The sequence below is a fragment of the Ruegeria sp. HKCCA4812 genome (assembly GCF_013034245.1).
GTDB lineage: Bacteria > Pseudomonadota > Alphaproteobacteria > Rhodobacterales > Rhodobacteraceae > Ruegeria.
The window spans coordinates 225,026-338,275 of record NZ_WQFQ01000004.1 but is presented as its reverse complement, the minus strand read 5'-3'; the positions used below and the strand labels follow the sequence as shown (position 1 = coordinate 338,275).

The following is a 113,250-nucleotide window of genomic DNA, read 5'->3' as shown; positions in this document are numbered from 1 at the left end:
ACTTCTGGGCGCATTTTGATCATCGAAGACGAAGCAATCATCGCGATGGATCTTGAAACGATGGTGTCCGACCTGGGCCACCGGGTCACCGGGGTCGCACGCACCGAGACGGCCGCCATCGAACTGGCCGAGCGCGAGCCGTTCGACCTGATCCTGTCGGACATCCAACTGGCGGACAAATCCAGTGGAATCGATGCAGTGAACCGCATCATTGCCCAGCACGGCGATTGTCCCGTCATTTTCATTACCGCATTCCCCGAGCGCCTTCTGACGGGCAAAGGGCCCGAACCGGCCTTTTTGATTTCCAAACCCTACACCGAAGAACAGGTCAAATCGGCCGTCAGCCAGGCCATGTTCTTTGCCTCTAGCGCCGTGATCGAGGTCTGACGCGGCAGGGCTGCGCTGCAAGACACGAAAACTCAGGCGATGAGACACGAAGAGGAACACCATGGAAAACGAGATTGCACAAACCGCAGAGACCGTGACGAACACCGTTTGGGTCGAACTGTCGCAAGTTCTGAATACCGAGCTGTATGACGGGAAATCGCTGAGCGACTTGTTGACGCTCGAGGCCCTTCTTGGCCTCGTCGCGAACACGATCGCCGCGCTGATCCTACTGGTTCTCGGGCTTGTGATTTCAAGATATGTCAGCCGGAAGATCCGGGGCGTCGGTAAAAAATCGGAACGCCTGGACGATACGTTGTTCAACTTTCTTGGCAATCTGGCGCGCTATACGATCCTGGCGTTTACCGGGCTGTTCATTCTGAACACGTTCGGGGTGCAGACGACGTCGATCATTGCGCTGATCGGTGCCGCCGGTTTGGCCATTGGTCTTGCGTTGCAAGGCACATTGTCCAACGTTGCAGCCGGCGTGATGATCATCCTGTTCAGGCCGCTCAAGATCGGCGATTTCGTCGACGTGAATGGCGTGCTCGGAACCGTTAAAGACATCACTCTGAACTACACCGAAATTGCAGATATGGGAAACGTCAAGGTTATCGTTCCCAACGCCGAGGTGTGGGGAAACACCATCAAGAACTATTCCGTCTACGAGACCCGTCGTGCCGAGTGGACGTTCGGCGTTGGATACGGCGTCAACTTGGCGGAGGCCGAGCGCGTCATTCGCGAGACGATCATGTCGGACGCCCGTTCGCAGGCAGATCCCGAACCGTTCATCCAGGTGAACAACCTTGGCAGCAGCAGCGTCGATTTTCTTGTCCGCGTTTGGTGCAAGACTTCGGACTACTTCCAGTACCAGGCAGACATGAAGCGCAAAGTCAAAGAGGCGCTGGACGACGCCGATATCAATATTCCGTTTCCAACCCGCACGCTGCTGATCGAAGACGTCGAGAGACGGCAAGAGAAGGCGATCGCGGCAGAGTAACCTTGACTGTTGAACCTGGGGGCTAGACCTGTCACGGTTTGATGCCGCTCCTTCGATAGCATTTATTGCAACAAAGGAGATGAACTATGTGATCGAAACGAACGGACGAATTCCGTGCTGATGCAGTGCGGATCGCGCTGACGAGCGGTCTGACGCGCAGACCGGGCGCATCGGATTTGGGCGTTGGCTTGTCGAGGCTGAACAAATGGGTGACGGCGCATCGCAACACTGATGTGGTGTCGGACAAGGAATTGTATCTTGCCCGTAAGAACGAGCGACCTCTTCGTGAGAACCGCATTCTCAAGGAGGAAAGGGGCATCTTGAAAAAGGCCATGGCCTTCTTCGCGAGCCAAAAGCCATGAGGTTTAGGTTCATCCACTGCCCGGCAGTCGAAACGCAGTTTCGACGAGAGGGAAAAAGCATGGCCGCGATTTCCCGACCAACGTCTTTGCCAGGTCCTGGATGTCAGCGAACGAGGTTTTCGGGCCTATCGCAGCCGCCCGGCCAGTCAAAGGCAGCGAGAATCACAGGTTCTTGGGCCGCGCAGCGAGCGGCGATTGTTTCGCCTGCACCCGTCCGTCCAATCAGTGCAAATCGGCCTGAGCCCTGGAACGCGCCGCCAGAGTGTGATCGGGACACCGAATTCGTTTCCTTCATTCGTTGGGAAAGGACTTGTTTGCCCAGCCCAAACTTTTGCAGTCGGCCACCGGCTTCTCAAAAAAACGCTCCACGTCGGCGCGCAAGAACAGATGCCCGAAGGTTTCGCCGTCAGAAGTGAATGGCTCAACACCCCCGGCCTGTAACTGCGCCACCAGCGTTCTCCAGAAACCATTGTATTCATCAGCCAGGGTTTTTTGCGTGAAGAATCGTTGGTGAAATGCGGCGATATCATCTTCGGTCACGTAGAAACGCTTGGTTCCATTGCGGGAGATCGTTTCATGGCTCGCCGGGGTATGCCCCGCATGCACCAGCCTCTGAAAGGCTTGACCTTCTCTCATTCCCACGGAACGCCCGAACGCCGCGGCGGTGGAGACGACCTCCGTCGGAAGCTTGGAGTGAGCTTCGGTCTGCGCCCCGCTATCCACCGCGAACTGGTCTATCTCAACCTTGGACACGCATAGCGCCCTGTATCCATCAAGACCATGCCATCGAGCGACCCGCAGGCGTCCATCCCGAATTGCGTGGACTATGCGGCCAACGCCCAATCCGGTCCTCGCGTTCGCCTGTTGTACTAACTCCCACTGGTCCTGGTCTTCGACGACACCAATCACCAATGCGTTCAGTTCCCTCATTAGATCGGTACCATCTTGCAGTCGCCAAGGCGATTTTACTTTCGGTATATTTGTTCTGGGAACTAGAACCCGGTCCTCAACCAGTGACCTGAACTGAGACTTGGTCGCCCCCATCGCGTTTCTTATTTCGTCAGAACCAACGAGCGTTGGGATCTCGGCGAGCAAGGACGCATGCTGAAGCGCGTCGAATGTCTTGCGCGCCGCCGGCCTTCCGTCTGCCTTGTCGTAAGCCCCTGCCTCAACGAGGAACTGATCCAAAAGAGGTTCGCCCACACCCGTTTCCTTTGCTGCTGAGGTTAGCGAATGCAGGCGCCGATCAGGAAGAGTGCGGCCCAGGATCTCCTGATCGGCTGCGACTGGCCAGATCAGGATGATCCGTTCCCACAGGATTCGTCTGAAGTCATCAAACGCATCCTCATTGAGGTGAGCGCGTGCAAGGCCTCCAAAAAGCGCGCCAAAAGCCTTGTTGGGCAAATCACCCGCGAGTGGGGCAAGAGCCGCAAGTTTGTCCAATGCGTTGTCGATTGCATCCCTGCCGCCCGTTGCAATTTCAAACCCGACTTTCTGTGCAGCTCTCAGACGGGCGGCAACATGAACATCTGGATACTCAGGAAGCCGCAATAGTTCCGAACCAAGAAGCCGGCAGAAGGTCGTAGCAGCGTAGAGAGTTTGTCCCGCCAACCAAGTGTCATCACGTCCACTTTCAAGTCGCTGATCAAGCCATAGATCGTATGCACTGGGAGATGATCGCCCTTGTTCAAGATTGCCTTTGAGCAGGTCCTCCAGGATTTCCGAAAGCCGGGTGCTGATATCAAAGCGTTCTGTCGGTGTTTGGCGCCTCCAAAGTGGGATCAGCGCATGTTGGTGTCGAACGCAGGCCGATACTTCGCGAAACTGCCAATCCCCCCTTATTGCCATAGCTTCCAGGGGTCTGCTCGGATTTGCATTTGCGTCATCTCGAAGGCAAACTGGGCAGCCTCGGACCAAGGGATTCTTGAGCGCGCGGGATACGAATTTTTCGTCGCGGAAGATCATCCTTACATCGCCGGACTTCTCGCCCGTCCAGCTGACAAGCGCAGCAAGCGCGTGATCGTCCTACGCGGCTATTTCAGCGATGATATGCAAGGCCTCAGGGTCCAAGTTGAGGAGCTTCTTCATGGAAAAACCCATGTCGACGCAGAAGTTCTTCAAATCGACACGGTTCATCGCCGCCATTCGAGATACATACGAAGGCAGGGTTTCTCGGTGAACTGGCGCCGGTTTTAACGAGAGCTGTCGCATTGAATGGGCTTTGTTCTTTTTTGCAGGGCATGTAAAGACTCAACTATTTGGCATGCGATGGCATCTGCGAACAATCAATGAGTAAACCAATTTCGTCCGACGACCGTGATCGTATTCGCTGGTGCCAGTTCCATTTTGCGTTGCCGCCCGAGGGCGTAGCGACGCGGTTCCCTACGAATGACGCCGCAGTGAGTCGAGTTTTGGAGGTCAGATGGCCGTCGGGCGTGATGTGTTTGCGATGTGGATCGGCGGCCATCTTGCATTTTGAGGCGCGAAAAAAATTTCACTGCCAAAAGTGCAGGCTCCAGTTCTCTGCGAAAACCGGAACTATCCTTCATGGAAGCAACCTGCCGATCCGCAAGTGGCTATTGGCGGCTGAGTACATCATCACCTGTCACGCGCGAGGCCGAGCTGCAGATTTGCTCACATCGCATCAGCTGAAAGATCGCATCGGGTTGTCTTACAAGGTCGCTCATGCGCGCCGCAAGGATCTGGTGAACGATCTCACCGCGACCACGCCTGGACTGATATCCAACTGCATTTGCGTCGAGCCAGTCCGACTGCCACCAGATTTGGTGCCGTGGTCACACGAGCACCTGATGTGGTGCCGCCAGCAAATGAAGAAGAAGCCGGTATAGACAGCTGCTTCTCAAAAGGGACATTTTCTTCTCAGAAAAATTCGCCAGGCGGTATAAAGGTGAAATTTTTCCTCCTAGTTGAATTTTAGAAGGAGGAACAAAAACCTCAGAACCATGAAGGAGAACTGACCGAGGGCGGATTTCAAGCCGCTCTTTGAAACCTGAGCGAAAAGAGTTGGCCCCGAGAAATTCGCAGTAAGCAATTGTTATTGCGATATATTTTTTCTGGACTCGATTTGGACGGAGTGTTTACGTTCGTCTCACACAGAAGATCGCCCCTGAATTCCAGAGGTGAAACCGAAAGGATATGAATGGAGACAAGAGAGAAATGAGAAAAGGGGCTGATCGCTGGCACGATCAAACCCCTGCGACTGGAAAACCAGCCTAGTCTGCTTATCGACGGTATCTGAAGTACCTGCTTTAGACAACGGCTTTCCGGCTTCTTACGTGGATGGTTGCGCTTTCCGTGGCGTCTTTCAGGGAAAGCGGGCGCCGCACGCTCTTTCGATATGTGCAGGTTTCCGGACCCCCCAAAAAACCGGCCTACCCCCCTCACAAAAGACAGAAGCGCATTTCCCGTTGAAATGCGAACGGAGAATTTATGTCAAACGATCGCCACGAAGCAGATCACCATGCCTATGCCAACTCGACGTTCGGGCCGCCGCCTCTGGCGGATCCTGACGCCCCGTTTCGCGTTGAAAATTCCCACCTGATGAAGATGGAACTCGGCAAATCCAGCAGTTCGTGCAAGCTGTCGTTTGTGACGCGGCTCAACCGCCGGGCGGTTTTGCAGGAATTTTGGTGCGCGTCTTATGAAGAAGCCGCTGTCTACCAAAACCTCGCTGCGCACAGCGATGTTGTCAACTTCAAGGAACAGCTGACTCGCGTTGATTTTGTCGGTGGTAACGGCAAACCGACCTATACCAAGGTCGATGCCCATCTGCTGCTGAAAGACATGAACGAGGTGTTGTTCTCGGTCAAGTATGACACGAAAGCCCGCCGAAAGTCTTACATCGAAGAGATCGCAAACATCGCAGGTCAGTGCAGCCGTCAGGTTGCCGATCGGTTCAATCTGGGCTCGCGCTACGCGTTTCACCCTGTTTATCGGAAATGTGCCGCGGAAATTCACAAAGCTCGGCGTGGATGGGACCCGGAATCTGACCGCATCGTATTGGAGGCGGCAAACGATCTCGGCGGTGTCTTCAGCTTCGGCGGGTTGATCGATCGCTCAATGTTAGGTGCCAAGGGTTACCGCGCGGCGGTTCGCCTCATCGGTGATGGCGAGATCACAAAAAACATCTTGGATCCGTTTTGCCCAGAAACCCGTTGCCGGAGTGCGGCATGACCCTGTTCAAGAACCTGACTAGTTCTGACCGTGTTACTTTCGAGGGCTCTGATGTCTGGAAGGTAACTCCGAAAGTTGACCCCCAGACGAAAGAGATCACGCACTACGTCCTTGCGGTATACGCGGACTCCGATGCGCAGATCAGGACCTTCTGCCCGGACGAGATCACCTCATTGATCGAAGCTGAACGGCTCGTGATCGACCGCGGATACTATAGTCTGAAGCGTGTTGAAGATCGTCGGATGCAGGGCCGCAAAGAGCTTTATCTGGCTGGAAAAAAGCAACGGGAGGCCATTGGTCGTAAGGTCTTTCTCGCAGAACGCATGGCGCACTATCGTCGGTTAGGCATGACGCTTACGCGCGAGGGTGTCGGTATTTTCACTTCAAAGATCGATGCAGATTATCGGCAATTTCAAGCTCGCGTAAAATATGGAACCGAGAAGGCGAATTCATCTCAGTCGCTGCACCCGCTTCCCTGCAGCGATACATTGCTGGGTTATCTTAGAAAATATGAGAATGCCGACTGCTACCCCAATGTGTTTAATACGAAGCGCGTCTCCGCTCAAAAGCCAGTTTTTGCGAATGATGATTTCAATTTCGTCATGAATATCCTGCGCGACTACGCGCGTGGTGGACCTGGTTCCGAGGATAGCCGCCCGGTTGGCAGGTCTTCAAAACGGGAAATTGCACAGCGTGCCGTCAAAGAAGTGGCTGAGGAAAACGCGCGCCGGGCCAAGCAGGGCCCTCTCAAGCTGATTCCTATGAAAAGCGTGAGAACGTATGAGCGCTACATCGACGAATATCTCGACCCGTTCACAGTTGTTCTGCAGCGAGAGGGCCTCGCAGCAGCTATTCGGAAATTCGGCATGTCTGAGGCTGGCATGTCCATCAGTACGGTTGGTGAGAATGTCCAATTCGATGCTTGGTGTTTCCATGTCGTCACCCTTGATGTGACCCGGGCCGAGTATCAAAGGATGACAGAAGAGGAGCGCGCGAAAGTGAAGCGCGTGCGCCGCTGGGTGGTCGTCGCGATCGACGTCGCGTCGAGGATTATCCTGGGATACTCAATTTGTCGGAGCCCAAACCAGAAGGCGGCACTCGAAGCTCTCCGGTCTTGCTTTATGGACAAGACATACTTGTTTCGGAACGCGGGCATTACAGACTCGGACTGGAACCATGTCTGTCCGATCCAGCTCGTCTCGACGGATTCAGGCTCTGAATTCGGCAAGCATCCTTTCGGCGGCGCTGAGTTTTCTGCGGCGGTAAAGCGGCTCCATAGTTCGTTCATGAACACAACCGCCGGGGTGGCAAACCTGCGTGGTCATATCGAAAGGTGGTTTCGGACCTGTGAATTGAAGTTCGCCAGAACCTTGCCGGGTTGGACTGCGAGCATGCCATCGAAACTGAACGATCGAAAACCGCACGAAGAGGCGTGCGTTACGGATGATGAGCTTGACCTGCTCTTCGTCATCTTTATCGCCGAATACCACAACACGCCGCACCGGGGACTGAATGGGAAAACGCCTGCGACGGCTTGGGAAGAACTGATCCAGGATATCGCTTATGATCCAATGCAGATCCCAGGCCCGCAGGACCTTCGTGAAGCTTGTGGGTTCTCGACCACTGCAAGGGTAACGCACGAAGGCATTCGCTACGCCGGTACGACTTACCTCAACGAATTTATTCGGAACGATCGGAAAACACGGGTAGCAGATCGGGTCGCCGCTCCAGATGGAACGGTGGAAATCATCGTCGATCCGATGGACATGGGTGCCATTTCCGTAGTGGGTCATGGTGATACGATTTCCGTTCCTGCATTGGACAGTTCATTGCGCGGCAAGACCCTTCGGCAGTGGCAGGAAGAACGCCAGCTGAGGCGAGCCGAGGCGGCTCTGGACGGCCAACGTCGCAGTGGCGCTCGTGACGAAGCACAGCGGCTTCGCGCGGGACTCGTCGGCAAGATTATGCGTGGCAACGACATGGGAATGACTGGCTACACCCAAACCGAATTGGATCGTGCGAGCCTCGAGTTGTCTTTCGGAAAGGGCTCGAATGAGGAACCTTTCGTCGGACGGGATGAATATGACGATCCCATTTACGGCGGTTTCGAGATGGATGCCAGTGATGTCGCTGATGAAGCCGAGGTCACGCAGGACGCAGACGTAGAGGACGAACACGGGGTCAACTCGGTGGTTCTCCCGGACGAGCCCGGTAGTCTCGACCGATTCCGGACCAGCAAGAAATTCTCTCGTTAAGCAGATGAAAGAGGAGCTCCTACCATGACGTCGGATGCTATGATCGCGACCTTTGAGAAACAGAAAAAACAGGCTCAGCTAAGCGTTAGCCTAAAGAAACCTTACTTTGAAACTAAGGTTTTCGAGGACTTTAGGGCGCGCGTTTTCAAAGTTCTGTTGGAGCGTGATGAGTTCATCCGCAACGGTATCAGGGAAGTTCAAGGCGCCGCGTTGATTGGCCCGCCCGGCATTGGCAAGACACGAATGGTCGAGCAGATTTCCGCAGACTTTAGGCAATTGGTAGCTAAAACCGGTGGGCTAGAATTCGGCTCGAACTTTTGGAGTGTGACTATTCCGAGCCGGGCAACCGTGAAAGAAATCTGCGAACTGATCTTGCGCCAATTGGGCTATCCCATCTCACCTACATCTAGGCGCAACCCAGATTATCTGATCGGCCTTGTGCGCAGTCGATTGAAAGATCGGGACGTCGCCGCCCTTCACCTCGATGAGGTACAGGACAGCGGTCGGTACACGACCAACAACACCATGAAGCAGATCACGTCGAACTTTCGGAATTTGATGCAGGACGATGATTGGCCAGTTAGCTTGATCGTCACCGGAACCATGGAGGCAAAGGCCATTATCAATGACAACGACACGTTTTTGAGGCGGCTTGAGCCAATCGAAGTTCTGCCCATGGAGTTCAGCGAAGAAGGAGTTGCTCTGAAGACAGCGGGCAAGGAGTTGCTGAAGAAGGCTGGAGTACTCGATGATGGTCTGTTGGATGAGGATGAGTTCATTCGGATTCTGATGCACGCATCCGCACAGCGGTTTGGCATTGCCATCGAAATCTTGATTTCTGCGATCAGCAGCGCCGGGATGTCGAAGCCAAAAACCATTTCCTTCGAACACTTTGCGAAAAGCTATTACGAAAGGATGAACTGCGATGATGCACTTAATCCCTTCCTCAGTCGTGATTGGCGAAGCATTGATACGACGATTGCGATGGACAGGCACATCAAAGAATCAAGGCAGACCCGCAGGAAACCTCGGCAGAGATAACCCGCCAGGATCAAAGATATTCAAGCCGCTCAGAGATGAGCGGCTTTTTTCTTGAGAAAATCGAAGAAAACGAACGGTTTGGGAATGTCGTAAGACGGAATTTAGATGTCGCGGGGCCGGAAAAGGGAATGTCGCGCCGAAGATATTATCGTTTTATTACAATGGGTTGAAATCTTTTAGGAACAGACTTTGGATGTCGAACGTCAGATTTCGATGAACACGTCAGGCCGCAATGCGAGCTGTTTCTTCGCGGTTGTTGGGTGAGGTATGAAGGGCTGGACGAGGGGGTCATGCCAGCCCTTCTAAGGGGTCACAGAGTGGTAGTGTGTGTTCCTTAACCAAACATTAACCTGATTCACCATGTTCCGAAATTGGGGGATTCCCGTAGGACGGCCAATGCGCGGATTTCAGCGTGTGAGTTGCAGCTGGCGGATCGGGATCCGGGGTCATAACGCGAATTCTTCAGGATGATTTGGGGCCTGAGCCGTAAAAGCGCCAAGGTTGTGAAAAAGATATTGCAACCGGTTGCAAATAGAATCATTGTTGCGCGCAACAACAAGATTCGGGAGATCTGTATGTTGAACGTCGGATTGTTGGGTGCCGGGCGCATCGGGCGTGTTCATGCGCAGGCGATTGCATCGCATCGGGGCAGCAAACTCGTTGCTGTTTCCGATGCCTTGCCCGAGGCCGCGGCCAGCCTTGCCAGCGATCATGGGGCCGCGGCGCGCAGTTCCGAAGAGATCATTGCGGATCCGGAAATCGGCGCGGTTCTGATTGCAACTCCAACAGATACGCATTCTGACCTGATTGAAGCAGCGACAGGCGCAGGGAAAGCCGTCCTGTGTGAAAAGCCCGTTGATTTGGACCTGAAGCGCGCCACGGAATGTCTGAATTCGGTCTCGGAACGCGGCAAGCCGGTCATGATAGGGTTCAATCGGCGATTTGATCCCAATTTTGCGACCTTGAAGGCGGGTTTGGATGCGGGTGACATCGGTAAGGCAGAGCTCTTGTCGATCACATCGTTTGACCCGGCGCCGCCACCGGTCAGCTACGTAAAGGTGTCTGGCGGTTTGTTTCGGGACATGATGATTCATGATTTTGACATGGCGAACTTCCTGATGGGGGACGTTCCCGAAACAATCTCGGCGGTTGGGTCTTCGCTTGTGGATGCCGAAATTGGCGCCGCGGGGGATGTGGATACAGCGGCAGTTACAATGACTTACGCGGATGGCCGCATCGCGGTCATCAAGAATTCGCGGCGCGCGGCCTATGGCTATGACCAGCGGGTCGAACTGCTGGGCTCCCAGGGGTTGCTACAGGCTCAGAACATGCTGGAAAACACTGTCGTCAAGTCAACGGCGGACGGTGTCGTGGGTGCCAAGCCGACCTATTTCTTCCTGGAACGCTACATGCCTGCATACCGCGTGGAATGGGCCGCATTTGTCGACGCTGTTGAAAGTGGGTCCGAAGTTCCGGTCACGCTGAAGGACGGTGTTGCAGCGCTGGCGATGGCCGAGGCCGCAACCCTGTCGGCGCGGGCAGGAAAACCGGTACGGATGGAAGAAATTTTGAAACCGGTTGCAAAATGATTGAAATACTTCAAACTAACGGCAGCTCGGCCCAGCGCCGCAGCCACTGAGATTCGGCACAGCCGGATGATCGGGGCTGGTACCCCGACAGAAGATCAGACTGAACCATTGGGAGGAAACTGAAATGAAGAAATTCGTTAAAGGCGCGCTTGCTGCGGGGGCACTGGCCTTGGCCACACCTGCACTTGCGCAGGAAATCGTGGTCGTGTCGCATGGCCAGGCCAATGACGCATTCTGGAACGTTGTGAAGAACGGTGTTGAGCAGGCCGGAAAAGATGTCGGTGTCAACGTGGAATATCGTGCACCTGAGACCTTTGACATGGTTGCCATGTCGCAGCTGATCGACGCAGCCGTGAACCAGGAGCCTGACGGGCTGATCGTCTCGATCCCGGATGCCGATGCGCTTGGCCCCTCGATCGAACGTGCGGTTGCCGCCGGTATCCCGGTGATCTCGATCAACTCGGGTGCGGAAGTGGCCAAGGAACTGGGCGCTCTGCTGCATGTGGGTCAGGACGAATATGATGCGGGAAAGGCGGCTGGTGAAGAGCTGGCCTCGATGGGTGGAACGAATGCGATCTGTGTCAACCACGAGGTTGGCAACGTATCACTTGACCTGCGCTGTGAAGGCTTCACCGAGGGGTTCGGCGGAAAAGTAACCGTTCTGCCGACCTCGAACGATCCGTCCGAGATCGAGTCCAAAGTTGCCGCCGCGCTGGCCGCTGACGAAAGCGTCGATACCGTTATGGCGCTGGGCGCAAGCTCGGCCGGCGAGCCTTCGGTCGCCGCAGCCAAAGCCTCGGGGCGGGATTTGAATGTTGCCTCGTTCGACCTGTCGGCCAACTTCCTCCAGTCAATCGTGGATGGTGACGCGGCCTTTGCCATTGACCAGCAGCAGTATCTTCAGGGCTACCTGTCGGTGAACTTCATGGGTCTGCACGCCAAATACGGCCTGATGCCGGGCGGCGACGTGCCTTCGGGTCCGAACCTGATCACTCAGGACAAGGCCGCACAGGTCATCGAACTGTCCGCGCAGGGTATCCGCTGATTTTGGCGCCATCCGACAAACAACAGGATCGGCGCCAACGCGCCGGTCTCACCGAATTGGGAGGAAACCATGAGTGAATCAGCGCCCGTCCTGTCGGACGAAAGGGTCAAGAAAGAACCATTCTTGACCAAACTGATGAAAAGACCCGAGCTGGGCGCCATTGCAGGTGCGGTTCTGGTATTCGTGTTCTTTGCGATTACCGCAGATGAATCGATGTTCACTCTGGCCGGTGTCATGAACTTCATGACCCCCGCGGCACAGTTGGGTATCCTGGCGATCGGTGCGGCACTACTGATGATCGGTGGAGAGTTCGACCTGTCGATCGGATCGATGGTCGCGTTCTCGGGGCTGTTTTTCGGCGTCTGCGTCGTGACCTGGCAATTGCCGCTGATCTTTGCCATCCCGATGACATTCGTATTTGCGGCCTGTGTCGGTGCGATTAACGGCAATATCGTGATCCGTTCTGGCCTGCCTTCGTTCATTGTAACCCTGGCGTTTCTGTTCATCCTTCGTGGCCTGTCACTGGTGGGTCTTAAAATGGCGACAGGCGGTTCGACCCAGCTGCGCGGCGTGCGCGACGCGGTCGAAAACGACTGGCTGGCCCCCTTCTTTTCGGGCGAAGCATTCGGTAGCCTGTTCGCATGGCTGGCCGCCAACGGCATGATCGATACATTCAAAAGCGGCGCGCCCAAGGTCCCGGGTATTCCGGTCGAAATCCTGTGGTTCATCGTCATTACACTGGCGGCGACCTACGTGCTGCTGCGTACCCCGGTGGGGAACTGGATTTTCGCCTCGGGTGGTGACAGCACGGCTGCATCCAATTCGGGTGTACCGGTGAACCGCGTCAAGGTTTCACTGTTCATGCTGACGGCGTGCTGTGCCGCCCTTGTGGCGATCATTACCGTCATGGACGCAGGCTCGACCGATGCGCGGAGGGGGTTCCAGAAAGAATTCGAGGCGATCATCGCCGCGGTGATCGGCGGCTGTCTGCTGACCGGCGGATACGGCTCGGCCATCGGGGCTTTCTTCGGCTCGATCATCTTTGGAATGGTCGTCATCGGACTGACCTATACCGACTTTGATCAGGATTGGTTCCAGGTCTTCCTGGGTGCCATGCTGTTGATTGCCGTTCTGTTCAACAACGCGATCCGCAAGCGCGTAACCGGGGAGCGCTGATATGACCGAAGACACCAAGTTCCACCATGGCGATGCCGTCGATGACCAGGCGCCCATCGTTCAGATGAAAGACATCGAAAAGCACTTTGGCAATATCATCGCACTTGCTGGCGTCAGCTTTGACGTCAAGCCCGGGGAATGCCATTGCCTGCTGGGCGACAACGGCGCGGGTAAGTCCACCTTCATCAAGACCATGTCCGGGGTACACAAACCCACCAAGGGCGAGATTCTGTTCGAAGGTCAGCCGCTGCATTTCGACACGCCGCGCGACGCGATGGAAGCGGGCATCGCGACCGTGTTTCAGGATCTTGCGATGATCCCGCTGATGAGCGTGACGCGCAATTTCTTCATGGGGCGCGAACCCACCAAGGGCAAAGGGTTGCTCAAGCGGTTCGATGTGGATCATGCAAACGAAGTCTGCATGGAAGAGATGCGCAAGATGGGCATCAATCTGCGCGCACCGGATCAGGCGGTTGGGACGTTGTCCGGCGGCGAACGTCAGACGGTGGCCATCGCGCGGGCGGTGTATTTCGGCGCCAAGATCCTGATCCTCGACGAACCGACCTCGGCGCTTGGTGTGCGTCAGACGTCGAATGTTCTTGCCACGATCGACCGGGTGCGCAGCCAGGGTGTCGGCGTGGTTTTCATCAGCCACAACGTGCGCCATGCGCTGGCGGTGGGTGATCGTTTTACCGTACTGAACCGCGGCAAAACTCTGGGCACTGCCAAACGCGGTGAAATCACACCCGAAGAGTTGCAGGACCTGATGGCCGGCGGTCAGGAAATGGCCGAGCTTGAGGGATCGCTGGGCGGTACTGTCTAAAGCAAAACACTCGGATGCCCCCAAGGGGGCATCCATCGGGCGGTGGCACCTGACGCCACTCTGATTTCAGGCTCTGGCAAAAGGCCTGACACCTTCGCAAATGAGAAAACCCGCGGACCGCCGATGGCGGCTCCGAGTTGAAAGGGATCATGATGAGCAAAACAGTCCGATTGACCGCGGCGCAGGCTCTGGTGCGCTATCTCGGGGCGCAGATGAACGAGGCCGGAGAGCCGTTCATCGCAGGTGTGTGGGCGATCTTCGGCCATGGCAACGTGGCAGGTCTGGGCGAGGCGCTGCATGGGGTGAAAGACAGTCTTCCCACCTATCGCGGTCACAACGAACAGACCATGGCACACAGTGCGATTGCTTATGCCAAGCAGTTGGGCCGGCGGCGCGCCATGGCGGTGACATCGTCGATCGGACCGGGGGCTACCAACATGGTCACGGCCGCTGCTCTGGCCCACGTGAACCGTCTGCCTGTTTTGTTGCTGCCTGGCGATGTATTTGCGACGCGCGGCCCCGATCCGGTTTTGCAGCAACCCGAAGTGTTCTCGGATGGAACCATCAGTGCGAATGATTGTTTCAGACCGGTCAGCCGGTATTTCGACCGCATCACCCGCCCGGAACATCTGCTGACGGCTCTGCCGCGTGCCTTCCGCACGATGACGGACCCGGCGGATTGCGGCCCGGCGACGCTGGCCTTTTGTCAGGATGTGCAGGCCGAAGCATATGACTATCCCGAAAGCTTCTTTGAGCCGCGCGTCTGGTATCAGCGCCGCATTCGCCCGGATGAGGGGGAACTGGCGCGCGCCGTTGCCGCGATCAAGGCCGCCAAGCGTCCCGTTATCGTTGCCGGCGGAGGTGTGCATTATTCGGACGCAACCGCCACGTTGCAGCGTTTTGCCGAGGCACACAATGTCCCCGTGGCCGAGACACAGGCCGGCAAGTCCGCATTGGCCTGGGATCATCCGCTCAACCTTGGTCCTGTTGGTGTGACCGGGGGCGAACCTGCCAACGACATTTGCGCAAGGGCGGATCTTGTGCTGGGCGTCGGCACCCGGTTTCAGGACTTCACCACCGGGTCATGGGGTTTGTTCGCGAACCCCGAGCGCGAGTTGATCAGCTTGAACACTGCCGCCTATGACGCCGAAAAGCACGGAGCGATGCCGTTGCAGGCCGACGCTCGGGTTGGTCTGGATGAGCTCAGAGAAGCGCTGGGCGGCCATCGCGCGCCGGATCTACCTGCGGCATTGAAATCTGATTGGTTTGGCAAAGTTGATGCGCTGACGGATGCCCCGACGGACAGCAATGCGCTGCCAACGGATATGCAGGTGATCGGCGCCGTGCAGCGGGCCGCCAAGGAAAACACTGTTGCGATGTGCGCTGCCGGCACGATGCCGGGTGAGCTGCACAAGCTTTGGAAGGCACCACGCCCCGGTGCCTATCACATGGAATATGGTTTCAGCTGCATGGGGTACGAGATCGCTGGTGCCATGGGCATCAAGATGGCCCAGCCCGACCGCGACGTGATCTGCTTTACCGGTGACGGCACTTATATGATGGCCAACTCGGAAATGGCGACGGCGGCGATGATGGGGATTTCGTTCACTGTTGTCGTCACGGACAACCGCGGGTTTGGGTGCATCAACCGTCTGCAAATGGGGACAAGCGGGGCCGAGTTCAACAACCTTCTCGACCACACTGTGCACGAGACAAAATCAGCCATCGATTTTGCCGCCCATGCGGCAGCGATGGGGGCGACTTCGGTCAAAGTCAGTTCGATTGCCGAACTTGAAGACGCGCTGGCCAAACGCGATGAGGTCAAAGGCCCCTATGTCGTGGTGATCGACACCGATCCCTACCCATCGACCGAATATGGCGGAACCTGGTGGGAAGTGGCGGTGCCCGAGGTCAGCACCCGCCCCGAAGTGAATGAAAAGCGCGCGGCCTATGAAGCAGCCATCAAGGAAAGAAACACGAAATGAGCGTGAAGATCGGCATCTCTCCGATTGCCTGGCAGAATGACGACCTGCCGGACCTGACCGCAGCTTACACGATGGAGCAGGCGCTGAAAGAAGCGCGCGAGATCGGCTATACAGGTGTCGAACGAGGCCAGAGGATGCCCGCCGACACCGAAGGGTTGCGGGCCTATCTGGACGCAAATGACATCGCGCTGTGCGGGGGGTGGTGCTCGGGCAGCACGCTGGTCAACGACCTGCACGCCGAGATCGCCGTGGTGCGTGAACAGGTCGAACAATTCGTTGCGCTGAACAGCCCGTGCATCGTCTATTCCGAATGTTCCAATACCGTCCAGGGACAGATCGGAACGCCTGTCAATGATCGCCCCAAATTGTCGCGGGACGAGGTTCTGGCCTATGCGGGCAGGCTGACCGAACTTGCCAAGTGGATGGCAGATCAGGGCATGCCCATGGCCTATCACCATCACATGGGCACGATCATCGAAAGTGAAGATGAGGTGAACTGGCTGATGGAGGGGTCAGGCCCCGAATTGAGCCTGTGTTTCGATACGGGCCATCTGCTGTTTGGTGGCGGCGATGTGATGGCCACGCTGAACCGTTGGGGCGATCGGGTGCATCATGTGCATTTCAAGAATATCCGCCCTGAAATCGTACAGGACACGCGTGAGAACAATCGCAGTTTTCTGGATGCGGTGATCGCGGGCGCGTTCACCGTGCCGGGTGACGGTTGCATAGACTTTCAGGCCGTGGCCAATGCACTGAAAGCAATGGATTACAACGGCTGGATCGTGGTCGAGGCAGAGCAGGACCCGGTTAAGGCGCCGCCCTATGAGTACTCGAAAATGGGCTATGACCACATCGTCGAGGTCTGCGGCAAGGCCGGGCTGAAGATCACCTCATAGATCACCACCACAACGGGGCAACACCGAAGCCATCAGAGAGGAGCACGTCATGGTACAACAGGACCTTGGATATGTCGGCTATTTCGACCGGGAATCCTGTGATCTGGATGAATTCAAGGTGTTGACCTCTCAGACTCTTTCCGCCGAGACGGTGACTTTTGCCGCCTCGGTCGAAAAGAACGTGCCCGTCTATGATATGCAGGCACTGAGCCCCGGTTTGGAACGGCCTGATACGCGCAGGACCTTGCTGGCGGAATGGGGCCGGGTGCTGGGCAAATCCGCCGGTGTGATCGCCCTGAAAGGGGCGTATCCCGACACGTCGATCATTGATCGGGCGACGGATGTGTTTCGTGAAATCATCGAAGAAGAACGCCAGGGTGGCGCCGGTGAGGGCGATCATTTTGCCGCCTCGGGCGCGAATGACCGGGTGTGGAACGCGCTGCAAAAGCAATGCCTGCGCGACCCCGAGGGCTTTGTGCTCTATTTCGGGAACACGGCGATTGCGGCGGCATGTGAAGCATGGCTTGGCCCGAACTATCAGGTGACCGCTCAGATCAATCAGGTGCGTCCCGGTGGCAAGGCGCAACAGGCGCATCGGGATTATCACCTTGGGTTTCAAAGCGCCGAAAGCGCGGCCAGGTATCCCGCACAGGCTCATCTGGTGACGGCCTCGCTGACCCTGCAAGGGGCGGTTGCGCATTGTGACATGCCGGTGGAAAGCGGGCCGACCAAGTTGTTGCCGTTCTCGCAGCTCTACCCGCCGGGCTATCTGGCGTTCCACGATGAAGCACACCGGGCGCATTTCGAAGACAGCTGTATCCAGTTGCCATTGGAAAAGGGGGACGCGGTGTTCTTCAATCCGGCGCTGTTCCATGCGGCGGGCGCGAACAGCAGCGCCGACATCAATCGCATGGCAAACCTGCTGCAAATCTCATCCGCCTTCGGGCGCGCGATGGAGTCGGTGGATCGGCGGGCGATGTCCGAGGCGGTATTCCCATCTTTGATTGCTCTGAAACAACGGGGCGATCTGACGGTAGCAGAACTGGACGCGGTCATAGCGGCCACGGCAGAGGGCTATCCCTTCCCGACCAATCTGGACACGGACCCCCCGGTCGGGGGCAATGCGCCGGAAAGCCAGGCGGATATTCTGCGTCGCGCGGTTGCGGAAGGATGGACCGAGGCGCAGCTGGCCCAGTCCCTATCGGCCCGGAACCAAAGGCAAGCTGCCTGAATTCAACACAGGCGGGCACTCGGGGGCCGCCCAAGAAGGAGAACAAGAATGGCAGACCTGCTGAAGAAACCGATCGGAACCCACGGCAAGGTACATGACATCACTCCGTCAAGCGCTGGATGGAATTATGTGGGCTTTGGGCTTTATCATCTAAAGGCCGGGGATCGCGCAAACGAAGTGACCGCGGATCGTGAAGTCATTCTGGTGATGGTCGAAGGCAAGGCGCGGATCACCGGGGCCAGGCAGGATTGGGGCGTTCTGGGTGACCGGATGAGTGTATTCGAAAAAACACCGCCGCATTGCCTGTATCTGCCCAACGGAACCGAGTGGGAGGCCGTGGCGGAAACCGACTGCGTTGTGGCCATCTGTTCGGCGCCGGGTAAGGGCGGTCATACGGCGCGTCGGATTGGACCTGATGGCATAACCCTGACCGAACGCGGCAAAGGGGTAAATACGCGATACATCAACAATATCGCCATGGAGAATGAGGACTACGCAGACAGCCTGCTGGTGACCGAGGTGTTCACGCCGAACGGCCACTGGTCCTCCTATCCCAGCCACCGCCACGACGAGGATGACTATCCCCGCATCACCTATCTGGAAGAGACCTACTACCACCGCCTGAACCCGTCGAACGGGTTTGGGATCCAGCGGGTTTACACCGATGACGGCCACTTGGATGAGACGATGGCGGTATCCGATGGCGACGTTGTCACTGTCCCGCGTGGCCATCACCCTTGCGGTGCGCCCTATGGGTTCGAAATGTACTATCTGAACGTTATGGCCGGACCGCTGCGGAAATGGCGGTTCGTGCCGGCCCCCGAGGTCGAATGGATCATGGAGCGTGACGGATGAGCCATACTTTCGCCAATTACCCAAGCCTTGCAGGGAAGACGGTTTTCATCACCGGAGGCGCCGGCGGAATTGGCGCGGAAACCGTTCGGGCTTTTGCCGAACAGGGGGCAAAGGTTGGGTTTTTGGACCTCAACGCCGATGCCGGACTTGCTTTGCTTTCCGAGCTGGACGGAGAGCATGCATTCGCCCAATGCGATCTGCGCAACATTGACGAGATGAACGCCGCAATAGGGCAATTGGTGGAAGAGCTGGGCGACGCGGATGTGCTGGTGAACAACGCGGCCCGGGATGACCGGCACGACTGGCGTGACGTCACGCCCGACTATTGGGATGAGCGCATGGCGACCAATATCCGCCACATGTTCTTTGCCATTCAATCGGTGGCACCCGGAATGATAGCCAAGGGTGCAGGTTCGATCATCAATATCGGGTCGAATTCGTGGTGGGAGGCCGGGGCGGGTTTCCCTGCCTATGCCACCGCCAAATCCGCTGTGCATGGACTGACCCGCACCATGGCGCGCGAGCTGGGCGATCACCGCATCCGCGTCAACACGGTCGTGCCCGGCTGGATCATGACCCAGCGCCAGAAAGACCTGTGGGTCACGCCCGAGGCTCTGGCCAAGCAAGTGGATCGTCAGTGCCTGCCCGACCCGATCGACCCGGTTCATGTGGCGCGGATGGTGCTGTTTCTGGCCTCGGACGATGCAGCCATGTGCAGTGCCGGGAACTTCATGGTCGAAGGCGGGTCGATCTGAGCCCACACGTTCCGAAAGGCGGTTCGATGACTCAACCGTTCGAACTGGTAGCTTGCGCCGAGATGCTGTGGCTGGACAGGCCGATGGATTGGCGTGCCGCCCGGCTGGCCGAGATGGGGTTCGGCGTCGGGCTGTGGAACTGGCCGGAGCTCGATATTCCCAGGCTGGTCGCAACCGGCGCCAGTTTCACCATCATGAACGGCTATCTTCAGGGGCGGCTGGCTGATGATGACGGGGCCGAGATGCTGCTGGCCTCGGCCGCCGAAACAATTCGGGTCGGCAAGCGTCTGGGCGTTGCGCGTCTGAACCTGCACGGCACCGGGTTGGGTGACGGTGGCATACCGATCTGGCAGCATGACGTGGTCACAGGGCCGATGTGGCTGAAGGCCCGCGACACCCTGAACCGGATCTGTGATCTGGCCCAGGCTGAAGATGTGGTGTTCACGCTTGAAAACCTGAACCTGCTGGACCATCCTGGCTGTCCGTTCGGGTCAACGGCGGACGTGCTCGCCTTGGTTTCGTCGGTTGATCGTCCGCAGTTGCGGATCAATCTCGACCTCTACCATACCCAGATCGGCGAGGGGGATCTGATCCGCTGGTGTGAAAAATGCCTGCCCTGGATCGGAGAGGTGCAGGTGGCCGACAATCCCGGTCGGTGCGAGCCCGGAACCGGCGAGATCAACTATGCCGCCGTGGCGCGTGCGCTGAACGATCTGGGCTATCATGGCCCGGTCGGGATGGAAGCCTTCGCCGCAGGCGACCCGGAAGACGCGCTAAACGCCTTCCGGTCGGCATTCACGCTCTGAGCGTCACCGCTGCGGTGGCGCACCAAAGGCGCGGATCACGGTGCGGGCGGCAGCCATGACCGGATCGTGGGTTTCCTTCAGGATCGTCACCCGGTCGAACCGGTCGGGGTCGCGGTTCACGGCCTCGCGCAGCGCGGTGCCGAAGGCCATGCGTAACTCGGTCCCGATGTTGAATTTGCAGATCGCGGTTTCACGCGCCAGCCGCGCGCGCTGTTCGACCGGCACACCCGATCCGCCATGGATCACCAGTGGAACCTCTGTCATGGAGTCGATCTGGCGTATGCGGTTTTCGTCCAGACCACCTTCCTTGTTCTGCTGAAGGTGGACGTTTCCGACCGAGATTGCCATCGCGTCGACGCCGCTGTCGCGGGCAAACTTCGCGGCTTCCTCGGGATCCGTGCCGTTTGAGCCTTCACCGCCGGAATACCCGACGAAGCCGATCTCGCCCTCGCACGAGATCCCGGCGGAATGGGCCATTTCGGCAATCGCGGCGGTTTCATCGATGTTCTGCTGCAAGGGCTTGCGCGACCCGTCGAACATCAGCGAGGTGAACCCGCTGTCCAGCGCGATCTTGCAATCCTCGAAGGTATAGCCGTGATCCAGATGCGCCACCACGGGCACCGAGGCGTTTTCGGCCAGATACCGGAACATCTTGCCCAGGATCGGCAGCGGGGTGTGCTCGCGGCAGCTGGGTCCGGCTTGCAGGATCACCGGGGCGTTCTCGGCCTCGGCGGCGGCGACATAGGCGCGCATGTCCTCCCAGCCCAGCGTCACCAGGCCGCCGACGGCATAGCCCTGTTCATAGGCCGGTTGCAGGACGTCTTTGAGCGTAGCGAGGGTCATTTGAATTTGGCGATCATGTCTTTGATGCCCGGGATCGTTTCGATCTGATAGGCATGGGTGGGTTGGAAATACTGCATTAGCGACCGCTGGGTCAGCCCGCCGAGGATGGTGAAGTAATACATCTCGTATCCCGGCAGCACGCAGCAGGGGTGATACCCTTTGTCGATGCAGATCGTGGAGCCATCGACGATGTGATAGGCATCGCCCGGTTCGTTGTCCTCGCGCTGCAGCATCTGTAGACCCGAGCCCCAGTTGGGTTTGAAGCGGAAATTGTAGGTTTCGTCATGCCGGGTCTCGTCCGGTAGGCGGTTGGTGTCGTGCTTGTGGCTGGGAAAGCCCGACCAGCCGCCTTGACCCACGGTGAACAACTCGCTGACCAGCAGGCGGCCGACCTTGTCATGCTGCTTCTGGCCCAGGATATGCTTGATCTTGCGATGGGTCTTGGTGTCGTCGCTGCCATATTGCACCAGGTCATGCTCGCGCACGTCGAACGGATCCAGCACCTTGTCATACTTTGCGCCTGCCACGAACACCTCGGCCGTCTCTGACACGCAGACCATCTGCGCCCGTGCCCCCGACGGGACATAGGCGCCCTCGGGCTCGCCATCCCAAACATCCTCGCCCCGGTTGCCCAGATGGGCAAAGCGCACGCCCTCGACGTCCACGTCGACGCTGCCGGTGGCGGGCACGATGCAGGTTTCATAACCCGGGACCGTGTATTCGAAGGCCTCGCCCTTTTTCAGTTTGACGATGTTGAAATAGTTCAGCGGAACCGTCGGATCATCGGCGTCTACGATGGGTTTGTTCTGATTGTCATAGGGCGCGATATGCATGGTACTCTCCTATGTGGTCGGGCCGGGATGCGAAGCGAGGAACGCGTCCAGTTCTGGTGTCGTTGGCATGGCGGGTGCGCAACCGGGATGCGACACCACGATCGACGCGCAGGCCGAACCGCGCATGACGGCGTCTTTCAGGTCGTGCCCGGCCGCGATCGAGGCCAGCAGCCCGGCCATGAAACTGTCGCCGGCCCCGTTGGGTTTGACGGCCGTAACCGGGTAAATACCGGTTCGCAGCTCTTGCCCGTCCACAAAGGTGACAGCACCTTTTTCGCCCATCTTGTAGATGACGATCCGACCCGGTTTTTGGGCAAGTTCCTGCGCTTTGGCAAAACCCTTTTCGATGCCGCCGGCCATGAATCCGAACTCTTCGTCGTTGCCGACGATCAGGTTGCTGGCTTCGCCAGCCCGCGACAGAACTTCGGCAGCCACCTCGGCCGAGGGCCAGCTGTATGGGCGGTAATCGATGTCGAAGATGATCGGCAGGCCTGCGCTTCGGGCGTTCTCGAAGGCCCGGAATGTGGCGCTGCGCGACGGTTCGGACGCAAAGACCGTTCCAGCCGAGATGATTGCCGAAAAAGATGAATAATCGACCCTGTTCATATCCTCTTTGGTGACCTGGAAATCAACGGCCCCGTTGCGATAGATCACATTCTGAAAGTCGTCGATCCGGCTTTCGTACACGGCCAGAGACATGCGGTATTCGCCGCCCAGAACGCGGATATAGGATGTGTCCACACCGTAATGCCGCAACCGGTTCAGACAGAACCGCCCAATCGCATCGTCCGAGACGGACGTAATCAGCGACGCCTCGCTGCCCAACTTGACCAGCCCGGCACAAATATTGGCAGAAGAACCACCAAGGTCGGCATGAAACGTGCTGGCATCCTCGCTTTTGACGCCAATTGGGTCAGCGTACAGGTCCATGCCTGCGCGACCCAGAACGGCGAAGCGGTTTCCTTTGATACCATCCATCAAAGCGCTCAAGTTTTGTCCTCCGGCAGAATGGGTCGGCAAAGTTTGGACCTTGCGTTGAATCGATTCACACGATACTGATTTTGCAACCGGTTGCAAATGATATGTTCGGAGCCGTTGCAGATGCCTGAAATCGGAATTGGAATCGTCGGCGGCGGCTATATGGGCAAGGCCCATTCCGTGGCTATGTCAGCGGTCGGTGCGGTGTTCAACACGGCATTGCGACCCCGGCTCGAGGTCATTTGTGCGTCCAGCCCTGAAAGCGCCGAACGTTACAGGACAGCCTATGGGTTTGACAAAGCGACCGATGATTGGCGGGTATTGGTTGAGGATCCCAGGGTTCAGGCAATCGTCATCGCCTCGCCTCAATCGACACATCGTCAGATTGCCGAAGCGGCGTTTGAATTGGGTAAACCGGTCTTGTGTGAAAAACCACTGGGCGCATCCCTTGACGACAGTCTGGCCATGGTTGCTGCTGCCGAAGCGTCTGGCGCGGTCAACATGGTGGGGTTCAACTATGTTCGTACACCTGCGACCCAATACGCCCGCCAGCTTATTGCCAATGGTGAAATCGGGGATGTCACCTGGTTCCGGGGCGAGCACACCGAGGATTTCTATGCCGACCCGCACGCTCCTGCCTCCTGGCGTACGACGGGCATGGCCAATGGCACCATCGGAGATCTGGCACCGCATATGGTCAACGGTGCATTGGCGCTGGTTGGTCCGATCGCACAGGTGATGGCGGATGTTGAAACGGTTCACAAAACCCGACCGGGTGGTGAGGTGACAAATGACGACCATGCCCAGATGATGTGCCGTTTTGAAAATGGCGTTATGGGCAACCTGTATTTCAGTCGCGTCGCGACGGGGCGAAAAATGGGCTATGCTTATGAAATATCGGGAACAAAGGGCGCCATCCGGTTCGACCAGGAGGACCAGAACGCGCTGTGGCTGTATAAGCGGGAAGGGCCCGAAGCGTCCCGTGGGTTCACAAAAATCCTGACCGGCCCGGCGCATCCGGATTACGAGCCCTTCTGCCAGGGTCCGGGCCACGGAACCGGCTATCAGGACCAGATCATTATCGAGGCCAAAGACTTTCTTCAGGCCATCCACACCGGAAAAGCCGCTTGGCCCACCTTTCGCGACGGGCATGAGGTCAACCGAGTGCTTGCCGCCGCCTTGGCATCGTCCGAGCAGCGGCAGTGGAAAGACATCCGCGATTTCTGATCGCTCAAACAAAAAACTTCCAATGAGAGACAATGACCATGGCTAAGTTGAGATGGGGCATGATCGGTGGTGGTGAAGGCAGCCAGATTGGCCCCGCGCACCGCTTGGGGGCACAGGCTGACGGGCTGTTTGAATTTGCCGCTGGTGCGCTGGATCACCGGCCCGAAGCGGGCCGGGAATACGCACAGCGATTGGGCGTTGCCGCCGATCGCGCCTATGGCGACTGGCAAGAAATGCTGGCCGGTGAGAAGGACCGTGAAGACCGGATCGATCTGGTGACAATCGCCACGCCGAATTCGACACATTTCGAGATCGCCAAGGCCTATCTTGAGGCGGGCTTCAATGTCCTGTGTGAAAAGCCGATGACCATGACTGTGGAAGAGGGTGAGGAAATTGTCCGCATCGCCGAAGCATCGGGAAAGATCTGCGCGGTGAACTACTGCTATTCCGCCTATCCCATGGTGCGGCAGGCCCGCGCCATGGTCCGCGCCGGAGAGATTGGCAAGGTGCGCTTGGTCGTCACCAATTTCAGCCACGGCCATCATGGGGATGCCACTAACGCGGACAATCCGCGCGTGCGCTGGCGCTATGACCCTGCGATGGCAGGGGTTTCCGGGCAATTCGCCGATTGCGGCATCCACGCCCTGCATATGGCCAGCTTTATCTGTGATGACGAGGTGAAGACGCTTTCGGCTGATATGGCATCAACGATCGCAAGCCGGGAACTGGAAGACGATGCAATGATCAACTTCCGTATGGAAAGCGGCACGGTCGGGCGTCTTTGGACATCTTCCGTGGCGATCGGGCGCCAGCATGGCTTTGACATACAGGTCTTTGGTGAAACCGGCGGGTTGCGCTGGGCGTCAGAGCAACCCAACCAGTTGATCTACACCCCGGTAGGAGGGCGCACCCAGATCATCGAAAAGGGCGAGGGGGGGCTGCATGATGAAGTGCAACGCCTGTCTCGGGTCGCCATCGCGCACCCCGAAGGCTTCCCGCTGGCCGTTGCCAATATCTATTGCGATCTGGCGGATGCGATCCGCGGTGAAAGCCGGGATGGCCTGCCCAACGCGGCGGATGGCGTGCGATCGATCGCAGCGGTGCACGCGGCCGTTGCGTCGGGCAAGGCAGATGGTGCCTGGCAGGACGCCCGCCCGCCGATGTTCCGCTGATCAGGGGCGGGGCCGCAACGTGCCCCGCTCGACCACCCGGCAGGGGAATATCCGTGCCTCGGGGTAGCGGTCGGGCGTTTTCAGCATCTCTTCGACCAGATCGACCGACGAGGTGATGATCTGCTTGATCGGCTGATGGATGGTCGTCAGGTTGATATATTCCCAGCGCGACATTTCCATGTCGTTCAGGCCGATGATCCCGATATCGGTGCCCGGTTTCAGCCCGTGATCCGCCAGCGCCGACAGCGCCCCGATCGACAGGATGTCGTCGCCGCAGAAATAGGCCTGCGCCGGATCACCGGCCAGCAGGCGCAGCATCTCGGCCCGGCCGGCCTCGAAGGAATAAGCCCCGGCGAAGGAGTGGTTGACGGGAATCTGCGGATGGTTGGCCATTTCTTCGATAAAGCCCCGTTGCCGGTCCAGGGACGAGGTCGCATCCTGCGGCCCGCCCAGATAGCCCACGCTGGCATAACCCCGCGCGACCAGCTCGCGCGCGGCCATGCGCCCGCATTCCACATTGTCGATCCCGACCACATGCACCTCGGGCGAGGTGGCGGACCGGCCGAACGTGTGCACCACCGGCACGCCCGCATCGTGGAACGCCTTGGCAAAGCTGGGCGGCAAGGTCGACGAGGCGACGATCACCGCATCCACCGAATATTGCCGCAGCATGCGTACGGAATTGGCGGGCTCGGTCTCGTCCGTCAGGTTCACGATCAGCGGGCGCAGGCCGCGTTCCTGCAAGGCGCGTGTAAACTGGTCGAAGACTTCCAGAAAGATCGGGTTGTGAAAGTTGTTCGAAATCAACCCGATCAGTTTGGTGCGCCCGGTCGTCAGAGACGAAGCCAGAGCATTGGGGCTGTAGCCCAGCTCACGGGCCGCCTTTTCAACCTTGCTGCGCGTTTTTGCGGAAACCGAGGCACCTTCGGTAAAGGTGCGCGACACGGCAGACCGTGAAACGCCGGCCAAGGCGGCCACGTCTTTCAGGGTTACACTCACGCTGCGGGACTCCGATAACAGCGAGGCAGGAAAGCAGGTAAGTTTGGCATTGCCCGAGCATTATGCATCATCGACCTGAACTTGCAACCGGTTGCAACGCCGCCACGTCGATTCAACCGTGTTTGAGCGTCGAAATTCAGAAGGTAAAAAGGTGGGTGAAGAGACACTCGAACTCCTGACATCTTCAGCATAACCGAAGCGCATTTTCCAATACGCAGATGCGCCCAAGCGCCGTCTTGCACTGCCGCCAAGCGCACAGGTTCCCAGAGATGCCTGGTGTTTTCAGCGATTTGAAGTTGCACAAACTGCGGATCGGTTCAAGGGCATATCCTTTCCTGCCGCTTTCAAGATCACATCCGATCGAGCCGCAACAGGCATGCGTGACGGCGCACGCGTTGCCGAAAGGGTCTTCGGGCAATTGCTTTTTCAACCCTTGGTTTTGATCCATGAACGAGGCGCAAATCATGGCCATCCCTTGGTGGACACACATGAGAGAGGCAGTGGAACGCCAACCCGCCCATTCGCAGCGCAGGTGCTATCCAAGGCGGAATTTGGTTGGCGTCACACCGGTCTGGCTTCGAAAAAACCGAGTGAAGTGGGACTTGTCGGAATAGCCAAGCATGAGGCCGATCTCGGCAACTGTCATTTTGCTTTCTCTGAGGTGCTCCTTGGCGACATCGACCCGCAGACGCCTTACCTCTCGGGGAAGTGTTGTCTGATGTTTCTGAAGTGCTTTCAGGAACCGCTCGGGCTGGATACCCAGCAATCCGGCCACAACCTCCGGCCCCAGCTCTGACTCATCCAGTTTTCCACGCAAGACAGACCGCAAAGCGGCCACTACGGTGACGTCTTCATTGTGTCGAATCGTGGCTGTCGGCGCTTCGGACTCCTCTGCCGCATGGTGTAGAAACAACCATTCCACGGGAAAACTGATCTGCATTCCGGGGTTGGGTCCAAGGCCGACCTCGATGCCTTTGTAACCGCGTGGCAAGCCAAGGATGTATCTGCTTTCCCATCGCACCCGGGACGGATCCCACGCGTTTCCCACCACGCTTTGCAACAGGCGCACATAGATGGCAGCTCCAAACCCGGTAACCTGAACGGGCGGAACGGTTGGTTCCTGTTGCCGCGCGATCCGATAGATCGCTTTGTCTGCTTCCACGACAAGACTGTGCCGGACGGCGTTGGACTCTTGTGGAACAAGCCTTACGAACCGGGCAAAAAACTCGAACAGAGTGTTCGAGGATTGCAGTGACCGGGCGAATGGCGGCCATCCTTGCAGGTCAAATGTCTCTCCTACATTCAGGCCAAGGTATCGATCCCCTGACAACTCTGAGAAGGCATTCAACAGACCATAGACCAGTTCCGAGTGGACATAGACAGATGGGTCGGACAGCAGGTCGGCCTTCAAGCCGACCTGATCCAAGGCCGGTTGCGGATTGATCCTGCGGTCGGTGAGATATTGCAGAAACGGGGCGGCCAGCGCGAGGCGGATAAAGCCTTCGCTATGCGCTTCAGAAGTGGAGCTGAGTGGCACGTCCGTCACCCTTTTTTAAACCAATGGTTTCGTTCAGTGGCCATTTTTGCAGTCACATTCGTACATCCTAATTCAAAAGGGGCAACCGAGCCAATGAATTCCAGACTATAGTTGGCAAAACATGAATATGAAGGGAGTACTTATGTCCGGCTTACGAATGTCTCTTTGCTCGACGGCAATTGTCGCGGCAGTTCTTTCTTTTTCGACGGCCGCGCAGGCTCAGGATCAAGAAGAACCCCAAACGCTGTTTATTAACGTGCATGTCTTCGACGGTGTGAGTGAGCAACGCATTGAGAATGCCAGTGTTCTGGTCGAGGGCAATCTGATCAAGTCCGTCACAACCGATGCCATTGATGCGCCGAGTGCGAAGGTTATCGACGGTGGCGGACGGACTCTGACACCGGGCTTTATCGAGAATCACGCGCATCTGATGCTCATGGGGCCATCGATTGCCGAGATGGAAACCAACTCGACCTGGGAGGATTTCGCCATCCACGGGACACGGATGGCCGAAATGTACCTAATGCAGGGTTTCACGACTGTTCGCGATGCCGGGGGCGCTGGCGGCGGGCTGCGGCGCGCAATAGACGCCGGCCAGATTGTCGGCCCCCGCTTTTACCCTTCCGGGGCATTTCTCGGGACACGTGGTGGTCACGCCGATTTCGCATCCTTCACATCTCCGCCGGGCGGGGTGACCAATTTTGGCACTCTGAATATGGCCCAACAGGTCAACGGTGTTGATGAAATTTACATGTATGGCCGCAACAACTTGCGCATGGGTGCCACGCAGCTGAAGTTCATGCAATCGGGTGGGGTGATTTCGGCATTCGATCCATGGCAGTTGCTCGCCGGTTCGAAGGAAGAGATTGAGGCCGCTGTTCAGGTTGCCAACGAGTACGGCACCTATGTCATGGCACATTCCTACCGTAAAGAAGCGATCATCAATGCCCTGAATGCAGGGGTCAGAACCATTGAACACGGATTTCACTTTGACTGCGAGATTTCTGCTTTGATGAAAGAAAAAGGAGCGTACATCACGACGAACATCACAGCATTTGATCCAGGCCTACTTGATGTTCCGTCCGTGAAAAACAACCCCAACAGTTTGAGGAAGGCCAAATCGGCCTCGGCGACCTTCGAAGCCTACATTCCAAGCATGAAGGAATGCCCGGCGCCGCGAGGGTTCCAAACCGATTGCGTCGGGTCGGTCGAAGCGTGCAACATCCAGATCGCCTACGAGAAACATCTGAATAACCATTTCTTCGGCCCCTATGCGTCGATGGTAACCCTAACTTCGGTAGGTGGCGAGATCGCGGCACTTAGCGGTGATTTCATGAACCCCTACCCGGAAGGCAAACTGGGTGTGATCGAAGAAGGCGCCTATGCTGATATCCTGCTGATCGACGGAAACCCACTTGAAGACTTTTCCGTCGTTGGAACCGGGGATCAATGGTTTGGCGCCGACCCGAGGCCGGAAAGCCCGGAAACGATCCGACTGATTATGAAGGACGGTGTGATATACAAGAACACACTGGACTGACCCAAATAACGGTTGGAGAGATTTGATGTTCTCTTGGTTTCGCGCCGCAGTTTTCGCTGGCTTTGTCCTGAGCGGTCATTCCGCAATGGCAACGCCCCATGCGACGCTTGACTGGTCTGACCTTCCGGACCCGTCGGTGCAGGTGTTCGATGACCCTTATCGTGATCTGAGCCCTGAACAGTTTGACGATGTCCTCTTCGTCGTGCGCTTGCGCGGCAGGTTGCAGCAGGATGTCGGCAGCGTTGAGGAAAGACAGAAATGGCAAGAGCTTCTGACCGAGACTGAAGACGCCTTGGCCGAGGGTGGCGTTGATGTCGACTGGCTGCTCGATCAGCGAGAGGATGTGAAAGAGCGGCGAAGAAAGGCAGCAACAAGGGGAAATCCGCAACTCGATGGCCAGAGTGTTACGCTGACAGGCTTTGCCATTCCCGCGCCGAACGATCCGGATGGGCGAGCGGTGGCATATTTGGTTCCAGAACGCGGGATGTGCAGCCACATGCCCCCGCCTCCGCCCAATCAGATGATCCGGGTGCGGTTGAACGGCGACTGGGCCCCCAGTTACTTCCATGAACCCGTTCGGCTCACAGGTAGGCTGACGATTGAACCCTCGGTTCAGAACATGATGGTCGTGGATGGGCTTGTCCCAATGAATGCGACCTTCAAATTGGAGACGGACAGCGTTGAAACGCTGGAAACAAAGGCCGACGGTCTGGAATGGAGACAGCGTGCAGCCGATCGCGTCCGCGCTGCTGGCAATCGCAAAACTGGCGGCGCAAAGGCGTCGGAATGATAGGGCGCCTTGTTGCCGCATTGAGTATTGCCTGCGCGGGCACGGCGTCTGCCCAGGGGTTGTCCGGGCCTTCTTCGGTCGAGGCCGAGCTGAAACCTGGCGATGGCCTGACCGATCCGCAATACCGTTCCGAATTTCCGCGCAACATTGCGCCGGGTTGGTTTCGGTGGAAAGACCGGCTGGCCGAGGGCGGGTTTCGTTTCAACGTGGATTACCTGGCGTTGGGCCAATCCACGACCGCCGATTTGGGAAGTGGTGAAGCCGCAGGTGGAATCGCTCGTGTCTACGGCAGTTGGCAGGCAACCGAGCGGGGTTCTCTGACATTCAAAATCGAAGATCGGCACGGATACACCGATGTTGCCCCGCAAGTCCTTGGGCTGGACGGAGGCGCATTGTCGATCACCGGGACGGCCTTCAACGACAATGGTTTGTTGCTGACCAACCTGTTCTGGACCCAAAGGGCCGAGAACGGCGCTTGGACGCTGCAAGTCGGCCAGATCGATGTGACGGACTTTGTGGATATCTATGGGTTGGTCAGCCCCTACAGCGGGTTCCAAAACCTGTCGTTCAACACCAACCCGACAATCAACACGCCCAACCAGGGAATTGGTATTGCCGGTGGGATAAAGCTGAACGAAAACTTCTACGCCGTTGCCAGCGTTGCAGACGCAAACGCCGATCCGTCTGATCCAAGTTTTGACGTTTTCAGCGACGGCAATCTGTTCAAATCGTTTGAGGTTGGTTACACGTCCGGCTTTGATCGCATCTATTTCGACAATGTCCATTTGACCCTTTGGCATGCAGATGCGGCCGCCGATGGCAGCCGTGCAGAAGATTATGGTGCCGTGTTTTCCGCGGCTTGGTTTGTCGACAACAAATGGATGCCGTTCGTTCGGGCAGGGGCGTCGAAAGGCACGGCGGCGCTGTATGATCGTTCGGTTTCTGCCGGGCTGGGCTATTACGGTCGAAACACCGATCTGGCCGGTTTGGGTTTGAACTGGGCCGAAGCAAGAAACATCGACGGCGATCAGTTCACGCTGGAAGCATTCTATCGCTTTTCAATCTCACCCGGTCTGCAATTCACGCCGTCACTACAGTTCATCTCCAATCCGCTGCTGAACCCCAATCAGGATAGAATCACGTTGTTCAGCCTGCGAACCCGGATCGTTTTTTGATGCGGCTCGAAAGCAGCAATTCACCCGAAGCCAATTTGGGAGGCTCAGTCATGAAAACCTTGTTGGCCGCAAGCGCCATTGCAATCGTATCCGGTGCCGCGCTGCACGCGAGCGAGGAAAGCAAGACATGGGATGCGTCGGATGAGGCGAAGCAATTTGTGAAGGACACAATCGTGCTTGGCATGTTGGCCAGCCCCTACGGCACCGGCTGGACTGAAGACGAACAGCTGCACACTTACTTCGCGCGCGCTCGGGACAACGGAATAACAGGTCATGAGATGACGCTGGCCGCAGCGGATATGTCTTTTGAGACCTTTCTTGATCAGCACTACCACTTCCGGTCGGCGATGGCGCAACAGCCAGAGAATTACCTGATCGTGAATGAAACCCGCGATATCGAAGCCGCCCATATACAAGGCAAGACGGCGGTCATCTGGAACAGCCAGACGGCGACGATTCTGGATGGCGACCTGAGGAAGATGGCGTTGCTCAAGGATGTGGGGATCAAGAGTATGATCCTGGCCTACAACGATATCTTCCGCACCGGGTCGGGGCAGTTGGCGGCCTATAACGGGCGCGATATCGGTCTGACCCCTTGGGGCAAGTCAGTGATCGATGAAATGGTGCGTTTCGGCATCCTTCTGGACCTGAGCCACACGGGTTCCAAAACGGCCAACGACGCCATGGACTACATGGACGAAAACTTTCCCGGCGTGCCTTATGTCTACACGCATTCGGTTCCTGCCGGGCTTTACGCAAACGAACCCGGTGCGACGCCACGCGGGTGTTATCGGGCCATTCCCGACGACGAGGCCCTGCGTGCGGCCAAATCGGGCGGCTATGTTTCTCCGACATTCACTGAATGGATGATGGACGGCGTTTGGCCTGAAGATATCTCACCCAAGCAAGCCGCCGACATGATCGACTACTATGTTCAACTTGTTGGGGTCGACCACGTTGGGATCGCAACGGATGACATGTTCTCGACTGAATTGGTTGTGCAGTTCGCGACTGCAAACGCAAGCATGTATGATGATGGCGGCTACATGATCGACGCGTTCAACAAAGGGGCGACCGGCAGCGGTGAGCTGGCCAAAATCCTTGCGGCAATCACCGATGATCTCTGGGCAAGGGGGTATTCCGATGAAGACCTCGAAAAGATCTATGGCGGCAACAAGATGCGGGTTTACGCGCAAGTCTGGGAGGGCAAGCCCCCCGAACAATTTCTGAAAGAATACCCCGAGCGTCTGCGTCTCAGACAGGAACTGCGAGAAGGGTTTTATTCGCGATAGACGTTCAGGACCCGCATCAAAGATGTTTGGCCCCGGCCTGGGAAATGATCAGCAATTTTGGGGGAATGATGGTGGGTGATGAGAGATTCGAACTCCCTTCGGATTGTTAATAACGATGCTTTACGGGTGCATTCTAAGGTCAGGACCCATTGATTTCGTTGTCGCCGCCTTGGCTGCGTGCTTCAATCCCCTGAGTTTCAGGGGTGTATCATGAGCAACCTATTCTGGCTGACTGACGAACAGATGGCGCGTTTACGGCCCTACTTTCCGAAAAGCCATGGCAAGCCGCGAGTGGATGACCGGCGTTTGCTGAGCGGGATTATTATTATCAATCGCAATGGGTTGCGGTGGTCTGATGCATTTCGCGAATATGAGCCGCCAAAGACGCTGTACAACCGTTGGAAGCGGTGGAGCGATATGGGTGTGTTCGCTCGGATCATGATGGGGCTCGCTGCGGAGGGAACCGATCACAAGACCCTCATGATCCCCTCCCGGGACATTGCTGCGCATTGCCCTGACGGGCAGTGGACGCAACCTACCTCAAAGCACACCGCATGGCCTCCAGCCTGCGGCTGAAAAGGGGGGCTTGGAAGACTGATCGGTCGCACCAAGGACGGTATGAACACCAAACTGCATGCCATCACTGACAGCGTCGGTCGCCTTCTTCGGTTCTTTATCTCCGCTGGCCAAATCTCCGCTGGCCAAGTGAGCGATTACACGGGCGCCAGGGTTCTAGTGAACAGTCTGCCATCGGCTGACTGGCTGTTGGGAGATCGCGGATACGATGCCGACGGGTTCAGAGAAGCCCAGATAGACAAGGGATTAAAGCCTTGCATGCCAGGCCGCAAATCACGCGGCAAGCCTGCTCGGTAGGACAAGCGCCGCTACAAACGACGAAATAGGATTGAAATCATGTTCGGACGCCTGAAGGACTGGTGCCGTGTCGCCACTCGGTATGACAGACGCCCGAAGATCTCCCTCTCAGCAAGCGCTCTCGCGGCAACCGTTCTGTCTTAGCTGTAAATCGATGAGCCGGGAGCCTAAGAAATTGCGCCTGGGCTTGCGTTCGGCCCAACTTGCGCACCGCCTTCAAACGATTTGCCAGCTTTGACCGAAGCCAGACCAAAGGCTGTTTTGGGCAGGCTGTGTTCTTTACGCCAGACTTGGGTCAGGCGTCAATCGCGTACAAGATGGCCGCCATCCACATCCAGAACGGAGCCGGTTAAAAACCTGTTCGTCATCGCCATGATCACGGCTTGCGCGATGTCCTCGGCCTCTCCAACGCGTCCCACAGGCAGGCTGCCACCAACCTGCGCAAACATGCCTTCACGTGCTTCTTCCGACATTGCGGCATAGGCTTCGGTTGCGATCATGCCGGGGCTGATGCAATTCACCCGCGCCCGTCCGGACAGCTCCAGCGCCAACCCCTTCGCCAACGCCTCGACCGCGGCATTTACGGCGCCGAGGCCCGTGGCCCCGGCGGATGGGCGGCGGCTGAGCACACCGGAAAAGAATGTGATGGAGCCGCCTTTGACTAAGACAGGCAACACTTCGCGCGCAGCCAAATAGGGACCGATAAACTTAGCCTCGAACATGGCGCGCAGATCGTCTGTGGGCAGATCGGCGAACGCACCATGCGTAGCACTTGAGGCTGAGATCACCAGGTGATTCACCGGGCCCAATACTCCAGCCCATGATTTCACGCCGGTCTCATCGGTTGTATCGACCGGTGCGATCTGCACCCCGCCGCCGATCTCGTCTGCCGCCGCATGCAACTTGGCAGCACTGCGGCTTGCAATTGTGATCTTTGCCCCGAGGGCGGTGGCCATCTTTGCTGTTGCCTTCCCCATACCGCTGCTACCGCCGACAATCACAATGTGCTTGCCTTTCAGGGCGGTTTCGAAAACCGTGCTCATTTCTATGGCTCCTTTTTTGTTGGATTGATCAGTCGATACTCAGCACCAGCTTGCTGGTGGTTTCACCGGCTTCCAGTCGGCGGTGCGCCTCGGCGGCTTGGGCGATGGGCAGGGCGGTGACCTGCGGGCGCAGAATTCCCGTCTCAAGCACATCAAACACTGTGGCCATATCCGCGCTAAACTGATCGGGGCGATTGACGAAATAGGTGTATATATCGCTGACACGGACCGAGACGGATTTCTGGAAGTGCTTCGCCAAGTCCTTGGCAAAACTGCCTGCGGGCGGACCGGCAAGAAACCCGAACAGAACGGCGGTACCCAGAGGCGCCAGCACATCGAGATCTGATTTCAGAGACTCTCCGGAAATCGGGTTCAGTGTCAGGTCCACGCCGCACCCGCCGGTGATTTCCATCACCCGCTCGGTGACGTTCTCAGTGCGATAATCAATGACGTGATCGGCACCTTGATCTTTGGCATACCCAACCTTGTCGGTGCTGGTCGAGGCGATCACCGTCATGCCCAGATGCTTCGCGATCTGTAGGGCCATAGTCCCTACGCCCCCGGCTGCCGCGTGAACCAGCACGGATTTGCCTGCCATTGCGCCACCCAAATTGACCAGCATGTGATAGGCGGTCATCCCGTTGACAGGGATAGCGGCCGCGGTTTCGAAGTCCACGGTTTCGGCCAGCCGGGTGACATAGGGCGCTGCGATCACCGAATGGGTCCCGTACCCACCGGCACCAATCGGCCCCATCCACGCCACTCGGTCTCCGACAGAGAAGCCTTCGACCCTCTCACCCAGCACCTCGACCAATCCGGCCCCTTCAACTCCGGGTGTATGAGGCAGATCGGGCATCATTCCCTCGGGCATCTCACCGCGACGGATGATCGTGTCGATAAAGTTGACCGCCCCGGCCTTGTTGCGGATCAGGATTTCTCCGGCATCGGGGGTCGGGGTCGCCTTGTCAGTTTCGCGCAAAACGTCCGGTTTGCCGGTCTGGGTGATTTCAACGGCGAAAGGCATGAGCTGTCTCCTTCTGTTGCGCAGAAGGTAGAGGTCACGTCATCGGAAGATAATAGTTGATATCGGAAGATATAATCCCAAAATTAGAATAATAATCTACAACGACCTTGCCCTGTTTACTGTCGTCGCCAACCATCTCAGCTTTTCCAGGGCTGCGGACCGCCTGGGTATACCCCTCAGCCGGGTCAGCCGAAGGATTGCAGAGTTGGAAGGCCATCTGGGCACCAAACTGTTCGAGCGGACAACCCGCCAGGTTCGCCTGACGGAAGAGGGCCGCCGCCTTCTGGATCGATGCCAGGACCCGATTGAGTCGTTGCAGGGTGTCGCGGGTTTTACCGACGATACCAGACGCCAGAGCATCCGCATCACGGCGCCTCCGTTGGCCGCGCGCACGACCATTGGCCCTCGGCTGTTGGATTTTGCGGAGCAGAATCCGGATGTGGCACTTGAGGTGACCACGACCAACATCATGTTGGATTTCTTTCGCGACAATATCGACCTGGCCTTTCGGGTCGGCCCGTTGACAGATTCCAGCCTTGTCGCGAAACGGCTCTGGTCGGTTCCCTATTGCTTTTGTGCGGGACAGGGCTTCATTCGGGAGCGTGCGTTGGACGGGCCGATATCCAGACCGGACTTTCTTGCCTTGCCCGCCCTGACAGCTGGTCAGCCCTGGGTGCTTGAGAGCGGGGAAACTCTGCAACTGAAGCACACCGCGCACAGTTTAACGGACCTTGATGTCATTGCTCAGGCGGCCCGCCGCAACCTGGGTGTCGCGATGCTGCCTTTGGATATGGTGGACGGAGACCTGCAACGGCTTGAGGTCACGGACACTATCCCTTTGACGCGGGATATGTTCGCAGTCTACCCCAGTCGTCGCCTTTTGCCCGCGCGGGTGAGGAAGCTGATTGATTTTATGGCGCCAGGATAAACCTACCAATCAATCGCAACGCCGTCGCGAAAGAACCCTCCGGTCGGGCCGCCTTTCGGCAAGGTCGCGGCCCAGACAACGCCCTTGGCACCCTCAGAAATCGGACGTCCTCCGCCGCCCATATCTGTTGCGACCCAACCGGGGCACACGGCGTTAACGAGAATGTCCTGAGGTTTCAACGCGGCAGCGGTCTTGAGGGTGAGCGCGTTCAAAGCCGCTTTGGAAACGCCGTAACCGGGTGTGCCGGCGGACATGCTGTTCAGCGACCCCGCGCCAGATGAGACGTTGACGATCCGGGCATCCGTGCCGCGTTGCAACAGTGGCACCGCCGCAATCGTGGTATCCCAAGGGCCGAAAAGGTTCGTATCAAAAGCGCGGCGAACCCGATCCAGATCGGCGAGGTGGACCTGTTGGTCGGTGTCATAGTCCACACCCGCACTGTTCACCAGAACATCGAGACGACCGTAGATAGGTTCAACCATCAAAAAGAAGGCGGCAGCGACAGAGTCCGGACTTGAGACATCCAATTCCAAGGCTTCCGCCCCATATCCGATCTCATCCGCAGCAGCCTTCCCTTTCGCCAGATCGCGCGCACCGATCAGAACCCACATGCCGTGGTCTTGCGCCAATTGGCGGGAAACTTCTTTACCAATGCCGCGATTGGCGCCGGTCACGAGTGCGATGCGCTGGCTGGTCATGGTCGCTCCTTCAGTTCGCCTCGGCCGCGCGCTGGCCGGCAAGAGCCACAAGCCCACGATCTCCGGTTTCCCAAAGTGCTGTCATTGTCATCGATGTGACAACCCAACGGTCGTCTGATTTCTCCAAGATATAGTCATAGCGACCACCCAGCACCCACAAGCCTTTATCAAGGCGATGGGTTGCTGTGAAATCAGCCTGTGCCGTGGCGGATGTATCGGACAGAGAGATGATCGTGTGATTGGTCACCATATGATGCGTCGCGTCGAAACTGGGCAGAAAGGTGGACCATCCCGCCACAAGCTCATCTGCGGGTTGTGTAACCGGGTCTCCGCCCCAGAGGCTGGTGTAATCCGTCGTGACGGTATCGGCAAACGCGTCGCGCACGCGGGCCCAGTCGTGGCGGTCTGCACCTGCCGCGATATCGGTGATTGCGGTCGAGATGCCTGCCTGTGGTTCGGCGAAAGCTGCGGTTCCGATCATGGAGACGGCAGTAAGAGTCGATGTGAGTTTTCTACGCATGGGGATGCTCCGAATAGATGAGGGTGGACGCCGAACGACTGCTCGGTGTCCAGACAGGGCTTAGTTGCTCGAACCGGCGCGGAAGTGGTCAGCGACGGTATCGGCCGCCCGGGTGACATCCTCGGGGTTGTCGTAGAAATCGAACTGCGTGACATCCTCCAGCCATTGCGCGGTCGCATCGCCTGCGAAACCGGCAAGAAAGGTCTGTACGCCTTGTGGGATCGCCGCGCTTTCCGAGTGCACAATGGCCAGTGGCTTATCCAATCGCTGCGGATTGTCGGCGGGGTGATAGGTCAGCCAGCCTTCCCAGCCCGCATTGTTCCACTTGTCGTCATACTCCGGGATCGCGCCACGGTCGGCCTCATAGTAGTACCCGCCGATTGGCATCAGAACGCCCTCGGCACCTTCGGGGCCTGCTGCAGGAATGATCTGACCCCCTGCGGCCTCGGCGGCGTGGGATACCTCGATCAGCCCGGCGACACCGTCTGCGCCGCCATAGACCGCCTCGACGATCTCTTCATTCTGCAACCATGGTGCAACCAAGCCCAGCCGCTGAACCAGCGGGTTGCCGGAGACCGCATCGACCATGTAGCCAGCCGAGGCGCAGATCCCCAGACCGTTGATGTGATCGGCGTCCACTTCGGGAAGGGTCGCGACGAATGCGATGGCAGCTTTGATGTCCGATGTCTTGGCCTCGGGGCTTTCAACAAAGCGCACGTTGTTCGGCAGATCGCCCGATTTGCCCCAACCGCGGAAATCAAAGGTGAAGGCAGCAAAGCCGCGCTCGGCCATCTCGCGGGCATAGTTGGCGGGCATCTGTTCCTGAACCGAGGTCCAGGCCCCGGTCACGACGACCGTCGGCAGCGGTTCAGATCCGCGCTCTTCCGGCAGGTACAGCGTGCCGGACAGGGTGGCGCCTTCGTTCTCGAATGTGACGGTGCGGGTTTCAACCTGCGCGACGGCGGCCGTCGACGCCATAAGTGCTGCGGCGGTGTTCAAAGCGAGGGTGTTCATAGCGATATCTCCCAAAGTCTTTCTGGATGGGCACAAGCCCGATGACACCTGAGATACGCTGTCGACGGCAGGCATACTTGTACCGGACTGCCGCGTTTTTGAAAGATTCTGCTTCAGACAGCATTTGCCGCACGAAATGCGCGGGGGGTCTGCCCTACTACCTGTTTGAAACTGCGCGTGAAATGCGCCTGATCTGAGAACCCACAGGCCATGGCGATATCCCCCAGAGGGCGCGCCGGGTCTTCCATCATCTTCATCGCCTGCTCGACCCGGTAGGCCATGACATATTGCATGGGAGTCGAGCCCAGCGTCTCCTTGAAAACCCGCGCGAAATGCGAGGGGCTCATGCCCGCCTCGGACGCCATCTGATCGACGGTGATCGTCTGATCCAAACGGTCCTGAACGTAGGCCAGCACCCGTTGATAGTGCTGAGAGGTAAAGCGCGCGGACAGCTCGACCTCTTCAGCGCGGCGTTTGCCGTATTTCTGCAGCAGCTTGACCAGAAATACCCGGCTCATGGCTTCGAACATTACCGCAGATGACATATCGTCCGTTGCAAGTGCATCGCGCAAAATGACGCCTGCAGCACATAGGTCAGGGTCGTAAAACTGCGGCTGATCGTGAAACTGCTCCGGCGCCAACAGCATACCGAGTTCCGACTGCGCAAAGCGCTGGACTTTGCCCGGATGCAAGGTGATCACGATCACGTCGGACTGTCCGTACCACCGCCAACCTGACCGCATGCCTGCCGGGGTCACGATGACTTCGTCCTTGCGAAAGGTGAAATCACGCAGTGTCCCATCTCGCCAGTTTTGAACACGATGCCCATTTTCCTGAAGGTTCAGAAGGACATGATGTTCTGCAAAAACTTCCTCGGGCATCCGATCAGGTTCGGCCCGAAAATACCGCACTGACATCAAACCAGCCGCCGAAGGGCGCTGCATCGCATCGCTGTTCAAAAGCGGTTCTGACGGATAGATATCAGCGTATCTCAAAGGCAATGAACGGCTCCGGCTGGCAACATAGATAGATTTGCAGGTATCCGCATCGCGGACAACATTCGATAAGTTGGGCCAACTGGTACAGGATCAAACACCTTGCTGGCGTTATATGTGGTCGTTGAACAGCCTACGCGACATCATTGATCAGCACTGACGGGGGACATACATGAAAAAAACGGGTGTGAGACTCTGGTGGTCGTCAGGAACGGGTTTATGTCTGAAAGCATAACACCGGCGTCTCAGAAGAGCGCTAGCTTTGTTCCGCCAGGCAGCCTTTCGTACTCGTTCCACCGAACGGCCACAACTCAACCATAGATCGCTTGACCCAACATCGGTTTTATCGACGTTGGCGGTTTGTTATGACGCGGAAAATTAGCCGATGGTTGCGAGGCCAGCCGTTCAGAACATAGTCCGGAAACAACCGCAATGCGCAACGAAGCAACAGTTCGCTGCAACCGCAAAGAGTACCCTTTGATATTGAAGAGTTTCGGGCTTCTAAATGCTGGAAACGACTTACAGGGCTATGGGAAGCTCAAGTGTAACGCTTGCTCCTTTTTCGACTTGGTTGATTGCAACCACTCCTCCATGGCGTTTTGCCACCGCTGAGACAATTGACAATCCAAGGCCGCTGCCTTCCGAGTACTCTAGCTGCGAAAACCGACTGAATGCTGCTTCGCTTTGGGCGGGTGAAAGACCAGTTCCGTCATCGGCCACAGTAAGTTTGACATTTCCTCCGTCACAGAAGAGCACAATTGAAATTCGGCTCAACTTAGCGCCACCATGCTTAACTGCATTGTCCAGCAGGTTTTTGATGGCCTCAGTCAAAAATACCCGATCCCCTGTTACCATGATTGCAGACTCCGGCATCGTGACCTCAAAATCGATCCCATTTGCCAGAATGTGTACGCCCATCTCTGCACAAGCTTCTTCCACGACCAAGCGGAAATCAATCTTTTCCATCTGATCCTGATGCGTAGGTTGCCGCAGCCGTTCCAGTGATAACAGCTGTTCCGCCACAGTGGCCGAGTTCTTTGCTGCTGCCACAAGCTCGACAATGCGTTTGTCCCTGTCTTCATCCGTTTTTGCATCTCGCAGCGCCTCGGCCATGGACTGGACTGCGGCTGCTGGATTTCGCAGTTGATGCGCAGCTTCTGAGATAAACACTTGATGGGCGTTAATACTGTCTTCGACCTGCCCAAACAGCCGGTTCAGGGTCTGAACAATGCCACGGACTTCGGTCGGGACCGGGCGTTTTATCTTGCTGAGGTCGTCGGGCGAACGCAGGTCAATGGCGTCCTGCAAATCCAGCAACGGTCGCAGGCCGCGCGCAACGCCGAACCAGACGACAAAGCCAAGGGTGGCCATTAGGATGCCCATCAGTATAGCTGCTCGGATCGACAATTCATTGGCAAACGCGTTGCGATCCGCGATGCGTTGCCATGCGGTGACCGTCGCATCTCCTACAAGGTTATCCAGAGTGACCCGTTCGGTCATTTTCAATACGCGCACCTGCTCGTTACGATAGACCGCTTCGAAAAACTGGGGTTGGTAAACGTCCTGTTTTGTCGGGTTTGCCGAGGCAGGTGGATATGCGTAACCGGTTACGTAGATACCGCCGGGTCCGGTCACGTGGTAAAAAATCTCTCCCCCCGATGCATCGCGGATTAAGCTGCGGGTGGTGGGCGATAAAGCATCGCCGTCTGACACCGCCACATCGCGCGAGATCGCCAGACCAGCAGATAACAGGCTGTCGTCAAAAAGCTCTTGCGCCGTTTCCCGGGCAACCGTGTAGCGCCAATATCCAAGCAGAATCGCGAGCAACACCAAGGGTGTCAGGATCAGAATGAACAGCCTAAGCCGGAGCGAACCATGCCTGATCACTTCTGCACCTCAAGCAGATACCCAAGACCGCGGGCTGTCTTGATCCTAATACCAAGGTTCTGAAGGCGTTTGCGCAATCGCGATACATGAGGTTCAACGGCAGAGTCTTCGACATCCGCACCCACGCCATAGACATAGTCAGTCAGCTGGCCCTTGGGGACAATTCTGCCGCGCCGTTCCAGCAGGCATTCAAGCACAGCCATTTCTCGGCGTGGCACGTCAAGCACCTGTCCCTTTACGCTGACCTGCCGCGCGGTGCGGTCAAATTCCAGTTCTCCGATGGTCTCTTGCGAGCCGTAATCCAGTTGCTTGCGACGAGACAGGGCGCGGATGCGCGCCTCGAGCTCGTCCATCTCGAAAGGTTTGACCAGGTAGTCGTCAGCGCCCATATCCAGACCAGACACTCGGTCACTGGTCTCGGTGCGCGCGGTCAGCAGAATAACCGGGGCGCTGTCACCCCGGTTGCGCAACGACCGCAAGATTTCAAGCCCTGACCGACCCGGAAGGTTGATGTCCAGAACGATCAGGTCCGCGCCTTCCTGCTCTAGATACAGATCGGCTGCATCGCCGTCTGTCAGTACATCAGCAGCATGGCCCCGATCCCGCAGGCGATAGGCAATGGCGTTGGCGAGGGTCTCATTATCCTCGACGATGACGATCCGCATTCGGGCTCCCGCAAGTTTCGCGCAAGGTTGGCGCTCCATGATTGCCAGATAGGAGGGGGAATCAACCCCACAGTTCTATTTGCGATCACGGTGGCGCGGAGGGCGCCGACGTGGTTGTCTGGTCAACAGGGAGGATCCAATGGCCATTTCCAACTTCACCCGTCGCGCCGTCGTGGGGCTGATCGCCGCCGCCGGTATCGCAGCACCCGCCGCAGCCGAGGTCGATTTCTCGGGCAAGACCATTGAATGGGTCATCCCGTTCTCGGAAACCGGCGGGTCTGCCAAATGGGCCAACTTCTTTGCGCCGCTTCTGTCCGAGGCGCTGCCGGGTCAACCGACCGTGGTGGTGAAATTTATGCCGGGCGCGGGTTCGACCAAGGGTGCGAACTGGTTTCAGGAGCAAAGCCATGATGACGGTACGCTGCTGTTCGGCACCTCGGGTTCAACTCAATTCCCGTATCTGCTGAACGATCCGCGCGTGCGTTATGAATATAACGACTGGATTCCGGTTATGGCATCGGGCACCGGTGGCGTCGCCTATCTGAACGCTGAGGATGGCGCAAAGTTTGATGGCTCCGCAAACGCGCTGAAAGACACTAACTTCATCTACGGCTCGCAGGGTGCAACCCGGTTGGATTTGGTGCCGCTGCTGGCTTGGCAGATGTTGGGTATGAATGTTGAGCCTGTCTTTGGCATCAAAGGCCGTGGAGACGGACGCCTGATGTTCGAACGTGGAGAGGCCAACATCGATTATCAAACCTCCTCGGGCTATCTGGGCGGTTCGGCGCCGCTGGTCGAGGCTGGTCAGGCCGTGCCGATGATGACATGGGGTGCCTTGGATGCAGACGGCAACATCGTGCGCGATCCGACTTTCCCGGATATCCCGACTTTCAAAGAGGTCTGCGAGGCCACCGATGGCTGTGAAACCAGCGGTGAAGCATGGGACGCATGGAAAGCCTTCTTCGTGGCGGGCTTCCCGGTTCAGAAACTGGCCTTCCTGCCCGGTGACACGCCACAAGAGGTCGTTGATGCCTACACCGCGGCGTTCCAAGCTGTAACCGAGCGTGGTGACTTTGCAGACATTTCGTCCAAACGCGTAGGCAAGTATCCGGTGTTCGTCGGCGACGGCTCAAAAGCTGCGCTGCAAACCGCGACCAATGTGGATGACAATGCCAAGCAATATGTCCTGAACTGGCTGAAGGAAGCCTATGGTGTCGAGCTGAACTAAGCCGACACGTCGTCGCGCGCCCAACGAAGGGCGCGCGCTTTTCTACATACAAGACAATTTATGAAAGGCGGCCGATATGGAGGTTTTCGCCACCGCTCTACCTGCGCTTGGTGATGCGTGGGGTTTGATCCTGCAACCCATCGTTCTGGGCTATCTCGTGCTCGGCGTCGTTATGGGGCTGGCCGTGGGTGTTTTCCCGGGGCTTGGAGGCATTGCCGGCCTGTCGCTCTTGCTCCCTTTCATGTTCGGCATGGACCCGATCCTGGGTCTGGCCCTGATGATCGGGATGGTGGCGGTGGTTCCGACCTCTGACACTTTCGCATCGGTCCTGATGGGCATCCCCGGCAGTTCGGCATCGCAGGCCACAGTGCTGGATGGCTTCCCCATGGCCAAAAAGGGCGAGGCCGCGCGGGCGCTGTCGGCGGCCTTTTCCTCGTCCCTGTTCGGAGGGCTGGTCGGCGCGACCTTTCTGACCATGTTCATTCTGATCGCGCGCCCAATCGTTCTGGCCTTTGGACTGCCCGAGATGCTGATGATCACCATTCTTGGCCTGTCGATGGTCGCCATTTTGGCAGGACGCATCCCACTGAAAGGCGTCGCTGCCGCTGGATTAGGCCTGATGGTCGGCACTATTGGCGAGGCCGATGCCGGTGGATCGCTTCGGATGGCGACCTATGACATTCCTTATCTGACCGATGGCTTGAAACTTGTCATCGTCGGTTTGGGTATTTTTGCGGTGCCCGAAATCGTCTCGCTGCTGCGGCAGGATCGGTCGATTGCGAAAGGCGCGTCGTTAGGTGCTGGATGGCTGGAAGGCGTCAAAGACTGGTTTGCGAATATCTGGCTGTCGGTCCGCTGTTCGATCATCGGGGTCGTCGTCGGCGTCATTCCGGGCCTCGGCGGTTCGGTCGTTGACTGGATCGCTTATGGCCATTCGGTTCAAACCACCAAGGACAAGAGTAATTTCGGCAAAGGCGAAGTGCGCGGGGTCATCGGCCCGGAAAGCTCGAACAACGCTAAGGAAGGCGGCGGTCTGGTGCCGACGCTTCTGTTCGGAATTCCGGGCTCGGGCTCGATGGCAATCTTCATTGGTGCGGTTGCGTTGCTGGGGTCGGGAGATATCGAAGTCGGTCCGAGCATGCTTCAAGACAATCTCGACATCACCTATTCGATCGTCTGGCTGTTGGCGCTGGCCAACGTGGTGGGCACCATCCTGTGCATCGCGGCCTCGGGCGGGATCGCCAAGCTGACCACGATCCGCTTTACCTATCTGGCGCCGTTCCTGTTCATGTTGATCAGCTTTGCAGCCTTCCAATCCGGTCAGAACTTCGAAGACCTGCTGGCCTTGTTTGTGATTGGTTTGATCGGCATCTTCCTGCGACGGTTCGACTGGTCGCGCCCAGCTTTCCTGATCGGCTTTGTTCTGTCGAACCCGGTTGAAAAGTTCACCAATCAGGCCTTCCAGATTGCATCGTTCCGTTTCCGAAAGAGCTTTGGCGAAGGGATGGAATATGTCTTCAGCCCCATCGTCATTGTCTTGATCGTGGTCACGGTTGCCTCGGTTATTCTGGGCATCCGGCAAGCCAAGATGATCATGGCCGAGGGTGAGGTTCAGGCAGGTACAAAGCGTGCGCCATTGGTCTTTCTACTGGTGATCATGGCCTATCTGATCGTGGCTTTGGTCAATGCTAACATGATCCCTGACTACAACATGACCGACAAAATCATCCCCCTGGTGATCGGCTGCATCTCTTTGTTCTGCTGCGTGATTCTGCTGATCCAGATGATGCGGCGGCCCGAGGGCGACGCGATCTTTGCGGACAAGGAAATTGCGGGTGAGGACGCCAGTGCCCCCCATGGTTTGTGGTCCACGCTGGCGTGGTTCGCCGGTCTCATCGCGGCGACATGGGTGGTGGGGTTCATCCTTGCATTGCTGGGTTTCCTGATCGCGTTTTTCCGTATTCGGGCGGGGGCCAGCTGGCAGATGGCGCTGATCCTGACCGCCTCCGGTATTGGCTTTATGTGCCTGATGGCGGGTGCTCTGAACCGCGATTTCCCACCTGGACTGTTGCAGGACATGGTCAGCTTGCCCTGGCCATTGAAATGAGCAGCCCGATGACATCGCTCGGCCTGGGTACCGGGCCGGGCAGAAGAAACACCACTCAGTCTTGGCCAGGGGGGACCCGATGACCCAAACAGCAATCCCATATGTATTCATGCGGGGCGGAACCTCTCGGGGCCCGTATTTCCGCCGCTCGGATCTGCCCGAGGATCTGGACACTTTGGCCAAAGTGCTGATCGCTGCCCTCGGGGCCGGGCAGTCGCTGAACATTGATGGTATCGGCGGTGGCGCGGCGGTCACGACCAAGGTCGCGATGCTGTCGGTCAGCGAGGATGACTGGGCCGATATCGACTATTTCTTCGCGCAGGTTGCGGTCGAGGATAAGTTGGTCGACTTCAAACCAACTTGCGGCAACATCCTGTCAGGTGTCGCCCCCGCTGCAATCGAAATGGGGTTGTTTGAGCCCCAAGGCGATGAAACCGAAATCCGTATCCGGGCGGTCAACACCGGGGCCCGTGTAGTGGCCCGGATTCAGACACCCGGGGGAAGGCTGACCTATGAGGGTGATACAGGTATTGCCGGGGTGCCCGGCCAGTCTGCACCGGTGCAGCTGAGTTTCATGGGGGTGGTTGGGTCAGCAACCGGTGCTTTCCTGCCCACCGGCAACCTGCGTGACACAGTACAGGGGATCGAACTGACTTGCATGGACGTCGCCATGCCAATGGCCATTGCCTGCGCCGCCGATTTCGGACTGACGGGTTATGAAAGCGCCGAGGATCTCGACGCCAACCGCGCCTTTTTTGACCGGATGGAAGCCGTTCGGATCGAAGCCGGGGAACGGATGGGGATGGGAGATGTGTCCAAATCCGTGACCCCCAAATTCGGCCTTGTAGCTCCTGCCAAAGCGGGCGGAACGCTTGCGGTGCGGTATTTTATGCCGTGGAAGACCCACCCGACCATGGCGGTTACCGGTGCGCAGTGCATGGCGTCCTGCGCTTTGACGCCCGGCACGGTCGCGGACGGTTTGCTGGATCGCCCGACGACAAGCCCGGCTGAAGTCATATTGGAACATGCCTCGGGCACGATCGACGTATTGGTGGATTTCACCACTGAGAATGGGTTCACTGTAAACGCAGCAGGCTTGGTTCGTACCGCGCGCAAGTTGGCAGACGGCCATGTGTACGTTCCACAATCCGTGTGGAAAGGGAGTTGATTGGGTATTTCCAAATTAGTATACTTTTGTATACAAACGAGAGAGGTTACGATGGACGACTACTCGGAATGCCTCGATATCGCGCGTCAGGAGCTCCGGTTGGCGCAAGCTGCCTTGCGGCGGGATATGGCCGAATACCCCACGCCAATCGCGGGATGCGACGAGCAATTTAATCATCTGTTGGACCAAAGCGAACGCGTCCGAAACGCGCTGGCAGCACTTGACGTGCAGCATTTTGTGCCGACACCCAGAAAACTGACCACCGGGCAGAGTATAGAAAGCCGATGAAAGTACACATTCTGGACGATTGGTTCGACACGCTGCGTGGGCTGCCATGTTTTGAGAGACTCAACGCTCATGAAGTGACGGTGTGGACGGATCATGTCGAGGATCTTGACATCTTGGCCAAGCGTTTGCAGGAGGCTCAGGTGCTGGTGCTGTTCCGAGAGCGGACCAAAGTCACGCGCGCCTTGCTGGAAAAGTTGCCGAATTTGCAGCTGATCAGCCAGCGCAGCGTCTATCCCCATGTTGATGTGCCGGCCTGTACAGATCAGGGTGTTTTACTGTGTTCGAATATGCATAGCGGCACGCCGTCTTATGCTGCGGCGGAACTCACATGGGCGCTGATCATGGCTGGGATGCGGGATTTGCCCGCTCAGATGGCCTCGGTCAAGGCAGGGCACTGGCAGGCAGGGGTAGGCAAGACGCTACGCGGTCGTCAATTGGGGCTCTATGGTTACGGCCGTATCGCGCGTGCGGTTGCGGGTTATGCCGAGGCGTTCGGAATGAATGTCGTTTGGTGGTCGTCCGATGAAGGTCGGTCGCGTGCGCAAGCGGATGGCGCTAGGGTCGCGCCGAGCCGCGAGGCGTTTTTTGCCGATAGTGATGTTGTTTCGCTCCATGTGCGCCTGAAACCGGACACGCGTGCGATCATTACCGCATCGGATTTTGCGCAGATGCAGCCCGGGGCGATCTTCGTGAACACTTCACGGGCCGGGCTGATTGCTCCGGGCGCTTTGCTTGAAGCGCTCAACGCCGGTCGCCCCGGCAAAGCCGCGATTGATGTATTCGATTCCGAGCCACTGACTGACGCGACCGATCCTTTGCTGGCACATCCCAACCTGATCGCGACGCCGCATATTGGTTTTGTGACCGAGGATGAGTTCGACCTGCAATTTGCCGATATCTTCGATCAGGTAAATGCTTACGCCGACGGCGCGCCGATCCACATGATCAACCCCGAGGTTTGGACCACCGTAGAATAAGATTGGCGGCGATGGGCGCGCCGATGATCACCAGCACAATCCTTGTCAGATGGTGAGTGATCACAAAGCCCAGGTCCGCGCCTGAAACGATGGCCAGAACTGTCATCTCGGCCTGCCCGCCGGGCGCGAAGGCCAGAAACGCCTCGACCGGCTTGCCAAGCCCTAACGTGGTGACAACAGCAGTGAAGGCCGACGCCAACACGGCCAGGACAACCACATAGGCGCAACCCGCTGCCACGACCTTGCGCAATTCCACCCAGGTGACACCGACAAACTTCACTCCGATTCCGCAACCGATGAAGAATTGCGCGGCCAGGATGGCCTCGCGCGGGGGGCGGGTATGGATGAAGTCCCCAAGTGACAAAGCAGCTGTCAGGATCATCGGTCCCAGGATCGACGCGCCGAAGAGACCGATGCGCTCGCCGCCCTTCCAGCCGATAAAGGCGGCCAACACCATCAGGGCCAGTTCGTGAACGGGCAGGGCGTGTGCGGGTTCACCGATTGGGTTGGTCAGTTCAGCGCCATAGAAAACAGTCAGAAATAGCGGGGCCAACGTCACTATGATCAGCACGCGTGTGCCGTGGATCAGCGACAACGTGCGCGGATTGGCACCCGCCTCGGATCCGAAGATGATCATGTCCTGCAACCCGCCGGGCATGGCAGCATAAAAAGCGGTTGTAGTATCGAAGCCCCAAACCTTGCGGAAGAATGGCACTCCGACCAGTGCGATCAGCAGGATAAAGAACGGAACCAGCGCAATCGACGCGGCCATTTTCGGCAATTCGGCAAACAGGGCCGGAGTGATCGATGCTCCCACGGCAACGCCCAGGATAGTGCGCGCCGCCACCGAGACCTGCCCGAATCCCTCCATCGGCGCATGCGCCAGGGCTGCAATCAGACAGGCGCTCATTGGGCCGAACAGGAAGGGCAGGGGCAAATTCATTAACCAGAATGCTCCGGTGCCCAACACTGCAAGCGCGAAGGTCACGGCACGTTTTTTCGCTGATGAGGGTGCGTTGATCTGGGTGGACAAAATGTAGATTCCGGTGCGGTTGACTTAACTTGTATCCAAATGTATACAAGTGGACGCAATAACACAAGTGAGCGCGTGATGACCCTGCAGGACGACCCGTTACAGCCTGGCCCACAAGGCAATTCCGCCTATCAGCGCCTGCTGGATGAGATTCGCGAAGGTAGCCTGCCGCCCGGCGAACGCCTGCGCGAGATTGAGTTGTCCGAGAGGTTGGGAGTTAGCCGCACGCCTGTGCGCGAAGCGATCCGACAGCTGGAAGCGGATGGCTTGGTAACACATATCCCCCGTCAAGGCGCGACGGTACGCAGCCTGGATTACGCCGAAGTGATGGAGCTCTATGAGATGCGCGCTGTGCTCGAGGGCACTGCGGCCCGTTTGGCGGCAAGGGCGGCGTCCGATGTCGAACTGGATGAGCTGGATGTGCTGAATGACCGGCTGGCCGAGGCAGGCACCGGTCCGGAGGCCGCGCGGATCAATCGGATTTTCCATGCGACGCTTCTGGATGCGGCCAAGAACCGGTTTCTGGCTAAATCCATGTTGTCTTTACAAAAGGCGTTGCTGATCCTGGGTCCGTCGCAATTGCTGGACGGCGACCGAGCCGAGGTCGCAGTAGCCGAGCATCGCCTTATCATGGCCGCCTTGAAAGCCCGGGATGGCGCGGCGGCTGAGAAAGAGATGCGCGCACATATCCACGCAGCACAACGCATGCGCATTCGTGCCTTGCAGGAGCGCGACCGAACAACGGACCAAACTCAATAGGCGGAAACCACATGGCCACCCAAAAGGAAGCCTACGATATCGCTGTGATTGGCGGAGGTAACGCCGCCCTGTGCGCTGCGATGACCGCCGCCGAAGCAGGCGCGCGCGTTCTTATCCTCGAAGCGGCGCCAAAACCCTATCGTGGCGGAAACTCTCGCCACACCCGAAACTTTCGCTGTATGCATTCCAGCCCGTTGGGCCCGCTGGTCGAGGAATACAGCGAAGACGAATACCTGTCAGATCTGCTCAAGGTTACCGGGGGCAAAACCGACAAAGATCTGGCGCGCCTCGCAATTCGCACGTCCGAGGAATGTCTTCCCTGGATGGAGGACCACGGAGTTCGGTTCCAGCCCTCTTTGTCGGGGACGCTATCGCTGGCGCGGACGAATGCGTTCTTTATGGGCGGCGGTAAATCGCTGGTAAATGCCTATTACCGGACAGCAGCGAAGCTGGGCGTCGAAGTCCTGTACGAAGCCGCCGTCACGCATCTCGAATTGAACGGAGACCGGATTGAGTGGGTAGACTTCACCTGCGAAGGCCAATCCCATCGCATAACGCCCAAAGCGGTCATCGTCGCTTCGGGCGGCTTTCAGGCTGACACCGATTGGCTGACGCGTGCGTGGGGACCTGCGGCACGCAACTTCCTGATCCGGGGCACGCCCTATAACCGGGGTGTCGTGCTGGCCGATCTTCTGGATCAAGGCGTCGAGAGCGTTGGAGACCCGACACAATGCCACGCCGTTGCCGTCGACGGGCGTGCTCCGAAATTCGATGGCGGCATCGTCACCCGTCTGGACTGCGTTCCATTCTCAATTGTTGTCAACAAAGATGCCGAGCGGTTCTATGACGAGGGCGAGGACGTCTGGCCAAAGCGTTACGCGATCTGGGGTCGCCTAGTCGCAGCCCAGCCGGATCAGGTGGGCTATGTGATCATTGATGCCAAATCGCTGAACCTGTTCATGCCGTCGGTTTTTCCGCCGTTAAAGGCCGACACGCTCGAGGAACTGGCCAAAGCGATGGGTCTGCCCGCCGATAAACTGACCACGACCGTCGCAGAATTCAACGCCGCCTGCGGTGACACAAGTGGCTTTCATCCAACGGAATTGGACGGAGTTTCAACTACCGGCCTGACCCCACCCAAAACCAATTGGGCGCGCCCGATCACCGAGCCTCCTTACTATGGCTACTCGCTGCGCACCGGTGTGACCTTCACCTATCTGGGGCTCAAGGTGGATGAATCTGCGCAATGTTCATTGTCAAACGGCAAAATCCAGAACCTCTGGGCGGCGGGCGAAACCATGGCTGGGTCGATTTTGGGGCAGGGTTATCTGGCCGGGTTCGGCATGACCATCGGAACCGTCTTCGGACGCATTGCAGGACGAGAGGCCGCTTCTTATGCGAACTGAACTGATACAGGAAGCCCGCCGTCAGGCTGAGATCTGCAATGCCTGCCGGTATTGCGAAGGCTATTGCTCGGTCTTTCCGTCGCTTCACGCTGAACGCGCATTCTCGGACGGCGATATCACGCAATTGGCCAATCTCTGCCATAACTGCAGAGGATGTTACTATGCCTGCCAATACACGGCGCCGCATGAGTTCGACCTCAACCTGCCGAAGGCTCTGGCCGAGGTCCGGCGCGACAGTTGGGAAAGCTTCACCTGGCCGCAACCTCTGGCGCGCTGCTTCCGTAGCCATGGTGGGGCGATCGCTCTGGCTCTGGTCGTTGGCTTCGCGCTTATTTTTTGGGCCATTCGCGCGATCGGCTCGACCGGAGGCGAAGGCTTCTACTCTGTCCTCTCTCACAATGCGATGGTGTTGATTTTTGCTCCGGCATTCCTTCTGCCGTTGTTCAGCATTGGCATCAGCTTGCGGCGCTATTGGCACGCAGTTGGAGGCCAGCCGATCCAACTGGGAGACTTGAAAGCCGCGCTAAGCCGAACGGCCAAAATGCAGGACCTGGCTGCTGGCCACGGGGAGGGTTGCAATTTCGAGGACGAAGACCGTTTTAGCCAGGCTCGCCGCCACGTGCATCATGCGATCATGTACGGGTTTCTGCTGTGTTTTGCTTCGACTTCGGTGGCGACGATCATGCATTACGGGTTCGATCTGCACGCACCTTACGGGTTCTGGTCATTGCCGAAGCTGTTTGGAGTCACAGGGGGCGTTTTGCTCACTGCTGGCTGCTACATGATGGTCCGGCTGAAACAGAAGTCAGACCGCAATCTCGGCGATGTTTCAGCTTGGGGCGGAGAAATCGGATTTATATTACTTCTTGGGTTTGTAGCGTTGAGCGGGCTTGTTCTTTACGCTTTCGGTTCATCCGCAGTAATGCCTGCACTGCTTGCCGTCCATCTGGGGTCGGTTCTCGCGTTCTTCCTTCTTACGCCTTACACAAAAATGGCGCACGGTTTCTATCGGCTTGCTGCCCTTGTCAGGGATGCGCAACGAAAAAGAGATGTGCCGGTGGTCCGCTAGCAGCCCGCATTTCCTGAGTGAGGTAAAGGAAAACGCATTTAAAATCGAAGGACGCTGTGTCGCGGGTGGCAGTCAACGTCCCAAAGGGTTCGCGTGAATATTTCTCAGCAGCACTGAAAGATACCGCCACGAAAAGTGTGGAATTGATGGAAAAGCTTGGAGTCGCGAGTGGTAAAGTCTGTGCGCCGATCGAAAACAGAATGACGAAAAATCTATGAATTAGGTGCCTCTGAACGGCAGAGCCGATGGCAGGTGTCGACAGATTGGCATCTTTGTTCTGAGCGTTAATTCCTTTCTGGAATCATTAACCCCCCCTTCTTCACTAAAAGGTCGACAATTGCGCCGACCCCTTTTTTGTGACGAAGGGACGTGAACAAAAAGGGCCGTCCATTGCGCATTCTGGCTGCATCTCTATCCATGACCTCCAGTGAAGCGCCAACATGCGGCGCCAGATCGGTCTTGTTTATGACCAGGATGTCGGATTTCGTTATTGCCGGTCCGCCTTTTCGCGGGATTTCCTCTCCTGCTGCGACGTCGATCACATAGATTGTAAGGTCTGCGAGTTCTGGACTGAATGTAGCCGACAGGTTGTCGCCGCCACTTTCGATCAGAACGATGTCAAGATCGGGATGCCGGTTTCGCATTTCAGCAACCGCTGCAAGGTTTATCGATGAATCCTCACGGATAGCTGTATGTGGGCAACCCCCCGTTTCGACACCGATGATCCTGTCTCTTGGCAAGACCTGCAAGCGCATCAGCGCCTCGGCGTCTTCCTGAGTGTAAATATCATTGGTGATAACGCCCACTGAACAAACATCGCGCAGGGTTTCAGATAGGGCAGCCGTCAAGGTGGTCTTTCCGGCTCCAACCGGACCACCGATGCCGACGCGAAGAGGGCCGTTCATACTGCTCATGTTCGGAATATCCTTGAATACTGTGTTTCGTGTCTCATCGACGCGATATCCGTCAGGAACGCAGTCGAACTCAATTCGTCCAAGCCTGCCATTTGCGCTTGTTCAGCGATATGAGCACATAGCGGTGTTAAATTACGGATCAGCTTTTGAGCGTCGGTTTGCCCCAGCGGCACAAGGCGCGTTGCGCACGCGACCAAGTTGCTTGCAAACGCTTGTAGATACAGCTGTGTCGTTAACAGTATGGGAAGGCTCTGCAGATGCGCGGCGTAGCCCACAGACACTGGGTAGGAAAGCTGTTGGATGTCTAAATCCCAGACGTCTCCTGTGACGGTCCCGAATGCCTGTCCCAGCAATTCGGTTTCCATTTTTCTTTCCGATGAAGCGCAGATCGCCCGTGCCTTGGTATCAACGCTGATAAGCTCATCATTGTTCTGCGCGTTGTAAGCGGACACTACGAACAGAGCGTCATTCCATCCCGACCCATGTTCCAGCACATCAGAAATCCAGGCTTCGGCGTCTTGTGAACTGGCGATAGCCCCCTCGTCAATTGCGGCTTCCAGCCCATGAGAATATGCAAAGCCTCCCACAGGATATGCCGGAGACAACCACTGGGTCAGCGTCAGGATATCAGCTTCAGTGGGCGTGGCCATGTGTCCTGCCGTGGCCGTAGGCCCCGCCTTCAGGGGTGAACGGTTCGTGCACCTCACGTACTGTGGCCCCGATTTTCAAAAGCATGTCTCGGATCACATGATCGACCTGGATCAACAGACGATCCTTTTCGATCTGGCAGGGCGTGTGGCGATTGCCGATATGCCATGCGATACGTGTCAGATCAGGAGCCGAGACCTCCAGCAAGGCTTCGGGCGCGGCCTGGATTTCAACCGCGCGCCCGTCGTCCAAGATCAGCGCGCCGCCGTGATCCAGTGAGGTTGTCTGAGCCAGGTCGACCAGAATCTGTTCGCCGCTTTCGCATGTTAAAACCTTTCGGCGCAAAAACCGATCGTCATAGGTCAACGACAGACAATCGGCAGTGTCGTCGTGCATGTGATCCGAGTAACGGCGTGCGGTGCAGAGCAAGGCGGTCATACCGTCGCCTCCTCTGGAGCAGAAATGGTCAGAGCCAGATCGAATCCGAAAACACCCGATGCACGATCCGTTCGCGTGATAGGCCGCGTTTTTTCAACTCTTCGTCGCTGAGCGATTGCAGGAATTCGACTTGCCGCACGCGCGATTGAGCTTCGGCCAAACTGATCAGAGCCCCGTAGATTGATGATCCGATGGACGCGATCAGACCGGGCAGCGAAAAGCCTGCGTGTGATTGTGTTGCTGAGTGTGCCATTTGGACCCTCGTAAACGTTGGTCCTCCCTTGAGCATTAATATCTGTCATATCGGCCTCACGTTGAAGTGGGTGTTTGGTCATTTCTGCCTTGCGCACGGTGCAACGCAGCATAATTTTTAGTCAGAACATAAAGTATCGCTGTGCCATCGGCAGCACTTCGGCCGGTTGGCAGGTCAGCAATTCACCGTCTGCTCGGACCTCATAGGTTTCCGGATCAACTTCGACATGCGGCGTCGCGTTGTTGAGCAAAAGATCCTGTTTGCCAATCTCTCGTGTGTTTTGGACAGCGACGGTCTGCTTCGCCAAGCCCAGTGTATCGCCAATCCTGTCGGCCTGTGCGGCCTCAGAGACAAATGTGATTGCCGAATGCTCGACCGAGCGGCCATAGGCCCCGAACATCGGGCGGCTATAGACTGGTTGCGGTGTGGGGATCGACGCGTTTGGGTCACCCATTTGGGCACAAGCAATCGTACCGCCCAGCAAAACCATCTCGGGTTTCACACCAAAAAAGGCAGGGTTCCATAAAACGAGATCGGCACGTTTGCCTTCTTTGATACTGCCAATCTCGTGGCTCAGGCCATGGGCAATGGCCGGGTTGATCGTGTATTTGGCGATATAGCGTCTGACGCGCAGGTTGTCGTTTTCGCCTGTTTCCTCGGGAAGGCGCCCGCGCTGTTTCTTCATTTTGTCGGCGGTTTGCCACGTCCGGATCAACACCTCGCCCACGCGGCCCATAGCCTGACTGTCGGACGCAATGATGCTGAACGCGCCCATGTCGTGCAGGATATCTTCAGCCGCGATGGTCTCACGCCGGATGCGGCTTTCAGCAAAAGCCACGTCCTCGGGGATGGATTTGTCGAGGTGATGGCAGACCATCAGCATGTCCAGATGTTCCTCGACCGTGTTCACCGAAAAAGGCCGCGTGGGGTTTGTAGAGGAGGGCAGGACATGGTCCTCTCCGCAGATTTTGATGATATCTGGTGCGTGGCCGCCGCCCGCGCCTTCAGTGTGGAAAGCGTGGATAGTCCGACCCTTTATCGCGGCAACCGTATTTTCAACAAACCCGGATTCGTTGAGCGTGTCAGTGTGGATCATCACCTGAACGTCCATCGCGTCAGCGACCGAAAGGCAGCAATCGATGGCCGCCGGGGTCGTACCCCAGTCCTCGTGCAGTTTCAGGGCACAAGCCCCGGCTTTGACCTGTTCCTCCAAAGCAGCGGGAAGCGAAGCATTTCCCTTGCCTGCAAAAGCAAGATTCATGGGAAAAGCATCCGCCGCCTGCAACATCCGGCCAATATGCCACGGGCCCGGGGTACATGTGGTCGCCAGAGTGCCATGTGCCGGGCCGGTGCCACCGCCAAGCATGGTCGTCAGGCCAGAATGCAGCGCGTCCTCGATCTGTTGCGGGCAGATGAAGTGAATATGGCTGTCGAACCCGCCAGCCGTCAGGATGCGACCTTCGCCCGCGATGGCTTCTGTGCCGGGACCGATGATGATGTCTACTCCGGGTTGCGTATCTGGATTTCCGGCTTTGCCGATCTTGGCGATGCGCCCGTTCTTCAGACCGACATCCGCCTTGTAGATACCCGAGTGATCCACGATCAGAGCATTGGTGATCACAGTGTCCACGGCCCCCTCGGCTCGCGTGGCCTGTGACTGCCCCATCCCATCGCGAATGACTTTGCCGCCACCGAACTTGACCTCTTCACCATAGACATCTTCGCGGTGGCCGGTTTCACTAAAACGCGCAGTTGTTGCGCGCTCCACGATAAGGTCTTTTTCTACCTCGATGATCAGATCGGTATCTGCCAATCGTACTTTGTCGCCGACCGTGGGGCCGAACATGGAGGCATAGTCACTCCGACTGATCTTGCCCGGCATCTTTCAGAGCCCCCATGATATGCATATTGAAACCGTAAATGTGCCGGCGCCCTTCAAATGGCACCAGTATAACTTCGCGAGTTTGGCCTGGCTCAAATCGCACCGCGGTACCCGCCGGGATGTCCAGCCGCATACCCAAAGCTGCATACCGATCAAAATCCAGGGCCGAGTTTGCTTCGGAAAAATGGTAGTGGCTGCCGACCTGTATGGGTCGATCGCCTGTATTGGCGACAATAACAAGACGGCTGCTGCGTCCCGCGTTCAGTGTCAGTGAGCCTTCGGCAGGTATAATCTCACCCGGAATCATTTCGGCAGCTTCAAAATCACGGTTATGGCGATGACCCCGATCAAAGCCAACCCAACTGCAAGCGCGGTGTAATCGCTGCCATGGGCGTGAATATGGGTATCCGAATGGGCCGTGGCCGGACCAGCCAGAATGAGAGCGGGAAACAGCATGCGGATCATGGGTGACTCCTTTGGAAATTAACGAATGGGGTTGTGGACAGTCACAAGTTTTGTGCCATCCGGGAAAGTGGCTTCGACCTGCACCTCGTGGATCATCTCGGGCACGCCTTCCATGCAGTGTTCCCGAGAGATCACTTCAGCCCCTGCTTGCATCATATCGGCGACCGAACGACCATCGCGCGCGCCTTCGACCACGGCATCGGTAATCAACGCAATGGCCTCGGGGTGATTCAGCTTGACGCCACGCGCCAGCCGTTTGCGAGCGACCTCGGCGGCCATGGCCACCAGTAGTTTGTCTTTTTCACGAGGGGTCAGGTTCATGTCAGAGCATCCAGCATCGGGGCAATGTGTCGTTGTTCAGCCGGCGCAGAACCGGCATCAATGTGCGGCGCAGTGCAAAGCTGTCGCCGGCCAGAATGCGAATGACCAGTAGGTCTTTCCGGATCAGAGTTGCCCCGGCGGCGTCCGGCAGCAATTCCCTGACAGGTTCCAGATGACCTTCGGCGGAACGCGACATTAAGACGATCAGGGCCATCGCCCCTGCGCCGTTTGCAATATGCCGCTTAGCCAAGTGAGTGTGCCAATCACCAGCGAACCTAATCGCATCGAGAAACACCGGCGTTCCTTCGCGCCAAATCTCGATCTGATCGCGCAAGCGGATTTCAGTCAACGTTTCACCCATGGCGACGCGTCCAAAAACAAGCGGTTCCACCATCAGCATGTCGGCATCCGGTGACAGGTCGATCCTGAGGCGCCGGTCCAACGCACTGCCATTGTACAGAATGGTCTCTTGCGGCAACCAGTTCAGCCGGGCTCCAGCCTCTACCGTCAAATGATTTGTAACCTGGCCCCATTCTTTGGGCTGGGCCTTGTAAGCGCGCTCGCAAGCTTGCGTAGTCAAGGTCAGCGCCGTGCCTTTTGCTGCCTTGCAAGAAAACCGAAATGAATCTCCTCCGGTCACTCCGCCTGCCGAGTTTAGCAGAACCGCATCAAGTTCAGGTGTCGTGGTTCTGGGGAATAGGCATTTGAAAGACCCAGATTGGCGAAACTTGTTCAGCACGGTCCTGTTGCGCAATTGCTTGGTGCTTAAGCTGACGGTGCCTGCTGCACGCGGTGGTACTGCGCTGTGCGCGGGTAATATGGTTGCAACTTGTGTAATAGGGCACCTACAGCGCTTCGTTTTGCTGCCACCTGTTTCTCTGTTGAAGTATCGGAACACTAACTTGCAGCGTCAGAATCTGCTTAATTTCACATCATGTGATTAAATTTTAGACAGCAACCATTGGCTTGGATGAAAAAATATGCGCATCTCGCCGATTTCCCAAATTGGGTTAAAGGTAACTTGGGGAGGCTTCGTTTTCCTGAAGGATGGGCGGAAAGCTGAACTCAGCTATCCGCACGATTGCCACAGTGCGTCTTCCCGTTCGCAGGCTTTCATCAGCCTCGAATAGACAAGTGACACAGGCTTCATCGACGCGCCAGCAGAGAGCTCAGAATGAAATCCTCCATGCTTCCAGCGATTTTGCTCATGGGCGTTTCCGACAGAACGCTGCGATACGCGCTTCCTTCCAGAACCTCTATCACCAATTGCGACGCCTGTAGAGGATTCGGAACAGCGCGCAGATCTCCCGCCTCCACGCCGCGTCTCACTACTTCTTCAAGCGCCTCGGTCAGTCTGGCTCGGTTTTCGACGAACAGTCGCGCGATATCCTGTTGACGAACGGCTTCGCTCGAAATCTCCAAGGTGAGGATGACGTTTTCCGGCGCAGCCAGATAGTTGGCGTAGGCTTTGATGAACTTTTTCAACACTTTAGGCACGGGTGAATTTGAGTTCAGGACTTCCAGAAACGGCTCCAGTTCGCGGCGTTCGAGCATTGCGATTTCCACAAGCACATCATGCTTGCCGCGAAAATGGTTGTAGAGGTTTCCAAGGCTGACGCCCGCCCGCGCTGCGATATCGCGGACGCCGGTCTGATGATAGCCGCGCTCGAGAAAACACATGACGGCGGCCTCCAAAATCTGGTTGCGGCGCTTGGCTGAAGCCTTTTCTCGGGCTGACCCTGGTTTTTTGGTGCTTTCGGTCATTTTTTCTTTTTAATATTGAACGAACGATCGTTCATATTATATCACATCCAATCGTGCACCACAAGGCGCAATGGTTCAGGCGGCTCAGGAAAAACAGGACAATGACAGACAAAACCTCAGAAGCTCAGCGAAGACCAGCCCGACGATGGCTCTGGATTGGATTGTCGCTGATGCTGTTTGTGGCGGTCGTCATCCTGTTGTTTGACGCGGAAGATACGGTTGATGTTCAGGCAACAAACATCTCACCTCCGCCACCGACCGTCTCTGTCGTAACTGTTGTTCCGGAAACCGTGCAGGCGCGTGTTTCTGCATTTGCCGAAGTTCGGCCTCGTTGGGATGCCGAGCTGCGATCTGCTGTGTCCGGGCGCATCACCGCAGTCCATGCCGGTGCTTTGGCCGGGACACAGGTGGAAGGGGGCGACCCTTTGTTTTCAATCGAAAATGCCCCTTATCAAAGCGCCGTTGCAGCCGCTGAGATGGAGCTTGAGCGAGCAGAGCTTGCACTGTTGCGCGCGCAGAACAACGTAACCGTCGCGAAACGGCAGTTCGAACGAGACGGTGTGGAACCGCCAAACGAACTGGCCGTGAACCTGCCGCAATTGCGCGTCGCCGAAAAAACCGTTGCAGCGGCGCAGGCACGCCTGAATGCGGCGAGAAATGACCTGAAGGACGCAGAAATTGTTGCCCCGTTTTCAGGCTTTGTCACCCGTCGCTTTGCCAGCCTTGGCCAGGCGGTCAACCCGGGCGATCCCCTGATACACCTGTCGGACAACCGGCAATTCGAACTGGTTGCCGCGTTCAGCCAAGCGGATTGGGCGCTGTTCGATCATCCGATCTCTGGCGTTGCTGTTGACCTGACGCACCGCTCGGGCGAAAGCCTTGGGCAGGCTCGGGTCCGGCGTGGAGGCGGGTTTCTGGATCAGGACACACGACAGGTGCGCGTCTTTTTGGATGTCGCAAACCCCGGTGACGGCATACTCGCCGGAGACTTTCTGAAGGTGCACATTCCAGGACGGCGAATTGCTGACACCGTGACCATGCCGGAAAGCGCCCTGACGCGTGCGGGATACATTTGGCTTGTGGATGAAAACGACCACCTTCAGAGGTTCAGCCCGAACATCCTGTTCCGCAGCGAAGGTGCTGTCACAATAAAGGCCCCCGACGGGAACGGCCCATGGCGCGTGGCCAAGACACCTTTGGCCTCGTTTCTGCCGGGTCAGCGCGTCGCGCCGCTGTCGGATGGGGGTTGAGCCATGCACACGCTGACATCCTGGTTTATCCGCAACCCTGTCGCCGCCAATCTGATGATGGCGCTGATCCTTTTTCTTGGGGTGCAGACGCTGCTGAATATTCGGATCGAGGGCTTCCCTCGCATCCCTGCGGAAAGCGTTACGATTTCGATCGAGTTCCCGGACGCCACTGCCGAACAGGTCGATGAATTGGTGACCCGCAAAGTTGAGCAGGCGCTGGAAGGGTTGGAGGGCGTGCGCAGTGTGACTTCGCAATCCCAAAACGATCTGAGTGTCGTGACCGTCCGCCGCGCGGGTGGCCAGAAACTGCAAGCCGTTCTGGATCGGATCCGCATTCGCATCGATGGGTTGACCGATCTGCCCGATACCGCGCGCCGCCCTGTGATCGAAGCGTCGGGTTTCGATTTTCCGGCGCTCTATCTGAACCTTTTCGGCGAAACGGACCCGGCCACATTGCAGAGCCTGGCGCAGCGCCTGAAGGAAGAGCTGCTGGCGCAACCGGAATTGTCCCGGCTTCAAATCTGGGGTCTGATCCCGCGGGAACTGCGCATCGAAATCGACCCTGCGCTGCTGCGCCACTATGGCCTGACCGTCGCGGATGTGACCCGCGCAATCGAGGAAAACTCGGTGACATTTCAGGCAGGCCGTTTGCGGACCGAGGGCGGCACGATCTATCTGCGGGCCGATGATCGCGCAAAATACGCTCCTGAATACGCGGCCCTGCCGATCATTGAACGTGACGACGGGTCTTTTGTGCCCTTGGGTGATATCGCCAAGATCGAAGACGGGTTTCAGGACGGCGAGTACCTGTTTCGGCTGAACGGCAAACCAACCGTCGGGATGGAGGTTCTGGTCGGACAGAAAGAGAACCTGCTGACGATCAGTGACGTTGTGCGCCGCACGGTGGATGAGTTCAGCCGCCAGTTGCCGTCGCAGGTTCAGGTCGATGTCTGGGGCGACAGCGCCGGCTATATCTCGGACCGGCTGGCGCTGTTGCGGTCCAACGGGGTGCAGGGGCTGATCCTTGTGACCTTGATGCTGTCGGTGTTTCTGAACGTGCGCCTGGCCTTCTGGGTTGCCATGGGCATTCCGGTTTCGGTCATGGGGGCCATAGCCGTTTCGGGTTCAAAATGGGTGGACTATTCGCTCAATGATGTCACTACCTTCGGTCTGATCATCGCCCTGGGCATTCTGGTCGATGATGCCGTTGTGGTCGGAGAAAGCGTTTTCGAGGAACGTCGAAAGGGCAAAGACCCGATTCAGGACACTGAACGCGGCGTGCACCGCGTGGCAGTCGCAACAGTCTTCGGCGTGCTGACGACAATCGCGGCGTTCTTCCCGATGTTGTTGATCGACAACCCGTTGGGCAAGGTACTGGCCGGGTTCGCGGGGATCGTGATCCTGACGCTGATCTTTTCGCTCATCGAAAGCAAGTTCATCCTGCCCGCCCATCTGGCGCAGGTTTCGATGGGGCAAGAGCGCAGGTACCTGCTGTCCCGCCTCTGGGGCCGCGTACAGGATACTGCGCAGGGCGGCCTGGACTGGGTACGGGATCGCATCTATCAGCCCTTGCTTGTCGCAGCGGTGCGGCAGCGCTATGCCGTGCTGATCCTGTTCGTCGCCGCCGCGACGCTGGGGCTTGGCCTTATGTACAAGGGCAAGGTCAGAACGGTGTTCTTTCCCGAAGTGCCCGGCCAGATCATCACGATGAATCTGGAAATGGACGCCCGCGCGCCCTTTGCGCTGACCCGCGTGAACGTGGATCGGATCGAAGCCGAGTTGAACGGTCTGAACGCCGAGCTTGCCGAAGACGCAGGTATGGCCACGCTGCCTATTCAGACCGTGTTCAGCATCATCAACGGCGCTGGAGGCGCGCAAATATACGCCGAGATGATCCCGGTGGCAGAGCGCCCGGACGTTCCGATCCTGACTTTGGTCCGTGAATGGCGCGACCGGGTTGGTGCGGTCGAAGGTGCAACCGAACTGGAGTTCACCGGCTCGGAAACACTCGCCGGAGGATTCCGCATCCGGTTGGCGTCCAAAGACGAAGACCTGCTGCAACAGGCCAGCGCCGAGATGAAAGACTTCCTGTCGAACATCGAGGGCGTGGCGAATGTTCGGGATGGGCTGGCGGGCGGCCAGCCCGAACTGAAACTCCGCCTGCGTCCGGACGCGCGGCACCTTGGCTTCAATGCCGAGGCTTTGGCCAGACAGATTGGCTATGGGTTTGGCGGGGCCGAGGTGACCAAGGTTCGGCGCGACGGGTCCGAAATTCGCGTGGTCGTGCAGAACGCGCGGGAAAACCGCGATACGCTGGCCGATCTGATGCAGACCCAGTTGCGCAGCGCATCCGGTGCCTGGGTGCCGCTTGAGACGGTTGCCGAAATCGAAGGCACCTACGCCTCTGGCACCGTCGATCGCCGCGATGGCAAGCGCATGAACATCGTGGCCGCGTCCATCGACCGTGACCGTGTTGCCCCCGAAGAGGTTGGTCAGGCAGTGTTCGATCAGCTGGTCCCGAAACTCCGCGAAAAGTACCCGAGCGTCACAGTTTTGCCCGCCGGTGAACTGGAAGAGATGGCCGATATCAGCGGTGGCTTGAAACGTGCGCTGCTGCTGGCAGCTGTTCTAATCTATGTGCTGATGGCCGTGCCGTTGAAAAGCTATTGGCAACCTTTCGTCATTCTGGCCATCGTGCCCTTTGGTTTTATCGCGGCTGCGGTCGGGCACCTGATCATGGATGTGTCGCTGTCGCTGTTTTCGTTCTTCGGCATGCTGGCGCTGACCGGCGTGATCGTGAACGACAGTCTGGTCATGATCACCCGATACAATCAGGCGCGCGAGGAAGGTCAGCCCGTGAACCTGGCGCTGAAAAGCGCCGGCATCGGACGTTTCAAGGCGATCTTTCTGACCACCGCAACGACGGTGATCGGCCTGCTGCCCTTGCTGACGGAAACCTCGGAACAGGCGCAGTACCTGATCCCTGCCGCCATTTCTCTGGCTTTTGGCGAACTGTTCGGCACCGCCCTCATGCTGCTGCTGGTGCCCGTTCTGATCGCCATTGCCGAAGATGTCCTTGTCATCTTCAAGCCAGTCCCGCCGCACCCTTCCGGAGAAAGGACACAGTCATGACTCGAAGCATTCTGGCCCCCGCATTCGCCCTGATGGCGCTTGCAACGCCTGCCGCCTCTGATGGTCTGAACGTGATTGTGGAGGGTATCCGCAACGCCAAGGGAAACATTGTGATCCTTGTTTTCGACGACGCGCGCGCCTTTGACGGTTTGGATGTCCAGAGCGCGATTGACTACGCCCAGGTTCCGTCCCGCAAAGGCAGTGTCAGCCATGAGTTTCCCGACCTGACGGCCGGCCCCTATGCGGTGCTGCTGTTTCACGACGAAAACAAGGACGAAGACCTGAACATGACCGAGACGAAGCTTTTGGAGGGGCTGGGTTCAACCGGCGCCCCGAACCCTCAGGACATGCCTGATTTCAAGGCCGCCTCGGTCTGGCCGGGCGATGTCCGCGTTCGTGTCCACTATGATCAGTGATGCCGCATGCTGAGGGACAGAAAACTGACTATCGGCACGTTGCTGAGCGTGTTTCGGTGGCGTGTCGGGATCACATGGTTTCTGATCCTGTCGGAAACAGCATTAACCGTGTTGATCCCGCTGTTTATCGGCTTTGCCATAGATGGATTGCTGAGCGGACAGTTTCAGCCCTTTGTGCATCTGGGCGCTCTTATGGTCGCCCTCACGCTGATCGGCGTGATCCGGCGGATATACGATACGCGCGTCTACGGAACGATCCGCGTCGAACTGGGCAAGGCGCTTGCTGCGCGTTTTTCAAACCTGCCGATTTCTTCGTTGAACGCCCGGATCGGAATGGGGCGCGAACTGGCCGACTTTCTGGAAGAGATCCTGCTTTCGGCAATTTCAGGAATCATGCAGTTCGTCGTCTCAGCAATATTGCTGTTTTACTTCTCGCCGGTGCTGGCTCTGTCAGCCTGCGGGGTGCTTGTGGGAATGATATGCATCTACGCCCTGTTTCATTCGACGTTCTGGCAATGGAACCGGGCCCTGAATGAGCAGATGGAACATCAGGTCAGCATTCTGGAGCAACGCCGCGTCCGCCCGGTGCTTGTCCACCTGACGAAACTGCGTCGTTTCGAAGTGAAGCTCTCGGATACCGAAGCCTACCTGTATGGTGTGATCTTCGTTCTGCTGATAGGTCTGATCCTGTTCAACCTGTGGTTCGCGACGCAAAACCTGGAGGCGACACCCGGAATGATCTTTTCGATTGTCAGCTACTCATGGGAATTTGCTGAAGCCGCGCTTGCTTTGCCGATCACGTTCCAATCCTGGTCCCGGCTGTCCGAAATCACGGTCCGATTGCAGAGAGGATGATCAGATTTTCAAACTGCAAGTTGCGTGGAACAGGTGTTGCAATCAGGTGTTGGTCTTCTCGTGACCGCTGTTGAACCACCCTCCAGCATGCGGCAGGGCAGCTTTTTGTGGCAAATACCCTGTGCGATTGCTCTGCGGCAAAACTGTCAGAGACCTGTATCGCGGGAAAAGCAGGTTTCGAAACAATGGCAGTGTATCTGCGCAGGTCAGAGTCTTGAATGGAATGTCGTACAGGCTGTAGCTTTGCCAAGACAGCGTCGGCGGGATTTTTCCGGCTGGGAAGGATCAGCCAAGTCAGCCCATCTGCAATTGCTTAGGCTCAGGCTGTAAAACGTCTGAGAACGTTATGCGGGATTTGCTGAGTGGTGCGGTCCTTCCACTTGAGACCCGGGAACCAATAGATGGTGCCCGCGCAGAAGAACTCGCCCTTGCCTTCGATCAGCTGCGCCCAACCTGTTTGCGAAACCGTGTCCTAGCGCGATACGATGTATTGCTCGGCCACCGTGGCGCCTATGCTGGGCGATGTGATACGGGCCGCGTTCGGATCAATATCTTTGTTGAAAGCGCTGACCTTGAATTCGATCCCGTCTCCTCGACGGCAGCGGAACTGCGAGGGGTACCTGATCAAAGGTCTTTGGTTCGGACTGTCGGGCCTCAACCTTGGTTGTGACGTTGTTCCAGGCAGCGCCCAGCATCGCGGGCGATGCGGCCACGCTCATGGAGGCTTTCAAAAAGCCGCGGCGGCTAAGGTAGTCAGTAATCAAAGCAGAGGTTTTTTGTGCACGGTGATTAGTTGGGTTGGAATGTGGTTGGCACATCGGTCAAACGATCCGCAAAAAACCACATCGGGTCAAAGCCTAAAAAGCCAGTTGCTACCGGGTTGAACAATATCGGGGCAAACACTGGCGCCGATGCGTTCAAAGATTGCCTTGGAACATTACCTTCCTCGGCATTCCATTGGCTTGGGCCACGCGGAATCTTGTCCAAGCCTTGGGGAGTGGCCCAGTGTTGTCTTGACTGCATAGGTTGTCGTTGGCGCGCGGGCAGGTTCCGCGCGCCATCAAGGCTTCACTCTTGCCAGCTCATGAAAACCTGCCGCGCCTTTTCGCTTTCGGGGCGTAGGTTCTCGATGCCGCCATAGGGGACGTCTTTACCGATTTCCGAGTTCGGATACTTGGCGATCATCTTCTGATGTCGCTTGATCATGTCCTGGAACGATGCGCCGGCCCAGAGGGAGTACCCGACCAGCGGATGCAGTTCGCGCGGGTCGCGATAGATGTTGTACGTTGGCGCGGCGGCTCCGGGCGCGCCCGGCGCAGGCAGGTGCATCTTGAACTCCTGTTTCACGACCGAGCGCAGAACCGGGCCCTCGTACACATAAACGTAGTCGCGGCGTCCATTGCCTTCGCCTTCCAGCAGCAGGGCCGTCTGATCGATCCCATCGATCACCCGATCACGCGGGATATAGTCAGTGGCGCCAGCGATACGCGCCATCGTCGTGTAGATATCCGAGACATGAAAAATGTCACCGGCGGCGCTGTCAGCCTCGATCACACCGGGCCAGCGAATGAATGCATCCGTGCGCACACCCCCTTCGAGATGTTGGGTCTTGCCGCCGCGATAGATCAGTTGGTTCAGCCCGGATGTTCCTTCGTAATGGTACATCAACCCGTTGTCGGCCATGATCATGACGATGGTGTTGCCCGCCTCGCCGGTCTTCTCCAGCGTGTCGAGAATTTCGCCGATCCAACCGTCCAGAAGCTGCAACTTGTCCGCGTGGAAGCCTCCGTTGCGTGACAGCGCCTGATCGGGATAGACAAAGTTCAGCGGATAAAGCGGCCAGTATTGCAGGAAAAACGGCTCATCCAAGGCTGCGACACGCCCGAGCTGTTCAATGGCCTGCGTCTGGTAGCGCTCGTTCATCTCTTCGTATTTGGCTTGGGTCCATTCTTCACCTGCGGCCATGTCAACCTCGCGGGCTTGCCCTCCGGCCTCGGCTTCGACACCTGTAACCAAACCATAGGGCTTGAAACGCTCATCCAGCAGAAGGGCATTGTTCTGTCCCGACGCGTGGTATCCCAACATGTTGTTCGCCTGCATCGCCTCGCGGGTCATCAGGCTCAGCTGCACCTGCTGATGCAGCGGGAAGGCCGCCCAGTCAAAGCCCTGATTGTGCGGATAGGCCTCTTCGATATCGCCCTGATGCCATTTGCCGACATGCGAGGTGTTGTAGCCTGCCTGTTTCAGGATTTCCGGCAGCGTCACTTCGCTGGCAGGAAGCCCTTCCCCCACCAAAGCCACTTTCACCTCTTCCACGCCGGCCCGGATCGGGTGGCGCCCGGTCAGCATGGCCGTTCGAGTGGGCGTGCACGACGGCTCGGTATACATCCGCATCAACGACATGCCTTCGCTGGCAAAGTCATTGATATTCGGGGTTTCAATGCCCATCACATAGTTGAGTTTGCGTTCGCCCATCTGGCCAAAGCTGATGTCATCGATGAGGATGTACAGGAAATTCGGGGGTTTGCCGCCGTTGGCTTCCCGAATTTCAGCCAGCCTCGCATCAATCTCGACGTCCTGCGCATCCCATTGCTCGCCAAATTGGGCGCGCAGGAACGCAAATTCACCGTCATGCACAATCGCGTCTTGTTGTGCGGCCGATTGTGTGGTGCTCAACGCTGCTAGCAAACAGGCTGCGATGCCAGTCCTTTGGACAACATTAGTCATTCTTCGTTCCCCCTTTGGTGCTCCTGAAGCTCATTGCCTGAACAATCAGGTCGCGACACTTTGCTGAAAGAGATTGGTTTGACTGATGCGCCAGCTCAGATAACCGCTGGTGTTCTGGTGGCGTTAGAAACGTCACCACGCGCTCTGATCGGGCATCGGCCTCAGGAAGCCGTGGTCGGCCCATGGTGGCGAGGTTTGGAGTTTTTGCTGACACTTGACTCCCCGCGGTTCGAATTCGCTACATTACCGGTAAAGTGTCAGGCTCTGGGAATGGACCACATCAAGAATTCGCCAAATTCGCAAAAGGGTGTCCCTTCCGTATCGAACGGGGTGGCGCCCGCAGCCGTGCTGAATTTCGAACATCCCAACAAAATCGGGGAAATCACGCCGTGGGAGATAGACTTCCGACAGCTCGATCCCGGTCGATTGTCGACGTCCATAAGGGTGCGCTCAGGGCGATCGGTCTCCGCTCTCAGCATCGCGATGAACCAACGCGTTCATCAACGTGGTGTTTCGCCCAAGGGCTGGATGACGTTCGGGATTCCGTCAAATGGTGCGGTCGACAAATGGCAGGCAAAGGACGTAACCGATAACGCATTCCTGTCCTTCGGTGACAGTGATGGGTTTGACGGTATTTCGACGGCCGGTTTCACGGGAAATGTCATTTCCTTCCAAACCCAAAGATTGGAGAATTTTGCAGAGTCCTGCGGATTTCACCTGGCGCGCGACAACCCGGATGCCCACAGACTGAGGTCCAAAGCAGGTTTGGCCAGCATGGCGAATCTGGAGGGTCGCGTAGCCGGGCTTCTTAACAGTGTTGATGCGCAGTGGTCTGAGGCGGCTGAGCAGGCCCTGATGCTTGAAGCCCTGGTTATCCTGACCGACGACGAAGCGCATTTTGACAGAAGTCAGGCGGGCACCAGGCGGCGTGCCCTGGATCGCGCAACCGATCTTATGGTTGCCAATCTGGAAGACCCGATTTCAATTGAAGAGATTTGTAAAGAAAGCGGGGCGTCTTGGCGAACTCTGGATCGCGCGTTCAAGGAACAGTTCGGACAAAGCCCCAAGTCGTATTATATGCGTCTCAGGTTGAATCGTGTTCGCGAGGACCTTCTAACGGGGTCTTTCAACGGAAGAATAACCGATGCTGCAAACCGGCTCGGATTTTGGCATATGGGCCAGTTCGCGCGCGACTACAGGCTGTTTTTCCGAGAGCTGCCGTCTGAAACAAGGGGCATGCAGAAATAGGGTTCCCATACCAATTCACGCTCTTCAGCACCCGGAAGTACCAGGTGCAGGGGCCAACACCTTCCTGCCCTGAGCTGGCGTCAAGTGCATATCGGCAGGAGGGTTGTTGCCAGTTTCGAGCAGTATGGTGTCGTCCGGTACAGAGTTGAGATGCGCCAAGACCCGCAGGATCACATCTTGCCCAACGAATGGCGGCTACTTGCTGCGTCCAAATTTACAAGGTGCAGTTCTACCTGTTCCGAAGCAAGCCCGGTGGCCAATCTTTGCAGGACCGTCTCATTTTGATCTTTGTCAAGGTTGGATGCGGCCCGACGAGATACAGTCACCAATGTATCAGGAGGTCTTGCATGGAAAGACTGGTCGAAATTGGGCGGACATTTGTTCAGGCGATGCGTGATCGCAATGGCTTGGCAAGTGTTGACGAGATGTACGCGGAAAACGCTCAATCCATAGAGGCGGTTGTGCCTCCGGTGCGGCAATTCCGGATTACAAAGGGTCGCGACGCCATCAAAGCAAAGCGGGAAGACTGGCTGAAAACGCATGAAATCCAAACGCTTACGGCAGATGGTCCTTTTGTTCATCCGCCCAATCGCTTTGGCGTGCGTTTCAATGCCGAGGTCGTGCAGAAAGACACCGGACAACGAATGAACCTTAGCGAGATTGCCATTTATTCCGTTGAAGATGGCAAGATTGTACTGGAAGAGTTCTTTATGTTGCCAAAATAGCGAACGGTGCCTGGCAACACGGGTTCCCAAGCGCTTGCGGCCATTTCAGGAAGCCTCGCCAGGTCCGGCGCTGCTATCAAGTACGTCCAATCAAAATGGGCGGTTGACTGGTCGGTCCGGGGCTTGATGGACAGATGGATTAAGGCTTGCAGCATTTTAGCACTCTGCCCGGATCGGAGAACCTAGATGACCGAACTCTCACCTGACAAGCTGTCTGCCGAGGCCGGGGTTTGTGCGGCAGATACCGACGAGAATGCCCCGCCACACCCCTATGAGAAACTTGACCGCGCAACGCGCGCGGCCCTTGCCCGTGCCACCGCCGGTGTTTCCCCGCATTCGATAATGGCCACCTGGATGGATTGGGCCCTGCATCTGGGTCGTTCCCCCGGACGCCAGCTTGAACTGACAGAGCGCGCGGCACGCGATGCGGCCAAACTCTGGGTCTATGCCAGCGAGATGGCGACCGGTGCGAAGGCTACTCCGCCTTTTCAGCCACGCAAGCAGGATCACCGTTTCAATGCGCCCGGCTGGCACAAGGCGCCATTTTCCCTTTGGCAGCAGGCTTTTCTGAGCGCACAGGATTGGTGGCAGGCCGCAACGGACGAAATGCCCGGCATCGCCCCCCGCGACGCCGAACGCGCGCAATTTCAGATTCGCCAAGCACTTGATCTTGTCTCTCCTTCGAACTTTCCGTGGTCAAACCCGGAAATCATCAATCGCACGTTCCAGACCGGCGGTCGCAATTTGATAGAGGGCGCCGCCCACTTTCTTGAGGATGTTGCCCATACCATAACGCAACAGCACGAACCTGCCCCTCAGGGTTATGAAATCGGTAAAGACATTGCCGCGACCCCCGGCAGGGTCGTTTATCGCAACGCGCTGTTCGAGCTGATTCAATACACTCCACGCACCAAGCGCGTACAGGCCGAACCGATCCTTTTCGTGCCTGCATGGATCATGAAATACTATGTGCTCGACCTTTCGCCGGAAAACTCCATGGTGCGTTATCTGGTCGAGCAGGGCTTTACCGTTTTCATGATCTCTTGGGTCAATCCCACCGCTGATCAGTCGGATCTCAGCCTCGAGGATTATCGTCTGAACGGTGTCATGGCCGCGATCGAGGCCATCGAAAAAATCGTTCCGGGTCAAAAGATCCACGCCAATGGGTATTGCCTTGGCGGCACGCTTTTGGCGATTGCAGCTGCGGTGATGCAACGCGATGGCGATGACCGGCTTGCAAGCGTTACGCTGATGGCGGCGCAGGTTGATTTCGCCGAAGCCGGTGAGCTTTTGCTGTTTATCGATGACAGCCAGGTCGCTTTTGTCGAAGACCTGATGTGGTTGCAGGGCTATCTTGATCGCCCTCAGATGACGCGAACTTTCACGACAATCCGCGCCGAGGATCTGATCTATGCCCGGGCTGTCCGTCGCTATTTTCTGGGTGAAGACGACCTGCCTACGGATCTGACGGTCTGGAACAATGACACGACCCGGATGCCGGCGCGAATGCATTCCGAGTATTTGCGCGGTTTGTTCCTGGAAAACCGGCTGAGCGCTGGGCGCTTTTCTGTCGAAGGTCGGGTTGTTGCGCTCAAGGATATACGCATACCCATGTTTGTGGTCGGAACGGAATCCGACCACATTGCCCCGTGGCAATCAGTGTACAAAATTCGACTGTTTACCGACGGAGACCTCACCTTCGTGCTGACCAACGGTGGTCACAATGGCGGCATCCTGAGCGAGCCGGGGCACAAGCACCGCCACTATCGGTTGGGCCACAGGCCGGCGGACGCGCTGTATACCTCGCCGGATGAGTGGTTTGAGTCGGCCGAAGAAAAGCAAGGTTCCTGGTGGCCTGCGATGGTGGATTGGATCAAAGACCGTTCATCGGGCGAAACTGCGCCGCCGCCGATGGGCGGAAAACGAAGGGGGGCTGAAAACCTGGCCAAAGCGCCGGGCAGCTACATTCATCTGACCTGAAACCGGTGGCGAGGGTCAGACCCGTCAGTGCCCGGTCGATCTCCTTTGGCATCCTGCGCAAGCCCCTCAGGTGCAGTTGAGGTTTTCGTCGCTCGGTCAGATCTGGGACTTTGCGATGGATCAAGCCTTGCTGAGGCGCAGGTGTGCTATCGTTCAGGTCGTCGGAACCCAGTGCCACATTTGCGGTTTTGTCGAAGGCCGAGCCCGAAATTTGCAACGAAAAGAGGCAATAAACAGATGATTTCGGGCGGATGTATCTGGAGAGTTGGACCATGACCCGCGCAATGGTTTTGAACGAGGCCGGCCGCGCGCTGAAACTGGAAGACATCGAACTTCCGGCTCCGGGCCCTCATGACATCGAGATCCAGATCGAGGCCTGTGGTGTTTGCCGAACGGATCTTCACATCGTCGATGGTGACCTCGAACATCCTGAACTTCCACTGGTTCCGGGCCACGAAATCGTTGGGCGGATCGTTCGAAAGGGGGATGCCGTAACAGGGCTGGAAACCGGTCAGCGCGTGGGCGTGCCTTGGCTTGGGTCCACTTGTGGGAAATGTCCGTATTGCCATCGCGCACAGGAAAACCTGTGTGACGCGCCGGTGTTCACGGGATACACGCGAAACGGAGGATTTGCCGAAGCTTGCCTTGCGGATGCACGGTATGTCTTTGCCCTGCCAGAGATTGCCGATCCGGTTGCACTGGCGCCGTTGTTATGTGCCGGGCTTATCGGGTTTCGCTGTCTGCGAATGGCCCAGGATGCCAAGAATATCGGCTTTTATGGCTTCGGAGCTGCCGCGCATATCCTTGCACAACTGGCCGTCTGGCAGGACCGGAATGTATATGCGCTGACCCGGCCCGGCGATATCGAGGCGCAGGATTTTGCGCGTGACCTTGGCGCGGTATGGTCTGATGGGTCCGACGAACGACCACCGGCGGAACTGGATGCTGCAATCATATTCGCACCTGTCGGAGCCCTTGTGCCCAAAGCGCTGCAATCTGTCCGCAAGGGCGGCCGCGTGGTTTGCGGCGGAATTCACATGAGCGATATTCCTTCCTTTCCCTACAGCGATCTTTGGGGGGAACGTCAAATCCTGTCTGTCGCAAACCTGACGCGTCAGGATGGTGAGGAGTTTTTTGCAACGGCCCAAGCCGCAGGCATCCAGACACGAACCCAAAGATATTCACTGAAGGACGCCAACACAGCCCTCGCGGATCTGAGCGCCGGACGATTGCAAGGGGCAGCGGTATTGGTTCCCTGACCAATGGTCTGTCGCGCCCCGCACCGGCTTGACAAGTCACAGCGGACGTCAGCATCCGAAATTAGGGTGGTGGCTTAGGCAAACGGATCCTGATCGTGGAATGGACGGAACACCGGAGCACGAAAGACCGCTCGGCGCACTGGGATGTCGCCCACGCGTGCAGGATATGGTCATACCGGCGGACTCGTGGACGATCATGCGCCAACAATCAAACTGGACCGTCAGATGAGCGAAGAGCTTGTTTCCATTCAGCGTGTTGAAAATGCTGGCTTTGTATTGCAAATCGGCTTTTGGTGCCGCAGAGAACGAATATTGGTGTCATGCCTGACAACCGTGTCGTTGATATTTACATTTAAATATTTGAAAAATATATGTTTAAATGTAAGCAAACGAAAAAGCTTTTCAAGCGATCTTGGTTTTCGTCAAGGCGTTTACAAAATTTTGTTTCAAATCCAGTAATTTGTTGTGAAATTTTCCACCGCCTTTCCATTATTGAAATGCACATAAGTGCGCTTTCGTCTGCTGGAAGAGGAGCCAGACGACGAGAGAAAGGGAAATGGGAGGAATTAATGACCAACAAATCTGTCACACGCCGCGGCGTGTTGAAGTCTGGTGCCGTTGCAGGTACCGGTCTGGCCCTGCCTACGATCTTCACGGCTTCGTCGGCTGCCGCTTACACCAACGAACCAACCGAAGGGTCCGTGACCCTGGGCTTCAATGTTCCCCAGACCGGTCCGTATGCGGAAGAGGGCAATGACGAGCTGCTGGCGCAACAGCTGGCGGTGGAACACCTGAACGGAGAGGGTGACGGCGGTTGCCTGAACACCTTCACGTCCAAGGCGCTGAAGGGCAATGGCATCCTCGGCAAGAAGGTCGAGTTCGTCACAGGTGACACCCAGACCAAGTCAGACGCCGCACGTGCGTCCGCAAAGTCGATGATCGAAAAAGACGGTGCGATCATGATCAACGGCGGGTCGTCCTCGGGCGTGGCCGTTGCGGTTCAGGGCCTGTGTCAGGAAGCGGGTGTGATCTTTATGGCGGGTCTGACCCACGCCAACGACACGACCGGCAAGGACAAGAAGGCCAATGGTTTCCGCCATTTCTTCAACGCCTACATGTCGGGCGCTGCGCTTGCGCCGGTGCTGGCTGCCGAGATGGGCAATGACCGCCGCGCCTATCACCTGACGGCGGACTACAACTGGGGCTGGACCCAGGAAGAGTCCATCGTCGCCTCGACCGAAGCCCTGGGATGGGAAACGGTCAACACCGTCAAGACGCCACTCGCGTCAACAGACTTCTCGTCCTACATCACTCCGGTTCTGAACTCGGGCGCGGACGTTCTGGTTCTGAACCACTATGGCGGCAACATGGTGAACTCGCTGACCAACGCGATTCAGTTCGGCCTGCTCGACAAAGTCGCCAACGGCAAGGACTTCAAGATCGTCGTGCCGCTGTATTCGGAACTGATGGCCGCCGGTGCTGGCGAGAACATCAAGGGCGTGCTGGGTTCGATGAACTGGAACTGGCAGTTGCAGGATGAAGGCACCAAAGCCTTCGTGAAGTCCTTCGGCGAAAAATACGGCAAGCCGCCGTCCAACTCGGCGCAAACCTGCTATGCACAGGTTCTGCTATATGCTGATGCTTGCGAGCGTGCCGGTACGTTCAACCCATGCGGTGTTGTTGAAGCGCTGGAAGACTTCGAGTTCGACGGCCTGGGCAACGGCCCGACCTGGTATCGCGGCGCGGATCACCAGTGCTTCAAGGACGTGCTGGTCGTGCGTGGCAACATGAACCCGACCAACGCCTATGACACGCTGGAGATCGTCGAGATCACCCCACGCGCGCAGGTCGAATACGATCCGGAGCATCCGATGTTTGCCGGTGGCGCACTGGGTGAGTGTAACCCGGGCGCATAAGACCGCGTATCAAAGTCTGGCCGCCAAAATGGTGGCCAGACATCTACAGCAGGGTTGATCCTGTTGTGCCACTCAATTCACACTGACCAACCCTGAGGTGGGCCAATGGACGCCATCCTATTGCAAATTCTGAACGGTCTGGACAAAGGGTCGGCTTATGCGCTGATTGCGCTGGGGCTGACGCTTATTTTTGGGACGCTCGGCGTTGTGAACTTTGCCCACGGGGCCCTGTTCATGATCGGTGCGTTCTGTGCCGTCACTTTGCAAAAGCTCATGAACCTGAGCTTTGTAACCATCGACGAGAGCCAAACTGACTTTCTCGGCAACCCGCTGAAGGTGGAAACACCTTATGTCGAGGCATGGTTCGGCCCGGAGTTCGGGGCGACGATCATAGACTGGTCCGTTCCATTGGCAATCCTGTTTGCGATCCCGATCATGCTGGCGGTTGGCTATGTGATGGAACGCGGGCTTATCAAGCATTTCTACAAACGCCCCCACGCGGACCAGATCCTTGTCACGTTCGGCCTGGCGATCGTGTTGCAGGAAATCGTAAAGTATTTCTTTGGTGCCAACCCCATCCAGACCCCGCCGCCCGACGCGCTGAGTGGCTCTATCGATCTTGGCACCATGATCGGGTTTGATCCCAACGCGATCATCTACCCGATCTGGCGCCTGGTTTATTTCGGCTTTGCAGTTGCCATAATCGGTGCCGTCTTCTCATTCCTGCAATTCACCACCTTCGGCATGGTTGTGCGTGCCGGCATGGCGGATCGCGAAACTGTGGGCTTGCTGGGGATCAACATCGACCGGCGCTTTACGATCATGTTCGGGATCGCTGCCGCGGTGGCCGGTTTGGCGGGCGTCATGTACGGGCCGCTCAACCCACCAAACTATCACATGGGGATGGATTTTCTGGTCCTCAGCTTCGTTGTGGTTGTCGTTGGTGGCATGGGGTCTCTTCCCGGCGCGGTGCTGGCTGGCTTTCTGCTGGGCATTCTCGAAAGCTTCGCCTCTACGACCTGGGCCACAACGACGATCCCGGGCATCAACCAAATCATCATCTACCTTGTTGCCATTATTGTGCTGCTCACACGCCCGCGCGGTTTGATGGGACGCAAAGGCGTGATGGAGGAATAATCGATGTTGGGACTGAACAAAAAAGATACCAGCCTGCTGATCATCGTCGGCATCCTTACGATGCTGGCACCCTTCATCCTGAATCCGTTCCCGGAAGGCAGCGCCATGGCGCAGTTCAACGCGGGCTATCCGGATCTGATGCAGCGCTTTGTCATCTTTGGCATCTTTGCCATCGGCTTCAACATCCTGTTCGGCCTTACCGGATACCTGTCATTCGGACACGCGGCCTTTCTGGGCGTTGGATCCTATTCCGCCGTATGGATGTTCAAGCTGCTGAGTTACAACATCATCCCGGCCATCGCACTCAGCGTTGTGGTCGCCGGGGTATTCTCATTGCTGATCGGGTTCGTCAGCCTGCGCCGGTCGGGCATCTATTTTTCGATCCTCACGCTGGCTTTCGCCCAGATGAGCTTTGCGTTGGCTTATTCGGTGTTGTCCAACCCCAAATTCAACCTGACGAACGGGGAAACGGGATTGCAGGTTTACGCGGATGATCCACAGATTCTGCAAGGGGCGAATTCGCCGGACCTGCCGCATTTGTTCGGGTTGCCGATGCGCGCAACCTACACATTAGACGTGGGTGCGTGGAGTTTTGATTTCAACGCGGGATACTATCTGTGTGCAGTGATTATGATGGTGGTGTTCTATCTGTCCATCCGAATTTTCCGTTCACCTTTCGGGATGATGCTGCGGGCCGTCAAATCAAACCAGCAGCGGATGAACTATACCGGCCTGAACTCGAAACCGTACACGCTGGCGGCATTTGTCATCTCTGGCATGTATGCCGGCCTGGCTGGTGGGCTGATGGCCGCAATGGACCCGCTGGCAGGTGCCGAACGTATGCAGTGGACCGCATCGGGCGAGGTCGTTCTGATGACGATCCTGGGCGGCACCGGCACACTGATCGGGCCGGTGCTGGGTGCGGGCTTCATCAAGTACTTCGAAAATATCTTCTCGAAGATCAACGACAACGTGTTGCACAGCTGGTTTGCATTCCTGCCTGACGGGCTGGAGGACGCGGTGGTTTTCTTGATCCATCCGTTCATCGGCAAGGGCTGGCATCTGACGCTGGGCATTCTTTTCATGCTTGTCGTTATCTACTTGCCGGGTGGTCTTGTCGAAGGTGGTCAGCGTTTGCTGAACCGGCTCAAGCGCAAGAAATCAAAATCCGACGACGCGACGTCGGGCAAAACGGAACCGGCGGAATAAGGGGCGAGCCATGGCAATTCTAAGAGTCAAAGACGTCAGCAAGCGTTTCGGCGGTCTCAAGGCGCTCACGGACGTGAATCTCAGCGTCGAGGAGAATTCGGTTCACGCAATCATCGGGCCCAACGGTGCGGGCAAGTCGACCTTGCTGAATTGTCTGGTCGGCAAGCTCATGCCAGATACCGGGTCCGTATTGTTCGACAACGCATCGGTCTTGGGGCTTGAACCCTTCCAGATCAACCAGATGGGCATAAGCCGCGTGTTTCAGACACCCGAGATTTTTGGTGAATTGACGGTGATGGAGAACATGCTGATTCCGATCTTTGCCATGCGGGATGGCGCGTTCCGGATGCATGCATACGAGACCATCGCCAACGAAAAGGCTGTTGTTGAACAGGCCGAAGCCATGCTGGAAGAGATGAACATGGCCGACAAGCGCGAGATGCACGCGGCCTCGCTGTCGCGCGGCGACAAGCGCCGGCTCGAGATCGGCATGTGCCTCAGCCAGAATCCGAGGCTGTTGCTGCTGGACGAACCGACGGCGGGGATGGCGCGGGCGGATACCAACAACACGATCGACCTGCTGAAACAGATCAAGGAAGAACGCGACATCACCATCGCGATCATCGAGCATGACATGCATGTTGTCTTCAGTCTTGCCGAACGCATCACTGTTCTGGCCCAGGGGACACCCCTGGTTGAAGATACTCCTGAAAACATCCGCGGAAACCCAAAGGTTCGCGAAGCCTATCTGGGCGAGGCTGCGTAAGGACAAGCTATGAACGAGAAACCTGACTTTTCGAAAAACGCCAATATGGCCAGCACCGCCCCTGCGTTTCTTTCCGTTTGGGATATGCACTCCTATTATGGAGAAAGCTATATCGTGCAGGGTGTCAGCTTCAATGTGCATGAAGGCGAGATTCTTGCGCTTCTTGGGCGCAACGGTGCGGGCAAAACCTCGACACTGCGCTCGATTGCAAGGCTTGGAGAACCCGAAGTAAGACATGGCGAAATCTGGTTGGACCACAAACCGCTGCACAACATGACAAGCTATGAAGCAGCAGCGGCTGGCCTTGGTCTTGTACCGGAAGACAGACGCATTATTCCCGGCCTGACAGTTGAAGAAAACCTGCAACTTGCACAGATTGCGCCTCCGATCGGATGGTCCCTTGAACGGCTTTACGAGCTGTTTCCGCGTCTCGGTGAGCGCAGGAAGCAGGAGGGGATTACATTGTCAGGTGGCGAACAGCAGATGCTGTCAATCGCCAGAGCGCTTGCCAGGGACATCAAGGTGCTGCTTTTGGATGAGCCGTATGAAGGTTTGGCGCCTGTTATCGTCGACGAAATCGAAAAAACCCTTATTCATGTCAAACAGCAGGGTATGACCACGATCATCGTTGAACAGAACGCTGTACGCGCTTTGGAACTGGCGGACCGCGCGATCATTCTTGACACCGGTACCATCGTGTTCGACGGAACGGCAAAAGAAGTGCTTGAGGACACCGGTCTTCGTGAGGAGTATCTGGCGATCTGAGCGTTGTTCTGATTGGCAAACAGACCCGAAGGGTATGACCAGTTCGTGGCTCACCATGACCCGCGTTCAGTTCAGATACTGCCCATTCGCGCGATCAAAGGTGTTTCACCCCAAAAATGATGGTCGTTGGCTCAAAGCCGAATGCGGGTTTGCGGCAACAGGTTCTGTCGGGCCTGCGCTGAATGCGCGCCTCGTGGAACGCGCCCCGAAGGACGAGGGGGCAAGTTTGCAATGCTTCGCGACATCCGCCACTGCGCCAACCAGACGATTGCGGCACGGTGTTCCAGGTCGCTGTGCAATGGATAAGAAAGTCAGGCTCTGGCCCTGGGCTGCCAGTGCCTCGCCGCAGGGGCCTGCAAGCCGAACCTTCCCTAAATCATTTCGGGCAGCCGTCTTGATCGTGGGCCCATGGTTTCAATCGGCTTGAAAACGCGCCGACGAAATCTGTGCCCGGAGTGGGGCAGTGGGTCTCGCTTTACTTCCGGCTTGGACTATCCGGCTGGCCCATTTCGGCTTCCGGTTCCCAGCACCTTCACTTCCAGCCAGTGGAACATCAGGGCAATAATACCGGCAACGAGAATGTAGAATACGGCCAACAGGATAAGCGGCTCGTAGATGATGAACGTGTCAGATCGCACCCGGGATGACACGGCATAGATATCCACCACCGTAATCGTGGCGACCAAGGGCGTCGCCTTCAACTGGAGGATGGTTTCACCGCCCAGGGTGGGCAGAACGTTACGGATTGCCTGTGGCAGCCAGATGCGGCGGAACATTGTCAGCCTGGGCATGCCGAACGATTTGGCGGCCTCCAGCTGACCTTTTGCGACGCCTTTGAAGGCTCCGCGCATTACCTCACCTTCATAGCCGGCATAAGAAAGCGTCAAAGCCAGCACCGCATAAGGCCAGGCCTGACGCAGATACGGCCAAAGCTCGGATGATCGTATCCATGGGAATTGAGGGAACAATGAGCCGAGGCCATAATACAGCAACCAAAGCTGCAAAAGCAGGGGTGTGCCCCGAATGATGGTGCAAAACGCCTTGGCGGGGGCCGCAAGGTACCAGGGCCCAACGGCCTGGGCCAACCCGAGTGGTACGGCCAGCAGAAACCCGAGAACGACGGTGACAACAAGCAGCCAGAGCGTGGTCCAGATTCCCTGCAACGCAAGCGGTGTGTATTTTGGCAACCAGTCCCATCGCAAAGACATGGCACACCAGATCACGATCCCGGCAAAGATCAGCATCATCACGATACGATGGGGTTGCATCAAGGACCTGAGATCGATCATCTGCCACCTCCTTTCAGAGAAGGTTGACCGCGACGCGCCCATTTTTCGATCCGCGCGAAGATGGCGCCCGAAAACAGGGTGACCATGAGATAGAGAAAACCCGCCGCAAGAAAGAAGGTGAAATAGGCGCGTGTGCTGCTGGCGGCCTGCCGGGTTTCCAGTGTCAGTTCGTTGAATCCCACGACTGCGAGCAGGGCGGTGTCCTTGGTGGCGATCAGCCACAAGTTGGCCAGACCGGGTACGGCAAAGCTCATCATGGCGGGGATCGTCACGCGGCGCATGGTCATGAAGGCGGGCATCCCATAGGATTTGGCGGCCTCGATCTGTCCGGGTGGAACCGCCTGTATGGCTCCGCGCAGAATCTCGGTTGCATATGCGCCCTGAACAACGCCCAGAACCCAAATGCCCGCAGCGACGCCATTGACCTCTACCCGTCCTCCGCCCATTGCAGCAGAGATTTTGTTGATGATGTCAGATCCCACGTAATACAGGATCAGGATCAGGACCAGTTCCGGCACGGCCCGGATCACGGTCGTGTAGATGGCAAGAAGATCGCGCGTGACCTTCCCGCCGTAAAGCTTGCCATAGGCTCCGAACAATCCGATCACGAGGCCGAGCGCATATGCACCAAAAGCGATCTGCAATGAGTGGGACAATCCGCGCAGCAGATTGCCCCCCCAACCCGGCGGCGACAGCGACAGAAGCTCTGCGCTCTGCGCCAATCCAAGCGATTCCAACAGTCCAGTCACGGCAGCCGCTTAGTAGATGCTGGCCGAGAAATAGTTCGAAGTGATCTTCTCGTGCGTTCCATCGGCAAGAATTGCCGCGATGCCATTGTTCAGCGCTGCAAGCAGGTCATCGTCGCCCTTGCGAACACCCGCACCAACGCCCCGGCCCAGGATGGCCGGATCATCTGCGACGGCGCCTTTGATTTCACAGCATGCCCCGGCATCCGAGTTCACGAAGTCCGCCATGGCGATACTGTCGGCCTGAGTGGCGTCAATACGACCTGCGAACAGGTCCTGGTTGGCCTCATCCTGAGTTTGATAAACCTTCAGTTCGGAATCCTTGAAATATTCCTGCGCATAAGCCTGGTGGATGGTCGACGCCTGAACGCCGACAACCTTACCGGCCAGCGACTCGGGGGTCGCTTCGATATCCATCGATTTGTCCGCGACGATGACGGCAGGTGTGTTGTAGTAAGGATCGCTGAAATCAATGGTTTTCAGCCGCTCTTCGGTGATCGACATAGACGCCATGATGGCGTCGATCTGCTGTCCGGTCAGCGACGGGATGATACCATCCCAGGCTACCGGCGTGATGACACAGTCAAGTTCCGCAGCGGCGCAGACCGCATTGATGACATCGATCTCCCAGCCGACCCAATTACCTGAACTGTCCAGTGATGCGAATGGCGGGTAAGGTTCGGCTGCGATGCCGATCTTGACCTCTTCTGCACTGGCGATACCAGCCGAAAGGACAGCGGCGGCAAGGCCGGACGCGAGCAGTTTCTTGACGTTCATTTTGATACTCCCTTTTGGTTCATTTTGTTTTGTTTTTTAGGTTCAGGCGACCGAGCTGAGGAACTGCTTCAGACGCTCTGATTTTGGGTTTCCGAAGACCTCGGCAGGTGGGCCCTGCTCTTCGATGCGGCCCTCGAAGAGATAGACAACGTGGTCTGCGACTTCGCGTGCGAATTTCATTTCATGGGTGACAAGCAGCATTGTGCGCCCTTCGGCGGCAAGATCGCGGATCACGGTCAGAACTTCGCCAACAAGCTCGGGATCAAGCGCCGACGTCGGTTCATCGAAAAGCATCACCGAAGGATCGACGGCAAGCGCCCGGGCAATGGCGGCGCGCTGTTGCTGACCACCCGAAAGATAGGCCGGATAGGTGTCAGCCTTGTCGCCAAGGCCCACCCGCGTCAGCAGCTCATGCGCCCGCGCGATCGCCTGGGCCTTTGGCACCCTTAGGACATGCACCGGCACTTCGATCACGTTCTCCAGAAGCGTGCGGTGTGTCCACAGATTGAACTGCTGGAAAACCATGGCCAGACGCGTGCGTATACGTTCGATCTGGCGGCGGTTGGACGGGCTGCCATCGGTGTGCATTTCAACCGGTTCCCCGCCGATGGTTATCTTTCCGGAACTCGGCGTTTCCAGAAAGTTGATGCAGCGCAGCATGGTGGATTTTCCAGAGCCTGACCCCCCGATAATGGCAACAACATCCCCCTTGTTTGCGGTCAGGGATACGCCTTTCAAAACCTCCAGCGTGCCAAAGGATTTGTGCAGATCCTCAACCTTGATCGCCTCGTCAGGCGTGGTTGTTTCGGGTGCGGGTGCAACTGCTTTGGCTGTGTCCATATCCAAGAATCTTCTGATTTCAGCTTGCAGTAAGCCCCGAATCTCGCAATTATGCAAGTGTATAATAACTCCGTGCCATGGATGACACTGACGTGCAGGACGACAGCCGCAAATTCAAACGTGAGTCTGCCGAGTTTCGCCGCGAGGCGCTGATTCTGGCGACCTTGGACCTGATCGCCGAGATGGGCGTTCGGGGTGCCACGGTGCGCGAGATCGCAGCCCGCGCGAATGTGACCCAAGGTTTGATCCGGCACTATTTCTCATCTAAGGACGAACTGGTTCAGGCGGCGTATGAGCACCACATGAATACGCTGACGGACCAGACCGCGGCGTCATCAGGAACCGGAAGCGCGGTTTCTCAGTTGACCAACTTCGTCGACGCGTCACTGCGACCGCCGATCGTCGATCCAAGCGCCGTGGCGTTGTGGGCGGGTTTCCTGAACAAAGTGCAGCATGACCCGAAAATGCAGCGCATTCACCAGCGAACCTATGACTATTTCCGGGATCACCTCGAAAAGCTGATCGTCGCGGCATTGCAGGAAACCGGGCGTTCGGTTGACGCGTCAGAGGCAATGCAACTGGCCATCGCATGCAACGCGGTGATCGACGGCCTGTGGCTTGAAGGGGGCGCGCTTCCGGATGCGTTTTGTGAAGGCCAACTGGCGCGGATCGGTTTGGATTCCGTCAGCGCCATCGTCGGGATTCCATTGACCAAAGAGGTGGAGCAGTCATGAAAACCACATCGGTGACAGAACGGTTGGCGGGCTTGGGTGGTGCCAAATGGGGCGTACATCTGAAAGCCCGCGACCTGATCAAGGCCGGAGCGGACATCGTCGAAATGACGATAGGAGAACCGGACGTGCCGGTGCCGGATGCGCTGGTCGAAGCCACCGTTGCCTCATTGCGGGCGCAGCGGACAGGGTACTCCAACGGGCGCGGTGAAGCAGGGCTGCTTGACGCGCTGGCTGCGCGCTATTCTGCCTCTCGCGGGCGGGCTTTCGAGCCCGGGAATTTCCTGTGCTTTCCCGGCACGCAAACCGCCCTGTTCGCAGCCATGGCCGGGGTCGCCGAGGCGGGTGACGAAGTTCTTGTCGGCGATCCGATGTACGCGACCTATGAAGGTGTTGTTCGTGCATCTGGGGCCGAGATGGTGCCCGTACCGCTGCGGCCCGAGAAAGGGTTTCGCATGCAGGCAGCAGATATCGCGGCCCGCATCACTCCGCGCAGCCGCGCCATTCTTCTGACAACGCCGCATAACCCGACGGGCGCGATCCTGACCGCCGCGGACATTGCCGAGATCGGGCAGCTGGCGATTGCGCGTGATTTGTGGATCATCTCGGACGAGGTCTATGAAGAACTGATCTTTGACGGTGCCCGATTTGTTTCACCTTTGGCAGATCCGGAACTTGCGGATCGTGTCATTGGCGTATCATCCATCTCGAAATCTCATGCCGCTCCGGGGTTCCGCAGTGGCTGGTGTGTCGGGCCCGCCGCGTTCTGCGAAGCGCTGCTGCCCTATTCCGAGACCATGCTTTTTGGCAATCAACCGTTCATCGCGGACATGACCGAAAAGGCGATCCGTGACGGGTCTGAGGTTGCCCCCGGTATGGCCGCCCGCTTTTCTGGCCGCGCCACCCTGTTGGCCGATCGTCTTGAAGCTGAAACGGATCTGATTGTTCACCGGCCCGAGGCGGGAATGTTCGCACTCATCAATGTCTCTGCCACCGGGCTGGATGGCGAAGCCTATGCCTGGGATCTGCTACAGGCCGGGGTGGCCGTCATGCCGGGATCCGCCTTTGGTGACGGCCTTAAGGACTGGGTGCGGGTTGCTTTGACGATCAATGACACGGACTTTGGTACCGCGGTTTCCCGTATCATCGAACACGCCAACAGCAAATCACGCGAGGTCGCATGAGCGGTATGACAATTGGCGAAGCTCTGGTTGCCGGGCTGCGCCAGCGGGATGTGACCTGCGTCTTCGGAATTCCGGGCGTTCACACGGTGGAACTGTACCGAGGGCTTGCCGCTTCGGGCATACGACATGTGACGCCCAGACACGAACAGGGGGCGGGTTTCATGGCCGATGGCTATGCCCGTGTGTCGGGCAAGCCGGGTGTTGCCTTTGTGATCACTGGCCCCGGATTGACCAACACGCTGACGCCGATGGCGCAGGCGCGGGCCGACTCAATACCGATGCTGGTGGTGTCCGGCGTCAACAAAACCGGATCGCTTGGCAAGGGTTTGGGGCATCTGCACGAATTGCCAGACCAAATCGGGTTGGCGAAAACGGTTGCGTTGGTGTCCGAACAGGTCACCGGCCCCAGCGCTCTGGCCCCAGTTTTGGACCGCGTTTTTCACGGCCTCAGCAATGGTCGCTGCGGGCCGGCGCATATCGAGATTCCATTGGATATCGCAGCGGCGGACTATCAGGAAACAGCAGTCGAGACGCCTGAACCTGATCCTCCGGTCAGCCCGGCATTGATAAGGCAGGCCGCAGGGCAACTGGCTGAGGCAAAGAAAGTCGTCATTCTGGCGGGCGGCGGCGCGAAACGTACCGAGGCGGGATTGCAGGCACTGGCCGAAGCTCTGGATGCTCCGGTTGTGCAAACCGTCAACGCGCGCGGCCTGATGCACGGACATGCCCTGACCGTTCCGGCCAGTCCCAGCCTGAACGCGGTGCGCGCATTGTTGGAAAGCGCCGATTGCGTTCTGGCCTTGGGAACCGAGCTGGGGCCAACCGATTATGACATGTATGCCACCGGCCAGTTTGCGAAACTGCCAAGCATGATACGGGTTGATCGGTGCAGCGATCAGCTTTCACGGCATGAGGCAGCGATTGCCATTCAAGGTGACGTCGGCTTGGTTGTGCCAGCCCTGTATGAGGCCCTGCCGCAGAGGGCACGGCAAAGTGACGGTGCGGACTGTGCCAGAAAAACGCGCAATGCGGCCTGGCAGGAGATTGGTCCGGATTATCGCCAACAGGTGGAGATACTGAATGCGATGCGCTCGGCGTCTCCGAATGCTCTGATGGTCGGGGATTCCACCCAGCCCATTTATGCCGGCAATCTTTACTATGACCACGACCGGGCTGGTGGCTGGTTCAATGCGGCAACGGGGTATGGTGCGCTTGGCTATGGCATACCCGCAGCCATCGGTGCGTCGATTGCCGATCCAACGGCGCGGGTAATATGCATCGTCGGCGATGGCGGGGCGCAGTTTTCAATGCCGGAAGCAATGGCCGCGGTAGACGAAAACCTGCCGGTCACGTTCGTGATCTGGAACAATCACGGGTACCGGGAAATCGCCACATCGATGCAGGATGCAGGCGTGACGGTCATTGGATGTGATCCCACACCCCCCGATTTTGCAGCAACGGCCAGATCCTTTGGCATTCCACACACCCGGGTTCCCGACAAGCCGCAGGCCGTCGCGCATGCATTACGCGAAATGGCGTCCATGGGCGGGCCCGCGATGATCGAAGTCACCGCCCGAAAATTCGAACCTCAGAGAGATTGAAACATGTCAGACCCAACTTTTGAGTTTTCCCGTGCCATCACTCGCCGCCCGGCACCGACCATCGCTGACGGATTGCGCGCAGAAGATATCGGAAACCCGGATTTCGATGGGATGACGGCCGCGCATGGGGCATACGTGGCAGCACTGAAAAGCACCGGGGCCGAGGTGATCGAGCTTGATCCCCTGGATGCGTTCCCTGACGCGCAGTTTGTGGAAGATACGGCCCTGTGCCTGCCGCAGGGTGCTGTGCTGATGCGGCCGGGCGCGCCTTCGCGAATGGGGGAAGTGGCCGAGATCGCCCCGACACTGCGGGCCTGCTATGAAACGGTCACACAGATCAATGGTCCCGGCCATATCGAGGGCGGAGACATCCTTGTAACCGGCCGCGAAATTCTTGTGGGCCGGTCAGACCGCACTGACGCGGAAGGTGTTGAGGAACTGGCGAAAATCACCTCGGAATGGGGTCACAAACTGCGGGAAGTGTTCACGCCCGAGGGCGTTTTGCACTTCAAAACGGATTGTTCTCTGATGGGTGCCGAGACAATTCTTGCGACCCGGCGATTGGACGCTTCGGGCTGCTTTGAAGGCTACCGGGTGCTGCATGTTGCTGACGGAGAGGAGGCGGCGGCAAACGCGATCCGGTTCAACAATCTAGTGCTGATGGCCGCTGGTTTCCCACGCACCGCAGAGATGCTGGACCGCGAAGGTTATGAGGTCATTGAAATTGACAATACCGATTGTGCAAAGCTTGATGGTGGCATGTCCTGTCTTTCATTAAGGTTCTGAGGGGCAGCTGCAGGGTTCAGACCCCAGTGAATTCGGCAGGTCGCGTGTTGATGGTTCGAAAGACAGGCGGTGAACAAGCTTGATTCCTTACGGTTGACCGGCGCGCAGGTAGCACTGTTTGAACCCTGTTTGCCATAGGCCCAATGGCAAGGCCCCGCGGCAAGGTTCGGCGGGTCCTGGTTGGGATGTCTTTCTTGTTCGCATCGGATCGTGCACCGCCGCTGCCATTGCTGCACATTGTGCGCGCACCGGTGTCTGGCCCGCTCTAATGGCCCGAATTCGGAAGCGCCAGAACACTCGTGAGTGTTGCCGTTGTTGCCAGCACCACCAACACCATCAATGCCTCAACCTCGATAGAGCGGGCGAGGCGTTGCGCTGCCTTGACCTCTCCACCTTGCATGGCCGGAACAAATCGGAGCTTGTTTGCGGCGGCAAGAAACAACAGCAGCGCCACAAAAAACACTTTGAGCAACAACGACTGCCCGTAGCCAGTGAACAGCAGCCCTTGGAGATTGCCGACAAGCAACCAGGCCATCCAAAGGCCCGCCACGATCAATGCCGGCACAAGCCAAGTGGCAGCTTGCCCAAAGACATGACCGAGTTCAGCAGCATCCTTCAGGTGTTCAGGAGCAAGGGCCATATTCCGCAGCGGGCTGAAGATGCCCACCCAGAAAGCTACACATAACAGGTGCAGCAGGAGCAGGAGCTGGATACCAAAGCTCTCCAGTTCCGGCACGTGCCCGATCTGCGCAAACGACCATAAAGCGATCGTGCCACCCGACAGCGCGATCCACTGACCAAAGCGAGGAACGGACAGCCCCACAAGGATCAACGCTGCGCCTGCAAGGCGGTAAACAAGTGTGTCGCCCACGGATGTCTGCCACAGCAGGCCAAGCATCTTCGGATCGACCATGCCGTCAACCCCGCCTGTCAAGGCGGCCCCACGAAGCAAGAAGCCAACTGCTGTCGCGACAAGAGCAAGCCATGCCAAGGCCCTTGCCTGACGCGCCATCGCAAGGTTCACCGGTGCGACAAGGCCGGAATAGAGGCATCCAACAATCACAAGCCCGGCAGAGCCCGCAAAGCCGATGTAGAGCACCAGCTTTGCGAGGATCGCAGCAATCGCCCAGATGTCTGGCATGCTCATTCCACGGTAAAGGAAAACTCGCCCTGCATCGCATGGCCGTCTTCACCCAAACCCCGCCATTCGATGACATAGGTGCCCGTTCCATTGCTCGGCAGTGGGATCGTGAATGCCTGACCAAAACTTGTCTGGTCGCCCAAATCCAAGCTTACTGCCGAGTGTTCTTCATGGGCCATCTCTATCCGTGTCAGCCGGATGTTTTTTGAGAAGTTGAGACCAATTTCAGCGGGCACAGTGGTTATCGTGGCGCCGTTGGCAGGGTTTGTTTCTTCAATTTTGGAATGCGCCAGTGCGCCGTTGGCAAGCGCAACCATAAGCGCGAATGTCATGATCTTCTTCATTGGGTTACCCTCAGTTTATTCCGTTGGCACGCTGGATTTCGCGAATGTAGGCGATCACCATGGCAACGTCACCTCGTGTCAGGCCCTCCACGGGGGGCATGTCGCCAAACTGCCAATGGTGGCTTCTTACACCTTGTGAAACCGCCCTGTGAAAGGCTTCATCAGCGTGGTGGCTGGGTTCGTAAATTTTGTGGATCAGAGGCGGCCCGGCGCCCTCTACGCCGACCGCGTTGGCGCCGTGGCATGACGCGCACGAGACCTCAAAGACACGCTGGCCGATTGCGGCTTTGCCTGCGATGGCCGGCATCCGAATTGCGACCATGGCGTCGCCTTTGCGTGTTTCATGCGATGTGGTCTCTTCAATTGCGCCGGGGCGAAGAGTTACGAAGGCGGCGACGGCAGCGACAGCGCATGCGCCGATTAGCAAGTGACTTTTTTTCATGGATTGGTCCTGACATTTTGGAAGCTGGCAACGCTGCGGCACATCGCGAACAGCCGCACGTGCTGGTCGCTTACATCCGCAGGGATTCGTGCTGCTTCAAAGGTCAGGGGGCCTGTAAAGGACGTCTGGTTCACTCAGCTTGACTTGGGTTCCAACATGGAGCTCCGGGTCAGTATCACGCCGACCCTTGGCAACTTCACTGACTTGGAACGGCAATGCAACGGCTTGGCAGATAAAGGGATTGCACTTTCCGGTTTCGGAACTCTCCGGGTCATGATGATGACCTGAAGCCGAGACGTCTCCGCTCGTTGCCAGTGCTGAGTGTTCGGAAGGTTGCGTATGGTGCTCACAGTGAAAGCCCGCGCAGCCCTTCGACAGCGCGTGCGCAACACCGCCAATGCCGGTCAGGATGACCAGAACGCCAACCAATAGAACAAGTGAATATCGCCGGATGACCATGGTGCCGGACGTTACTGCACGCAAGCGCACGATACAACGCCACACAATTCATCGCCCCGAAACAGGGTCGCTCAATTGTGGTCTGCGATGCAAAAAAAGCAAACCGTGACTGCGATGCGGTTTTGTGCGCTGCATTCTCACCATAGTCTTCATGGCCCAATTCGCAGTATCGGATGGTATCAATCATGCGCTCCCTATGAGACTCACTGAAAGGGCCGAGTTTATCCCGCGCGCCCTTGTCCTTGCCAAAGCACTCTTGAGACCCCGGGCATCATTGTGCATAGTTCATGCCCGACTGTTATTTGTGCTTTATTATTGTGTCGCCGCACACTGCAAGACGCCGTGCCAGAGTACCAGCCTCTTTAGGGCATCGTGTACGCAAAGACATCCGAAGGGTCCTACGTTTGATGTTTGGTAGAGTGTGGGGTTTTGGTCTTGTGTCGGGCAGGGGCCAGCGGAAGTAGTAGATGCCGTGTCGGGACAGTGAGAGATACGCATGCAGCTTCATTTAGTGTCACACCTGTGTGTCACACCGCTCTAATGCTTGCTATCTAGTTGTTCTGTTGGGTTTTGGTGGAGCCTAGGGGAGTCGAACCCCTGACCTCTTGCATGCCATGCAAGCGCTCTCCCAACTGAGCTAAGGCCCCATCTAGGTACCGCTGATGCGGTGGACGGACGTTTAGGAGACAGTGACGACGAGTGCAAGTCCAAAAATGGAATTGAACGCGAATTTCCGCACTAAGCTGTCCGTGGAACGAAAAAGGCGACCCTGTGGTCGCCTTTGACATGATCAGTTTTCGTCTTCCGAAGACATGTCGGTGATATCATCCAGCGAAACGTCATCACTGGTGTCATCATCGTCATCCAGCAGATCATCATCCAGTTCGACGTCGACAGAGTCGTCGTCATCCAGTACCAGCTCCCCATCCGACGCGTTTTCACGCGCTTTGACCGAGGCGGCATCTTCTGCATCCGCCGCGATCATGCGGCTTTTGGATGTTTCAAGCTCCACGATCTCGCCAGTGTAGGGGCTGATGATCGGGTCCTTGTTCAGGTCGTAGAATCGCTTACCGGTGGTCGGGCAAACGCGCTTTACGCCCCATTCTTCCTTGGGCATGTCAAATCCCCTTGATATCAGGTGAGTCGTCTAAATGATTCTGCTCACCTGCCACAGGCAGAGGGCACTGTCAAAGTCTTTGCGCAAGAGAGGTCGCGATATGGGAGAGCACGCATTGCCAGGGACACCGCCGGTGCCTCTGAGGCTGCGCAAATCCGCCCAGGCACGGCGCATAAGTTTGCGAATTTCTCAGCTGGACGGCCGGGTTACGCTGACCTATCCGGTCGGTGTGCCTGAATCCGAGGCGCTGAGTTTCGCGCGTACCAAGGAAGAGTGGATTCGCCAGCATTTGCAGGACAGGCCGGAAACGGCCGTGGTGCAGTTCGGGCAGAAGATACCGATTGAAGGCATTGTCCGACGAATCGTGCCCGCGAAGGGTCGGCGCGTTCAGTTGCTGGCGGACGAGGTCGCAGTGCCGGAAGGGGCCGAGGCGCGCAGATTGGCCCGGTTTCTGAAGGAATTGGCGCGGGACCGTCTGATCGGCGCGTGCGATGATTATGCGGCAATGCTGGGACGCCCATATGCCACGCTTAGCCTGCGCGACACGCGGTCACGCTGGGGATCATGCAGTTCGCACGGTGGATTGATGTTCTCGTGGCGGCTCATTCTCGCGCCGTCCGAGGTGCTGCATTATGTGGCCGCACACGAGGTGGCGCATCTTGCCCAGATGAACCACTCGCCCGCGTTCTGGGAGCAGGTGGAACGCATTTTCGGCCCCTATCAGCAACCCCGTCGCTGGTTGCGCGACAATGGGGCAGAGTTGCATCGATACAGGTTTGACGCAAAGCCGAGTTGACCTTGCGCTGTTTTGTGATCACATAAGCGGATGCTGAGCACACGCCCGTCTGACACCCAAACTGCCACTCATGACCGGGTGTACCGCGCCCTGAGATCTCGAATCATGCATGGCGAGATGGCGCCGGGTCAGGCGCTGACCTTGCGTGGCATCGGCAAGGAATTCGGCGTCTCGATGACCCCGGCGCGAGAGGCCGTGCGCCGTCTGGCCGCCGAGGGGGCTTTGTTTCTGTCCAATTCCGGCCGGGTCTCGACACCTGAATTGACCAACGACCGGATCGAAGAATTGGCGGCGTTGCGCGCGTTGCTGGAAGTCGAGCTGGCCAGCCGGGCTCTGCCCCGGGCGCATATTGCGCTGATCGACCGGTTGCAGACCATCAACATGACCGTTGCCGAGATGGTGACCAAGCGGGACGCGGTTGGGTACATCCGTTCAAATCTGGAGTTTCACCGCACCCTGTACCTGCGGGCTCAGGCGCCCGCGATGCTGGCCATTGCCGAAACGGTCTGGCTGCAACTCGGGCCGACGATGAGGGCGCTTTACGGGCGTCTCAGGCGCACTGAACCACCGCATTATCACAAGCTGATCATTGCTGCTCTCAAGGCAGGGGACGAACCGGGCTTGCGCCTGGCGGTCCGCTCGGACGTGACGCAGGGACTGCGCTTGCTGGTAAGCTGAGCGGCATCCCGCCGACCTTTCTGCGCACAAGATAGAGGGTTTCACTGTTCTGGCCTGTTCAGCCCGACTGGGTTACTCTTGAGGCAAATCACAAACAAGAGCAGACCACAGCCATGATCACTCGCCGGACTTTTTCCATTTGCCTTGGATCTATATTGTTGGCCGCCTGCACGGGTGGCAATGCGCCATCCAGCGCGCCTGCGTCGCGTATGCGGTCCGTTCCCAATGCAGGGTGGGATGCCTGGGTCGCCGGATTCAAGGGCAGGGCGGCATCGCAGGGAATTTCACAATCCACAATTGACCGCGCTTTTCAGGGGGCAGGGTACCTTCCCGATGTGATCGAGCGCGACCGCAATCAGGTAGAGTTCAAGCGTTCGCTCGAGGATTATCTGGCCATTGCCGCCTCGGACGAGCGGATCAGCACCGGCCAGAAGATGCTGCGGCAATATAACGGGACGCTGTCGCAGATCGAGGCGCAGTACGGAGTAGACAAGGAAATCGTCGTTGCAGTGTGGGGGCTGGAAAGCCGCTATGGGGCGCGTCGCGGCGATGTGCCCGTTGTGTCAGCTCTGTCGACACTGGCTTATGATGGGCGGCGTGGTCAGTTCTTTGAAAGCCAGTTGATCGCGGCGCTGAAGATCCTTCAGAATGGCGACACCACGCCTGACAAGATGACCGGCAGCTGGGCCGGTGCGATGGGGCATACGCAGTTCATTCCAACCTCCTACCTGGCCTATGCGGTGGATTTCACCGGCGACGGGCGGCGGGATATCTGGTCGGACGATCCGACGGATTCGCTGGCTTCGACCGCTGCTTACCTGTCGCGCGCAGGCTGGGTGCGGGGGCAGCCCTGGGGGGGCGAGGTCGGAACGGTTTCCGGTACTCCGGTGGCCGTGCTGCAACCGCAGGTGCCCGGACCGCGCATTGCCGTCTTCCGCAATTTTCAGGTCATCAAGCGCTATAACAATTCGGACAGTTACGCGATCGGGGTCGGTCATCTGGCGGACAGAATCGCCGGCGGCGCTCCGTTTCAGGCCTCGTTCGGGCCAGATGCAAACGGTCTGACATTGGACGACCGCAAGGAATTGCAACGTCGGCTGACATCCCAAGGGTATGATACGAAGGGCGCGGACGGGGTGATCGGCAAAAACACGACGTCAGCCATCAGCGCGTATCAAAGCGCCAATGGCCTTGCGGTCACCGGAGAACCCTCGGTTGCCTTGTTGCGCAGGTTGGGTGGCTGACGGTTACGCCGCCAACCCTTTTGAGCCGATATCGAGGAATTTTTGACGGCGGTCCTGAATCAGGGTCGCCGCATCTTTGCCGTCCAGTTCCGCCAACATATCGGTGAGAGCCGCGCGTACAGCTTCGACAGCGGCCGGACGATCGCGATGCGCGCCGCCCTTGGGTTCAGGGATGATCCGGTCGCAAACGCCAAGCTTGTGAAGGTCCTGAGCGGTCAGACGCAGCGCCTCGGCCGCTTCACGCATCTTTTCTGCATCTTTCCACAGGATCGATGCGCAACCTTCCGGCGAGATCACCGAATAGACCGAGTGTTCCAGCATCGCCACGCGGTTGGCGGTGGCAAAGGCCACGGCCCCGCCCGAGCCGCCTTCGCCGATGATGACCGACACCAGGGGCACACCGATCTTCAGGCACATCTGGGTCGAGCGGGCAATCGCTTCGGACTGACCGCGTTCCTCGGCGCCCTTGCCGGGATAGGCGCCGGCAGTATCGATCAGGGTGATCACCGGCAGGCCAAACCGACCGGCCATCTCCATCAGGCGGACCGCCTTGCGATAACCTTCGGGGCGGGCCATGCCGAAATTGCGTTCGATCCGCGATTTGGTGTCGCTGCCTTTTTCATGGCCGATCACCATGACCGGTTGATCGTTGAAACGTGCAAGCCCGCCGATCACGGCCAGATCATCGGCAAAATTGCGATCTCCGGCCAAAGGGGTGAATTCGGTGAACAGGGCATCGACGTAATCGCTGCAATGCGGGCGTTCCGGATGGCGGGCGACCTGGCATTTCCGCCATGGGGTCAGGTCGGCATAAAGCTCATCCAGAAGCTTGGCGGCTTTGGCGTCCAACGCGGCGGCTTCTTCGGTTACGTCCATCTCTTCGTTGGTTCGGGCCAACGCACGCAGCTCTTCAGCCTTGCCTTCAATTTCAGCCAGCGGTTTTTCGAAATCCAGATACTGGGTCATGACGCCTCTCAACGCGAAAGTTCCCTGCTATATGGCCTGACGGTGCTCCGGATGCAACTCGGCAAGATCCGAGTGGTGAAGATGTTCGATTTCAGATGGGCGAATGGAAAAACGGATACTGATGGCCGCCGCCAAGAAAGACCCCGCGCTGCGCGTTCTGGCCTGCACCCACGACAATCTAACGCGGCGTCTGACCCTGTACCCACCCGACACCGCGCCCGAGGATGTGTTGGCCGAAACCTGTCTGGGTCAACTGGGCCAGAGAACGGGATAGAGCGAGGCCACAAGCAGCACCGCCATTGTCCAGTTAAACGCAACCAGCCTGCGCGGGTTCGTCAGCACCCGCGACATCTGCTGCCCCAGAAAGGTCCATGTGCTCACCGATGGCAGATTGACCGCCCCGAAAACCAACGCCACAAGCGCAATCGCATGCAGGGTCTGACTGGGCGTGTAAGCTGTTGTGGCGGTCAGGGCCATGGCCCAGGCTTTGGGATTCACCCACTGAAAGGCGGCGGCTTGCAGAAACGTCATGGGTGTCCCCGCTGCCAAATCGCCTGCGGCTGGCGCGGCATGCGCGATCTTCCATGCCAGATAAAGCAGATATATCACCGACACGACCTTCAGCACTGAATAGCTGACCGGGTACCGGTCAAAGACCTGAACCAGCCCTGCACCGACCAGCAGCACCATGAGCGTGAAGCCAAGGCCAATGCCCAGCATATGCGGGATCGAACGCCGAAAGCCGAAATTCGCACCCGATGCCATCAGCATCAGATTGTTCGGCCCGGGCGTAATGGATGTCACGAAGGCAAAAGCGATGAGCGCCAGAAGGATGTCGTAAGTCATGCTGCGAAGTATCGTCTGACCGGCAGCAAATGAAATTGCTTTTTCGTGCGCGTTTCCGCTATTTCTGCAATTTATGATGAAGAATGATCAGATAAATCGCCAGATATTGCAGGAACTGACCCGCGATGGGCGCATCAGCAATCTGGAATTGGCCGAACGGGTCGGGCTGTCTCCGTCCGCCTGCCTGCGCCGCGTTCAAGAGTTGGAAAAGGCCGGCGTGATCACCGGTTATCGTGCGGTTCTGAACCCGGCCGCGATGGGTGTCGGCTTTGTCGCCTATATCGGGGTCGGTCTTGGTGAACACACGAAAGCGGCGCAGGAGGGGTTTGAGCGTGCCCTGCAACAAGCCCCCGAAGTGGTCGAATGCCACAACATCACCGGTACGATCGAATACCTGCTGCGCGTCGAATGCGCCGATCTGCCGTCCTACAAGACCTTCCATACCGAGGTGCTGGGAACGTTGCCTCATGTCACGTCGATCACATCCTATGTGGTCATGGGGTCACCCAAGGATCTGCGTGCGTAGCCACTGGAAATGTGAAGCCACACTCTCTTGCAGCGCAAATTTTCAGGGCCTAGTGTCTTTGTAATGACGCTGCCAGGGGATACGCCCAGCTAAAACGGCACGCAAACAGGGAGATTACGATGAAACTCGTTCGAACAGTGGCGACCGCAGTTGCCATGTCGGTCATTGCCGGGGCCGCTTTGTCTGCCCCGCTGAAACTGCAACCTGCCAATCCACAGCCGTCTCCGAAGGCGGGTTTGAATGTCAAATACTTAGGTACAGGCAATCAACACAAAAAGATCCGGGATCTGAGCCAGGCAAAAAGCATGCTGTCTAAGGCGAAGCCCGGAAAACCGTTGCGCGGGTTGGATTACAGGGACACCAGCAAGGGTGAGGATGTCTTGACCTTCGACCAGGCCTACAACGTTGCCGCCGAGGTCACAGGCTATATGCGCTTTGACTCACCTGGCGTTTACGAGCTGGAAACGTGGTCGAATGACGGGATAGAGGCTTGGGTTGGCGGTCAGCAGATTGGCCGGGTAAATGGCATTCAGGGCTGTGAAGCCAATCAACGCACCGAAGTGGAAGTGCCCAAGGCGGGTTGGTATCCACTGAAGATCGTCTATTTCCAGAAACTGGGAACCTCTTGCCTGATGATGAAGTCAGGAAAGAAGGGGGAACGCTTCACATGGACGCCCAATGACGTTTTTGGCCGTTGAAGAATTCATGAAAGGGCGCTCGATCGAGCGCCCTTTTTTGGGGGCTTAGCTGCCCGCCGCAATCAGTTCGGCCTGCGCCACGATGACTTCGGCCTGCTTGATTGAGGCGATGTCGACAAGGCGGCCTTTATAGACGGTTGCGCCCTCACCGTTGGCTTTGGCCTGTTCCATTGCGGCCAGGATTTCGCGGGCCTCGGAAACGGCCTCATCCGACGGGGTAAAGACCTGATTGGCCAGTGCAATCTGCTTGGGATGGATCGCCCATTTGCCGACCATACCCAGCGTGGCCGAGCGTTTCGCCTGAGCGATGTACCCTTCATCATCGCTGAAATCCCCGAATGGCCCATCCACTGGCAGCACCCCATGGGTGCGGCACGCTGCAACGATGGCGGCTTGGGCCCAGTGCCACGGGTCAGACCAGTGTTTTTCGCCGTCACGCAGCATATAGTAGTTTTCCTGTGTGCCGCCGATGCCCGTGGTCTGCATCCCCATCGAGGCCGCAAAATCTGCAGCCCCAAGGCTCATGGCCTGCAAACGGGGCGAGGAGGCTGCGATCTCTTCCACATGCGCGATACCGGCAGCGGATTCGATAATGACCTCGAAGCTGATAGGTTTGGTCCGGCCCTTGGCGCGTTCAATGGCGGTGACAAGGGCATCCACGGCATAGACATCCGATGCGCAGCCGACTTTGGGAATCATGATCTGGTCCAGACGGTCGCCTGCCTGCTCCAACACGTCGACAACGTCACGATACCAATAGTGGGTATCCAATCCGTTTATGCGAACGGACATGTATTTGCTGCCCCAATCAACAGTGTTCAGGGCTTCGATGACATTGGCGCGGGCGATGTCCTTGTCCGAAGGCGCAACCGAATCCTCGAGATCAAGGTTGATCACATCCGCAGCAGAAGCTGCCATTTTCGGGAACAGTTTGGTATTCGATCCCGGACCAAACAGTTGGCAGCGATTGGGTCGTGCAGGCGCGGCGGGTTGGATGCGAAAGCTCATCTGGACCTCGTGTGGGTAATGAAATTGCGATTTTCTCGCCCAATGAGGTATTAAATTGCGCAACCTGGCGCAAGGGAGATTGTGCATCTGCGGCAATGCGGTTGCAGAATGCTGCGTGCCAGCAGCTGGGAAGTGGTGATTAAAGTTTAATCACTTTGGAAACTTCGAAGAATTTTGCGCCTTTTGCGTCAATGGTGCAAGAAACTCGCGTGCCCGCCGTGTTGGGCGGATAAAAACGCGAAACGCTCGTTTAAACGCTTCTCTAGCTTGGGCCGGAATCAAAGGAGTGACCGCAATGATCGAGACACCGTACCTGCTGTTTTTGGGCGATGCGCCCGACCAATTGGCGGCCAAAGTGGCTGTGGGCATCAAGGATTGGCGCCCGGAAAACGCCGTCGGCCAATATCGTATGGACGGCTGCAAGGCTGATCTGGGCCTGAAGGATATGACCCTGACCGAGGCCAAAGCGGCCGGCGCAAAAACGCTGGTTATTGGTGTCGCCAACCGTGGCGGCGTCATCAGCCAGGAGTGGAAAAAGGTTCTGGTCATGGCGCTTGAGGAAGGGTTTGACTTGGCCTCTGGCCTGCACAACCTGTTGCGCGACGAGCCCGATCTGGTGGCGGTGGCCGAAGCAACGGGGCGAAAGCTGCACGACGTGCGTGTACCCGAGGTTGATTACCCGATCGCCAACGGGATCAAGCGCAGGGGCAAACGTTGTCTGGCCGTCGGCACCGACTGCTCTGTGGGCAAGATGTACACTGCAATGGCGATGGATGCCGAAATGCGCAAGCGTGGTATGAAGTCGACCTTCCGCGCGACCGGCCAGACGGGCATTCTGATCACCGGCGATGGCGTGCCGCTGGACGCCGTTGTTGCGGATTTCATGGCCGGCTCGATCGAATGGTTGACACCGGACAATGATGACGACCACTGGGATCTGATCGAAGGTCAGGGATCGCTGTTCCATGTGTCCTATTCCGGCGTGACCATGGCGTTGATCCACGGCGGCCAGCCGGACGCGCTGATCCTGAGCCATGAACCGACCCGCGCGCACATGCGCGGTCTGCCGACCTATCAGCTGCCGACGCTCGAAACCCTACGCGACACCGCGCTGGCCCTGGCCAAAGTGGCGAACCCCGATTGTCAGGTCGTCGGCGTTTCGGTCAACACGCAGCACATGTCCGAAGAGGACGCGACAGCATATCTGGCCAAGATCGAAGCAGATATGGGGCTGCCGGCGACCGATCCGTTCCGGTTCGGCTCGGGCAAGTTGGTGGACGCGCTGGCCGCGATGTGATCCAACCGGCCCGCCGGCGGCGGGCCGGTTCCGCCTCTGGCGGGAGTATTTGGGAAAAGATGAAGGAGCAGGTGCGTGCAGATAGAAGTCTCTCGCGATGTGTTTCAGTTGGCGCAGGTGTTTACCATTTCGCGCGGGTCACGGACCGAAGCAAAGGTGCTGACGGTGCGGGTGTCGGACGGAACGCATCAGGGCTGGGGCGAATGCGTTCCTTATGCGCGTTATGACGAAACGCTCGAGTCGGTCGAGGCCGAGATCGCCGGTCTGCCTGCTGAGTTCAGCCGCCGGTCGCTGATGGATCTGCTGCCTGCCGGTGCCGCCCGGAACGCCGTGGATTGTGCTTTGTGGGATCTGGAAAGCAAACGCGCGGGTAAGCGCGCCTGGGATTTGGCGGGCCTGCCGGTGCCCGGACCCGAGATCACGGCCTATACTCTGTCGCTGGATACTCCGGAGGCAATGCAGTCTCAGGCGGCCGAGAACGCGCACCGCCCGCTTCTGAAGATCAAGCTGGGCACGCCAGATGACATGCCCCGGCTCGAGGCCGTGCGTGCCGGTGCTCCGAACGCCAGGATCATCGTGGATGCGAACGAAGGCTGGTCGGCCGAGGTTTACGCCGACCTCGCCCCGCATCTGGTGCGTTTGGGCGTAGCGCTGGTCGAGCAGCCATTGCCGGCCGGTGACGACGACGCTTTGATCGGAATGGACCGCCCGGTGCCCGTCTGCGCCGACGAGTCCTGCCATGATCGCGCCAGCCTGCCCGGGCTGAAGGGGAAATACGATGTCATCAACATCAAACTCGACAAGACCGGTGGCCTGACCGAGGCGCTTGAACTGCGCAAAGCCGCAATCGTGGAAGGGTATGACATCATGGTCGGCTGCATGGTTGGCAGTTCGCTTGCCATGGCGCCCGCGACACTGTTGGCGCAGGGTGCGATGGTGACGGACCTTGACGGCCCGCTTCTGTTGGCCGAAGACCGGGACACCCCGCTGATTTTTGACGACGCCGGAGTTCACCCGCCCGAAGCGGCGCTCTGGGGCTGAGGAGACAAACATGACCCGTACCGTTTATGTAAATGGCGAATACCTGCCCGAGACCGAGGCCAAGGTATCCATCTTTGACCGTGGCTTCCTGTTTGCAGACGCGGTTTACGAAGTGACCAGTGTACTGGATGGCAAGCTGATCGATTTCGAGGGCCACGCGGTGCGCCTGAAGCGGTCTCTGGACGAGCTGGAGATGGCCGAGCCCTGCACCAAGGAAGAGCTGCTGGAAATCCACCGCAAGCTGGTTGATCTGAACGGCATCGAAGAGGGCCTGGTCTACCTTCAGGTTTCGCGCGGCAGTGACGGTGACCGGGATTTTGTCTTCCCTTCGGCCGATACCAAACCCAGCCTGGTTCTGTTCACCCAGAACAAGCCCGGGCTGGCTGACAGCCCGGCGGCACGGAAAGGTGCCAAGATCATCTCGATCGAGGACATCCGTTGGGGTCGCCGCGACATCAAAACCGTGCAACTGCTTTACCCTTCCATGGGCAAGATGATGGCCAAGAAAGCGGGGTGCGACGATGCATGGCTGGTCGAGGACGGCTTTGTGACCGAGGGCACCAGCAACAACGCCTATTTCGTCAAGAACGGCAAGATCGTGACCCGCCCGCTGTCCAACGACATCCTGCACGGGATCACTCGCAAGGCCGTGCTGCGCATGGCAGCCGAAGCACAGATGGAAGTTGAAGAGCGGCTGTTTACCATCGACGAAGCCAAAGAGGCTGATGAGGCGTTCACGACCTCGGCCAGTGCTTTCGTGATGCCGGTGGTGGAAATTGACGGAGTCACGTTGGGTGATGGTACACCCGGTCCGATTGCCAAACGCCTTCGTGAAATTTACCTGGATGAAAGCCGAAAGGCCGCGATCTGAAGAACCACCAAGTTGAACGGCGTCGCAGTAAATTGTTGCGGCGCCGTGCCAACATCAGCCGGGTCCCGGTGGCAGTGCAGGGAGTTTCGCTGTAGACCCCGCTGAGCACGAGCAGATCACATGCGACTTTCCACCGGGACACCGGTCTTGTTGTCGGATCAGTTCCTGCGGTGTGACAAGAACATGGTCGAATGCGGGGCTACCCGACCTTGAAAGGGCTCAGGCTTTCCTGAAACTGTTCGATGAATTCCAGCGTTACCAATGACGGTTGCTTCAGAATTGGACGCACCAACGAAAGGGTATGCGTCAAAGACGGCTTGAACGGCCGATAACTCAATCCCCTCGACGTGTATTGGACAGCATCCAGCTCGCTAACGACCGAGACTCCGACACCTTCCAGCGCCAATTCACATGCTGCCGTGAACTGCCTGACCTCGATATGCGAGTTCAATTCGACATTGGCATGTTGAAACACTTTCGAAAGCCGCCCGAAAAAATCGCTGTCGCGTCGGGTGTGGATGATTTTGCTGTGCGCGAGATCCGCCGGAGTAATTTCGGAAAGGCCTTCCAACTCGTGCCCGGTGGGGAACACGCACACCGTGCGAACGTCGATGTCCCTGCTTTCTACCGCCGGATGACCGTGAAAGCTGTCAGTGATTCCGAAATCATACTGCTCGCCGATCATCCATTCCAGAATGCGTTCAGGTCTGTCTGGTTCGATCGTCAGGGTGACACCGGGCCGATCCTTCAGGAAACCGGCGACGACTTTGGGCAAATGGCTGGTGGCAAATCCCGGCAGGCAAGCGACACGGATGTGCCCTGCTTTGCGTTGTGTGATATCCTGACTGACATCCGAAATTTGTCTCATCAATTCGAGAACGCGCTCGACGCTGGGCAAGAGATAGCGAACCTCCTGCGTTGGTACTAATCGGCCTTCCCGACGGTCAAAAAGCTGAAACCCGAGCGACTTTTCAAGATCGGACAGCAATCTGCTGACAGCTGGCTGGGTCACGCCCAGATCAGCCGCCGCGGCCGTGACAGACCCGTTGGTGGTCACGGCCATCAGGGCCTCCAACTGCCGAACTCTCAGAATTTGACTCATTGCTGATCCCGATCTGCCGCGCCATTTCATAACACTATGTTATTTTTTCACCAAGTAGATAGGCCTTGAATTATATTTTTGTAACGTTAACGTCGTGAAATCGTCATGTGTGCCGTTTACGCGTTGCGGTCGGTATTCAACGAAGCATCAACCCTGATGCATGGGAGGAATCATGAAAAAGAATCTGCTTGGCGCGATTGCCATCACCACAGCCTTGTCCCCCTTGGCGGCAATGGCGCAAACCGAAGTCCAGTTCTGGCACGCCTTCACCGGTCGCCTAGGGGAACTTGTCAAAGGACAGGTTGAAGAATTCAACGCCAGTCAGGATGAGTTCGTCGTGGTCGAAAGCCACAAGGGCAACTACTCGGAAACCCTGAATGCCGGGATTGCAGCATTCCGGGCCGGTGAACAGCCACATATCCTGATGGTGTTCGAAGTCGGCACGGCGACAATGATGTCAGCCAAAGGGGCGATCAAGCCGGTCTATGAAGTGATGGCCGAAAGCGGCGCGTCTTTTGATCCCGACGCGTATATTGGCGCCGTCAAAGGCTACTACACAACCACTGACGGAGAGATGCTGTCGCTTCCCTTCAACTCCTCGACGCCGGTCCTGTGGGTCAACCGCGATGCCATGCAAGCAGCAGGCGTTGATCCGGACACGGATCTGTCCACTTGGGAAAAAGTCGGCGAAGTGCTCGAGCAGCTGAAGGCAGGTGGCGAGGATTGCCCGCTGGTGACAGCATGGCAAAGCTGGATTCACCTTGAAAACCTTTCAGCCTATCACGACGTTCCCTTTGCCTCACGGGACAACGGATTTGCCGGTCTGGATACCGAGCTGATGCTGAACGGTCCGGTGCAGGTTGCACATCTGACCGCGATGGGTGACTGGGCCAAGGACGGCAAGTTCATCTATACCGGCCGCAGAAACGAAGGTGGTGCGAACTTCCGGTCAGGCGAGTGCGCATTGTTCACCGAAAGTTCGGCCGGATACGCCGGCATCAAGGCAGAGGCCGAGTTCGATTTCGACGTGCGTCCGCTGCCCTATTGGGAATCCGTCACCAGTGAGCCGCAAAACACCATCATCGGTGGCGCGTCTCTATGGGTGATGGAGGGTCATGAGCCGGAAGAGTATAAGGGCGTCGGAGAGTTCCTGAGCTTCCTGTCATCACCTGATGTACAAGCGGCCTGGCACCAGAACACCGGTTACCTTCCAATCACGACAGAAGCGGGTGAGGTTACGCGTGCCGCAGGTTTTTATGACGAAAACCCGGGTACCGACGTCGCAGTGATCCAGATGACCGCGAAAGAGCCGACCGCAAATTCGAAAGGATTGCGCTTGGGATCGTTCGACCAGATCCGGGGCATCATCGACGAAGAGCTTGAGGCGATCTGGTCCGGTGAGAAGACCGCTCAGGAAGCGATGGACAGCGCGAAGGAACGCGGTGATGCGTTGCTGCGCCGGTTCGAATCCGCCAATCAATAAGTCGTAACGTTATGCGGGCCTTTTCAGGGCCCGCATTTTCTTTCTTCGGTGGGTTTTCAGGATGGAAAAACGCGTCACCTTTCGCGGCTGGCTGTTGCCATTGGCGTTGATCGCCCCTCAGGTCATCATTTCCGCTGTTTTCTTTTTCTACCCCGCTGGTCAGGCCATCTGGCAGTCGCTGTTCATACCTGACCCGTTCGGGCTGTCGTCCCAATTCGTGGGGCTCGGCAACTTTGAATTCCTGCTGAGTGACAAGTTTTATCGCGCCTCTTTCGTGACAACGGCGGTGTTTTCCACGCTGGTCACGTTGTGCTCGATGATCCCTGCCTTGTTTCTTGCGGTCATTGCGGATCGATTGATCAAAGGGTCCGGGGTCTATCGGACTTTGCTGATCTGGCCCTACGCTGTCGCTCCTGCCGTTGCGGGCGTTCTGTGGCTGTTCATGTTCAACACGCGCGTCGGTGTCGTGTCGTGGTACCTCGGCCAGCTTGGGTATGACTGGAACCACGTTCTGAACGGCACCGAAGCCATGGGGCTGGTGGTCGTTGCCTCTGCCTGGGGGCGCATAAGCTATAACTTCCTGTTCTTTTTCGCTGCCCTGCAATCCGTTCCAAGATCCGTGATCGAGGCGGCGGCGATTGACGGCGCGCATTTCTGGCGCCGATTCTTCACGATCGTGCTGCCGCTGCTGTCGCCGACGGCGTTCTTCTTGCTGGTGGTGAACGTCGTTTACGCCTTCTTCGAAACCTTTGGCGTGATCCACACGATCACCGGCGGCGGGCCGCAACAGTCGACGACAATCCTTGTCTACAAGGTATTCTCGGACGGGTTTGTGGGGCAGGACCTCGGCTCGTCTTCGGCGCAATCGGTCATCTTGCTGATCGTCGTGGGCCTGTTGACGGTCATCCAGTTCAAATACGTGGAAAAGAGGGTGCATTACTGATGGCGGCCCAACAACACGGAATGGTCGAAAAACGCGGCGCGGGCATCTGGTTGTCCCATGCCCTCATGATCCTCGGTGTCCTGATCATATTTTTCCCGATATGGCTTGCCTTCGTGGCTTCGACCGTGACCCAGGCCGAGATCGTCTCGCCACCGATGCCTGTCGTGCCCGGCGATCAGTTCTGGGTGAACTACAAGGCGGCGCTTTTCTCGGGGGTAAATGTGCCCGTTGCCACGATGCTGTTCAACAGCCTGGTGATGGCAATCGGAATTGCAGTCGGCAAAATCATCATCTCTCTGCTGTCGGCTTTCGCGATTGTCTATTTCCGCTTTCCCGGACGAACGACGTTCTTCTGGCTGATCTTCCTGACCCTGATGCTGCCGGTCGAAGTCCGCATCGTTCCGACGTTCGAAGTTGTCGCTGGGTTCGGCATGCTCAACAGCTATTACGGGCTGATCTTTCCCCTGATCGCCTCGGCCACAGCAACCTTCCTGTTCCGTCAGTTCTTTCTGACCATCCCCGATGAGCTTGCCGAGGCAGCCCGGGTCGACGGCGCGCGACCGATGCGGTTCTTCATCGATATCGTCGTCCCCATGAGCCGGACCAACATCGCCGCACTGTTCGTGATCCTGTTCATCTATGGGTGGAACCAGTACCTTTGGCCGCTGCTGATCACCACCGATCCCGAAATGAATACCATCGTGATGGGTATCAAGCAGATGTTCCCGTCCGGTGACGACTTTGCGCATTGGCCGACGATCATGGCGACGTCCATTCTGGCGATGATCCCGCCGGTCATCGTGGTGGTGTCGATGCAAAAGCTCTTTGTCCGTGGCCTTGTCGATAGCGAGAAGTAAGAAATGGCAACAGTTACTCTAGAGAATGTCAAAAAGAGCTTTGGCCCGACGGATGTGATCCACGGCGTTGATGTCGATATCGCCGATGGAGAGTTCATCGTGATCGTCGGCCCGTCAGGCTGCGGCAAGTCCACATTGTTGCGGATGGTGGCGGGGCTGGAAACGGTTACGTCCGGGGAGATCCGGATCGGCGGTGAACGCGCCAATGACAAAGAGCCCATGGATCGCGACATCGCCATGGTGTTCCAGAACTACGCGCTCTACCCACATATGTCAGTGCGTCAGAACATGGGGTATGGCCTCAAGATCGCGGGGCTGCCCAAGGCTCAGATCGATCAAAAGGTGACCCAGGCGGCTAAGCTGTTGCAGCTTGAACCTTTGCTGGATCGCAAACCCAGGCAGTTGTCCGGCGGTCAGCGCCAGAGGGTGGCGATGGGCCGGGCCATTGTCCGCGAGCCCGCTGTTTTCCTGTTTGATGAGCCGCTCTCGAACCTGGATGCCAAGCTTCGTGTTCAGATGCGTCTGGAAATACGCGAACTTCAGGAAAAACTTGGGATCACGTCACTTTACGTCACGCATGACCAGGTCGAAGCAATGACGATGGCGGACAGGATGATCGTGATGAACGGCGGCATCGCCGAACAGATCGGCACGCCGCTCGAGGTCTATGAAACTCCACAAACGCTGTTTGCCGCGCAATTCATCGGCAGCCCGGCAATGAACATATTCGAAGCACGGCGCGAAAACGGGGCGGTCAAGATCGGAGAAATCGAAGTCGGCCCCTCTGGGGGTCCGGACTGCGCCGTGAAGCTTGGCATAAGACCAGAGCACCTGTTGTCGGATGACAATGGCCCGCTTGAAGCCGCGATTCAGATGGCTGAACCGCTTGGGGCCAACACGTTGCTGCACGGTCACCTGTCGGGCTCTGAAAGCGCGATCACGGCAAGCCTGCCCGGTGTCCACCCGATCGAAGGACGCCATCCGATTATGCGGTTCTCGGTGGCACCGGAGAACATGCATTTGTTTGACCACGCGACAGGCAAAAGGCTGGAAGGCTGATGGCGTTTCAACAGGTTGAGGCCTTTCGCGGTGGGGAGAACCTGATCCGGGTCGTGGGGCATCGTGGGGCACGGGGCGTGTTGCCTGAAAACAGCATGTTCGGCTTTGACTTTTCACTTTCCATCGGCGTCCCGCTTCTTGAGTTTGACGTTGTCCTGACAGCCGACGAAGTGCCGGTCATTACGCACAATCATCGCCTGCATTCGGCCAGTTTCCGCGATGGCAATGGCCTGTTTCTGGCCGGGGAAGAGCCGAAAGTATCCTCGCTGACTTACGAACAGATCCGACAATTCGATATCGGGCGTCTGGACGGCCATTCCGCCTATGGCCAACGTTTCCCGGATCAGGCGCAAATGGACGATGTTCGTGTTCCAAGGCTGTTGGATCTGCTCGATTTGGTCGATGACCCGAAATACCGTGATGCCCATCTGATGCTCGAGCTGAAGTCGGACCCCGACCTGGCCCATGATGCGCTGTACCGAGAGAACTTTGTCCGCCGAGTACTTCGGGATGTTCGCGGCAAGGGTTTATCTTCGCGCGCGGTGCTTCACAGTTTTGATTGGAACCTGTTGGCGGAGTGTCAGAGGCAAGCTCCGGATATGCCTTCATCCTACCTGACGCAACTTCCGGACAATGCCGACGATGTTGGCGAGGATTCCTCAAAGTCCGTTTGCCCGGACTTTCGTGGCCGTCGCGACGAAATTCCAAACTTGGTAAAGCAGGCTGGCGGTTCGCTTTGGTGCCCGTACTTTGCGGATGTAACGCCCGAAAACGTCACGCGCGCAAAAGAGCTGGGCCTGTGCGTCGTCGTGTGGACAGTCAACGAACACGAAGATATCGGCAGGATGATCGATCTGGGCGTGGACGCAATCGTATCCGACTATCCCGGGCGGGTTCAAAGACAATTGTCGGAGTCAGGCTTCCGTTGGGCCGTAGCGCACCGGTGATCCCGGTACCCCGAGGGTGACATGGATGAATTTCCTGCGCCATTTGAAAATTGACTCAAACAAAGGCCCTTCAGCCCATTGACGCTCAGGACTCGCGTGTTTTGCGGCCTGATTTGATGAGAGCCTTATCTCAGGAAACCGTTCTTGGGCGCGCGGCTGACGGAACTCCGGAACACTGCCCCCGTTGCTCTGAGCGTTGTACCCGCAGTTGTCGGGACAGCGTTCTGCACGTTCTCCGATGAATTGGAATTGATATCTGGCATCGGTTTCGGCCATCGCTGACCACAACCGTCATCGACGGGCCGTCACCCCTGACGGATGGCGCCAAAAATTGAGTCACATTAACAACAATCTTGTGATTGCTGCAGTTCTGTCTCTTTTCCGCCGGAATTTGTGCTGATAAGGATAAAATTAAGTGTTGGGGTGTTGTAAGTGCGAGTGGGCAGATGAGAGCCGGAACAAACGGTCAAATAGCTATTTCCTGGTGTCAGACGGAAATTGACGGGCTTGAAGATGCTCCTCTTTCCTGTTTGGCGATCGGATCGGCATGGTCATGGCGTGGTCAAGCAATCGTCATGAGCGAGGCTGCCGAACAAAGCATCGAAAAAATAGGAAATGTCGGGGGCGTTGCCAGCCAGGTGAACAGCCACTTTCCAATTGTCCGTGACATTCCAGGCCACGTGGCCGGAGCCCTTACCCTTACCAATGGTGCGCAGAAGTTCTCTGCCAAGCTTGTTGCCGATGGCAACGATACGTCGCGGGCTCTCGTGTTCGAAGGCGCTTGCCCGCCACGGGATGAAGAGTTCTGGATTGTCGAAGTGACCGAGCTTGCGATGAACCCAAACCCCGCCGCGAAAAGCGGCGCGACGGTAGTTTCTTTCCCGGCCTCAAACTAGGATTTCAAGGCGCCGCCAGACGGTTTCGGCGCGCTGCCGGGTCCGCTGGCTGTCTGCCCTGATCGTTTTTCTGAACTTTGCGGAATGCTGTGTTGACTCCGCCAGCATTGCGGATATAAGCGCGGCTTCATTGGTGTTGGTGGCCCCCGCAAGGGGATGCCTGTCATGGGGGAGACCTCAAGAGGACAACGCCCTTCATAGTGGCCCGTCAGGGCTTCGACCTAACGAAGGAGATCAGCCGTGACCAAACGCACGTCTGCCAAGTACAAAATCGACCGCCGGATGGGCGAAAACATCTGGGGTCGTCCGAAATCCCCGGTCAACCGTCGCGAATACGGCCCCGGCCAGCATGGCCAGCGCCGCAAGGGCAAACTGTCGGACTTCGGTCTGCAGCTGCGGGCCAAGCAGAAGCTGAAAGGCTATTACGGCGACCTGACCGAGAAGCAGTTCCGCCGCATCTACGCCGAAGCCGAGCGTGTGAAGGGCGACACCGGTGAAAACCTGATCGGTCTGCTGGAGCGCCGCCTGGACGCTGTGGTCTATCGCGCCAAGTTTGTCGCAACTGTTTTTGCCGCACGCCAGTTCGTGAACCACGGCCACGTCAAAGTGAACGGCAAGCGTGTAAACATCCCGTCCTACCGCGTCAAAGAAGGTGACGTGATTGAGGTACGTGACAAATCCAAACAACTGGCAGTTGTCTTGGAAGCCGTTGCGCTGGCCGAGCGTGACGTTCCTGACTACATCGACGCCGACCACTCGAAAATGACCGCGACGTTCGTGCGCGCGCCGGGCCTCAGCGATGTGCCTTACCCGGTCGTCATGGAACCGAACCTGGTCGTCGAATTCTACGCGAAGAACTGATCTTCGCCGCAATCGAATTCTGAAAGGCCGCGCTTTTGGCGCGGTCTTTTTTATGGTTTGCCCATGGCGAAGCCGTCATCGCGACATTGCCCGCGACTCCTTAGGGTGTTTTTGGGCAAATGAAGTGCGTGTCAGATCGGCAGGGGCCTGCCTTCGGCGATCGCTTCCATCGCGAAATACGAGGTCACGCTGTCCAGCTCGACCTTTTCGATCAATCGTTGATAGACCTTGTCATATGACGACATGTCCTGCGTTACGACTTTCAGCTGATAGTCGTAATCCCCTCCGATCCGATGAAAATCCACCACTTCCGGGATTGTCAGAACATGGCTCCGAAACGCCTGAAGCCACTGGGCAGAGTGGTGTCGGGTGCGGAGCATGACGAAGACCACAAGGCTCAACCCCAGTTCTTCTCGTGCGATGCGGGCCGTGGATCCGATCAGCACACCGTTTTCGTTCAGGGCCTTCAAGCGCCGCCAGCAGGCATTCTGGGACAGGCCAACCCGATCCGCCAATTCCCGCTGTGACAGGGTGGCGTCCTTTTGCAGCTCTTTCAGAATGCGTGTATCAATTTGATCTATTTTTGATGTCATAACTGATCATATGACACAAATTTTTTAAAATCCACGCAAAGATATGTGAAGTTTTCTCGGGCCAGAAATATCACATTGGTATGGCAGTAAGGAGCCAATGTCATGACCCTGTCCAAATTTCGTGCGGAACTCTGTTCCACCGCTCACAATTCAAATCTGCGCGATGGGCTGATCGGCGAGAACGTTCTGATCCCGGGTCTGCTTGGAGACGTGCCGCTTGTCTATGCGGATTACGTCGCTTCGGGCCGCGCGTTGCGGCAGGTCGAGGATTTTGTGGCGCAGGACGTATTGCCGTTTTACGCAAACAGTCACACCGAGGCCTCCTACTGTGGGTCCTACATGACACGTCTGCGCCGCGAAGCGCGGGCGGAAATAGCCCGCATTGTTGGCGCGCGGGAAGAGGACGCGGTGATCTTTACCGGGTCCGGCGCCACTGCGGGGCTCAATCGGTTGGTCAGCCTGCTAGGGGTGGCAGAGGCTGACCAGCCGGTTGTCTTGATCGGCCCGTACGAGCATCACTCAAACATTCTGCCGTGGCGCGAAAGCAAGGCACGTGTCATCGAAATCCCCGAGGCCGAGGGCGGTGGTGTGGACCTGCATGCGCTGAAAGCCGCGCTGGAGGCCCATGTGGATGCCGATTTGGTGGTCGGATCCTTTTCTGCCGCGTCCAACGTAACGGGCATTGTCACCGATCCTGATCCGGTCACGCGGATGCTCAAGGCGTATGGTGCCTTGGCCGTTTGGGACTATGCCGGTGGTGGGCCCTACCTGCCGATGGACATGGGGCCGGAAAGGGCCCGAAAGGATGCGATTGTGGTTTCGCCGCACAAGTTTCCCGGTGGCCCGGGCGCGTCAGGCGTTTTGGTTGTGAACCAATCGGCCGTGAAACGGACGTGCCCCAGCTGGCCCGGCGGTGGAACCGTCAGTTTCGTGTCACCGTGGCGGCACGACTACAGCACCGATCTGTCCACCCGGGAAGAGGCCGGGACGCCCAACGTGATCGGAGACATTCGTGCGGCGCTGGCCTTCATCGTCAAGGATGTCGTCGGAACGGACGAAATCGCCCGGCGTGAGGCGCAGTATAATCAAATGGCGCTGGACGGCTGGAAGAACAACCCGAACCTGACCCTGCTTGGGGTCGAGAAAGCGCACCGTCTGCCGATCTTTTCCTTCCTGGTGCGCGACACTGCGGGCCAGCCCGTGCATCAGCAGCTGTTCACGCGGATGCTCAGCGATATCTACGGCATTCAGGCGCGGGGCGGCTGTGCCTGTGCCGGACCCTACGCCCACCGCTTGCTGGGGATCGATCAGGCAACGTCAGAGGCGCTGCACGCTGCCTTGTCCGCCGGGGAAGAAATGAAAAAACCCGGCTGGGTGCGTCTGAATTTCTCATATCTGATGAGCGAAGAGACGGTTCAGTTCATCATCGACAGCGTCAATGACCTGTCGCACCGGACCGAAGAATTCACGCCTTACTACAACGCTGACCCGGCAACAGCGCGCTTCAAGGCCGCATGAGGGAATTGCCGCTTTTCTCAAACCTTTGAGACAGGTATGAGAGGCCCATTCAACGGAGCCTCTCATGACCAAGATCACCCCACAACCCGGCATTATGGACATCGCGCTGTATCAGGGCGGCCAGTCGCATGTGGCGGGAGTGGAGCATGTGATCAAGCTGAGCTCGAACGAGAACCCGTTTGGACCCAGTCCCAAGGCCATAGAGGCGGTGCGCGACAGCGCGGCCACTCTGCATCGTTATCCCAGCACCGACCACGCGAGCCTGCGCGCGGCCATCGGCGCACGCCATGGGCTGGACCCTGCGCGGATCATCTGCGGTGTCGGCAGCGACGAGGTATTGCAATTCGTCGCCCAGGCCTACGCGGGGCCGGGGGACGAGGTGATCTATACCGAGCACGGGTTTTCCATGTACCCGATCATCGCCCGCATGGCCGGCGCGACGCCGGTCATGGTGGCCGAACGTGACCGCAAGGTGGATGTGGATGCCATTCTCGCCGCGGTGACGGGGCAGACGCGGATCGTGTTTGTCACCAACCCCGGGAATCCAACTTCGACCATGATCCCGAACGACGAACTGGAACGTCTGGCGTTGGGTCTGCCCGACGCCTGCCTGATGGTTCTTGATGGCGCTTATGCGGAGTTTGTCGATGGGTTCGATGGCGGGGCGTCGCTGGTTGACGCCCATGAGAATGTAATCATGACGCGCACCTTCTCAAAGGTGTACGGGCTGGGCGGAATGCGTGTCGGATGGGGCTATGCGCACCGCCCGATCATCGACGTGCTGAACCGGGTGCGCCAGCCCTTCAACCTGTCAATGACCGCATTGGCGGCGGCTGAAGCTGCGGTAAACGATGTGGAATTCCTGACCTTCTGTCAGGCCGAAAACGCGCGCCTTCGCGTGTGGCTGGCCGATCAATTGGCCAAGGCAGGCGTGCCGTCGGACCCGTCCTGCACCAACTTCATCCTAGCGCGTTTCGCCGATCGGGCCGAGGCCGAGGCCTGCGATGACTACCTGAAAACGCAGGGTTTGATTGTCCGCCGGGTTGCAGGCTACAACCTGCCGAACGCCTTGCGGATCACCGTGGGCGACGAAGAAGCCTGCCGCCGTGTGGTTGCAGCGATCACTGCATTCAAAGAGGGCGCAGCATGAGCCAGATTTACGACCGCGTTGCGCTGATCGGGCTGGGCCTGATTGCTTCGTCCATGTTCTGGGCGATGAAACGTGCAGGGCTGGCCCGGGAAGTGACGGGTTATGCCCGGTCTGAAAAGTCCCGTGAAACCGCGCGCAGGATCGGATTGTGTGACCGTGTTTGCGACACGGCACGCGAGGCGGTCGAAGGCGCCGATCTTGTCGTGCTCTGCGTGCCTGTGGGGGCTATGGGCGCAGTTGCAGAAGAAATTGCATCCGTGCTGAAACCCGGTGCCACCGTTTCGGATGTGGGTTCGGTCAAGCGGGGCGTCATTCGGGCGGTGCAACCGCATATCCCCGACGGTGTGCATTTCGTCCCCGCGCATCCTTTGGCAGGGACCGAGCATTCCGGCCCTGAATCCGGGTTTGCCGAACTCTTTGACAATCGCTGGTGCCTGTTGGTCCCGGTCGAGGGTTCGGACCCGGATGCCATTGCCCGCCTGCGCGCGCTTTGGGAGGGTATGGGGTCGAATGTCGATGAGATGGATGCGGATCATCACGATCTGGTCCTCGCCGTAACGTCCCATGCGCCGCACCTGATTGCCTACACGATGGTTGGCGTGGCCGACGATCTGCGACGGGTAACCGACAGCGAAGTCATCAAATATTCGGCCGCCGGCTTCCGCGACTTCACCCGGATTGCCGCGTCCGACCCGACCATGTGGCGGGATGTGTTCCTGTCCAACAAGGATGCGACGCTGGAAATCCTGGGCCGGTTCACCGAAGAGCTTTTTGCCCTGCAACGCGCCATACGCACCGGCGACGGCGATCATTTGTTTGACTACTTCACCCGCACCCGTGCTATTCGTCGCGGCATCATCGATGCCGGGCAGGATACGGATGCGCCGGACTTTGGGCGGGGAAAGGCAAGTTCATGAAACTGCGCTGGGGGCATATTCTGATCGGGGTCGTGGCTTTGAGCGCCGCGCCGGTTCAGGCCGCGCCCCTTGACCAGTCTTTGGTGCCCCTCATGCGCCCTTTGACTGTTGAGCAGGCTGTCAGCGCGCCTGCCCCTTCTGACATTGCCAACCTGCGTCCGGTTTCGCGTCCGGTTTCCCCGCAAGTCACCGCTGCGGCGGCGCGCCCGTCGGAACTGCCGCTTCTGGGGCCGGACACGTCCTTGATGCCTTATTTGCGGCCCGAGTCTGTCGAACAGCAGGTGTTGTTCAAAAGGCGCAAGCTGCGCAAAGGGTCTGTTTGCGGGGATATTGCCATTCAAGGCAAACCTGTTGGCCGTGTGGGCAGCAAGAATTCAGCCTGCGGTGTCAAGGATGCGGTGCAGATCACCTCGGTTTCGGGTGTGATGCTCAGCCGCCCCTCGACGATGGATTGTGGCACCGCCATTGCGTTGAACAAGTGGGTCGACAAGACCGTCAAACCCACCTTCAAACGCCGCGGGCCCGTGGTCGAGCTGCAAATCGCCGCCCATTATGCCTGCCGAACCCGCAACAACCGCAAAGGCGCGCGGATATCCGAACATGGCAAGGGTCGTGCGATCGATATCTCAGGTTTCAAAATGGCTGACGGTGAGGTGGTGACCGTCCTGAACGGGTGGCGCAAGAACCCTTCTCAGAAACAGCTCAAGAAGATCTGGCGCGGGGCGTGCGGCCCGTTTGGTACCGTGCTGGGACCGAATTCCGATCGCTATCACAAGGATCATTTCCACCTTGATACGGCCCGCTATCGCAGCGGACCCTACTGCCGTTAACGCAGGATCAGGCGCGGGGCAGGGCCCAAAGGCAGCGGCCCGAGCGCCACGAAACCATCGCGGAAATTCAGTTGCAGATCCAGCGCGTTGGGGTTTCCGCCCAGCCCTGCCAGAAAGTTCAGCCCTCGGGT

112 protein-coding genes, 1 tRNA gene and 3 pseudogenes (2 of these 116 only partly in view) are annotated in these 113,250 nt (G+C 57.7%); 71 read left to right on the top strand and 45 right to left on the bottom strand.

The features are described from left to right. From GOW04_RS14155 to GOW04_RS22275, 3 genes and pseudogenes are all read left to right on the top strand, one after another. Window positions 1-387, top strand: partial view of a response regulator gene (locus GOW04_RS14155; protein ID WP_171232975.1) — the end only. 429 nt of this gene lie to the left of the window's left edge; the window shows 387 of its 816 coding nt (coding positions 430-816); its start codon lies off the left edge, out of view; its stop codon occupies window positions 385-387. Between the two features lie 61 nt (window positions 388-448). Continuing rightward, window positions 449-1,384, top strand: coding sequence for a mechanosensitive ion channel family protein (locus GOW04_RS14150; RefSeq protein ID WP_171232974.1), 936 nt, complete (start codon window positions 449-451; stop codon window positions 1,382-1,384). Between the two features lie 125 nt (window positions 1,385-1,509). Continuing rightward, a pseudogene (locus tag GOW04_RS22275) lies at window positions 1,510-1,761 on the top strand (IS3 family transposase); the annotation flags it as partial. Window positions 1,762-2,037: 276 nt separating this feature from the next. On the opposite strand, the gene GOW04_RS14140 reads toward GOW04_RS22275, so the two are convergent. Together GOW04_RS14140 and GOW04_RS22270 are read right to left on the bottom strand one after the other, a co-directional pair. Next, entirely contained in the window at window positions 2,038-3,357 is a 1,320-nt protein-coding gene (locus GOW04_RS14140; protein ID WP_254430155.1) for a hypothetical protein, read from the bottom strand. Window positions 3,358-3,588: 231 nt separating this feature from the next. Continuing rightward, a pseudogene (locus GOW04_RS22270) lies at window positions 3,589-3,711 on the bottom strand (hypothetical protein); the annotation flags it as partial. A gap of 323 nt (window positions 3,712-4,034) precedes the next feature. On the opposite strand from GOW04_RS22270, the gene GOW04_RS14130 reads away from it, so the two are divergent. The 14 genes from GOW04_RS14130 (at window position 4,035) to GOW04_RS14065 (ending at window position 20,397) form a co-directional block, all read left to right on the top strand. Next, window positions 4,035-4,595 (top strand): transposase, encoded by a 561-nt coding sequence (locus GOW04_RS14130; RefSeq protein WP_171232970.1) that lies wholly within the window; start codon window positions 4,035-4,037, stop codon window positions 4,593-4,595. A 601-nt stretch (window positions 4,596-5,196) separates the two neighbouring features. Beyond that, a complete protein-coding gene (locus tag GOW04_RS14125; RefSeq protein WP_171232969.1) occupies window positions 5,197-5,940 on the top strand; it encodes a hypothetical protein in 744 nt (247 codons plus the stop codon). Further along, window positions 5,937-8,195, top strand: a complete 2,259-nt coding sequence (locus GOW04_RS14120; RefSeq protein ID WP_171232968.1) for a DDE-type integrase/transposase/recombinase — start codon at window positions 5,937-5,939, stop codon at window positions 8,193-8,195. The genes GOW04_RS14125 and GOW04_RS14120 overlap by 4 nt, the downstream gene beginning before the upstream one ends. 24 nt (window positions 8,196-8,219) lie before the next feature. After that, a complete protein-coding gene (locus GOW04_RS14115) occupies window positions 8,220-9,236 on the top strand; it encodes an AAA family ATPase (protein WP_171232967.1) in 1,017 nt (338 codons plus the stop codon). Between the two features lie 575 nt (window positions 9,237-9,811). Further along, window positions 9,812-10,825, top strand: a complete 1,014-nt coding sequence (iolG, locus tag GOW04_RS14110; protein WP_171232966.1) for an inositol 2-dehydrogenase — start codon at window positions 9,812-9,814, stop codon at window positions 10,823-10,825. 124 nt (window positions 10,826-10,949) lie between these two features. Further along, entirely contained in the window at window positions 10,950-11,870 is a 921-nt protein-coding gene (locus GOW04_RS14105) for a sugar ABC transporter substrate-binding protein (RefSeq protein WP_171232965.1), read from the top strand. Between the two features lie 69 nt (window positions 11,871-11,939). Continuing rightward, a complete protein-coding gene (locus tag GOW04_RS14100; RefSeq protein ID WP_152459132.1) occupies window positions 11,940-13,046 on the top strand; it encodes an ABC transporter permease in 1,107 nt (368 codons plus the stop codon). A gap of 1 nt (window position 13,047) precedes the next feature. Further along, entirely contained in the window at window positions 13,048-13,869 is an 822-nt protein-coding gene (locus tag GOW04_RS14095) for an ATP-binding cassette domain-containing protein (RefSeq protein WP_152459131.1), read from the top strand. 152 nt (window positions 13,870-14,021) lie between these two features. Then, the gene (iolD, locus tag GOW04_RS14090; protein ID WP_171232964.1) at window positions 14,022-15,854 is read left to right on the top strand and encodes a 3D-(3,5/4)-trihydroxycyclohexane-1,2-dione acylhydrolase (decyclizing); all 1,833 of its coding nucleotides are present in this window, start codon (window positions 14,022-14,024) and stop codon (window positions 15,852-15,854) included. Next, the gene (iolE, locus tag GOW04_RS14085) at window positions 15,851-16,750 is read left to right on the top strand and encodes a myo-inosose-2 dehydratase (RefSeq protein ID WP_171232963.1); all 900 of its coding nucleotides are present in this window, start codon (window positions 15,851-15,853) and stop codon (window positions 16,748-16,750) included. Before iolD ends, iolE begins: the two co-directional genes overlap by 4 nt. A 49-nt stretch (window positions 16,751-16,799) precedes the next feature. Then, complete coding sequence (locus GOW04_RS14080) at window positions 16,800-17,981, top strand: phytanoyl-CoA dioxygenase family protein (RefSeq protein WP_171232962.1); 1,182 nt, start codon at window positions 16,800-16,802, stop codon at window positions 17,979-17,981. Between the two features lie 48 nt (window positions 17,982-18,029). Beyond that, complete coding sequence (iolB, locus tag GOW04_RS14075) at window positions 18,030-18,836, top strand: 5-deoxy-glucuronate isomerase (protein ID WP_171232961.1); 807 nt, start codon at window positions 18,030-18,032, stop codon at window positions 18,834-18,836. Further along, window positions 18,833-19,591, top strand: coding sequence for an SDR family NAD(P)-dependent oxidoreductase (locus GOW04_RS14070; protein ID WP_171232960.1), 759 nt, complete (start codon window positions 18,833-18,835; stop codon window positions 19,589-19,591). Before iolB ends, GOW04_RS14070 begins: the two co-directional genes overlap by 4 nt. 26 nt (window positions 19,592-19,617) lie before the next feature. Further along, window positions 19,618-20,397, top strand: coding sequence for a TIM barrel protein (locus GOW04_RS14065; RefSeq protein ID WP_171232959.1), 780 nt, complete (start codon window positions 19,618-19,620; stop codon window positions 20,395-20,397). 3 nt (window positions 20,398-20,400) lie between these two features. Here the strand turns inward: GOW04_RS14065 and GOW04_RS14060 are convergent, their stop codons facing one another. From GOW04_RS14060 to iolC, 3 genes are read right to left on the bottom strand one after another with little or no spacing between them, the layout of a single operon-like run. Then, entirely contained in the window at window positions 20,401-21,240 is an 840-nt protein-coding gene (locus GOW04_RS14060) for a class II fructose-bisphosphate aldolase (RefSeq protein WP_171232958.1), read from the bottom strand. After that, window positions 21,237-22,073 carry a 5-deoxy-glucuronate isomerase gene (locus GOW04_RS14055; protein WP_171232957.1) on the bottom strand — a complete coding sequence of 279 codons (837 nt, stop codon included), beginning with the start codon at window positions 22,071-22,073 and terminating at the stop codon, window positions 21,237-21,239. Before GOW04_RS14055 ends, GOW04_RS14060 begins: the two co-directional genes overlap by 4 nt. A gap of 9 nt (window positions 22,074-22,082) precedes the next feature. Next, window positions 22,083-23,051, bottom strand: a complete 969-nt coding sequence (gene iolC / locus GOW04_RS14050; protein WP_171232956.1) for a 5-dehydro-2-deoxygluconokinase — start codon at window positions 23,049-23,051, stop codon at window positions 22,083-22,085. A 123-nt stretch (window positions 23,052-23,174) separates the two neighbouring features. Between iolC and GOW04_RS14045 the strand changes: the two genes are divergently transcribed. Next, window positions 23,175-24,278, top strand: a complete 1,104-nt coding sequence (locus tag GOW04_RS14045; RefSeq protein WP_171232955.1) for a Gfo/Idh/MocA family protein — start codon at window positions 23,175-23,177, stop codon at window positions 24,276-24,278. 38 nt (window positions 24,279-24,316) lie between these two features. Beyond that, complete coding sequence (locus GOW04_RS14040; RefSeq protein ID WP_171232954.1) at window positions 24,317-25,450, top strand: Gfo/Idh/MocA family protein; 1,134 nt, start codon at window positions 24,317-24,319, stop codon at window positions 25,448-25,450. Here GOW04_RS14040 and GOW04_RS14035 read toward each other — a convergent pair whose 3' ends face one another. After that, window positions 25,451-26,449 carry a LacI family DNA-binding transcriptional regulator gene (locus GOW04_RS14035; RefSeq protein WP_171232953.1) on the bottom strand — a complete coding sequence of 333 codons (999 nt, stop codon included), beginning with the start codon at window positions 26,447-26,449 and terminating at the stop codon, window positions 25,451-25,453. 535 nt (window positions 26,450-26,984) lie between these two features. Further along, window positions 26,985-27,986, bottom strand: a complete 1,002-nt coding sequence (locus GOW04_RS14030; RefSeq protein ID WP_171232952.1) for an AraC family transcriptional regulator — start codon at window positions 27,984-27,986, stop codon at window positions 26,985-26,987. A 127-nt stretch (window positions 27,987-28,113) separates the two neighbouring features. Between GOW04_RS14030 and GOW04_RS14025 the strand changes: the two genes are divergently transcribed. From GOW04_RS14025 to GOW04_RS14005, 5 genes and pseudogenes are all read left to right on the top strand, one after another. Beyond that, complete coding sequence (locus tag GOW04_RS14025; protein WP_254430153.1) at window positions 28,114-29,526, top strand: amidohydrolase family protein; 1,413 nt, start codon at window positions 28,114-28,116, stop codon at window positions 29,524-29,526. A gap of 25 nt (window positions 29,527-29,551) precedes the next feature. Next, on the top strand, window positions 29,552-30,316 hold the full coding sequence (locus GOW04_RS14020; protein ID WP_171232951.1) for a DUF3299 domain-containing protein: 765 nt from the start codon (window positions 29,552-29,554) through the stop codon (window positions 30,314-30,316). Then, window positions 30,313-31,491, top strand: coding sequence for a carbohydrate porin (locus GOW04_RS14015; RefSeq protein WP_171232950.1), 1,179 nt, complete (start codon window positions 30,313-30,315; stop codon window positions 31,489-31,491). Before GOW04_RS14020 ends, GOW04_RS14015 begins: the two co-directional genes overlap by 4 nt. 50 nt (window positions 31,492-31,541) lie before the next feature. Further along, window positions 31,542-32,783 carry a membrane dipeptidase gene (locus GOW04_RS14010; protein WP_171232949.1) on the top strand — a complete coding sequence of 414 codons (1,242 nt, stop codon included), beginning with the start codon at window positions 31,542-31,544 and terminating at the stop codon, window positions 32,781-32,783. Window positions 32,784-32,993: 210 nt separating this feature from the next. Then, window positions 32,994-33,800, top strand: a pseudogene (locus GOW04_RS14005) (IS5 family transposase). Between the two features lie 158 nt (window positions 33,801-33,958). Here the strand turns inward: GOW04_RS14005 and GOW04_RS14000 are convergent. Both GOW04_RS14000 and GOW04_RS13995 read right to left on the bottom strand, forming a co-directional pair. Further along, on the bottom strand, window positions 33,959-34,699 hold the full coding sequence (locus tag GOW04_RS14000; RefSeq protein WP_171232948.1) for an SDR family oxidoreductase: 741 nt from the start codon (window positions 34,697-34,699) through the stop codon (window positions 33,959-33,961). Between the two features lie 28 nt (window positions 34,700-34,727). Continuing rightward, window positions 34,728-35,723, bottom strand: coding sequence for a zinc-binding dehydrogenase (locus GOW04_RS13995; protein WP_171232947.1), 996 nt, complete (start codon window positions 35,721-35,723; stop codon window positions 34,728-34,730). Between the two features lie 49 nt (window positions 35,724-35,772). Between GOW04_RS13995 and GOW04_RS13990 the strand changes: the two genes are divergently transcribed. Next, a complete protein-coding gene (locus GOW04_RS13990) occupies window positions 35,773-36,651 on the top strand; it encodes a LysR family transcriptional regulator (RefSeq protein ID WP_371814406.1) in 879 nt (292 codons plus the stop codon). A 2-nt stretch (window positions 36,652-36,653) separates the two neighbouring features. On the opposite strand, the gene GOW04_RS13985 is transcribed toward GOW04_RS13990, so the two are convergent. The 6 genes from GOW04_RS13985 to GOW04_RS13960 all read right to left on the bottom strand — a co-directional run bounded on the left by GOW04_RS13985 (window position 36,654) and on the right by GOW04_RS13960 (window position 42,430). Then, entirely contained in the window at window positions 36,654-37,349 is a 696-nt protein-coding gene (locus GOW04_RS13985; protein WP_171232945.1) for an SDR family NAD(P)-dependent oxidoreductase, read from the bottom strand. Window positions 37,350-37,359: 10 nt separating this feature from the next. Continuing rightward, window positions 37,360-37,869: a nuclear transport factor 2 family protein gene (locus GOW04_RS13980; RefSeq protein WP_171232943.1), complete on the bottom strand. Its 510-nt coding sequence runs from the start codon at window positions 37,867-37,869 to the stop codon at window positions 37,360-37,362. Window positions 37,870-37,929: 60 nt separating this feature from the next. Continuing rightward, the gene (locus tag GOW04_RS13975) at window positions 37,930-38,883 is read right to left on the bottom strand and encodes an alpha/beta hydrolase (protein WP_171232941.1); all 954 of its coding nucleotides are present in this window, start codon (window positions 38,881-38,883) and stop codon (window positions 37,930-37,932) included. A gap of 113 nt (window positions 38,884-38,996) precedes the next feature. Further along, window positions 38,997-39,884 carry an AraC family transcriptional regulator gene (locus tag GOW04_RS13970; RefSeq protein ID WP_171232940.1) on the bottom strand — a complete coding sequence of 296 codons (888 nt, stop codon included), beginning with the start codon at window positions 39,882-39,884 and terminating at the stop codon, window positions 38,997-38,999. Between the two features lie 513 nt (window positions 39,885-40,397). Next, window positions 40,398-41,708 carry a sensor histidine kinase gene (locus GOW04_RS13965; RefSeq protein ID WP_371814405.1) on the bottom strand — a complete coding sequence of 437 codons (1,311 nt, stop codon included), beginning with the start codon at window positions 41,706-41,708 and terminating at the stop codon, window positions 40,398-40,400. 53 nt (window positions 41,709-41,761) lie between these two features. After that, window positions 41,762-42,430: a response regulator transcription factor gene (locus GOW04_RS13960; protein WP_171118947.1), complete on the bottom strand. Its 669-nt coding sequence runs from the start codon at window positions 42,428-42,430 to the stop codon at window positions 41,762-41,764. Between the two features lie 139 nt (window positions 42,431-42,569). Here GOW04_RS13960 and GOW04_RS13955 point away from each other — a divergent pair, with 139 nt between their 5' ends. The 5 genes from GOW04_RS13955 to GOW04_RS13935 all read left to right on the top strand — a co-directional run bounded on the left by GOW04_RS13955 (window position 42,570) and on the right by GOW04_RS13935 (window position 48,198). Next, window positions 42,570-43,658 carry a tricarboxylate transporter gene (locus tag GOW04_RS13955; RefSeq protein WP_171118945.1) on the top strand — a complete coding sequence of 363 codons (1,089 nt, stop codon included), beginning with the start codon at window positions 42,570-42,572 and terminating at the stop codon, window positions 43,656-43,658. A 76-nt stretch (window positions 43,659-43,734) separates the two neighbouring features. Next, complete coding sequence (locus GOW04_RS13950; protein WP_171232939.1) at window positions 43,735-45,765, top strand: tripartite tricarboxylate transporter permease; 2,031 nt, start codon at window positions 43,735-43,737, stop codon at window positions 45,763-45,765. 79 nt (window positions 45,766-45,844) lie between these two features. Beyond that, on the top strand, window positions 45,845-46,933 hold the full coding sequence (locus tag GOW04_RS13945; RefSeq protein WP_152459103.1) for a 4-oxalomesaconate tautomerase: 1,089 nt from the start codon (window positions 45,845-45,847) through the stop codon (window positions 46,931-46,933). Window positions 46,934-46,984: 51 nt separating this feature from the next. Then, window positions 46,985-47,221 (top strand): hypothetical protein, encoded by a 237-nt coding sequence (locus GOW04_RS13940; RefSeq protein ID WP_152459102.1) that lies wholly within the window; start codon window positions 46,985-46,987, stop codon window positions 47,219-47,221. Next, a complete protein-coding gene (locus GOW04_RS13935; RefSeq protein WP_171232937.1) occupies window positions 47,218-48,198 on the top strand; it encodes a D-2-hydroxyacid dehydrogenase family protein in 981 nt (326 codons plus the stop codon). Before GOW04_RS13940 ends, GOW04_RS13935 begins: the two co-directional genes overlap by 4 nt. Here the strand turns inward: GOW04_RS13935 and GOW04_RS13930 are convergent. Next, window positions 48,167-49,141 (bottom strand): AbrB family transcriptional regulator, encoded by a 975-nt coding sequence (locus GOW04_RS13930; protein WP_254430152.1) that lies wholly within the window; start codon window positions 49,139-49,141, stop codon window positions 48,167-48,169. The two genes, GOW04_RS13935 and GOW04_RS13930, sit on opposite strands and share 32 nt — an antisense overlap. 168 nt (window positions 49,142-49,309) lie before the next feature. On the opposite strand from GOW04_RS13930, the gene GOW04_RS13925 reads away from it, so the two are divergent. Genes GOW04_RS13925 through tcuB form a run of 3 tightly spaced genes read left to right on the top strand, consistent with a single transcriptional unit; the run spans window position 49,310 to window position 52,465 of the window. Continuing rightward, window positions 49,310-49,990, top strand: coding sequence for a GntR family transcriptional regulator (locus GOW04_RS13925; protein ID WP_171118934.1), 681 nt, complete (start codon window positions 49,310-49,312; stop codon window positions 49,988-49,990). An 11-nt stretch (window positions 49,991-50,001) separates the two neighbouring features. After that, window positions 50,002-51,396 carry an FAD-dependent tricarballylate dehydrogenase TcuA gene (tcuA, locus tag GOW04_RS13920; protein ID WP_171232936.1) on the top strand — a complete coding sequence of 465 codons (1,395 nt, stop codon included), beginning with the start codon at window positions 50,002-50,004 and terminating at the stop codon, window positions 51,394-51,396. Continuing rightward, window positions 51,386-52,465 carry a tricarballylate utilization 4Fe-4S protein TcuB gene (gene tcuB / locus GOW04_RS13915; protein ID WP_171232934.1) on the top strand — a complete coding sequence of 360 codons (1,080 nt, stop codon included), beginning with the start codon at window positions 51,386-51,388 and terminating at the stop codon, window positions 52,463-52,465. The genes tcuA and tcuB overlap by 11 nt, the downstream gene beginning before the upstream one ends. A 284-nt stretch (window positions 52,466-52,749) precedes the next feature. On the opposite strand, the gene ureG is transcribed toward tcuB, so the two are convergent. From ureG to GOW04_RS13865, 10 genes are all read right to left on the bottom strand, one after another. Next, a complete protein-coding gene (gene ureG / locus GOW04_RS13910) occupies window positions 52,750-53,379 on the bottom strand; it encodes an urease accessory protein UreG (protein ID WP_171232932.1) in 630 nt (209 codons plus the stop codon). Then, window positions 53,376-54,029 carry an urease accessory protein UreF gene (locus GOW04_RS13905; RefSeq protein ID WP_171232931.1) on the bottom strand — a complete coding sequence of 218 codons (654 nt, stop codon included), beginning with the start codon at window positions 54,027-54,029 and terminating at the stop codon, window positions 53,376-53,378. Before GOW04_RS13905 ends, ureG begins: the two co-directional genes overlap by 4 nt. Beyond that, window positions 54,013-54,465 (bottom strand): urease accessory protein UreE, encoded by a 453-nt coding sequence (gene ureE / locus GOW04_RS13900; protein ID WP_171229062.1) that lies wholly within the window; start codon window positions 54,463-54,465, stop codon window positions 54,013-54,015. The genes GOW04_RS13905 and ureE overlap by 17 nt, the downstream gene beginning before the upstream one ends. A 28-nt stretch (window positions 54,466-54,493) precedes the next feature. After that, on the bottom strand, window positions 54,494-54,718 hold the full coding sequence (locus tag GOW04_RS13895; protein WP_171232930.1) for a DUF1127 domain-containing protein: 225 nt from the start codon (window positions 54,716-54,718) through the stop codon (window positions 54,494-54,496). Between the two features lie 121 nt (window positions 54,719-54,839). After that, window positions 54,840-56,600 (bottom strand): urease subunit alpha, encoded by a 1,761-nt coding sequence (ureC, locus tag GOW04_RS13890; RefSeq protein WP_171232929.1) that lies wholly within the window; start codon window positions 56,598-56,600, stop codon window positions 54,840-54,842. Then, a complete protein-coding gene (locus GOW04_RS13885; RefSeq protein WP_171229060.1) occupies window positions 56,575-56,907 on the bottom strand; it encodes an urease subunit beta in 333 nt (110 codons plus the stop codon). Before GOW04_RS13885 ends, ureC begins: the two co-directional genes overlap by 26 nt. After that, on the bottom strand, window positions 56,904-57,065 hold the full coding sequence (locus tag GOW04_RS13880) for a hypothetical protein (RefSeq protein WP_171169025.1): 162 nt from the start codon (window positions 57,063-57,065) through the stop codon (window positions 56,904-56,906). The genes GOW04_RS13885 and GOW04_RS13880 overlap by 4 nt, the downstream gene beginning before the upstream one ends. Window positions 57,066-57,083: 18 nt before the next feature. Continuing rightward, on the bottom strand, window positions 57,084-57,386 hold the full coding sequence (locus GOW04_RS13875) for an urease subunit gamma (RefSeq protein WP_152459090.1): 303 nt from the start codon (window positions 57,384-57,386) through the stop codon (window positions 57,084-57,086). Between the two features lies 1 nt (window position 57,387). Then, window positions 57,388-58,125 carry an urease accessory protein UreD gene (locus GOW04_RS13870; protein ID WP_371814404.1) on the bottom strand — a complete coding sequence of 246 codons (738 nt, stop codon included), beginning with the start codon at window positions 58,123-58,125 and terminating at the stop codon, window positions 57,388-57,390. Window positions 58,126-58,532: 407 nt separating this feature from the next. Continuing rightward, on the bottom strand, window positions 58,533-59,150 hold the full coding sequence (locus GOW04_RS13865; protein WP_171232928.1) for a TetR/AcrR family transcriptional regulator: 618 nt from the start codon (window positions 59,148-59,150) through the stop codon (window positions 58,533-58,535). A 101-nt stretch (window positions 59,151-59,251) separates the two neighbouring features. On the opposite strand from GOW04_RS13865, the gene GOW04_RS13860 reads away from it, so the two are divergent. Genes GOW04_RS13860 through GOW04_RS13845 form a run of 4 tightly spaced genes read left to right on the top strand, consistent with a single transcriptional unit; the run spans window position 59,252 to window position 64,803 of the window. Continuing rightward, on the top strand, window positions 59,252-60,400 hold the full coding sequence (locus GOW04_RS13860; protein ID WP_171232927.1) for an efflux RND transporter periplasmic adaptor subunit: 1,149 nt from the start codon (window positions 59,252-59,254) through the stop codon (window positions 60,398-60,400). Window positions 60,401-60,403: 3 nt separating this feature from the next. Next, window positions 60,404-63,532, top strand: coding sequence for an efflux RND transporter permease subunit (locus GOW04_RS13855; protein ID WP_171232926.1), 3,129 nt, complete (start codon window positions 60,404-60,406; stop codon window positions 63,530-63,532). Beyond that, the gene (locus tag GOW04_RS13850) at window positions 63,529-63,948 is read left to right on the top strand and encodes a DUF2141 domain-containing protein (RefSeq protein WP_171232925.1); all 420 of its coding nucleotides are present in this window, start codon (window positions 63,529-63,531) and stop codon (window positions 63,946-63,948) included. The genes GOW04_RS13855 and GOW04_RS13850 overlap by 4 nt, the downstream gene beginning before the upstream one ends. 6 nt (window positions 63,949-63,954) lie before the next feature. Continuing rightward, entirely contained in the window at window positions 63,955-64,803 is an 849-nt protein-coding gene (locus tag GOW04_RS13845; RefSeq protein WP_171232924.1) for an ABC transporter six-transmembrane domain-containing protein, read from the top strand. 545 nt (window positions 64,804-65,348) lie between these two features. Here the strand turns inward: GOW04_RS13845 and GOW04_RS22265 are convergent. The 3 genes from GOW04_RS22265 to GOW04_RS13830 all read right to left on the bottom strand — a co-directional run bounded on the left by GOW04_RS22265 (window position 65,349) and on the right by GOW04_RS13830 (window position 67,530). Continuing rightward, a complete protein-coding gene (locus GOW04_RS22265; protein ID WP_217356926.1) occupies window positions 65,349-65,621 on the bottom strand; it encodes a twin-arginine translocation signal domain-containing protein in 273 nt (90 codons plus the stop codon). Further along, window positions 65,593-65,790: a hypothetical protein gene (locus tag GOW04_RS13835; RefSeq protein ID WP_171232922.1), complete on the bottom strand. Its 198-nt coding sequence runs from the start codon at window positions 65,788-65,790 to the stop codon at window positions 65,593-65,595. The genes GOW04_RS22265 and GOW04_RS13835 overlap by 29 nt, the downstream gene beginning before the upstream one ends. An 81-nt stretch (window positions 65,791-65,871) precedes the next feature. Continuing rightward, window positions 65,872-67,530: a sulfatase-like hydrolase/transferase gene (locus tag GOW04_RS13830; RefSeq protein ID WP_171232921.1), complete on the bottom strand. Its 1,659-nt coding sequence runs from the start codon at window positions 67,528-67,530 to the stop codon at window positions 65,872-65,874. Window positions 67,531-67,608: 78 nt separating this feature from the next. Here GOW04_RS13830 and GOW04_RS13825 point away from each other — a divergent pair, with 78 nt between their 5' ends. The 10 genes from GOW04_RS13825 (at window position 67,609) to GOW04_RS13780 (ending at window position 78,535) form a co-directional block, all read left to right on the top strand. Beyond that, complete coding sequence (locus tag GOW04_RS13825) at window positions 67,609-68,778, top strand: AraC family transcriptional regulator (protein ID WP_171232920.1); 1,170 nt, start codon at window positions 67,609-67,611, stop codon at window positions 68,776-68,778. A 347-nt stretch (window positions 68,779-69,125) separates the two neighbouring features. Next, window positions 69,126-69,503 (top strand): nuclear transport factor 2 family protein, encoded by a 378-nt coding sequence (locus GOW04_RS13820; protein WP_171118898.1) that lies wholly within the window; start codon window positions 69,126-69,128, stop codon window positions 69,501-69,503. 186 nt (window positions 69,504-69,689) lie between these two features. Continuing rightward, a complete protein-coding gene (locus GOW04_RS13815) occupies window positions 69,690-71,483 on the top strand; it encodes an alpha/beta hydrolase (RefSeq protein WP_171232919.1) in 1,794 nt (597 codons plus the stop codon). A 272-nt stretch (window positions 71,484-71,755) separates the two neighbouring features. Beyond that, window positions 71,756-72,742, top strand: a complete 987-nt coding sequence (locus GOW04_RS13810; RefSeq protein WP_171232918.1) for a zinc-dependent alcohol dehydrogenase family protein — start codon at window positions 71,756-71,758, stop codon at window positions 72,740-72,742. A gap of 144 nt (window positions 72,743-72,886) precedes the next feature. Then, window positions 72,887-73,201 carry a hypothetical protein gene (locus GOW04_RS13805; protein ID WP_171232917.1) on the top strand — a complete coding sequence of 105 codons (315 nt, stop codon included), beginning with the start codon at window positions 72,887-72,889 and terminating at the stop codon, window positions 73,199-73,201. A 110-nt stretch (window positions 73,202-73,311) separates the two neighbouring features. After that, complete coding sequence (locus tag GOW04_RS13800) at window positions 73,312-74,658, top strand: substrate-binding protein (protein WP_171232916.1); 1,347 nt, start codon at window positions 73,312-73,314, stop codon at window positions 74,656-74,658. A 105-nt stretch (window positions 74,659-74,763) separates the two neighbouring features. After that, entirely contained in the window at window positions 74,764-75,795 is a 1,032-nt protein-coding gene (locus GOW04_RS13795; RefSeq protein ID WP_171118891.1) for a branched-chain amino acid ABC transporter permease, read from the top strand. 3 nt (window positions 75,796-75,798) lie between these two features. Then, window positions 75,799-77,004 carry a branched-chain amino acid ABC transporter permease gene (locus tag GOW04_RS13790; RefSeq protein WP_171118889.1) on the top strand — a complete coding sequence of 402 codons (1,206 nt, stop codon included), beginning with the start codon at window positions 75,799-75,801 and terminating at the stop codon, window positions 77,002-77,004. Window positions 77,005-77,014: 10 nt separating this feature from the next. After that, window positions 77,015-77,770, top strand: coding sequence for an ABC transporter ATP-binding protein (locus GOW04_RS13785; protein WP_152459074.1), 756 nt, complete (start codon window positions 77,015-77,017; stop codon window positions 77,768-77,770). 9 nt (window positions 77,771-77,779) lie between these two features. Beyond that, window positions 77,780-78,535 (top strand): ABC transporter ATP-binding protein, encoded by a 756-nt coding sequence (locus tag GOW04_RS13780; RefSeq protein ID WP_171232915.1) that lies wholly within the window; start codon window positions 77,780-77,782, stop codon window positions 78,533-78,535. 491 nt (window positions 78,536-79,026) lie between these two features. On the opposite strand, the gene GOW04_RS13775 is transcribed toward GOW04_RS13780, so the two are convergent. Genes GOW04_RS13775 through GOW04_RS13760 form a run of 4 tightly spaced genes read right to left on the bottom strand, consistent with a single transcriptional unit; the run spans window position 79,027 to window position 82,187 of the window. Next, on the bottom strand, window positions 79,027-79,824 hold the full coding sequence (locus GOW04_RS13775) for an ABC transporter permease (RefSeq protein ID WP_171232914.1): 798 nt from the start codon (window positions 79,822-79,824) through the stop codon (window positions 79,027-79,029). Beyond that, on the bottom strand, window positions 79,821-80,573 hold the full coding sequence (locus GOW04_RS13770) for an ABC transporter permease (RefSeq protein ID WP_152459071.1): 753 nt from the start codon (window positions 80,571-80,573) through the stop codon (window positions 79,821-79,823). The genes GOW04_RS13775 and GOW04_RS13770 overlap by 4 nt, the downstream gene beginning before the upstream one ends. 9 nt (window positions 80,574-80,582) lie before the next feature. Continuing rightward, the gene (locus GOW04_RS13765) at window positions 80,583-81,347 is read right to left on the bottom strand and encodes a transporter substrate-binding domain-containing protein (RefSeq protein ID WP_171232913.1); all 765 of its coding nucleotides are present in this window, start codon (window positions 81,345-81,347) and stop codon (window positions 80,583-80,585) included. Window positions 81,348-81,389: 42 nt separating this feature from the next. Beyond that, window positions 81,390-82,187 (bottom strand): ABC transporter ATP-binding protein, encoded by a 798-nt coding sequence (locus GOW04_RS13760; RefSeq protein ID WP_171232912.1) that lies wholly within the window; start codon window positions 82,185-82,187, stop codon window positions 81,390-81,392. Window positions 82,188-82,264: 77 nt separating this feature from the next. Between GOW04_RS13760 and GOW04_RS13755 the strand changes: the two genes are divergently transcribed. Genes GOW04_RS13755 through GOW04_RS13740 form a run of 4 tightly spaced genes read left to right on the top strand, consistent with a single transcriptional unit; the run spans window position 82,265 to window position 86,489 of the window. Then, window positions 82,265-82,921: a TetR/AcrR family transcriptional regulator gene (locus tag GOW04_RS13755; RefSeq protein WP_174830398.1), complete on the top strand. Its 657-nt coding sequence runs from the start codon at window positions 82,265-82,267 to the stop codon at window positions 82,919-82,921. After that, window positions 82,918-84,102, top strand: coding sequence for a pyridoxal phosphate-dependent aminotransferase (locus GOW04_RS13750; protein WP_171232911.1), 1,185 nt, complete (start codon window positions 82,918-82,920; stop codon window positions 84,100-84,102). The genes GOW04_RS13755 and GOW04_RS13750 overlap by 4 nt, the downstream gene beginning before the upstream one ends. Beyond that, window positions 84,099-85,703, top strand: a complete 1,605-nt coding sequence (locus tag GOW04_RS13745; protein ID WP_171232910.1) for a 5-guanidino-2-oxopentanoate decarboxylase — start codon at window positions 84,099-84,101, stop codon at window positions 85,701-85,703. The genes GOW04_RS13750 and GOW04_RS13745 overlap by 4 nt, the downstream gene beginning before the upstream one ends. A gap of 3 nt (window positions 85,704-85,706) precedes the next feature. Then, window positions 85,707-86,489, top strand: a complete 783-nt coding sequence (locus tag GOW04_RS13740; RefSeq protein ID WP_171232909.1) for a dimethylarginine dimethylaminohydrolase family protein — start codon at window positions 85,707-85,709, stop codon at window positions 86,487-86,489. Window positions 86,490-86,754: 265 nt separating this feature from the next. Here the strand turns inward: GOW04_RS13740 and GOW04_RS13735 are convergent, their stop codons facing one another. The 6 genes from GOW04_RS13735 to GOW04_RS13715 form a co-directional block, all read right to left on the bottom strand. Next, entirely contained in the window at window positions 86,755-87,636 is an 882-nt protein-coding gene (locus tag GOW04_RS13735; RefSeq protein WP_254430151.1) for a copper resistance D family protein, read from the bottom strand. Further along, complete coding sequence (locus tag GOW04_RS13730) at window positions 87,633-87,974, bottom strand: copper resistance CopC family protein (protein ID WP_152459063.1); 342 nt, start codon at window positions 87,972-87,974, stop codon at window positions 87,633-87,635. The genes GOW04_RS13735 and GOW04_RS13730 overlap by 4 nt, the downstream gene beginning before the upstream one ends. Before the next feature lie 10 nt (window positions 87,975-87,984). After that, window positions 87,985-88,416, bottom strand: coding sequence for a cytochrome c (locus GOW04_RS13725; protein WP_171232908.1), 432 nt, complete (start codon window positions 88,414-88,416; stop codon window positions 87,985-87,987). 757 nt (window positions 88,417-89,173) lie between these two features. Continuing rightward, window positions 89,174-89,383, bottom strand: a complete 210-nt coding sequence (locus tag GOW04_RS22260; protein ID WP_371814402.1) for a DUF6538 domain-containing protein — start codon at window positions 89,381-89,383, stop codon at window positions 89,174-89,176. A 63-nt stretch (window positions 89,384-89,446) separates the two neighbouring features. Beyond that, window positions 89,447-89,522 (bottom strand) — tRNA-Ala (locus tag GOW04_RS13720). A gap of 143 nt (window positions 89,523-89,665) precedes the next feature. Continuing rightward, on the bottom strand, window positions 89,666-89,992 hold the full coding sequence (locus tag GOW04_RS13715) for a TIGR02300 family protein (RefSeq protein WP_171118864.1): 327 nt from the start codon (window positions 89,990-89,992) through the stop codon (window positions 89,666-89,668). A gap of 100 nt (window positions 89,993-90,092) precedes the next feature. Here GOW04_RS13715 and GOW04_RS13710 point away from each other — a divergent pair, with 100 nt between their 5' ends. The 3 genes from GOW04_RS13710 to GOW04_RS13700 all read left to right on the top strand — a co-directional run bounded on the left by GOW04_RS13710 (window position 90,093) and on the right by GOW04_RS13700 (window position 92,710). Beyond that, window positions 90,093-90,788 carry a M48 family metallopeptidase gene (locus GOW04_RS13710; RefSeq protein ID WP_254430150.1) on the top strand — a complete coding sequence of 232 codons (696 nt, stop codon included), beginning with the start codon at window positions 90,093-90,095 and terminating at the stop codon, window positions 90,786-90,788. 30 nt (window positions 90,789-90,818) lie between these two features. Next, the gene (locus tag GOW04_RS13705; protein WP_170346010.1) at window positions 90,819-91,466 is read left to right on the top strand and encodes a GntR family transcriptional regulator; all 648 of its coding nucleotides are present in this window, start codon (window positions 90,819-90,821) and stop codon (window positions 91,464-91,466) included. Window positions 91,467-91,579: 113 nt separating this feature from the next. Further along, complete coding sequence (locus GOW04_RS13700; RefSeq protein ID WP_171232906.1) at window positions 91,580-92,710, top strand: lytic murein transglycosylase; 1,131 nt, start codon at window positions 91,580-91,582, stop codon at window positions 92,708-92,710. A 3-nt stretch (window positions 92,711-92,713) separates the two neighbouring features. On the opposite strand, the gene GOW04_RS13695 is transcribed toward GOW04_RS13700, so the two are convergent. Further along, window positions 92,714-93,676, bottom strand: coding sequence for an acetyl-CoA carboxylase carboxyltransferase subunit alpha (locus GOW04_RS13695; protein ID WP_152459042.1), 963 nt, complete (start codon window positions 93,674-93,676; stop codon window positions 92,714-92,716). A gap of 103 nt (window positions 93,677-93,779) precedes the next feature. On the opposite strand from GOW04_RS13695, the gene GOW04_RS13690 reads away from it, so the two are divergent. Further along, on the top strand, window positions 93,780-93,950 hold the full coding sequence (locus tag GOW04_RS13690; RefSeq protein WP_171232905.1) for a hypothetical protein: 171 nt from the start codon (window positions 93,780-93,782) through the stop codon (window positions 93,948-93,950). Here GOW04_RS13690 and GOW04_RS13685 read toward each other — a convergent pair. After that, window positions 93,926-94,522, bottom strand: coding sequence for a LysE family translocator (locus GOW04_RS13685; RefSeq protein ID WP_171118858.1), 597 nt, complete (start codon window positions 94,520-94,522; stop codon window positions 93,926-93,928). The two genes, GOW04_RS13690 and GOW04_RS13685, sit on opposite strands and share 25 nt — an antisense overlap. Before the next feature lie 73 nt (window positions 94,523-94,595). On the opposite strand from GOW04_RS13685, the gene GOW04_RS13680 reads away from it, so the two are divergent. Together GOW04_RS13680 and GOW04_RS13675 are read left to right on the top strand one after the other, a co-directional pair. Then, window positions 94,596-95,048 carry an Lrp/AsnC family transcriptional regulator gene (locus GOW04_RS13680; protein ID WP_171118856.1) on the top strand — a complete coding sequence of 151 codons (453 nt, stop codon included), beginning with the start codon at window positions 94,596-94,598 and terminating at the stop codon, window positions 95,046-95,048. A 119-nt stretch (window positions 95,049-95,167) separates the two neighbouring features. Continuing rightward, entirely contained in the window at window positions 95,168-95,746 is a 579-nt protein-coding gene (locus GOW04_RS13675) for a PA14 domain-containing protein (RefSeq protein WP_152459039.1), read from the top strand. Window positions 95,747-95,791: 45 nt separating this feature from the next. On the opposite strand, the gene GOW04_RS13670 is transcribed toward GOW04_RS13675, so the two are convergent. Further along, a complete protein-coding gene (locus GOW04_RS13670) occupies window positions 95,792-96,754 on the bottom strand; it encodes an L-malyl-CoA/beta-methylmalyl-CoA lyase (protein ID WP_171232904.1) in 963 nt (320 codons plus the stop codon). A 295-nt stretch (window positions 96,755-97,049) separates the two neighbouring features. Between GOW04_RS13670 and dgcN the strand changes: the two genes are divergently transcribed. The 3 genes from dgcN (at window position 97,050) to GOW04_RS13655 (ending at window position 99,963) form a co-directional block, all read left to right on the top strand. Next, a complete protein-coding gene (gene dgcN, locus GOW04_RS13665; protein ID WP_171232903.1) occupies window positions 97,050-98,051 on the top strand; it encodes an N-acetyltransferase DgcN in 1,002 nt (333 codons plus the stop codon). A 75-nt stretch (window positions 98,052-98,126) separates the two neighbouring features. Beyond that, window positions 98,127-99,092: an N-acetyl-D-Glu racemase DgcA gene (dgcA, locus tag GOW04_RS13660; protein WP_171232902.1), complete on the top strand. Its 966-nt coding sequence runs from the start codon at window positions 98,127-98,129 to the stop codon at window positions 99,090-99,092. 10 nt (window positions 99,093-99,102) lie between these two features. After that, window positions 99,103-99,963, top strand: a complete 861-nt coding sequence (locus tag GOW04_RS13655; RefSeq protein WP_152459035.1) for a D-amino-acid transaminase — start codon at window positions 99,103-99,105, stop codon at window positions 99,961-99,963. Between the two features lie 199 nt (window positions 99,964-100,162). Here the strand turns inward: GOW04_RS13655 and GOW04_RS13650 are convergent, their stop codons facing one another. After that, window positions 100,163-101,065, bottom strand: coding sequence for a LysR substrate-binding domain-containing protein (locus tag GOW04_RS13650; RefSeq protein ID WP_171206284.1), 903 nt, complete (start codon window positions 101,063-101,065; stop codon window positions 100,163-100,165). A gap of 172 nt (window positions 101,066-101,237) precedes the next feature. Between GOW04_RS13650 and ugpB the strand changes: the two genes are divergently transcribed. From ugpB to rpsD, 7 genes are all read left to right on the top strand, one after another. Further along, window positions 101,238-102,548, top strand: coding sequence for a sn-glycerol-3-phosphate ABC transporter substrate-binding protein UgpB (ugpB, locus tag GOW04_RS13645; RefSeq protein ID WP_171232901.1), 1,311 nt, complete (start codon window positions 101,238-101,240; stop codon window positions 102,546-102,548). Between the two features lie 61 nt (window positions 102,549-102,609). Further along, complete coding sequence (gene ugpA, locus GOW04_RS13640; protein WP_152459032.1) at window positions 102,610-103,491, top strand: sn-glycerol-3-phosphate ABC transporter permease UgpA; 882 nt, start codon at window positions 102,610-102,612, stop codon at window positions 103,489-103,491. Between the two features lie 20 nt (window positions 103,492-103,511). Continuing rightward, complete coding sequence (gene ugpE / locus GOW04_RS13635; protein WP_152459916.1) at window positions 103,512-104,348, top strand: sn-glycerol-3-phosphate ABC transporter permease UgpE; 837 nt, start codon at window positions 103,512-103,514, stop codon at window positions 104,346-104,348. Window positions 104,349-104,351: 3 nt separating this feature from the next. Continuing rightward, window positions 104,352-105,407 (top strand): sn-glycerol-3-phosphate import ATP-binding protein UgpC, encoded by a 1,056-nt coding sequence (locus GOW04_RS13630; RefSeq protein ID WP_171232900.1) that lies wholly within the window; start codon window positions 104,352-104,354, stop codon window positions 105,405-105,407. Next, window positions 105,407-106,354 (top strand): glycerophosphodiester phosphodiesterase family protein, encoded by a 948-nt coding sequence (locus GOW04_RS13625; protein ID WP_254430148.1) that lies wholly within the window; start codon window positions 105,407-105,409, stop codon window positions 106,352-106,354. The genes GOW04_RS13630 and GOW04_RS13625 overlap by 1 nt, the downstream gene beginning before the upstream one ends. 359 nt (window positions 106,355-106,713) lie before the next feature. Next, on the top strand, window positions 106,714-107,250 hold the full coding sequence (locus GOW04_RS13620) for a hypothetical protein (protein WP_171232899.1): 537 nt from the start codon (window positions 106,714-106,716) through the stop codon (window positions 107,248-107,250). A gap of 240 nt (window positions 107,251-107,490) precedes the next feature. Continuing rightward, window positions 107,491-108,111, top strand: a complete 621-nt coding sequence (gene rpsD / locus GOW04_RS13615) for a 30S ribosomal protein S4 (RefSeq protein ID WP_152459028.1) — start codon at window positions 107,491-107,493, stop codon at window positions 108,109-108,111. 131 nt (window positions 108,112-108,242) lie between these two features. Here rpsD and GOW04_RS13610 read toward each other — a convergent pair whose 3' ends face one another. Then, on the bottom strand, window positions 108,243-108,704 hold the full coding sequence (locus GOW04_RS13610) for an Lrp/AsnC family transcriptional regulator (protein WP_152459027.1): 462 nt from the start codon (window positions 108,702-108,704) through the stop codon (window positions 108,243-108,245). Between the two features lie 102 nt (window positions 108,705-108,806). Here GOW04_RS13610 and GOW04_RS13605 point away from each other — a divergent pair, with 102 nt between their 5' ends. From GOW04_RS13605 to GOW04_RS13590, 4 genes are all read left to right on the top strand, one after another. Next, complete coding sequence (locus GOW04_RS13605; protein ID WP_171232898.1) at window positions 108,807-110,222, top strand: aminotransferase class V-fold PLP-dependent enzyme; 1,416 nt, start codon at window positions 108,807-108,809, stop codon at window positions 110,220-110,222. A gap of 64 nt (window positions 110,223-110,286) precedes the next feature. Next, entirely contained in the window at window positions 110,287-111,372 is a 1,086-nt protein-coding gene (hisC, locus tag GOW04_RS13600) for a histidinol-phosphate transaminase (protein ID WP_171232897.1), read from the top strand. Next, window positions 111,369-112,289: a prephenate/arogenate dehydrogenase family protein gene (locus GOW04_RS13595; protein WP_171232896.1), complete on the top strand. Its 921-nt coding sequence runs from the start codon at window positions 111,369-111,371 to the stop codon at window positions 112,287-112,289. Before hisC ends, GOW04_RS13595 begins: the two co-directional genes overlap by 4 nt. Then, window positions 112,286-113,119, top strand: coding sequence for an extensin family protein (locus tag GOW04_RS13590; RefSeq protein WP_171232895.1), 834 nt, complete (start codon window positions 112,286-112,288; stop codon window positions 113,117-113,119). Before GOW04_RS13595 ends, GOW04_RS13590 begins: the two co-directional genes overlap by 4 nt. On the opposite strand, the gene GOW04_RS13585 is transcribed toward GOW04_RS13590, so the two are convergent. Next, window positions 113,116-113,250: the end of a DUF2125 domain-containing protein gene (locus GOW04_RS13585; protein WP_171232894.1), read on the bottom strand. It continues 864 nt past the right edge of the window; only the last 135 of its 999 coding nucleotides appear in the window; its start codon lies off the right edge, out of view; the stop codon is at window positions 113,116-113,118. The genes GOW04_RS13590 and GOW04_RS13585 overlap by 4 nt on opposite strands.

Coding starts and splice junctions, on each gene's coding strand:
- GOW04_RS14025 (WP_254430153.1), top strand. CDS start 28,114: ATGAAGGGAGTACTTATGTCCGGCTTACGAATGTCTCTTTGCTCGACG.
- GOW04_RS14125 (WP_171232969.1), top strand. CDS start 5,197: ATGTCAAACGATCGCCACGAAGCAGATCACCATGCCTATGCCAACTCG.
- GOW04_RS13795 (WP_171118891.1), top strand. CDS start 74,764: ATGGACGCCATCCTATTGCAAATTCTGAACGGTCTGGACAAAGGGTCG.
- GOW04_RS13715 (WP_171118864.1), bottom strand. CDS start 89,992: ATGCCCAAGGAAGAATGGGGCGTAAAGCGCGTTTGCCCGACCACCGGT.
- GOW04_RS14065 (WP_171232959.1), top strand. CDS start 19,618: ATGACTCAACCGTTCGAACTGGTAGCTTGCGCCGAGATGCTGTGGCTG.
- GOW04_RS13935 (WP_171232937.1), top strand. CDS start 47,218: ATGAAAGTACACATTCTGGACGATTGGTTCGACACGCTGCGTGGGCTG.
- GOW04_RS13745 (WP_171232910.1), top strand. CDS start 84,099: ATGAGCGGTATGACAATTGGCGAAGCTCTGGTTGCCGGGCTGCGCCAG.
- GOW04_RS13950 (WP_171232939.1), top strand. CDS start 43,735: ATGGAGGTTTTCGCCACCGCTCTACCTGCGCTTGGTGATGCGTGGGGT.
- GOW04_RS13860 (WP_171232927.1), top strand. CDS start 59,252: ATGACAGACAAAACCTCAGAAGCTCAGCGAAGACCAGCCCGACGATGG.
- GOW04_RS14130 (WP_171232970.1), top strand. CDS start 4,035: ATGAGTAAACCAATTTCGTCCGACGACCGTGATCGTATTCGCTGGTGC.
- GOW04_RS14000 (WP_171232948.1), bottom strand. CDS start 34,699: ATGAGCACGGTTTTCGAAACCGCCCTGAAAGGCAAGCACATTGTGATT.
- GOW04_RS13680 (WP_171118856.1), top strand. CDS start 94,596: ATGATGAAGAATGATCAGATAAATCGCCAGATATTGCAGGAACTGACC.
- GOW04_RS13765 (WP_171232913.1), bottom strand. CDS start 81,347: ATGAACGTCAAGAAACTGCTCGCGTCCGGCCTTGCCGCCGCTGTCCTT.
- iolE (WP_171232963.1), top strand. CDS start 15,851: ATGAGCGTGAAGATCGGCATCTCTCCGATTGCCTGGCAGAATGACGAC.
- iolB (WP_171232961.1), top strand. CDS start 18,030: ATGGCAGACCTGCTGAAGAAACCGATCGGAACCCACGGCAAGGTACAT.
- GOW04_RS14060 (WP_171232958.1), bottom strand. CDS start 21,240: ATGACCCTCGCTACGCTCAAAGACGTCCTGCAACCGGCCTATGAACAG.
- GOW04_RS13595 (WP_171232896.1), top strand. CDS start 111,369: ATGAGCCAGATTTACGACCGCGTTGCGCTGATCGGGCTGGGCCTGATT.
- GOW04_RS13655 (WP_152459035.1), top strand. CDS start 99,103: ATGACCCGTACCGTTTATGTAAATGGCGAATACCTGCCCGAGACCGAG.
- GOW04_RS13605 (WP_171232898.1), top strand. CDS start 108,807: ATGACCCTGTCCAAATTTCGTGCGGAACTCTGTTCCACCGCTCACAAT.
- ureC (WP_171232929.1), bottom strand. CDS start 56,600: ATGCCGGGCAAGATCAGTCGGAGTGACTATGCCTCCATGTTCGGCCCC.
- GOW04_RS14045 (WP_171232955.1), top strand. CDS start 23,175: ATGCCTGAAATCGGAATTGGAATCGTCGGCGGCGGCTATATGGGCAAG.
- GOW04_RS13930 (WP_254430152.1), bottom strand. CDS start 49,141: ATGAATTTGCCCCTGCCCTTCCTGTTCGGCCCAATGAGCGCCTGTCTG.
- GOW04_RS13725 (WP_171232908.1), bottom strand. CDS start 88,416: ATGAAAAAAAGTCACTTGCTAATCGGCGCATGCGCTGTCGCTGCCGTC.
- GOW04_RS13780 (WP_171232915.1), top strand. CDS start 77,780: ATGAACGAGAAACCTGACTTTTCGAAAAACGCCAATATGGCCAGCACC.
- GOW04_RS13815 (WP_171232919.1), top strand. CDS start 69,690: ATGACCGAACTCTCACCTGACAAGCTGTCTGCCGAGGCCGGGGTTTGT.
- GOW04_RS13865 (WP_171232928.1), bottom strand. CDS start 59,150: ATGACCGAAAGCACCAAAAAACCAGGGTCAGCCCGAGAAAAGGCTTCA.
- GOW04_RS13895 (WP_171232930.1), bottom strand. CDS start 54,718: ATGGCACACTCAGCAACACAATCACACGCAGGCTTTTCGCTGCCCGGT.
- GOW04_RS13790 (WP_171118889.1), top strand. CDS start 75,799: ATGTTGGGACTGAACAAAAAAGATACCAGCCTGCTGATCATCGTCGGC.
- GOW04_RS13670 (WP_171232904.1), bottom strand. CDS start 96,754: ATGAGCTTTCGCATCCAACCCGCCGCGCCTGCACGACCCAATCGCTGC.
- GOW04_RS13980 (WP_171232943.1), bottom strand. CDS start 37,869: ATGCGTAGAAAACTCACATCGACTCTTACTGCCGTCTCCATGATCGGA.
- GOW04_RS13690 (WP_171232905.1), top strand. CDS start 93,780: ATGGAAAAACGGATACTGATGGCCGCCGCCAAGAAAGACCCCGCGCTG.
- GOW04_RS13905 (WP_171232931.1), bottom strand. CDS start 54,029: ATGGCCACGCCCACTGAAGCTGATATCCTGACGCTGACCCAGTGGTTG.
- GOW04_RS13785 (WP_152459074.1), top strand. CDS start 77,015: ATGGCAATTCTAAGAGTCAAAGACGTCAGCAAGCGTTTCGGCGGTCTC.
- hisC (WP_171232897.1), top strand. CDS start 110,287: ATGACCAAGATCACCCCACAACCCGGCATTATGGACATCGCGCTGTAT.
- GOW04_RS13705 (WP_170346010.1), top strand. CDS start 90,819: ATGCTGAGCACACGCCCGTCTGACACCCAAACTGCCACTCATGACCGG.
- GOW04_RS13590 (WP_171232895.1), top strand. CDS start 112,286: ATGAAACTGCGCTGGGGGCATATTCTGATCGGGGTCGTGGCTTTGAGC.
- GOW04_RS13710 (WP_254430150.1), top strand. CDS start 90,093: ATGGGAGAGCACGCATTGCCAGGGACACCGCCGGTGCCTCTGAGGCTG.
- GOW04_RS22265 (WP_217356926.1), bottom strand. CDS start 65,621: ATGTGCCAACCACATTCCAACCCAACTAATCACCGTGCACAAAAAACC.
- GOW04_RS13650 (WP_171206284.1), bottom strand. CDS start 101,065: ATGAGTCAAATTCTGAGAGTTCGGCAGTTGGAGGCCCTGATGGCCGTG.
- ugpB (WP_171232901.1), top strand. CDS start 101,238: ATGAAAAAGAATCTGCTTGGCGCGATTGCCATCACCACAGCCTTGTCC.
- GOW04_RS13630 (WP_171232900.1), top strand. CDS start 104,352: ATGGCAACAGTTACTCTAGAGAATGTCAAAAAGAGCTTTGGCCCGACG.
- GOW04_RS13610 (WP_152459027.1), bottom strand. CDS start 108,704: ATGACATCAAAAATAGATCAAATTGATACACGCATTCTGAAAGAGCTG.
- GOW04_RS13735 (WP_254430151.1), bottom strand. CDS start 87,636: ATGAGCATGCCAGACATCTGGGCGATTGCTGCGATCCTCGCAAAGCTG.
- GOW04_RS13805 (WP_171232917.1), top strand. CDS start 72,887: ATGTCGCCCACGCGTGCAGGATATGGTCATACCGGCGGACTCGTGGAC.
- iolG (WP_171232966.1), top strand. CDS start 9,812: ATGTTGAACGTCGGATTGTTGGGTGCCGGGCGCATCGGGCGTGTTCAT.
- GOW04_RS13940 (WP_152459102.1), top strand. CDS start 46,985: ATGGACGACTACTCGGAATGCCTCGATATCGCGCGTCAGGAGCTCCGG.
- ugpA (WP_152459032.1), top strand. CDS start 102,610: ATGGAAAAACGCGTCACCTTTCGCGGCTGGCTGTTGCCATTGGCGTTG.
- GOW04_RS14105 (WP_171232965.1), top strand. CDS start 10,950: ATGAAGAAATTCGTTAAAGGCGCGCTTGCTGCGGGGGCACTGGCCTTG.
- GOW04_RS13960 (WP_171118947.1), bottom strand. CDS start 42,430: ATGCGGATCGTCATCGTCGAGGATAATGAGACCCTCGCCAACGCCATT.
- GOW04_RS13985 (WP_171232945.1), bottom strand. CDS start 37,349: ATGACCAGCCAGCGCATCGCACTCGTGACCGGCGCCAATCGCGGCATT.
- GOW04_RS14040 (WP_171232954.1), top strand. CDS start 24,317: ATGGCTAAGTTGAGATGGGGCATGATCGGTGGTGGTGAAGGCAGCCAG.
- GOW04_RS14115 (WP_171232967.1), top strand. CDS start 8,220: ATGACGTCGGATGCTATGATCGCGACCTTTGAGAAACAGAAAAAACAG.
- GOW04_RS13885 (WP_171229060.1), bottom strand. CDS start 56,907: ATGATTCCGGGTGAGATTATACCTGCCGAAGGCTCACTGACACTGAAC.
- tcuA (WP_171232936.1), top strand. CDS start 50,002: ATGGCCACCCAAAAGGAAGCCTACGATATCGCTGTGATTGGCGGAGGT.
- GOW04_RS13855 (WP_171232926.1), top strand. CDS start 60,404: ATGCACACGCTGACATCCTGGTTTATCCGCAACCCTGTCGCCGCCAAT.
- GOW04_RS13975 (WP_171232941.1), bottom strand. CDS start 38,883: ATGAACACCCTCGCTTTGAACACCGCCGCAGCACTTATGGCGTCGACG.
- GOW04_RS13760 (WP_171232912.1), bottom strand. CDS start 82,187: ATGGACACAGCCAAAGCAGTTGCACCCGCACCCGAAACAACCACGCCT.
- GOW04_RS14015 (WP_171232950.1), top strand. CDS start 30,313: ATGATAGGGCGCCTTGTTGCCGCATTGAGTATTGCCTGCGCGGGCACG.
- GOW04_RS13955 (WP_171118945.1), top strand. CDS start 42,570: ATGGCCATTTCCAACTTCACCCGTCGCGCCGTCGTGGGGCTGATCGCC.
- GOW04_RS13755 (WP_174830398.1), top strand. CDS start 82,265: ATGGATGACACTGACGTGCAGGACGACAGCCGCAAATTCAAACGTGAG.
- GOW04_RS13830 (WP_171232921.1), bottom strand. CDS start 67,530: ATGACTAATGTTGTCCAAAGGACTGGCATCGCAGCCTGTTTGCTAGCA.
- GOW04_RS13730 (WP_152459063.1), bottom strand. CDS start 87,974: ATGAAGAAGATCATGACATTCGCGCTTATGGTTGCGCTTGCCAACGGC.
- GOW04_RS14150 (WP_171232974.1), top strand. CDS start 449: ATGGAAAACGAGATTGCACAAACCGCAGAGACCGTGACGAACACCGTT.
- GOW04_RS22260 (WP_371814402.1), bottom strand. CDS start 89,383: ATGAAGCTGCATGCGTATCTCTCACTGTCCCGACACGGCATCTACTAC.
- GOW04_RS13845 (WP_171232924.1), top strand. CDS start 63,955: ATGCTGAGGGACAGAAAACTGACTATCGGCACGTTGCTGAGCGTGTTT.
- GOW04_RS13810 (WP_171232918.1), top strand. CDS start 71,756: ATGACCCGCGCAATGGTTTTGAACGAGGCCGGCCGCGCGCTGAAACTG.
- GOW04_RS13945 (WP_152459103.1), top strand. CDS start 45,845: ATGACCCAAACAGCAATCCCATATGTATTCATGCGGGGCGGAACCTCT.
- GOW04_RS14095 (WP_152459131.1), top strand. CDS start 13,048: ATGACCGAAGACACCAAGTTCCACCATGGCGATGCCGTCGATGACCAG.
- GOW04_RS13625 (WP_254430148.1), top strand. CDS start 105,407: ATGGCGTTTCAACAGGTTGAGGCCTTTCGCGGTGGGGAGAACCTGATC.
- iolD (WP_171232964.1), top strand. CDS start 14,022: ATGAGCAAAACAGTCCGATTGACCGCGGCGCAGGCTCTGGTGCGCTAT.
- GOW04_RS14080 (WP_171232962.1), top strand. CDS start 16,800: ATGGTACAACAGGACCTTGGATATGTCGGCTATTTCGACCGGGAATCC.
- GOW04_RS13800 (WP_171232916.1), top strand. CDS start 73,312: ATGACCAACAAATCTGTCACACGCCGCGGCGTGTTGAAGTCTGGTGCC.
- GOW04_RS14020 (WP_171232951.1), top strand. CDS start 29,552: ATGTTCTCTTGGTTTCGCGCCGCAGTTTTCGCTGGCTTTGTCCTGAGC.
- GOW04_RS13750 (WP_171232911.1), top strand. CDS start 82,918: ATGAAAACCACATCGGTGACAGAACGGTTGGCGGGCTTGGGTGGTGCC.
- GOW04_RS13695 (WP_152459042.1), bottom strand. CDS start 93,676: ATGACCCAGTATCTGGATTTCGAAAAACCGCTGGCTGAAATTGAAGGC.
- GOW04_RS13700 (WP_171232906.1), top strand. CDS start 91,580: ATGATCACTCGCCGGACTTTTTCCATTTGCCTTGGATCTATATTGTTG.
- GOW04_RS14100 (WP_152459132.1), top strand. CDS start 11,940: ATGAGTGAATCAGCGCCCGTCCTGTCGGACGAAAGGGTCAAGAAAGAA.
- GOW04_RS14055 (WP_171232957.1), bottom strand. CDS start 22,073: ATGCATATCGCGCCCTATGACAATCAGAACAAACCCATCGTAGACGCC.
- GOW04_RS13685 (WP_171118858.1), bottom strand. CDS start 94,522: ATGACTTACGACATCCTTCTGGCGCTCATCGCTTTTGCCTTCGTGACA.
- GOW04_RS13880 (WP_171169025.1), bottom strand. CDS start 57,065: ATGATCCGCATGCTGTTTCCCGCTCTCATTCTGGCTGGTCCGGCCACG.
- GOW04_RS13995 (WP_171232947.1), bottom strand. CDS start 35,723: ATGCCTTTCGCCGTTGAAATCACCCAGACCGGCAAACCGGACGTTTTG.
- GOW04_RS13850 (WP_171232925.1), top strand. CDS start 63,529: ATGACTCGAAGCATTCTGGCCCCCGCATTCGCCCTGATGGCGCTTGCA.
- ureE (WP_171229062.1), bottom strand. CDS start 54,465: ATGACCGCCTTGCTCTGCACCGCACGCCGTTACTCGGATCACATGCAC.
- dgcN (WP_171232903.1), top strand. CDS start 97,050: ATGATCGAGACACCGTACCTGCTGTTTTTGGGCGATGCGCCCGACCAA.
- GOW04_RS13675 (WP_152459039.1), top strand. CDS start 95,168: ATGAAACTCGTTCGAACAGTGGCGACCGCAGTTGCCATGTCGGTCATT.
- GOW04_RS13875 (WP_152459090.1), bottom strand. CDS start 57,386: ATGAACCTGACCCCTCGTGAAAAAGACAAACTACTGGTGGCCATGGCC.
- GOW04_RS13925 (WP_171118934.1), top strand. CDS start 49,310: ATGACCCTGCAGGACGACCCGTTACAGCCTGGCCCACAAGGCAATTCC.
- iolC (WP_171232956.1), bottom strand. CDS start 23,051: ATGGATGGTATCAAAGGAAACCGCTTCGCCGTTCTGGGTCGCGCAGGC.
- GOW04_RS14010 (WP_171232949.1), top strand. CDS start 31,542: ATGAAAACCTTGTTGGCCGCAAGCGCCATTGCAATCGTATCCGGTGCC.
- GOW04_RS13740 (WP_171232909.1), top strand. CDS start 85,707: ATGTCAGACCCAACTTTTGAGTTTTCCCGTGCCATCACTCGCCGCCCG.
- ureG (WP_171232932.1), bottom strand. CDS start 53,379: ATGAGCAGTATGAACGGCCCTCTTCGCGTCGGCATCGGTGGTCCGGTT.
- GOW04_RS13820 (WP_171118898.1), top strand. CDS start 69,126: ATGGAAAGACTGGTCGAAATTGGGCGGACATTTGTTCAGGCGATGCGT.
- ugpE (WP_152459916.1), top strand. CDS start 103,512: ATGGTCGAAAAACGCGGCGCGGGCATCTGGTTGTCCCATGCCCTCATG.
- GOW04_RS14070 (WP_171232960.1), top strand. CDS start 18,833: ATGAGCCATACTTTCGCCAATTACCCAAGCCTTGCAGGGAAGACGGTT.
- tcuB (WP_171232934.1), top strand. CDS start 51,386: ATGCGAACTGAACTGATACAGGAAGCCCGCCGTCAGGCTGAGATCTGC.
- GOW04_RS14120 (WP_171232968.1), top strand. CDS start 5,937: ATGACCCTGTTCAAGAACCTGACTAGTTCTGACCGTGTTACTTTCGAG.
- GOW04_RS13775 (WP_171232914.1), bottom strand. CDS start 79,824: ATGATCGATCTCAGGTCCTTGATGCAACCCCATCGTATCGTGATGATG.